At 71.0% G+C, this 112,643-nt stretch carries 110 protein-coding genes and 1 tRNA gene (1 of these 111 running past the window's edge); 54 read left to right on the top strand and 57 right to left on the bottom strand.

Translation table 11 applies throughout. The features are described 5' to 3' along the window. Positions 1 to 415 carry the 3' portion of a phosphatase PAP2 family protein gene (locus KF837_14665; protein ID MBX3228560.1) on the top strand. 395 nt of this gene lie to the left of the window's left edge, so only the last 415 of its 810 coding nucleotides appear in the window; the start codon falls outside the window, past its left edge; the stop codon is at positions 413 to 415. Here KF837_14665 and KF837_14660 read toward each other — a convergent pair. Beyond that, the gene (locus tag KF837_14660; GenBank protein MBX3228559.1) at positions 369 to 794 is read right to left on the bottom strand and encodes a hypothetical protein; all 426 of its coding nucleotides are present in this window, start codon (positions 792 to 794) and stop codon (positions 369 to 371) included. The genes KF837_14665 and KF837_14660 overlap by 47 nt on opposite strands. Positions 795 to 1,041: 247 nt before the next feature. On the opposite strand from KF837_14660, the gene KF837_14655 reads away from it, so the two are divergent. The 3 genes from KF837_14655 (at position 1,042) to KF837_14645 (ending at position 3,309) form a co-directional block, all read left to right on the top strand. Next, positions 1,042 to 1,932 carry an alpha/beta hydrolase gene (locus tag KF837_14655; protein ID MBX3228558.1) on the top strand — a complete coding sequence of 297 codons (891 nt, stop codon included), beginning with the start codon at positions 1,042 to 1,044 and terminating at the stop codon, positions 1,930 to 1,932. After that, positions 1,929 to 2,630 (top strand): hypothetical protein, encoded by a 702-nt coding sequence (locus KF837_14650; protein ID MBX3228557.1) that lies wholly within the window; start codon positions 1,929 to 1,931, stop codon positions 2,628 to 2,630. Before KF837_14655 ends, KF837_14650 begins: the two co-directional genes overlap by 4 nt. Before the next feature lie 127 nt (positions 2,631 to 2,757). After that, positions 2,758 to 3,309: a hypothetical protein gene (locus KF837_14645; protein ID MBX3228556.1), complete on the top strand. Its 552-nt coding sequence runs from the start codon at positions 2,758 to 2,760 to the stop codon at positions 3,307 to 3,309. On the opposite strand, the gene KF837_14640 is transcribed toward KF837_14645, so the two are convergent. Genes KF837_14640 through KF837_14625 form a run of 4 tightly spaced genes read right to left on the bottom strand, consistent with a single transcriptional unit; the run spans position 3,294 to position 5,908 of the window. After that, a complete protein-coding gene (locus KF837_14640; protein ID MBX3228555.1) occupies positions 3,294 to 3,578 on the bottom strand; it encodes a Uma2 family endonuclease in 285 nt (94 codons plus the stop codon). The genes KF837_14645 and KF837_14640 overlap by 16 nt on opposite strands. Next, positions 3,575 to 3,772 (bottom strand): hypothetical protein, encoded by a 198-nt coding sequence (locus KF837_14635; protein ID MBX3228554.1) that lies wholly within the window; start codon positions 3,770 to 3,772, stop codon positions 3,575 to 3,577. Before KF837_14635 ends, KF837_14640 begins: the two co-directional genes overlap by 4 nt. 18 nt (positions 3,773 to 3,790) lie before the next feature. After that, entirely contained in the window at positions 3,791 to 4,447 is a 657-nt protein-coding gene (locus tag KF837_14630) for a Uma2 family endonuclease (GenBank protein ID MBX3228553.1), read from the bottom strand. Between the two features lie 15 nt (positions 4,448 to 4,462). Beyond that, positions 4,463 to 5,908, bottom strand: a complete 1,446-nt coding sequence (locus KF837_14625) for a pyridoxal-phosphate dependent enzyme (protein ID MBX3228552.1) — start codon at positions 5,906 to 5,908, stop codon at positions 4,463 to 4,465. Positions 5,909 to 5,927: 19 nt separating this feature from the next. On the opposite strand from KF837_14625, the gene KF837_14620 reads away from it, so the two are divergent. Then, positions 5,928 to 7,178 carry a hypothetical protein gene (locus KF837_14620; GenBank protein ID MBX3228551.1) on the top strand — a complete coding sequence of 417 codons (1,251 nt, stop codon included), beginning with the start codon at positions 5,928 to 5,930 and terminating at the stop codon, positions 7,176 to 7,178. Here the strand turns inward: KF837_14620 and KF837_14615 are convergent. Continuing rightward, entirely contained in the window at positions 7,066 to 7,743 is a 678-nt protein-coding gene (locus tag KF837_14615; protein MBX3228550.1) for an SAM-dependent methyltransferase, read from the bottom strand. The two genes, KF837_14620 and KF837_14615, sit on opposite strands and share 113 nt — an antisense overlap. 312 nt (positions 7,744 to 8,055) lie before the next feature. Here KF837_14615 and KF837_14610 point away from each other — a divergent pair, with 312 nt between their 5' ends. After that, complete coding sequence (locus KF837_14610; GenBank protein ID MBX3228549.1) at positions 8,056 to 8,886, top strand: hypothetical protein; 831 nt, start codon at positions 8,056 to 8,058, stop codon at positions 8,884 to 8,886. Then, entirely contained in the window at positions 8,883 to 9,557 is a 675-nt protein-coding gene (gene mutH, locus KF837_14605) for a DNA mismatch repair endonuclease MutH (protein MBX3228548.1), read from the top strand. The genes KF837_14610 and mutH overlap by 4 nt, the downstream gene beginning before the upstream one ends. Before the next feature lie 21 nt (positions 9,558 to 9,578). Here mutH and KF837_14600 read toward each other — a convergent pair whose 3' ends face one another. After that, the gene (locus KF837_14600) at positions 9,579 to 10,190 is read right to left on the bottom strand and encodes a hypothetical protein (GenBank protein MBX3228547.1); all 612 of its coding nucleotides are present in this window, start codon (positions 10,188 to 10,190) and stop codon (positions 9,579 to 9,581) included. Positions 10,191 to 10,333: 143 nt separating this feature from the next. Between KF837_14600 and KF837_14595 the strand changes: the two genes are divergently transcribed. Both KF837_14595 and KF837_14590 read left to right on the top strand, forming a co-directional pair. Beyond that, positions 10,334 to 12,217 (top strand): hypothetical protein, encoded by a 1,884-nt coding sequence (locus tag KF837_14595; GenBank protein MBX3228546.1) that lies wholly within the window; start codon positions 10,334 to 10,336, stop codon positions 12,215 to 12,217. Beyond that, a complete protein-coding gene (locus KF837_14590; protein MBX3228545.1) occupies positions 12,217 to 13,161 on the top strand; it encodes a hypothetical protein in 945 nt (314 codons plus the stop codon). The genes KF837_14595 and KF837_14590 overlap by 1 nt, the downstream gene beginning before the upstream one ends. 102 nt (positions 13,162 to 13,263) lie before the next feature. Here the strand turns inward: KF837_14590 and KF837_14585 are convergent, their stop codons facing one another. The 3 genes from KF837_14585 to KF837_14575 form a co-directional block, all read right to left on the bottom strand. Continuing rightward, entirely contained in the window at positions 13,264 to 15,930 is a 2,667-nt protein-coding gene (locus KF837_14585; GenBank protein ID MBX3228544.1) for a hypothetical protein, read from the bottom strand. A 1,078-nt stretch (positions 15,931 to 17,008) separates the two neighbouring features. Beyond that, positions 17,009 to 18,214 (bottom strand): ATP-grasp domain-containing protein, encoded by a 1,206-nt coding sequence (locus tag KF837_14580; protein MBX3228543.1) that lies wholly within the window; start codon positions 18,212 to 18,214, stop codon positions 17,009 to 17,011. Positions 18,215 to 18,229: 15 nt separating this feature from the next. After that, positions 18,230 to 18,904 carry a laccase domain-containing protein gene (locus tag KF837_14575; protein MBX3228542.1) on the bottom strand — a complete coding sequence of 225 codons (675 nt, stop codon included), beginning with the start codon at positions 18,902 to 18,904 and terminating at the stop codon, positions 18,230 to 18,232. 49 nt (positions 18,905 to 18,953) lie between these two features. Between KF837_14575 and KF837_14570 the strand changes: the two genes are divergently transcribed. Next, entirely contained in the window at positions 18,954 to 20,105 is a 1,152-nt protein-coding gene (locus KF837_14570; GenBank protein ID MBX3228541.1) for a serine/threonine protein kinase, read from the top strand. Between the two features lie 6 nt (positions 20,106 to 20,111). Here KF837_14570 and KF837_14565 read toward each other — a convergent pair whose 3' ends face one another. Both KF837_14565 and KF837_14560 read right to left on the bottom strand, forming a co-directional pair. Further along, positions 20,112 to 20,912, bottom strand: a complete 801-nt coding sequence (locus tag KF837_14565) for a hypothetical protein (protein ID MBX3228540.1) — start codon at positions 20,910 to 20,912, stop codon at positions 20,112 to 20,114. A 39-nt stretch (positions 20,913 to 20,951) separates the two neighbouring features. After that, positions 20,952 to 21,572 carry a hypothetical protein gene (locus tag KF837_14560; protein MBX3228539.1) on the bottom strand — a complete coding sequence of 207 codons (621 nt, stop codon included), beginning with the start codon at positions 21,570 to 21,572 and terminating at the stop codon, positions 20,952 to 20,954. 106 nt (positions 21,573 to 21,678) lie between these two features. On the opposite strand from KF837_14560, the gene KF837_14555 reads away from it, so the two are divergent. The 3 genes from KF837_14555 to KF837_14545 are packed head-to-tail and all read left to right on the top strand — an operon-like array spanning position 21,679 to position 23,472. Next, the gene (locus KF837_14555) at positions 21,679 to 22,230 is read left to right on the top strand and encodes a uracil-DNA glycosylase (GenBank protein MBX3228538.1); all 552 of its coding nucleotides are present in this window, start codon (positions 21,679 to 21,681) and stop codon (positions 22,228 to 22,230) included. Between the two features lie 13 nt (positions 22,231 to 22,243). Next, complete coding sequence (gene glyQ, locus KF837_14550) at positions 22,244 to 23,155, top strand: glycine--tRNA ligase subunit alpha (protein ID MBX3228537.1); 912 nt, start codon at positions 22,244 to 22,246, stop codon at positions 23,153 to 23,155. A gap of 2 nt (positions 23,156 to 23,157) precedes the next feature. Further along, positions 23,158 to 23,472 (top strand): hypothetical protein, encoded by a 315-nt coding sequence (locus KF837_14545; GenBank protein ID MBX3228536.1) that lies wholly within the window; start codon positions 23,158 to 23,160, stop codon positions 23,470 to 23,472. A gap of 21 nt (positions 23,473 to 23,493) precedes the next feature. Here the strand turns inward: KF837_14545 and KF837_14540 are convergent, their stop codons facing one another. Both KF837_14540 and KF837_14535 read right to left on the bottom strand, forming a co-directional pair. Beyond that, on the bottom strand, positions 23,494 to 23,817 hold the full coding sequence (locus KF837_14540; protein MBX3228535.1) for a hypothetical protein: 324 nt from the start codon (positions 23,815 to 23,817) through the stop codon (positions 23,494 to 23,496). Then, entirely contained in the window at positions 23,814 to 24,095 is a 282-nt protein-coding gene (locus KF837_14535) for a hypothetical protein (GenBank protein ID MBX3228534.1), read from the bottom strand. Before KF837_14535 ends, KF837_14540 begins: the two co-directional genes overlap by 4 nt. Positions 24,096 to 24,306: 211 nt before the next feature. On the opposite strand from KF837_14535, the gene KF837_14530 reads away from it, so the two are divergent. Together KF837_14530 and KF837_14525 are read left to right on the top strand one after the other, a co-directional pair. Continuing rightward, positions 24,307 to 24,996, top strand: a complete 690-nt coding sequence (locus KF837_14530) for a tetratricopeptide repeat protein (GenBank protein ID MBX3228533.1) — start codon at positions 24,307 to 24,309, stop codon at positions 24,994 to 24,996. A gap of 302 nt (positions 24,997 to 25,298) precedes the next feature. After that, entirely contained in the window at positions 25,299 to 26,681 is a 1,383-nt protein-coding gene (locus KF837_14525) for a thioredoxin family protein (protein ID MBX3228532.1), read from the top strand. Between the two features lie 6 nt (positions 26,682 to 26,687). On the opposite strand, the gene KF837_14520 is transcribed toward KF837_14525, so the two are convergent. From KF837_14520 to KF837_14505, 4 genes are all read right to left on the bottom strand, one after another. Next, positions 26,688 to 26,981, bottom strand: a complete 294-nt coding sequence (locus tag KF837_14520) for a hypothetical protein (GenBank protein ID MBX3228531.1) — start codon at positions 26,979 to 26,981, stop codon at positions 26,688 to 26,690. Positions 26,982 to 27,058: 77 nt separating this feature from the next. Beyond that, positions 27,059 to 28,063 (bottom strand): hypothetical protein, encoded by a 1,005-nt coding sequence (locus tag KF837_14515; GenBank protein MBX3228530.1) that lies wholly within the window; start codon positions 28,061 to 28,063, stop codon positions 27,059 to 27,061. A 209-nt stretch (positions 28,064 to 28,272) separates the two neighbouring features. Further along, the gene (locus KF837_14510; protein ID MBX3228529.1) at positions 28,273 to 29,073 is read right to left on the bottom strand and encodes a phosphodiester glycosidase family protein; all 801 of its coding nucleotides are present in this window, start codon (positions 29,071 to 29,073) and stop codon (positions 28,273 to 28,275) included. An 87-nt stretch (positions 29,074 to 29,160) separates the two neighbouring features. Beyond that, complete coding sequence (locus KF837_14505) at positions 29,161 to 29,676, bottom strand: GreA/GreB family elongation factor (protein ID MBX3228528.1); 516 nt, start codon at positions 29,674 to 29,676, stop codon at positions 29,161 to 29,163. A 295-nt stretch (positions 29,677 to 29,971) separates the two neighbouring features. On the opposite strand from KF837_14505, the gene KF837_14500 reads away from it, so the two are divergent. After that, positions 29,972 to 31,549 carry a hypothetical protein gene (locus KF837_14500; protein MBX3228527.1) on the top strand — a complete coding sequence of 526 codons (1,578 nt, stop codon included), beginning with the start codon at positions 29,972 to 29,974 and terminating at the stop codon, positions 31,547 to 31,549. On the opposite strand, the gene KF837_14495 is transcribed toward KF837_14500, so the two are convergent. After that, complete coding sequence (locus KF837_14495) at positions 31,550 to 32,677, bottom strand: hypothetical protein (GenBank protein MBX3228526.1); 1,128 nt, start codon at positions 32,675 to 32,677, stop codon at positions 31,550 to 31,552. It abuts the gene before it with no gap. Positions 32,678 to 32,926: 249 nt separating this feature from the next. Here KF837_14495 and KF837_14490 point away from each other — a divergent pair, with 249 nt between their 5' ends. After that, complete coding sequence (locus KF837_14490) at positions 32,927 to 34,429, top strand: protein kinase (protein MBX3228525.1); 1,503 nt, start codon at positions 32,927 to 32,929, stop codon at positions 34,427 to 34,429. Positions 34,430 to 34,455: 26 nt separating this feature from the next. Here the strand turns inward: KF837_14490 and KF837_14485 are convergent, their stop codons facing one another. Continuing rightward, positions 34,456 to 34,950, bottom strand: a complete 495-nt coding sequence (locus KF837_14485; GenBank protein MBX3228524.1) for a hemerythrin domain-containing protein — start codon at positions 34,948 to 34,950, stop codon at positions 34,456 to 34,458. 121 nt (positions 34,951 to 35,071) lie between these two features. Here KF837_14485 and KF837_14480 point away from each other — a divergent pair, with 121 nt between their 5' ends. Then, complete coding sequence (locus KF837_14480) at positions 35,072 to 36,061, top strand: hypothetical protein (protein ID MBX3228523.1); 990 nt, start codon at positions 35,072 to 35,074, stop codon at positions 36,059 to 36,061. 132 nt (positions 36,062 to 36,193) lie between these two features. On the opposite strand, the gene KF837_14475 is transcribed toward KF837_14480, so the two are convergent. Genes KF837_14475 through KF837_14465 form a run of 3 tightly spaced genes read right to left on the bottom strand, consistent with a single transcriptional unit; the run spans position 36,194 to position 40,973 of the window. Then, positions 36,194 to 37,987, bottom strand: coding sequence for a TolC family protein (locus KF837_14475; protein MBX3228522.1), 1,794 nt, complete (start codon positions 37,985 to 37,987; stop codon positions 36,194 to 36,196). Then, the gene (locus KF837_14470; GenBank protein MBX3228521.1) at positions 37,984 to 39,303 is read right to left on the bottom strand and encodes an HlyD family efflux transporter periplasmic adaptor subunit; all 1,320 of its coding nucleotides are present in this window, start codon (positions 39,301 to 39,303) and stop codon (positions 37,984 to 37,986) included. The genes KF837_14475 and KF837_14470 overlap by 4 nt, the downstream gene beginning before the upstream one ends. Next, positions 39,300 to 40,973, bottom strand: coding sequence for an ABC transporter ATP-binding protein (locus KF837_14465; GenBank protein MBX3228520.1), 1,674 nt, complete (start codon positions 40,971 to 40,973; stop codon positions 39,300 to 39,302). The genes KF837_14470 and KF837_14465 overlap by 4 nt, the downstream gene beginning before the upstream one ends. A gap of 202 nt (positions 40,974 to 41,175) precedes the next feature. On the opposite strand from KF837_14465, the gene KF837_14460 reads away from it, so the two are divergent. Continuing rightward, entirely contained in the window at positions 41,176 to 41,904 is a 729-nt protein-coding gene (locus tag KF837_14460; GenBank protein ID MBX3228519.1) for an HAD family hydrolase, read from the top strand. A 225-nt stretch (positions 41,905 to 42,129) separates the two neighbouring features. Here KF837_14460 and KF837_14455 read toward each other — a convergent pair whose 3' ends face one another. Continuing rightward, complete coding sequence (locus tag KF837_14455; protein ID MBX3228518.1) at positions 42,130 to 42,369, bottom strand: hypothetical protein; 240 nt, start codon at positions 42,367 to 42,369, stop codon at positions 42,130 to 42,132. 151 nt (positions 42,370 to 42,520) lie between these two features. On the opposite strand from KF837_14455, the gene KF837_14450 reads away from it, so the two are divergent. The 7 genes from KF837_14450 to KF837_14420 all read left to right on the top strand — a co-directional run bounded on the left by KF837_14450 (position 42,521) and on the right by KF837_14420 (position 48,892). Beyond that, entirely contained in the window at positions 42,521 to 44,200 is a 1,680-nt protein-coding gene (locus KF837_14450) for a serine/threonine protein kinase (GenBank protein MBX3228517.1), read from the top strand. Further along, positions 44,197 to 44,475: a hypothetical protein gene (locus KF837_14445; protein ID MBX3228516.1), complete on the top strand. Its 279-nt coding sequence runs from the start codon at positions 44,197 to 44,199 to the stop codon at positions 44,473 to 44,475. The genes KF837_14450 and KF837_14445 overlap by 4 nt, the downstream gene beginning before the upstream one ends. Before the next feature lie 101 nt (positions 44,476 to 44,576). Continuing rightward, positions 44,577 to 47,120 carry a YncE family protein gene (locus KF837_14440; GenBank protein ID MBX3228515.1) on the top strand — a complete coding sequence of 848 codons (2,544 nt, stop codon included), beginning with the start codon at positions 44,577 to 44,579 and terminating at the stop codon, positions 47,118 to 47,120. An 18-nt stretch (positions 47,121 to 47,138) separates the two neighbouring features. Next, entirely contained in the window at positions 47,139 to 47,861 is a 723-nt protein-coding gene (locus KF837_14435; protein MBX3228514.1) for a hypothetical protein, read from the top strand. Between the two features lie 125 nt (positions 47,862 to 47,986). Next, a complete protein-coding gene (locus KF837_14430; GenBank protein ID MBX3228513.1) occupies positions 47,987 to 48,370 on the top strand; it encodes a hypothetical protein in 384 nt (127 codons plus the stop codon). Beyond that, positions 48,363 to 48,632 (top strand): hypothetical protein, encoded by a 270-nt coding sequence (locus tag KF837_14425; GenBank protein ID MBX3228512.1) that lies wholly within the window; start codon positions 48,363 to 48,365, stop codon positions 48,630 to 48,632. The genes KF837_14430 and KF837_14425 overlap by 8 nt, the downstream gene beginning before the upstream one ends. A gap of 38 nt (positions 48,633 to 48,670) precedes the next feature. Next, positions 48,671 to 48,892, top strand: a complete 222-nt coding sequence (locus tag KF837_14420) for a hypothetical protein (protein ID MBX3228511.1) — start codon at positions 48,671 to 48,673, stop codon at positions 48,890 to 48,892. Between the two features lie 30 nt (positions 48,893 to 48,922). On the opposite strand, the gene KF837_14415 is transcribed toward KF837_14420, so the two are convergent. Further along, positions 48,923 to 52,843, bottom strand: coding sequence for a hypothetical protein (locus KF837_14415; GenBank protein ID MBX3228510.1), 3,921 nt, complete (start codon positions 52,841 to 52,843; stop codon positions 48,923 to 48,925). A 41-nt stretch (positions 52,844 to 52,884) separates the two neighbouring features. Here KF837_14415 and KF837_14410 point away from each other — a divergent pair, with 41 nt between their 5' ends. The 4 genes from KF837_14410 to KF837_14395 all read left to right on the top strand — a co-directional run bounded on the left by KF837_14410 (position 52,885) and on the right by KF837_14395 (position 55,546). Next, entirely contained in the window at positions 52,885 to 53,643 is a 759-nt protein-coding gene (locus KF837_14410; GenBank protein ID MBX3228509.1) for a sigma-70 family RNA polymerase sigma factor, read from the top strand. Further along, a complete protein-coding gene (locus tag KF837_14405; protein ID MBX3228508.1) occupies positions 53,640 to 53,963 on the top strand; it encodes a hypothetical protein in 324 nt (107 codons plus the stop codon). Before KF837_14410 ends, KF837_14405 begins: the two co-directional genes overlap by 4 nt. A 110-nt stretch (positions 53,964 to 54,073) precedes the next feature. After that, on the top strand, positions 54,074 to 54,664 hold the full coding sequence (locus KF837_14400) for a hypothetical protein (GenBank protein MBX3228507.1): 591 nt from the start codon (positions 54,074 to 54,076) through the stop codon (positions 54,662 to 54,664). A 51-nt stretch (positions 54,665 to 54,715) separates the two neighbouring features. Beyond that, positions 54,716 to 55,546 carry a hypothetical protein gene (locus KF837_14395; protein ID MBX3228506.1) on the top strand — a complete coding sequence of 277 codons (831 nt, stop codon included), beginning with the start codon at positions 54,716 to 54,718 and terminating at the stop codon, positions 55,544 to 55,546. Positions 55,547 to 55,551: 5 nt separating this feature from the next. Here KF837_14395 and KF837_14390 read toward each other — a convergent pair whose 3' ends face one another. Continuing rightward, positions 55,552 to 58,392 carry a protein kinase gene (locus KF837_14390; protein ID MBX3228505.1) on the bottom strand — a complete coding sequence of 947 codons (2,841 nt, stop codon included), beginning with the start codon at positions 58,390 to 58,392 and terminating at the stop codon, positions 55,552 to 55,554. 7 nt (positions 58,393 to 58,399) lie between these two features. Then, complete coding sequence (locus KF837_14385; protein ID MBX3228504.1) at positions 58,400 to 59,785, bottom strand: sigma 54-interacting transcriptional regulator; 1,386 nt, start codon at positions 59,783 to 59,785, stop codon at positions 58,400 to 58,402. A 53-nt stretch (positions 59,786 to 59,838) separates the two neighbouring features. On the opposite strand from KF837_14385, the gene KF837_14380 reads away from it, so the two are divergent. Then, the gene (locus KF837_14380; GenBank protein ID MBX3228503.1) at positions 59,839 to 60,687 is read left to right on the top strand and encodes a hypothetical protein; all 849 of its coding nucleotides are present in this window, start codon (positions 59,839 to 59,841) and stop codon (positions 60,685 to 60,687) included. Between the two features lie 8 nt (positions 60,688 to 60,695). Here the strand turns inward: KF837_14380 and KF837_14375 are convergent, their stop codons facing one another. Together KF837_14375 and KF837_14370 are read right to left on the bottom strand one after the other, a co-directional pair. Next, on the bottom strand, positions 60,696 to 61,046 hold the full coding sequence (locus tag KF837_14375; GenBank protein MBX3228502.1) for a hypothetical protein: 351 nt from the start codon (positions 61,044 to 61,046) through the stop codon (positions 60,696 to 60,698). A gap of 14 nt (positions 61,047 to 61,060) precedes the next feature. Then, complete coding sequence (locus tag KF837_14370; GenBank protein MBX3228501.1) at positions 61,061 to 61,660, bottom strand: hypothetical protein; 600 nt, start codon at positions 61,658 to 61,660, stop codon at positions 61,061 to 61,063. Positions 61,661 to 61,869: 209 nt separating this feature from the next. Between KF837_14370 and KF837_14365 the strand changes: the two genes are divergently transcribed. After that, entirely contained in the window at positions 61,870 to 62,478 is a 609-nt protein-coding gene (locus tag KF837_14365; protein ID MBX3228500.1) for a hypothetical protein, read from the top strand. Here the strand turns inward: KF837_14365 and KF837_14360 are convergent. Continuing rightward, on the bottom strand, positions 62,465 to 63,274 hold the full coding sequence (locus KF837_14360) for a galactose mutarotase (GenBank protein ID MBX3228499.1): 810 nt from the start codon (positions 63,272 to 63,274) through the stop codon (positions 62,465 to 62,467). The two genes, KF837_14365 and KF837_14360, sit on opposite strands and share 14 nt — an antisense overlap. Positions 63,275 to 63,289: 15 nt before the next feature. Next, positions 63,290 to 64,156 carry a hypothetical protein gene (locus KF837_14355; protein ID MBX3228498.1) on the bottom strand — a complete coding sequence of 289 codons (867 nt, stop codon included), beginning with the start codon at positions 64,154 to 64,156 and terminating at the stop codon, positions 63,290 to 63,292. Between the two features lie 25 nt (positions 64,157 to 64,181). On the opposite strand from KF837_14355, the gene KF837_14350 reads away from it, so the two are divergent. From KF837_14350 to KF837_14340, 3 genes are read left to right on the top strand one after another with little or no spacing between them, the layout of a single operon-like run. Next, positions 64,182 to 65,573, top strand: a complete 1,392-nt coding sequence (locus KF837_14350; protein ID MBX3228497.1) for a serine/threonine protein kinase — start codon at positions 64,182 to 64,184, stop codon at positions 65,571 to 65,573. Further along, a complete protein-coding gene (locus tag KF837_14345) occupies positions 65,551 to 66,306 on the top strand; it encodes a PEGA domain-containing protein (GenBank protein ID MBX3228496.1) in 756 nt (251 codons plus the stop codon). Before KF837_14350 ends, KF837_14345 begins: the two co-directional genes overlap by 23 nt. Further along, positions 66,306 to 67,244 carry a hypothetical protein gene (locus KF837_14340; protein MBX3228495.1) on the top strand — a complete coding sequence of 313 codons (939 nt, stop codon included), beginning with the start codon at positions 66,306 to 66,308 and terminating at the stop codon, positions 67,242 to 67,244. The genes KF837_14345 and KF837_14340 overlap by 1 nt, the downstream gene beginning before the upstream one ends. 4 nt (positions 67,245 to 67,248) lie before the next feature. On the opposite strand, the gene KF837_14335 is transcribed toward KF837_14340, so the two are convergent. Together KF837_14335 and KF837_14330 are read right to left on the bottom strand one after the other, a co-directional pair. Beyond that, positions 67,249 to 68,022, bottom strand: a complete 774-nt coding sequence (locus KF837_14335; GenBank protein MBX3228494.1) for a Stp1/IreP family PP2C-type Ser/Thr phosphatase — start codon at positions 68,020 to 68,022, stop codon at positions 67,249 to 67,251. Positions 68,023 to 68,080: 58 nt separating this feature from the next. Further along, a complete protein-coding gene (locus KF837_14330; GenBank protein ID MBX3228493.1) occupies positions 68,081 to 69,112 on the bottom strand; it encodes a PDZ domain-containing protein in 1,032 nt (343 codons plus the stop codon). Positions 69,113 to 69,199: 87 nt separating this feature from the next. Between KF837_14330 and KF837_14325 the strand changes: the two genes are divergently transcribed. The 3 genes from KF837_14325 to KF837_14315 all read left to right on the top strand — a co-directional run bounded on the left by KF837_14325 (position 69,200) and on the right by KF837_14315 (position 71,628). Then, positions 69,200 to 69,391: a hypothetical protein gene (locus tag KF837_14325; GenBank protein MBX3228492.1), complete on the top strand. Its 192-nt coding sequence runs from the start codon at positions 69,200 to 69,202 to the stop codon at positions 69,389 to 69,391. Between the two features lie 38 nt (positions 69,392 to 69,429). Next, positions 69,430 to 70,902: an argininosuccinate lyase gene (argH, locus tag KF837_14320; GenBank protein MBX3228491.1), complete on the top strand. Its 1,473-nt coding sequence runs from the start codon at positions 69,430 to 69,432 to the stop codon at positions 70,900 to 70,902. Positions 70,903 to 71,028: 126 nt separating this feature from the next. Next, positions 71,029 to 71,628, top strand: a complete 600-nt coding sequence (locus tag KF837_14315; protein ID MBX3228490.1) for a hypothetical protein — start codon at positions 71,029 to 71,031, stop codon at positions 71,626 to 71,628. 93 nt (positions 71,629 to 71,721) lie between these two features. Here the strand turns inward: KF837_14315 and KF837_14310 are convergent, their stop codons facing one another. The 12 genes from KF837_14310 to KF837_14255 form a co-directional block, all read right to left on the bottom strand. Continuing rightward, complete coding sequence (locus KF837_14310) at positions 71,722 to 72,003, bottom strand: hypothetical protein (GenBank protein MBX3228489.1); 282 nt, start codon at positions 72,001 to 72,003, stop codon at positions 71,722 to 71,724. A 159-nt stretch (positions 72,004 to 72,162) separates the two neighbouring features. Further along, positions 72,163 to 73,740, bottom strand: coding sequence for a caspase family protein (locus KF837_14305; protein MBX3228488.1), 1,578 nt, complete (start codon positions 73,738 to 73,740; stop codon positions 72,163 to 72,165). Then, positions 73,737 to 74,435, bottom strand: a complete 699-nt coding sequence (locus KF837_14300; protein MBX3228487.1) for a hypothetical protein — start codon at positions 74,433 to 74,435, stop codon at positions 73,737 to 73,739. The genes KF837_14305 and KF837_14300 overlap by 4 nt, the downstream gene beginning before the upstream one ends. Next, positions 74,432 to 74,980: a sigma-70 family RNA polymerase sigma factor gene (locus KF837_14295; GenBank protein MBX3228486.1), complete on the bottom strand. Its 549-nt coding sequence runs from the start codon at positions 74,978 to 74,980 to the stop codon at positions 74,432 to 74,434. The genes KF837_14300 and KF837_14295 overlap by 4 nt, the downstream gene beginning before the upstream one ends. A 10-nt stretch (positions 74,981 to 74,990) precedes the next feature. Continuing rightward, complete coding sequence (locus tag KF837_14290; GenBank protein MBX3228485.1) at positions 74,991 to 75,812, bottom strand: hypothetical protein; 822 nt, start codon at positions 75,810 to 75,812, stop codon at positions 74,991 to 74,993. A 104-nt stretch (positions 75,813 to 75,916) separates the two neighbouring features. Beyond that, positions 75,917 to 76,639, bottom strand: a complete 723-nt coding sequence (gene phoU / locus KF837_14285) for a phosphate signaling complex protein PhoU (protein MBX3228484.1) — start codon at positions 76,637 to 76,639, stop codon at positions 75,917 to 75,919. A 12-nt stretch (positions 76,640 to 76,651) separates the two neighbouring features. Then, the gene (pstB, locus tag KF837_14280; protein ID MBX3228483.1) at positions 76,652 to 77,395 is read right to left on the bottom strand and encodes a phosphate ABC transporter ATP-binding protein; all 744 of its coding nucleotides are present in this window, start codon (positions 77,393 to 77,395) and stop codon (positions 76,652 to 76,654) included. A 68-nt stretch (positions 77,396 to 77,463) separates the two neighbouring features. Further along, positions 77,464 to 78,321 carry a phosphate ABC transporter permease PstA gene (gene pstA / locus KF837_14275; GenBank protein ID MBX3228482.1) on the bottom strand — a complete coding sequence of 286 codons (858 nt, stop codon included), beginning with the start codon at positions 78,319 to 78,321 and terminating at the stop codon, positions 77,464 to 77,466. Beyond that, on the bottom strand, positions 78,318 to 79,268 hold the full coding sequence (gene pstC, locus KF837_14270) for a phosphate ABC transporter permease subunit PstC (GenBank protein MBX3228481.1): 951 nt from the start codon (positions 79,266 to 79,268) through the stop codon (positions 78,318 to 78,320). Before pstC ends, pstA begins: the two co-directional genes overlap by 4 nt. 2 nt (positions 79,269 to 79,270) lie before the next feature. Continuing rightward, positions 79,271 to 80,194, bottom strand: a complete 924-nt coding sequence (gene pstS / locus KF837_14265) for a phosphate ABC transporter substrate-binding protein PstS (GenBank protein ID MBX3228480.1) — start codon at positions 80,192 to 80,194, stop codon at positions 79,271 to 79,273. A gap of 185 nt (positions 80,195 to 80,379) precedes the next feature. Continuing rightward, positions 80,380 to 81,693: a PAS domain-containing protein gene (locus KF837_14260; protein ID MBX3228479.1), complete on the bottom strand. Its 1,314-nt coding sequence runs from the start codon at positions 81,691 to 81,693 to the stop codon at positions 80,380 to 80,382. After that, complete coding sequence (locus KF837_14255) at positions 81,690 to 82,406, bottom strand: response regulator transcription factor (protein MBX3228478.1); 717 nt, start codon at positions 82,404 to 82,406, stop codon at positions 81,690 to 81,692. Before KF837_14255 ends, KF837_14260 begins: the two co-directional genes overlap by 4 nt. A gap of 77 nt (positions 82,407 to 82,483) precedes the next feature. Between KF837_14255 and KF837_14250 the strand changes: the two genes are divergently transcribed. The 7 genes from KF837_14250 (at position 82,484) to KF837_14220 (ending at position 89,453) form a co-directional block, all read left to right on the top strand. Next, positions 82,484 to 83,275, top strand: coding sequence for a glycosyltransferase family 2 protein (locus KF837_14250; GenBank protein MBX3228477.1), 792 nt, complete (start codon positions 82,484 to 82,486; stop codon positions 83,273 to 83,275). An 11-nt stretch (positions 83,276 to 83,286) separates the two neighbouring features. Next, positions 83,287 to 83,889, top strand: coding sequence for a hypothetical protein (locus KF837_14245; GenBank protein MBX3228476.1), 603 nt, complete (start codon positions 83,287 to 83,289; stop codon positions 83,887 to 83,889). Positions 83,890 to 83,892: 3 nt separating this feature from the next. After that, on the top strand, positions 83,893 to 84,780 hold the full coding sequence (locus KF837_14240; GenBank protein MBX3228475.1) for an alpha/beta fold hydrolase: 888 nt from the start codon (positions 83,893 to 83,895) through the stop codon (positions 84,778 to 84,780). A gap of 72 nt (positions 84,781 to 84,852) precedes the next feature. Then, complete coding sequence (locus KF837_14235) at positions 84,853 to 85,839, top strand: hypothetical protein (protein ID MBX3228474.1); 987 nt, start codon at positions 84,853 to 84,855, stop codon at positions 85,837 to 85,839. A 5-nt stretch (positions 85,840 to 85,844) separates the two neighbouring features. Next, entirely contained in the window at positions 85,845 to 86,417 is a 573-nt protein-coding gene (locus tag KF837_14230) for an RNA polymerase subunit sigma (protein MBX3228473.1), read from the top strand. Positions 86,418 to 86,638: 221 nt separating this feature from the next. Then, the gene (locus tag KF837_14225) at positions 86,639 to 87,778 is read left to right on the top strand and encodes a serine/threonine protein kinase (protein ID MBX3228472.1); all 1,140 of its coding nucleotides are present in this window, start codon (positions 86,639 to 86,641) and stop codon (positions 87,776 to 87,778) included. Positions 87,779 to 87,830: 52 nt separating this feature from the next. After that, positions 87,831 to 89,453, top strand: coding sequence for a serine/threonine protein kinase (locus KF837_14220; GenBank protein ID MBX3228471.1), 1,623 nt, complete (start codon positions 87,831 to 87,833; stop codon positions 89,451 to 89,453). A gap of 14 nt (positions 89,454 to 89,467) precedes the next feature. Here KF837_14220 and KF837_14215 read toward each other — a convergent pair whose 3' ends face one another. Continuing rightward, on the bottom strand, positions 89,468 to 90,763 hold the full coding sequence (locus KF837_14215; GenBank protein MBX3228470.1) for an adenylosuccinate lyase: 1,296 nt from the start codon (positions 90,761 to 90,763) through the stop codon (positions 89,468 to 89,470). A gap of 55 nt (positions 90,764 to 90,818) precedes the next feature. Here KF837_14215 and KF837_14210 point away from each other — a divergent pair, with 55 nt between their 5' ends. Further along, positions 90,819 to 91,256, top strand: a complete 438-nt coding sequence (locus KF837_14210; GenBank protein MBX3228469.1) for a hypothetical protein — start codon at positions 90,819 to 90,821, stop codon at positions 91,254 to 91,256. Positions 91,257 to 91,411: 155 nt separating this feature from the next. Continuing rightward, positions 91,412 to 92,662, top strand: a complete 1,251-nt coding sequence (locus KF837_14205) for a hypothetical protein (protein ID MBX3228468.1) — start codon at positions 91,412 to 91,414, stop codon at positions 92,660 to 92,662. Positions 92,663 to 92,675: 13 nt separating this feature from the next. Here KF837_14205 and KF837_14200 read toward each other — a convergent pair whose 3' ends face one another. Both KF837_14200 and KF837_14195 read right to left on the bottom strand, forming a co-directional pair. Beyond that, positions 92,676 to 93,251 (bottom strand): hypothetical protein, encoded by a 576-nt coding sequence (locus tag KF837_14200; GenBank protein MBX3228467.1) that lies wholly within the window; start codon positions 93,249 to 93,251, stop codon positions 92,676 to 92,678. A gap of 116 nt (positions 93,252 to 93,367) precedes the next feature. Further along, positions 93,368 to 96,082 (bottom strand): phosphoenolpyruvate carboxylase, encoded by a 2,715-nt coding sequence (locus tag KF837_14195; GenBank protein MBX3228466.1) that lies wholly within the window; start codon positions 96,080 to 96,082, stop codon positions 93,368 to 93,370. A gap of 336 nt (positions 96,083 to 96,418) precedes the next feature. Here KF837_14195 and KF837_14190 point away from each other — a divergent pair, with 336 nt between their 5' ends. Next, a complete protein-coding gene (locus KF837_14190) occupies positions 96,419 to 97,339 on the top strand; it encodes a LamG domain-containing protein (GenBank protein ID MBX3228465.1) in 921 nt (306 codons plus the stop codon). Between the two features lie 14 nt (positions 97,340 to 97,353). Here KF837_14190 and KF837_14185 read toward each other — a convergent pair whose 3' ends face one another. The 3 genes from KF837_14185 to KF837_14175 form a co-directional block, all read right to left on the bottom strand. Continuing rightward, positions 97,354 to 97,608 (bottom strand): hypothetical protein, encoded by a 255-nt coding sequence (locus tag KF837_14185; protein MBX3228464.1) that lies wholly within the window; start codon positions 97,606 to 97,608, stop codon positions 97,354 to 97,356. A gap of 191 nt (positions 97,609 to 97,799) precedes the next feature. Then, positions 97,800 to 98,243 carry a hypothetical protein gene (locus KF837_14180; protein ID MBX3228463.1) on the bottom strand — a complete coding sequence of 148 codons (444 nt, stop codon included), beginning with the start codon at positions 98,241 to 98,243 and terminating at the stop codon, positions 97,800 to 97,802. A gap of 76 nt (positions 98,244 to 98,319) precedes the next feature. Then, a complete protein-coding gene (locus KF837_14175) occupies positions 98,320 to 99,543 on the bottom strand; it encodes a helix-turn-helix transcriptional regulator (protein MBX3228462.1) in 1,224 nt (407 codons plus the stop codon). A 219-nt stretch (positions 99,544 to 99,762) separates the two neighbouring features. On the opposite strand from KF837_14175, the gene KF837_14170 reads away from it, so the two are divergent. Next, a complete protein-coding gene (locus KF837_14170) occupies positions 99,763 to 100,044 on the top strand; it encodes a hypothetical protein (GenBank protein MBX3228461.1) in 282 nt (93 codons plus the stop codon). 92 nt (positions 100,045 to 100,136) lie between these two features. Here the strand turns inward: KF837_14170 and KF837_14165 are convergent, their stop codons facing one another. Beyond that, positions 100,137 to 100,415: a restriction endonuclease gene (locus KF837_14165; protein MBX3228460.1), complete on the bottom strand. Its 279-nt coding sequence runs from the start codon at positions 100,413 to 100,415 to the stop codon at positions 100,137 to 100,139. Positions 100,416 to 100,531: 116 nt separating this feature from the next. After that, positions 100,532 to 100,604: transfer RNA gene (locus KF837_14160), tRNA-Lys, on the bottom strand. 76 nt (positions 100,605 to 100,680) lie between these two features. On the opposite strand from KF837_14160, the gene KF837_14155 reads away from it, so the two are divergent. From KF837_14155 to KF837_14145, 3 genes are read left to right on the top strand one after another with little or no spacing between them, the layout of a single operon-like run. Further along, complete coding sequence (locus tag KF837_14155) at positions 100,681 to 101,295, top strand: class I SAM-dependent methyltransferase (GenBank protein MBX3228459.1); 615 nt, start codon at positions 100,681 to 100,683, stop codon at positions 101,293 to 101,295. Continuing rightward, a complete protein-coding gene (gene galE / locus KF837_14150; protein MBX3228458.1) occupies positions 101,292 to 102,269 on the top strand; it encodes a UDP-glucose 4-epimerase GalE in 978 nt (325 codons plus the stop codon). Before KF837_14155 ends, galE begins: the two co-directional genes overlap by 4 nt. Positions 102,270 to 102,293: 24 nt before the next feature. Further along, positions 102,294 to 104,474 carry a glycosyltransferase gene (locus KF837_14145; protein MBX3228457.1) on the top strand — a complete coding sequence of 727 codons (2,181 nt, stop codon included), beginning with the start codon at positions 102,294 to 102,296 and terminating at the stop codon, positions 104,472 to 104,474. Positions 104,475 to 104,766: 292 nt separating this feature from the next. Here KF837_14145 and KF837_14140 read toward each other — a convergent pair whose 3' ends face one another. After that, positions 104,767 to 106,125: a hypothetical protein gene (locus tag KF837_14140; protein MBX3228456.1), complete on the bottom strand. Its 1,359-nt coding sequence runs from the start codon at positions 106,123 to 106,125 to the stop codon at positions 104,767 to 104,769. 184 nt (positions 106,126 to 106,309) lie between these two features. Between KF837_14140 and KF837_14135 the strand changes: the two genes are divergently transcribed. Then, a complete protein-coding gene (locus tag KF837_14135) occupies positions 106,310 to 107,293 on the top strand; it encodes an alpha/beta hydrolase (GenBank protein MBX3228455.1) in 984 nt (327 codons plus the stop codon). Here the strand turns inward: KF837_14135 and KF837_14130 are convergent. Further along, on the bottom strand, positions 107,265 to 107,930 hold the full coding sequence (locus tag KF837_14130) for a class I SAM-dependent methyltransferase (GenBank protein ID MBX3228454.1): 666 nt from the start codon (positions 107,928 to 107,930) through the stop codon (positions 107,265 to 107,267). The genes KF837_14135 and KF837_14130 overlap by 29 nt on opposite strands. Positions 107,931 to 107,963: 33 nt before the next feature. Between KF837_14130 and KF837_14125 the strand changes: the two genes are divergently transcribed. Then, positions 107,964 to 109,928 (top strand): hypothetical protein, encoded by a 1,965-nt coding sequence (locus KF837_14125; protein MBX3228453.1) that lies wholly within the window; start codon positions 107,964 to 107,966, stop codon positions 109,926 to 109,928. On the opposite strand, the gene thiO is transcribed toward KF837_14125, so the two are convergent. After that, a complete protein-coding gene (thiO, locus tag KF837_14120) occupies positions 109,912 to 110,967 on the bottom strand; it encodes a glycine oxidase ThiO (protein ID MBX3228452.1) in 1,056 nt (351 codons plus the stop codon). The two genes, KF837_14125 and thiO, sit on opposite strands and share 17 nt — an antisense overlap. Positions 110,968 to 110,969: 2 nt before the next feature. Beyond that, positions 110,970 to 112,589, bottom strand: coding sequence for a hypothetical protein (locus KF837_14115; protein ID MBX3228451.1), 1,620 nt, complete (start codon positions 112,587 to 112,589; stop codon positions 110,970 to 110,972). Positions 112,590 to 112,643 lie beyond the last annotated feature (54 nt).

Genomic DNA, 112,643 nt, shown 5'->3' with positions numbered 1-112,643 from the left:
CGGCGCGGTCGGAGGCATCGTCGCCGAGCTCGGCATGAAGCGATTCTTCCGGCGAAAACGTCCAACTCTGCTCGCGCACCTCGAAGACGTCGGGAGCACGTCGTTCCCCTCCGGGCACGCGATGGCGTCGGCTTCGCTCTACCTCACGCTCGCGTTCGTCGCCTCGCGTTCGCGCGCGCTGCGTGACAAGCGCGCGCACCTCCTCGCCGCGACGAGCGGGCTCGCGCTCTCGATCTCGGCGAGCCGCGTGTTCCTCGGCGTGCACTGGCCGACCGACGTCCTCGGCGGCTTCGCGCTCGGCACCGCCTGGGCGTGCCTCACCGAGGCCGCGTTCGATCTCACCGCCGCCGAGCTCATCGACGAGGAGCTCAGTCGAGCATCCCTTCCGGCACCAGCGTCCCCGCTTCGTCGGTGAGCCAGATCACCTCGTCGTTCATCGAGATCTTGAACGACCACGGCTCCGCCCCCGTCGCCGACGGCGTCATCTTCATCGTCGGGTTCGTGAGGAGGCCGCCGAACCAGCCGCCCACGACCTCGAAGCTCCCCTTGGAGCGGAACCCGTCGCCGTCCTCGCCCTCGCACGGCTGGACCTCGAGCTCGTAGCGCCCCGTCGGTCCGGTCGATCCGGTGAGCGTCAGCGTCCGGCCGCACGCGAGGTGGCCGCTGCGGAAGCGACCTGCCGCGACGACCTTCGCGTACGCATCGCCCTTCGAGAGCGCCTCCTCGCTGCCGCCGACCTCCTCCTCCTCGCTCGGCTCCGCCGCGCAGCCCGCCATCGCCAGTCCAATCACCATCAGGGAGAGCATTCGACGCATGTTCATCTTCTCCAGCTCGTGTTGACCTGACATAGTGCGAGGTGTGTGCCTTACGTAAATTCAACATGTTACAAGCATGTTCAGGATGATCTCTGGGTACGGATCGGACCAGACCCGTCACCGCGTGGAGACGGGCTCGAGCGTCGACGGGCGTTCACGTCCGCGCGCGAGATGCTTTGACTCTGCACGTTTCGCGAAGGAACGCGGGTTGCACTTCGTCCGCGCGATGTTGCACCTCGTCCGCGCGACGTGGAGGGGCTCCTGCTTCGTCTTCGTCACGCTCACGCTCGCGTGCGCGTCGTGCGAGGGCGCGCGTCCGGTGCACACCGACGTCAGCTACGACGATCGCTTCGGCGAGGCGACGACGATGGACATCTACGAGCCGGGCGGGGTCGGCCCGCACCCGACGGTGATGCTCATTCACGGAGGCGCGTGGGTCACCGGCTCGAAGGACGCGTACACGGAGGCGGCGAAGCGGCTCGCGCGCTCCGGCTTCGTCGCCGCGACGATCAACTACCGCCTCGCGCCCGACGGCGAGTACCCGAAGATCATGCAGGACTGCCTCTGCGCGCTCTCGTACCTGCGCGCGAGCGCGAGCCACTACCACGTCGATCAGGATCGCATCGCGGTGTGGGGGTACTCGGCGGGCGGACACCTCGCGTCGCTCGTCGGGGTCGCGGCGGAGGACGACTACCATGCGCCCGACTGCGCGTGGGGGCGCACGGGCCCGCCGCGCTCCGTCATCGCCGGCGCCGGCGCCCACGACCTCCGCGGGCAGGACCACTTCTTCACGCACGCCTTCTTCGGCGCGGGCCCCGACGAGCAGCCCGATCGCTACGCGCGCGCGTCGCCGATCACGCACGTGCGTCCCGGCTTGCCGCCGTTCCTCTTCGTCCACGGCACGCAGGACTGGTTCATCGAGGAGGAGCAAGCGGTCGTGATGCGCGACGCGCTCGTCGCCGCCGGCAACGAGGCGCACGTCTACGAGGTCGCCGGCGGCGGCCACGTCACGCAGACGACGCCCGACGGCAACCTCGTCGGCGGCGTCTCCGATCAGACGACCGAGGGCTGGCTCGTCGTCATCGACTTCCTCGATCGCACACTGAGGAAGCAATGAGCGCCCGCACGCACGCAGCCGCCGCGCTCGCGACCATCGCCATACTCACGACCGCCGCGACCTCCCACGCCGGCGCCAGCGACGCCCCGCCCACCGCGAACGCCCCTGACACACCGCCGCCCGCCACCGCTCCAAACGCACCGACGACGCCGAACGCGAGCGCGGATGCGGCCGCGGATGGGAGCGCGGACGCGGCGCGGGCTCCCGTCGTGCGACCGCCGCCGGTGAACGCGATCTCGGTGCAGCTCCTCTCGCTCGTGAGTCAGGGCGTGACGCTGCAGTACGAGCGGCAGGCTGCGCGGTACCTGAGCTTCGTGACCGCGGCCGGCTACCGGTGGTCGGGCGGCGATGCGTTCGACACGACGGAAGCAGTGTTCGGGGTGGAGGGGCGGCTGTGGATCCTCGGGCACGCGCCGCTCACGCGCTGGAGCGGCCGCGCGATGGTGGGGCCGTACGTGGGGTTCCGGCTCGACGGCGCGCTCACGCGCGTGCGCGAGGGCGAGCGCTTCGTCGGCTCGATGCTCTCCACCTCCGAGTCGGTCTTCATCGGCGCGCGCGTCGTGTTCTTCGAGCGCCTCGAGATCACGCCCGGCGTGGGCTTCGGATTGCGCCAGGACGTCGATCCGCGCGGCCGCCTCGCGACGATCAACCGCCCCGAGATCCTCCGCCTCGCCCTCAGCGCCGGGGTGATGTTCTGACCGCGTCGCCGCGTACGCGCCGCGATCCGCGACGAGCGTGTCGTGAAGCTTCGTCCGCTCGCGCGCGCTAGAGAGGCTTTTTTCCCTGCGCCGCGCGATGGCGCCGTCGTTGCAACCGCGACCGTCGATGCCAAGGCTCGCTCGGTTCCTCGTCGGTCTCTTCTTCGCCCTCATCGCTCTCGGCTGCGGCCGGTACTACGAGATCGGCTCGCCGCACGGAGCCCGGGGGCAGTTCGCGACGTGGGCACCGCCGTCGTACAACACCTGGAGCTTCCACTCTTCGCCGGCCGGCATCGTCTGCTTCGACTGCCCGGTCGGCCCGGAGCCGGAGACGGTCTGGGCGCCCTACGTCGGCGAGCCGGGCCCTTCGCTTCCCCGCTCGGAGCGTGACGTGGTGAAGGAAGACGCGACCCTCACGACGTTCGATCAGGTCGCCGCGCGGCGCGCGCTCGGCGAGGTCGACCTCGCGAGCTGCGGCGACGCCGGCGCTCCGCGCGGCGCCGGCCACGCGCGCGTGACGTTCGATCCCGCCGGCCACGTGACCAAGGTCGTCATCGACGCGCCGCCGGGGATGACGAAGCCCGCCGTCGACTGCGTCGGCGGGCACCTCGGCGCGACGAAGGTCCCCGCGTTCCGCGGCACGCCCGTCACCGTCGGCACGAGCTACCGCGTGCGCTGACGCGCAGGCCTCTTCGCCGCGGCCGCGCGCTTCTTCTTCGCGACCGTCTTCGCGGAGCCGGGCGCCACGGGGCGGCGACCCCAGACGAACTGCGGCGCGATCTCGATCGCGTCGAACGGCTCGGCGCGGATCGCGTCGTCACCGCCGACGGTGTAGACGAGGCCGTACCCGCGCCGCGAGAGCCGGAAGACCTCGATCGTGCGCGTCTCCGGATCGGCGAGCCAAACGTGAGTGACGCCTTCGCGCGCGTAGATCGGCATCTTCTTCATGCGATCGATCCGCGTCGTGGGCCACTCAGGCCGAAGTCGAAGGCGCTGATGAGGGACGCGCCAAGCGCGCTCGCGTTCCGCGCTTGGCGCGGCGATGGGCGAGGCATGAGATGGAGCTCGCCGTCGAGGATCTCGGCGACCATGTGCTCGGGCGCGTCGAGCACATCCTGGTATGTCGCGCGCTTCGCGACCACGAGGCGAGCGTAGCACCGTCACCGACGGCGCGAGGTCCGGGCGGACGGCTTCTTCGTCGACGCCCTCTTCTTCTTCGCGACCGTCTTTGCCGAGCCGGGCGCGGCGGGGCGTCCCCACACGAACGTCGGAGCGATCTCGACGTCGTCGAACGGCTCGGCGCGAATGGGCTCGTCCCCGCCGACGGTGCCGACGAAGGTGAAGCCGCCGCGCCCGTTCAGTCGATACACGTCGATCGCGCGCTCGCGCGGGTCGGCGAGCCACACGTGGCGCACCCCTTCGCGCGCGTAAATCGGCATCTTCTTCATCCGATCGATGCGCGCGGTGCCGGGCGACTGCACCTCGCAGAGCCAATCGGGCACGACGGTGATGTACGGCTCGTCCTCGTCCGGCGCGTCGACGAGGCGACCGTCGCGCCAGCCCGCGATGTCGGGCACGACGATGTCGAGGTCGTGGTGGAGCTCCGGCTTCTTGAGGACGCGCCAGCCGCCGGGACCGCCAATGCCGAAGTCGAACGCGCTCTTCAGGAACGCCCCGAGCGAACTCGCGTTCTCGAGATGCTTCCGCCGCGAACCCGACGTGAGGAACAGCTCGCCGTCGAGGATCTCGGCGACCATGTGCTCGGGGGCGTCGAGCACGTCCTGGTACGTCGCGCGCTTCTTCGGCTTCGCGACCACGACGTCAGGCTAACACTACGAGCGGAGCGTCTTCGGGCCGTTCTTGCTCGAGGTCTTCGACTTGCGCTTCGGCGGCGGAGGCTCCGAGGACTTCTTCGCGAGGTACTCGATGAGGTCGATCTTCGTCACGATGCCGACGACGTCCTCGTTGTCGGTGACGATCGCGGCGCGTGCGTCGGCGAGGACGCCCTGCAACAGCTCGATCTTCGTGTCCGGCGTCACGGTCGCGTAGTCGCTCTCGAGCAGCGTCGAGATCGGGGTGCTCTGCGTCTTCGGGCCGGTCACCATGTGGCGGAGGAGATCGACCTCGCTGATGATGCCCTTCAGCTTGCCCTTGTCGACGACGGGGAGCTGGCTGATGCCGAGCTCCTTCAAGGTCACGATGACGTCCTTCACCTTCGCGGTCGACGGCGTCGTGACGATCTTCCGTTTGCTCCGCATGTGCAGGATGTCCGCGACCGTGCCGATCCCGGGCTCGTCCTCGAGGAAGCCGTTCTCGCGCATCCAGTCGTCGTTGAAGATCTTCGAGACGTATTTGCTGCCGCCGTCGGCGAGGAAGACGAGGACCTTGAGCGGGCCCTTGCGTTTCATCGCCCACTTCACCGCGCCCGCGACGGCGGCGCCGCCGGAGCCGCCGACGAAGAGGCCCTCGTCGCGCGTGAGGGCGCGCGTCATCAGGAAGCACTCCTTGTCGTCGACGCGGACGATGTCGTCGAGGATCTTGAGGTTCATCGTCGTCGGGAAGAAGTCCTCGCCGATGCCCTCGACCTTGTACGAGAAGGGCTTCGTGATGCGGCCCGACTTCACGAAGTCGTAGTAGAGCGAGCCGACCGGATCGACGCCGACGCAGAGGAGGCCCGGCTTCTTCTCCTTGAGGTACTTGCCCGTGCCGCTCACGGTGCCGCCGGTGCCCATGCCCGCGACGAACACGTCGAGGTCACCCTTCGTCTGCTTCCAGATCTCGGGACCGGTCCAGAGGTAGTGCGCCTCCGGGTTCGCGGGGTTGTGGTACTGGTTCGCGTAGAAGCTGTTCGGCGTCTCGTCCGCGATGCGGCGCGACACCTTGTAGTAGCTGCGCGGATCGTCGGCGTCGACCGCGGTCGGGCACATGACGACCTTCGCCCCGAAGGCGCGGAGGTTGCTGACCTTCTCCTGGCTCATCTTGTCGGGCATCACGAAGATGCACTTGTAGCCGCGCACGCTCGCGAGGAGCGCGAGCGACGCGCCGGTGTTGCCGCTCGTGGCCTCGACGATGGTGCCGCCTGGCTCGAGCCCTGCCTCCTCCGCGCGGCGGAGCAGGTTCCAGGCGAGCCGGTCCTTGTGACTGCCGCCCGGGTTGAGGTACTCGCACTTCACGTAGATCTCGACGCCCGGGGGCAGGCCTTTCGTGACCTTGTTGAGGCGGACGATCGGCGTGTTGCCCACCGCCTTCGTGATGTCCTCGAGCGCACCGTGCATCATGGGCACCGGGAATAGGACGTTGTTGCTCGTCACAGCAAGCAAGACCCGCCACCTCCTCGCGTGCGTCGTTCTTTTCTGCACTGCGTCGTGCGCGGCGCCGCGAAAGGCACCGGTCCAAAGGCCGCACGTCCCGGTCGCGCCGCTCCTCGTCGTCCGCGACGAGCACCTCACCCTGCGCGAAAATGCGATCCTCGAGCTCCACGCCTACCTCGCCGCCGCCGCACGGGGCGACGCCGACGGTGAAGCGGAGGTCGCGCCCGAGCTCGCGACCGCGCGCGCCGCCTACGCCCGCGCGTTCGCCGGCGACGAAGACGACGCACGCCTCGACGCCGCCACGCGCGCCCTCGCCGCCTGCACGACCGCCGAATGCGCGAAGGCCGCGCTCGACCGCGTCGCCACGACGCCGAGCGACGCCCGCAACTGGGAGAATGCCGGCGGAACGAGCGAAGCAGGGGCGGCGCGCGGCGATGCGCCCTCGCTCGGCGCTGCGTTCGCGAGCGCGGTGCCGGCGTTCGTCGCGCGGCTGTGGGACGAACGCGCCGCGATCGCGTGGACGGCGCTCGAGCGGACCCACGCCGCGTTCGACCCACGCGCCGCGGGCACGCTCCTCATGCTGGCTCGCGACCTCGCAGTGACGTGGCCCGCAGCGAGCGAGTCGGCGACCACAGGCCTCGTCGCCGCGGCGCCCACGAACGCGCGGAGCGAGGCGCCGACCACCAACCTCGCCGCCGCGGCGACGGTCGCGAACGGCAGCGCCACGCCGTCCACCAACCTCGCCGCGGCGGCGGCGGGCGCGAACGGGAGCGGGACGGCGACGGTCGACCTCGTGGCGGCGTCGCCGGCGGCGGGGCGACGCGGGCTCCTCACGCCGCTGCTCGCCGCGCGGGGGGCGTGCTTTGCGGAGCGGCGGGGCGAGAGTGAGAGCGTGCGCAATACACGTATCGTCGACTGCGTCCTCGTGCGGGCGTTGCTCGCGGGGGAGAGCTCGCACCGCGCGGCGCTGGGGGCGCGGCTCTGGACGCTGCTCGTCGTGCACGCCGTCGCGGCGACGATGAGCGCGTTCGAGCCGCGGCACCGCTCCGTCGATCGGCGCGCCGTCACCGCCGTCGAGCCCGCGCTCCTCGAGGTCGTCACCCGCGCGTGGCGGCCCGGTCCCCTCAGCGCGGAGGTCGTCGCGCGTCTGCGCGAGCAAGCTGCTGCTCCGCGTCCCGAGGGCGCCGCGACCTCCCCAGCTCGAACGACCGCGCCGCCCGACAACGCTTCGCGCTGAGGTCGACGCCGATCGCGTCGAGCCCCATCTCGTTCGCGACCGCGAGCACCGCGCCATGACCGCAGTACGGATCGACCACGACGCGCGTCGGCGTGTTCTCGACGAGGTACCGCACCGCGACACGACACGCGGCCTCCCCCATCGCGCGCGGCGACGCCATCGCGCCCGCGTCGGCGAGGACGTCGGGCCCCGGCTGCGAGAGCCCCGCCGTCGCGCCGAAGCAGAGCATGTGCGACCAGCTCGGCCGCCCCGCCGCGATCGTCCCCGGCGGACGGCGGCACACGACCTTGTGCCAGACGAGCGGCACCGCCGCGTCCTCCGCCGCGCGCAACACGAGGTAGCCTTTGTCGATCCACACGCCGCGATGACGGACGTCGCTCTGGTAGAACACCGCGCAGCCGTCGCGCGGGACCCACGCGAGGATCTGCCGCGCCGCCGCGACGAACCACGCGCGCCAGGCGTCGAAAGCGACCGGGAGCTCGGAGACGTCCGGCAGCGAGGTGATCACGCTCGTGCCGGGCTCCGCGGCGTTCTCGGCGAGCCAGACGCGCGCGTCCGCGTTCACGATCCGACGCGAAGTTTCCTCAACGTCGGGGGCTCTGCCCCCGACACCCCCTCTTTCAACGTCGGGGGCTCTGCCCCCGACACCCCCGCCCCAGACACGGCCCTCGCGCTTTGCGCTCGGGGCGCTGCGCGCCCGCTGGGGCGGCCGCTTCTGGGGCCCCTCTTCGACCTTTGCGCTCGGGGCGCTGCGCGGCCGCTTCTGGGGCCCCTCTTCGACCTTTGCGCTCGGGGCGATGCGCGCCCGCTCGGGCGGCCGCTTCTGGGGCCCCTCTTCGACGTCGGTGGGCACGGGCGCGATGGTAGCATCGCGAACATGCGTCTCGGCTGGAGCCTGCTCGTCGTCGCGGCGATCGGCGGGTGCTCGCTGACCGCGCTCGACGGGTTCACCGGCGGAGAGGGCGCCGCGCCGCCCGGGCCCGACGGCAGCGCCGCGTCGTCGTCGTCTTCTTCGTCTTCGAGCACGTCGTCGTCTTCGTCGTCGTCGAGCTCGTCGTCGTCGTCGGGCGAAGCGGGGGGGCCCGACGTCGACGCCGGGAATTGTGCATTCTGCACGAGCTTCGAAGGCACGACGCTCCAGGCGCTCGGCGTCGAGATCACGACCGACGGGCCGGGGAAGCTCGAGATCGACCAGGGCGTGCTGCGCGCTCGCCTCCCGGAGCGCTCCGACGACACGATCTATTTCGTCGCGCTCCACCGCGACGTCTCGAAGACCGCGCGCCGCCTCACGCTCGAAGCCGACGTGAACGTCGACGACGAAGCGCCGTGGACCGGCTTCGGCGGCAACACGGTCCTCCTCGCCGCCGGCGTGCAGGGGTCCGGCGGCGGCATCTGGAACGAGCTGTACCTCGGTGCAAACTACACGAACGTCACCACCGACGACGGCAAGACCCTGCTCTACGACGGCACGCCGTCGCGGATCGCGTTCGACCGGTGGGTCCGCGTGAAGCTCGAGGCCGACTGGACGCCCGGCGCGGGCTGGTTCCGTCTCTACTTCGACGGCGCGCTCGTCGCGTCGCGGAACGACATCGACTACCCCGCCATCGACGACGGCACCTTGCGCGTGATGCTCGGCCTCGGCCGCACGAACGCGCCGACCCCCGCGCTCGACGTTCGCTACGACAACGTCGCCGTCACCTTGCCGTGATCGCGCCGCCGGCCCACCTCGACGAGCTCCTCCAGCGCGCGCGGGCGCTCGAGGGCCGGACCCTCGCCGCCGTCCTCGACTCGCTCGGCCTCCGCGCGTCGACCGATCCGCTCCGCACGAAGGGATCCGCCGGCGAGACGATCGAGCGCGCGCTCGGCGCGAACGGCGGCTCCGCCCGCGTCCACGACTTCCCCCACCTCGGCTGCGAGCTGAAGACGATCCCGGTCACGGCCGAAGGCGCGCCGCTCGAGTCGACCTACGTCTGCACGCTCTCGCTCGCCGACGCCGAGACGCAGGAGTGGGAGTCCTCGTGGGTCCGCGCCAAGCTCGCGCGCGTGCTCTGGGTCCCCCTCGTCGGCGCGCACGGCGTCGCGTGGCAAGAGCGCATCGTCGGCGCGCCGCTGCTATGGGAGCCCAGCGCCGCGCAAGACGACGTGCTCCGCGGCGACTTCGACGACGTCGTCGGCCTCATCGGCATCGGCCGCATCGAGGAGCTCACCGCGCACCGCGGCCGCTGGCTCCAGGTCCGCCCGAAGGCGCGCGACGGCAGCGCACGCACGATCGCGTACGGCGAAGACAACGAGGCGATCGCGACCGTACCGCGCGGCTTCTACCTCCGCGCCCGCTTCACCGGCGCGCTGCTCCGCGACGCCTCCGCGCTCCCGGACTGAGCGACGAGCGACGAGGAGCGATCAAGGACAGACGTCGACCGTCGTCGTGCCGGTGAGACCGTCGCTCGGGAGGCCCGGGTCGCCGAACTTGCCGATGACGACGCCGACCTCGAGCTGGGTGCCGGTCGGCTTCGCGACGAGCACGCCCTCCGTCGCGGCCGGTCGTGCGTACGGCTCGCCTGTCTTCCGGTAGAACTCGGCGCGCGCCGGATCCGTCGACGAGCAGCGGATGCCGTCGCCGGCGACGATGAGACGCACGCCGCGCGTGCCGCCGTCCGCGTTCGCGCACGAGGCCTCTCCCTCCGAGATGTCGACCTCGTAGAAACCCGGCAGCGAGGCGATCGGCCGCGCCCACGACTTCGGCGCGGCGGGAAACTCCGCGCCCCCGACCGAACCGGCAAGTGCGGCGGTAGGGACCGGCGGGGCGTTCGACGACGCGGGGACGCACTTCGGAGGGCCAGCGTCCTCGAGTGGATCGACGACGACCGGCGCGCCGTCCGGATCGGTTGCTGAAATCACGTCCGGCCCCGGGACGACGGGGCTCCCGTTGGCGGGATCGTCTCCGCACGCGAAGATCGCGAAAGGAGCCGCAGAAATGGCGACGAGAAGGCACCCGAGAGCCGCGCGCTGCATCGAGACGAGCTTGCCAAACTCCAGCGTCAGCGTCGAGCGGGCAGCCGGAGACCGTGTTGAGACATGCGGAAATGTAGGATGGTGTCAGGACGACCCACCCCTGCACGACGGTGTGCGTTATCCCCCGACTGGAGCTTTCCTCGATGCGTAGCCCCCAAGTCCTTGCCCTCGGAAGCCTGGTGCTGCTCGCCTGCAGCGCGGGCGCCGGCGATTCATCCGACTCTTCGGAGAGCGCCGTTGGCGGCAACCTCATCGACATCCGCGCGGACAACAACCGCGACGGCGTGATCAGCTTCACCGATCCGACGGAAGACGCGGACGAAGACCAGTGGACCGACAACCACGGCGCGATCTTCCTCGCGAACATCGACGACGACACGCGCCGCTGCCCCAACAACGTCGACGACCTCGCGCTCGCGGCGTGCAACGACGCGGCGGACGAGATCGTCAACGGTCCGGACGACGCGCTCGACCTCGCGCGCATCAAGACGAAGCCGTCCTTCTTCGCGCCGCAGAACCTCCAGGCGACGGTCACGTGGACCGCGGCGGACAAGGTCCGCCTCTTCAAGGTGAAGAGCGACGGCACGTTCCAGGTCGTGCAGTCGGGCTACGCGATGACGACGGAGGACATCCAGCGCGGCCTCGAGCTCGCGATCGAAGGCAAGGACATCCTCCGCGAGCCGAACGGCTGGGACGGCACCGTCGACGTCACCGTCAACGCGTCCGTCGGCGCGCAGACCGACACCGACACGGTCCGCCTCCGCATGGCGCCCCTCGTCGCGTCGAACCACCTCGACGACGGCGTCATGTCGATCGCCTCCGCCGTGCCCGATCGCAACAACCCGAGCCAGCAGGACCCGGGCAACAAGGCGATGACGGACGGCCTCGACGCCGCGCACCTCGCGGCCGGCCTCCCGGAGCCCGGCCTCTTCCAGACGTACGACCGCTGGGCGCAGGACTTCTTCGAGCCCGGCTACATGACGATGCCGGCGAAGGACGGCAAGCAGCAGACGATGCGCGCGAACATGCGCTCGTCGAACATCAACGTGCAGTACCGGCCGAACCCGACCGGCACCGGCTACGTCCCGTTCATCGACCCGCGCAACCCGATCCGCGTCGCGGGCCGCATCGTCTTCGCGCTCCGCGGCAAGGACTCCGCCGGCGTCCAGGCGTTCGACCTCACCCGCCTCAACACGAACCCGAACGACAACGACTCCCTCAACTCGTTCGGCAACATGGAGACCGTCCCGCCGTTCACGCACAACGGCGTGACCTGGCCGGTCGGCCGCATCATCCGCGGCTCGACCGAGAACGCGGACCAGGGCTTCGAGCGCATGCTCCAGGCGCAGAAGGTCCAGAAGCCGATCCGCGTGAACACGGAGTGGCTCCTCGTCGGTCACGTCGACGAGACGCTCTCCTTCGTGAAGGCGAACACGCCGCGCGGCTGGAAGCTCCTCATCAACGACGCGCGCTGGGCGATCCAGATGCTCGAGGACGAGGTCGCGCGCGGCAACGGCGACGTCCCGATGTTCGTCGGCAAGAACTGGCGCGAGCAGGACCCGAGCACCGGCGCCGAGGTCCTCCGCGACGCGAAGATCACGATCAAGGACGTCCTCGCCGACGCGACCGTGATGGCGGCGACGGCGGAGGCGGCGGTCGAGGTCGACGAGCAGGTCCGCATCATCAAGCAGGAGACCGGCCTCACCGACGACGAGATCCTCCGCGCGCCGTTCCTCCACACGCACATGCGCGGCTACTCCGTCGCCTACCACCCGGGCACGGTGAACGGCATCTACATCGGCCCGAAGGACTTCGCCTCGCCGGATCCGCACGGCCCGGTCATCGACGGCAAGGACATCTACAAGGTCGCGCTCGAGCAGGAGCTCGCGACGGTCGACATCAAGACCCACTGGGTCGAAGACTGGGACGGGTACCACATCAACATTGGTGAGGTGCACTGCGGGAGCAACGTGCTCCGCAGCTTCCCGACGAAGACGTGGTGGATGAGCGGCTCGGAGGTCCAGTGATGAAGCTCGTGAAGAAGATGGTGCTCGGCGGACTCTTTGCTCTCGCCATGACCGCAGCCTCCGGCAACGCCTCCGCCGCTCCCAACCGCGGCCTCCTCATCGACACCGCCGTCCTCGCGCCGTCGGCGTCGGTCACGCTCCGGAGCGACATCGACCGCGCGAAGCTCAAGAGCCTCGCGGCGTTCAACGCGGTCAACGAGATCGCGATCCACGCCGACGACCTCGACAAGCAGTCGCGCCGCCCCGGCCTGCCCCTCACGAACGCCTTCAAGGCGCTCGGCCCCGAGGCGCTCATGCCGATGCTCGAGCTGCTCGCGGTCGACAACCACGTCCCCGCCACGACGTCGGCGAGCGCGCGCAAGGCGCTCGAGACCGGCCTCGTCGAGGCGGTCGGCCTCCTCAAGGACCCGAAGGCGCTCCCCGTCCTCACGAGCATCCTCGCGAAGAGCAAGGACCTTACGATGACCTTCGTGACCGCCGACGCGATCGCGAAGCTCGGCAGCGACGACGCCGTCTCCGCCCTCACGAGCTCGCTCAAGGGCGCGGACGCGACGCGCTCGCGCGAGATCCTCCGCGGCCTCGGCTCGGCGCACCGCCTCGCCGCCACGCAGACGATCGCCGGCGCGCTCGACGCGCACCCGGACGCGGACACCGCCGCCGTCCTCGCGCGCGCGCTCGGCCACTCCGCCAACGCCTGGGCCTGGAAGGCGAAGAAGGGCGGCGCGGAGGAGGCTCCCTCGCGTGACGCCGCCGCTCGCTCGCTCATGAAGGCGTACCTCGGCTACGAGGGCGAGGCGCGCAACGCGGCGCTCAAGGCGCTCCTCGTCGTCGACGCGTCGAGCACGATGTCGCTCATCAACAACGCGCGCAAGGGCGCGACCCCGGCGCAGACCGCCGCGCTCGACGACCTCGCGAGCCGCTTCGCGTCGAACCCGGCGCGCTGACGCGAGTCACGACGCGCTCCCGAACCGTCCCGCGCTCGCGAGAGCCGCGGGACGTTTTCGTAGAAGCCGACCGACCTCGCCGCCGACGCGAAGAAGTAGCGCCTACGCGATCCAGTCGGCGGCGGCGACGGTGCCGTGCGTGAGCTCGGGGAAGAGCACGTAGCTCTCGCTCCCCTCGGGGAGCGACGCGTCGCCGGTGAACAGCGCCGCGAGGAGCGGGCGGTCCTCCGGGATCGCCGCCTCCGCGTCCTCCGCGTCGTGCTCGCCGCGATCGATCCGCGCGGCGAAGGCCTCCGTCGTCTCGCCGTCCTTGCGATCGAAGCGGCGGACGCCGGCCGCGCCGCGGACGTGGACGCGCCGCGTGCGCGCCGCCGCCTGCCACCGCGCGAGGTCCCACATCGAGGCGCGCGCGTGCGCGCCGAAGTAGGCGCTGAACGCGGCGCCGATGCGCGCGAGGACGCTCTTCGAGCCGTGCACGGCGTTCATCGAGAACGCGCCCTGCGAGTAGACGTCGATCCAATGGAGGACGTCGTCCGCGAGGTCGACGACGGCGGGGACGAAGACGCCGTTGTCGCCGCCGAGGCCGAAGCGGAGCGCGACCTTGCGCGGATCGAAGTAGGCGCCCTCCGTGTCGTCGCGGAGCATGAAGCCGGCGAACGCGCGCGCGAGCTGGGAGAACGGCATCCCCGCGTACGCGTTCACGACCATCATCGCGTAGCGGATCCCGCTCTCGCGCGCGACGGCGCGATCGAGATCGACGTACTCGCTCGCGCCGTCGGGCCACGGCGCGGACGTGCGATCGCCGGAGCTCCTCGCGACGACCTTCCCCGCGTGATGGAACGTGAGCTCGTAGAACGAGCAGACGCCGACGTAGCAAAAGCTCGCGTCGAAGAACGCGACCGAGAGGTCCACGTCCGTGCGCGCCCCCTTCTCGGGCTCGCACCAGTGGAGGAAGAGCCGCAACGTGTGGCTCGGTGGCAGGGGCACACGCGAGCCGCGCGGGAGCGCGACCGCGGACGGGCTCGCCGTGCGCTCGCCGAACGGCGCGGTCACGTCGCGCAGGCGCTCGTCGATCAGCGCGCAGTCGAAGGGCGGCCGCGTCGCGAAGCGCGCGAGGAGGGTGCTCGTCACGACGTGGAGGGCCGGCGTCACGACGTCGGCGCGGAGCGGCGCGCGCGTGTCGGTGCCGCTCGGGCCGAGCGAGACGGTCGTCTTCGGGAAGAAGACGCGAGCGGGGAGCGGCCGGAGCCGCGTCGGCAAGTGTCCCGCGAGCGCGACGAGGAGCGGGGTCGAGAGCTTGCCCGCGATGCGCTCGAAGCTCTTCACGATCGGGACCGTCGCGCTCGCGTCGTTCGTCGCGCGTGCGCGCGCGTTCGCGATGCGGAGGAGGCGATCGAAGCGGCGGCCGAGCTCGCCGGGGCGCGTCTCGAGGAGGGTCAACGCCTCGTCGAGCTTGCCGCGCGCGAGCGCCCTTTCGACGCGTGACGTCCACGTGCGATGCGCAGGCGCGGGGTTGCCGTTCGGGTCCTTCCCGTGCACGACGAGGAACGCGCGCGCGGTGTTGGGGAAGCGCGAGGCGTACTCGTGGGGGTGCAGGTGCTCGCTGACCCAGGCCCAACGCGAGCGGTGCCGCAACATGTCGTCGGCGAGCGTCTCGAACGGGATGCGCTCGAGGAGGGCGAGCACGGCGCGCCGCATCGGGCGCGGAAGCTTGGCCATCCGCCAGCGTCGCCGCGTCACGCTCACGGTGATGGCGACGTCCGCCCTCCGCCTCCGGCCATCTCGATGCGCGCGGTACTCGTCGATGCGTTCGCGCGTCGGCCCGCGCCAGCGCCGGATCGCGTCGTCGCCGCGCACGAGCTGCCATCCGCGCTCGGGCGCGAGCGACGCGTCGCCACCCGAGAACACGACGAGCATCCGAAGCACGTCGGTCGCGGTCTTCACGTAGCGCTCGGCCACCGGCAAGACGCGCTCCGCCGCGCACCCGGCGACGAGGTCCCCGAAGACGGCGGCGACGTTCTCGCGGAGCGGGATACGCGGCGGGAGCCACTCGAGGAGCGCCTCGCGATAGGTCTTCGTGAACGCCGTGAGCCCCTCGCGATCGCCCGGCGAGAGCGGCTGCTGCCGCGCGCAGAACGACTCGAAGAGCTTCCGCGCGGCGGCGTCGAGGTCCCCCTCTTCGAGGTCGACGCGCACGTAGACGACGTGCTCCTTCGGGATCGACGCGCGGTCCTGCGCGCTCGGCTGGAAGAAGGGCCCTTTCTTCGAGACGTGCTCGCCGCAGATCGGACAGCCGTCGTAGTTGGCGCCGTCGAAGCAGCGCTCGCAGACGACGTGGTAGCAGGGGTCGAGGAGATGGCTCGTCCCGCGCTGACCGCACGTCGGACACGGCTGGCGCATCCCGCCGAAGCAGTACGCGAGCACGCGCTGCCGCCAGAGCGCGTGGGTGTCGGCCGGCACGTCGGCGGGAAAGCTGCGGAAGAGCGGCGTGAACGAGGACGCGCCGAGCTTCGCGTCCTTGCTCCCGGTCGTCTTGAACGCGTGGAGCGTCTCCGTCATCCAGCGCACGGCGGCCGCGAGCTGCTCGTCCGGCAGCGTCGCGAGCCGACGCAGCAACCGATACGACGCCACGTAGCCGAGCGCCGCGAGCTCGAGCTCGAGCGCCTCCATGACGTGGGCGGGCTGCGCGGCGCCGGACTCCTCGACGAAGACCTTCCCGCGTCGGGTGAGGAAGTAGGTGGCGATCGCATCGCGCCGAGCGAGAAACATGTCTCTGGTCCCCACAAAAAGCACCGGGCCGCTCGAGAGCGACCCAGGAGCGAAGGAAATCGACCGAGCTGATCGAATTCGCCGAAGCGAATGGAGAAGGAAGCCCGGGCTGAGCCTTCACCCAAGACCCTACACCAAAGCGCCCATCCCCCAAAGCGACCCGCGGTCGCGACGCCCCAGCGCGAGGTCCCATCGAAAGGGCAAGGACTGGAATCACACAACCGCGACCGACATGTCGCAAGCCGAACGACCGTGAGTGCAGACGTCGCCACCGCGACACGCACGCAGGTCCGCGACACGCACGCAGGCACGACGCGCACGCAGGCACGCGAGCGACAGGCCAGGCACGCGAGCACGCAAGCAGGCGACGCGCACGTGGGCGTCGGCTCCGCGGTGCCGGTGGGCGGGGGCGGCTCGGGCGATGGTGGCGGGGTTGATCCGCCCGCGACGGATCCATTGGTGTGCTCGCGGCGGTGGCGCACGACGGCCGGAACCATCAGGTCGGCGCTCATGCGACTGCCACAGCCGTTCGAGCCGCTCGACGTCGCCGTGCGCGCCGTGCTCCGCCTGCTCGCGTAGAGCAACATCCCTCACCCCACGCATCCGCAAACGCAGACGGCCTACGCACATCCCTCGCGCAACCGCGACCGAGCGCAGAAGGGCTACGCGTGCGGAAGATGGTGGAGCGCCGTCGTTCGTTGCGGGGGCATGCGGTGAAGCGCGGGGCTGGGTTGTGGACTCGGGGATGGAGCCTTGGCTGGGGTGCGGGCGCGATGCGAAGCGGAAAGGCAGATCCTCGCGACGCCGCATACCGAAGGCGTCGCAGCGTGCTGGAGAGTCGTGCACGCCAAAAAAAATCACATGGTCGCCACCCGCGCCCGCATCTACCGCATCGCCCAACAACGGCGGCCGAACGGGGCGCACGACAGCCGAACGGAGCGCCGCAACGCCGACCAGCAGTTCCGCAACGGCGGGGCTGAACGGGGCCCCAGAAGCGGCCGCGACAGCGGGCGCGAAGCGCCCCGAGCGCGCAGCGCGAGGGCCGTGTCTGGGGTGGGGTGTCGGGGCGAAGCCCCGACTATGAAGAGTAAGCTATGCGGATCGTGTTCACGATCGTGTCGATGAGCTCCTGGACCTTCTTCGTGCTCTCCGCCTTTACGACGATGTAGCCGTCGCCTTCGTAGCCTTCGCCTTTTCGGTCGCCGATGCTCGGGATCTTTGCCTCTACGAGCCAGAGGCCGATCTGCTGGTGCGTCTCGCGGAGGCCGCTTACGCCGATGACGCGGCCGTGGCCGACGGAGCGGATGAACGCGGCGCCGGCGGCGTATTTGCGCTCCCATGGGCCGTCGAAGGCGCCGTCGATGACCGCGCGGCCCCACGCGCGATAGACGTCGACGTCGTGCACGAGGCCCGTCATCTGACAGAGCTGCGGGCCCGGCGGGCGCTGCGCGATCTCGCCGATCGCGAGGGAGCCGTCCTTCCGCTGGAACCACTCCATGTGCGTCATCTCCGTCTCGAGGCCGAGCGCCGCGATCGCGGCGACGCCGAGCTTCTTCGCCTCCTCGTAGACCGGGTCGTCGATCTCGCGCGGCAGCACGCACGCCCACTGGATCCATGGGTTCTCGACCGCCTCGAGGCAGCTCGGGTAGTAGCGCGAGAACGAGACCACGCGCGGCTCGCCGTCGATCGTGATCGTCTCCATCGTGTGCTCGGTGCCGACGAGCATCTCCTCGGCGAGGACCGGGAGGTTGGTCGACGCGATCGCGGAGAGGAACTCCTGCTCCGAGCGGACGCGGAAGGTGGCGCGCGAGCCGAGGCCCGCGAGCGGCTTCACGATGATCGGGTAGCCGACCTCGGCGCCGAGCTCGGTCGCGTCGGACGCGCTCGTGATCACCTTGTGGCGCGCGACCGGGAGGCCGGCGGCGCGGAGCGTGTCCTTCATCCGCGCCTTGTCGCGGAACAGCTCCGCCACCTTCGACGACGTGCCCGGCACGCCGAAGTGCTCGCGCACCTGCGCGACGTGCACCGTCATCGCCTCGAGGACGCCGACGATGCGGTACGGATCGCCGTGGCGCTTCTTGAGGATCTCGATCGCCTCGATCGAGTCCTCTACGTTCATCGGCTCGGTGACGCGCACGAAGTCGTGAAAGAGCGCGTCCGCGCCGGGAGGCGGCGTGTGGACGACGCCGAGGAGACGGACATCCTCCATCTTGGAGACCGCCCGGATGAAGCGCAGCGTCGCCTCGGTCGGGAACGGAGAGATGAAGACCACGTTACGCGCCATGCTGTTCTCCCTGCCTCACTTCGCCACGATCACGCCGATGAGCCGCCCGCTCGCGTCGCCGTCGCGACGGTACGAATGAAAGCGCTGTGCTTCGTGCTTCGTGCACCCCGGCACGTCCTCGATCGCGGCGAGGCCCTCGAGCTCTCTGCGCACCGCCTTCCGGAGATCGACGAACGCCTTGTCGCCGGCGGTGCGATCGACGAAGCCGATCTTCGCCGCGACGTCGCTCCCGACCTCGAAGCAGCACGCGCCGATGCACGGGCCGATCGCGGCGAGGAGACGGCTCTTGTCGGCGAAGCGCGCGAGCGCCGCGCCGACGACGCCGGCGACGACGCCCTTCCAACCCGCGTGCACCGCCGCGACCGTCCCCGTCGCCGGATCCGCGAGCAAGACGGGGACGCAGTCCGCGACGCGAACGCCGACCGCGTCGCCCGCCGCCGTCGCGACGAGCGCGTCCGCTTCGCGCGTCGTGTCGGGCGCGCCCGCCGCGTCGACGACCGCGGCGCCGTGCACCTGCGTCGCTTGATGCAGGCGCGCGGGGTCGAACCCCACCACCTCCGCGAGCGCGCGCTGTGGACCGGCGGGCGCACGTAGCAGCGCGAAGTCGCCGAGCGGGCGCGTCGAGAAGCCGTGGCGAAACCCGGCGTCGCGCAGCGTGCTGGCGGTGAGGACGAGGCCGGAGGTCACCATTCCCGTCGTATCACGACGAGCGCGGCTTCGTGGTATCACCGAAGACGCGATGGCGCGCCCTCAGGATCCGTTCATCGGTCGCGACATCCTGAACGGCCAGTTCCAGATCCTGCAGAAGATCGGATCGGGCGGCATGGGCTCCGTCTACAAGGCGCTCCAGCCCGCGATGAACCGCATGGTGGCGGTGAAGATCCTCCACCCCAAGCTCGCGAACCGGAAGGACCTCGTGTCGCGCTTCCGCCGCGAGGCGCGCGCGATGAGCCACCTCACCCACCCCAACACGGTGAAGGTGCTGCTCTACGGCGAGCTCGAGGACGGCTCCCTCTACATCGTCATGGAGTACCTCGACGGCAAGAACCTCAATCAGACGGTTCGCGCCGAAGGTCCGATGCCGCTCCAGCGCGGGCTGCCGATCCTCATCCAGGCGAGCAACGCGCTCGAGGAGGCGCACCGCGCCGGCATCATCCATCGCGACCTCAAGCCCGAGAACATCTTCCTGAGCCAGCAGGGCGGGATGAAGGACTACGCGAAGGTCCTCGACTTCGGGCTCGCGAAGGTGACCGAGCGCGAGATGCGCCCCGGCTCCATCATCCTCACGCAGGAGGGCATGGTCTTCGGCACGCCGGAGTTCATGAGCCCCGAGCAGGCGCAAGGGAAGCCGCTCACGCCCGCGAGCGACATCTACTCGCTCGCGGTGATCCTCTACGAGGTCCTCACCGGCAAGCTGCCGTTCGACGCGAAGAACCCGATGGAGTTCATCCAGCTCCACGTCACCGCGAAGCCGAAGCCGATCAACGAGCGCGTCCCCGGCAAGACGTTCCCGCCGCTCCTCTGGACCGTGCTCGAGAAGGCGCTCGCGAAGAAGTCGGAGGACCGCTACGCGAGCGGCGGCGAGTTCGCGCACGCGCTCCAGGCCGTCCTCAACGGCGCGCACGAGGTGCCGCCCTTCCAGAACGGCCAGGCCGCGCAGCCGATGCTCGGTGCGGCCGGCGCCGCGCCGGTGCTCCCGCAGGCGGGCCCCCCGCAGGGCGCGCCGCCGGCGCCCGCGCCGAACGCGCCGACGCGCACGACGCCGCTCCCCGCGCGGACGCCGAGCCGCTCGAAGGGCCCGAGCGTCGGCCTCCTCATCGGCGTCGCGGCCGCGTTCCTCCTCGTCGGCGCCGCCCTCGCCGCGCTCGTGATGAAGCTCGTCCTCAAGTAGCGCGCGCTACTGGCACGAGTCGTCGTACCACTGCACCTGCTTCTGGATCGCGATGCAGACGTCGGCGCAGGCGGGGGTTCCGTTGCCGCAGGGGCGCGCGCGGAGGTTGCTGGTGCTCGGGGCGCCGCACGACGGGGGGAGCTTCCAGCACGCGCCGCTCGGGCCGATCCCTCCGCACTCGGCCTTGTTCCTTACTTGCATATTGCAAGAGGTTCCACCCGGGCACGTGCTCGGCACGAGCCCGCCGCACCTCACCGCGTTGTCGGCGGGGCACGCGTTGCTGGAGCGGATCGACATGCCGGCGTTCGAGGCGATGCTCGCGTTCCAGTACGTGATGCCGTCGCACCCGCACTGCGGATTGCGCGCGGTGGTCACGACCGCGGCCTTCTGGACGCAGACGCCGCGACCGCAGCTCGCCGAGTCGCAGTAGTAGCCGGCGGGGCACGTGTCGTCCTTCCCCCACTCGCACGTCACCGGCCCGCCCGCGTCGGGGCAGCGGTAGTCGCACTTGCAGCCGCTGCTCGGGATCACCTCGCAGCCCGGCGGCGCCGCGCACGAGGCGCACGCGTCGGGCGTGCCGCCGGTGGAGGTGGTGCTCGAGGTCGACGTGCTGGTCGACGACGTGCTCACGCCGCCCGTCGACGTGCTGCCGGTCGACGTCGAGCCAGCCGCGCCCGACGACGTGCTCGCGTTCTCGATCGGAGCCGGCGCGCCGAGCACGTCGGAGGGATCGTGCCCCGCGCACGCGATCACGAGCGCGGTGAAGATGAAGGACGACCCGAGCACGACGCCAAGCTTGTTGCGCATAAGCTCCTCCCGCCTTCGGTCCAGCCTAGCACGGCCGGGCTAGAAGAAGCGGATCGGGGGGCCGACGTCGACGAGGCGACCGGACGCGAGGAAGCGCGTCGTGAAGGACTTGATCGTGGCGGCCTGCGCGTCGTCGAGGAACACCGCCGCGCCGGTGCGCGAGTAGCTCATGAAGTTGTCCGGCACCGGCGAGTGCGGGTTGCCGAAGAAGTGTCCGAGCTCGTGCGCGAGCACGGTCGGCCCCGCGATCCGAGACACGATGATGAACCGCTTGCCGCCGCGGCCGGTCCAGCAGACGCCGCGGCGGTAGGTGCCGGGATCGTCGACGTCCTCGAGCTCGCGGACGAGGAACACGTCGATCGCCTTCGTCTCGGTGAGCGGGGTGAGCGCGTCGCGATCGGCGCGCGAGTGCATCGCGGCGTGCGGCTCGGCGAGGGGCTTCTCGATCGTCCAGCGGAAGCGCGTCCCGAGCGGGGAAAAGAGGCGGTTCGCCTCCGCGATCTGCGCGTCGACCCACGGATCGTCGACGACACGATCGCCGGCGCCGCCCTCCTTCTTCGCGATCGAGAACGAGAGGCCGAACACGGCGTCGTCCGCGCGCGCGTCGGCGGCGGCGCCGAGGGCGCAGAGGGCGGCGAGCGTTCCGGCGAGGAGCCGCATGGGCGGATGATACCCTGCCGGCGCCTTGCCGAAGCTGCCGCGTCCGCGCCTTCGCTTGATCGAAGAGGTCCACGCCGATCTCGAGAAGTGCACCGCGTGCCCGAAGATGATCGGGCCCGTCGTCCACGGGCCGGCGATGCTCTCGAAGGTGCTGCTCGTCGGCCAGGCGCCGGGCCCGCACGAAGGCGCGCTCGGGCGGCCGTTCGCGTGGACGGCGGGCAAGACGCTCTTCCGCTGGTTCGAGGAGTCGTGCGGCCTCGACGAAGAGGCGTTCCGCGCGCGCATCTACATGGCCGCGGTCGCGCGCTGCTTCCCGGGCAAGGCGTCCGGCGGCGGCGATCGGAGGCCCGATCCCGACGAGGTCATGCGCTGCGGACGCTTCCTCGCGCGGGAGGTGCGGGCGCTCGAGCCGGAGCTCGTCCTCGCGGTGGGCTCGCTCGCGATCAACGTGGTCCTCGGGCCGTACGCGGCGAAGAAGAAGCTCGACGAGCTCGTCGGCGGCGTCGTGCGCGTCGGGTGGCACGGGCACGAGACCGACGTGATCGCGCTGCCGCATCCGAGCGGTGCGTCGCCGTGGCACAAGCTGGAACCCGGCGTCACGCTCCTCCGCCGCGCGCTCGCGGCGGCGGCGGCGCATCCGGCGATGCGCGGGCTGTGATATCCATGCCGCCATGTATTTCCAGGAGCTCATCATCGGGCTGCAGGACTTCTGGGCGAAGCGCGGCTGCCTCATCGTGCAGCCGTACAACTCGGAGGTCGGCGCGGGCACGTACAACCCGGCGACGTTCCTGCGCGCGATCGGCCCCGAGCCCTGGAACGTCGCGTTCGTCGAGCCGTCGCGCCGTCCGACCGACGGCCGCTACGGCGACAACCCGAACCGGCTCCAGCAGTTCCACCAGTACCAGGTGATCCTCAAGCCGGCGCCGATCGACATCCAGGACCAGTACCTCGACTCGCTCTACGCGATCGGGACGAAGCCGAAGGAGCACGACCTCCGCTTCGTCGAGGACGACTGGGAGTCCCCCACCCTCGGCGCGTGGGGGCTCGGCTGGCAGGTGTGGCTCGACGGGCTCGAGATCAGCCAGTTCACGTATTTCCAGCAGGTCGGCGGCATCGACTGCAAGCCGGTCGCGGGTGAGCTCACCTACGGCCTCGAGCGGATGTGCATGTACTTGCAGGACGCCGACAACATCTACGACGTGATGTGGGCGCCCGGCGTCAAGTACGGCGAGGTCGCGAAGCGCGCGGAGTGGGAGTGGTCGACCTACAATTTCGAGCAAGCCGACGTAGCCGCGCATTTCGCTGCATTCGACCAATACGAGAAAGAGGCGAAGCGCCTCCTCGCGCTCTCGGAGGACCCGTTGAAGAAGCTCGTCCTCCCCGCGTACGACTTCGTCGTGAAGGCGGCGCATCAGTTCAACGTGCTCGACGCGCGGGGGGCGATCGGGGTCACCGAGCGCGCGCGCTTCATCGGCCGCGTGCGCGGCATCGCGAAGGCGGTCGCGGAGGCGTACTACGCGCAGCGCGAGGCGCTCGGCTTCCCGCTCCTGAAGACGGCGCCGAGCGCGCAGGCGGCGGAGTGATCATGAAGCTCTTCGTCACGCTCTCCTCGCTCTTGGTCCTCGCCGCGTGCGGCGCGCCGGAGAAGCCCTCGCAGTACCCGCCGCGCGAGCCGGGCTGCGAGGTGCGCATCTTCCCCGAGCAGCCCAGCTACGGCACCGACAACATCGGGCCCGTCTCGGCGAGCTGCGACGAGTCCGTCGCCGACTCCGACTGCATGCGCACGCTGATGGACCAGGCCTGCAAGCTCGGCGCCGACACGGTCTGGGGCGTCAGCGACAAGCCGGAGCTCAAGGACGGCAAGAAGCGCTTCTACGGCCGCGCCGCCCACCAGAAGTAGCGAGAGAAGCGGCGCGCGCGCCTACTCGAGGCACTTGATGAGGGCCTCGCTCGAGGTGGCCTTCATCGCGCACTCGTGCTCCGAGGACTGCACCTCGGAGCGGCAGTTCTTGAACGCGTCGTCGCGGCGGGCCTCGACGCGCTCGCGCTGCCGCTCGGCCGCGATCTCGGCCGCCCCCGCGTCCGGCATGTGCTCCCTCACGACGAGCTCGGCGTAGTGGTCGAGGAGGTCCTCGCACTGCGCCTCCGTCGCTTTGCGCTTCCAGACGAACGCGCCGAGAGCGACGAAAACGAGGAGAGCGGCGACGACGAAGAAAGGGGCACGCGAGCGACGCTCTTCGGTCATCGCAGGCACTTGTCGATTTCTTTACCGGTCTGCGCCTCGTCTGCGCACTTGAGCATGCCGTCGGTGATGCGACGACCGACGCACTTGTCGATGTCCTCGCCTTGGGTGCTGCGGAGGGAGGTCTGACGCTGCTTGATCGACGGCTCGTCGGTGACGCCCTCGGAGCGCATCTGGATCTCGACGTTGCGATCGAAGAAGTGCTCGCAGTCCGCGCGCGTCGCCTTCCGGCCGCAACCGGCGAGGGCGACGACGGCGACGACGACGATGACCCGGTGCATCAGGGCTGACACGCGTAGCACGGCGAGCGCTCCTTCCGGAAGTCCCCAGATACGGGACGCGCCAAGACGGCGAACGAAGCCGGTATTTGCCTGCGGCGACGAGCCCATGGAAAGCGTGCGTGCTACACTTTATTTCGTGTCGAGTAAGACGGCTCGCGCGACCTCGAGCGTCGCCGAGGGCTCCGCTCCCGAGGACTACCTCCGCAAGGCCATGGCGGCGCGAACGGCTCGGTCTCGCGCGCTGTATGCAAGGCGCGGGCTCGCCACGCACGGGTCGATCGACCGGACGACCCACGCGATGCTCCTCCGGCAGCTCTACCTTTCGTTGTTCGAAGGGCGGCGCTTCCGGCAGGCCCATGACGTCGCGCTCCAGGCGCTCGAGCTCGACGTGCTCGCGGACGTCCTGAACCAGGACGCCGCCCGCGCCGCGCTCGCGGACGGCGACCTCGAGAGCGCGCTCGGCCACCTCCGGGCGGCGGCGAGGCGGGGGCCGGCGTCGCGCCGTCCGTTCCACCTCTGGACGCTGGGGAGCGCGCTCTTCCTCGCGAAGCGCTACGACGAGGCGGTCGCCGCGCTCTCGCGCGCCGCGCGGTGGGGGACGAAGGACAAGCCGCTCTATCGCGCGCACCTCGCGCTCGCGCGCCTCGCGGCGGGCGAGTCGCCCGGAACGGCCGAGCTTCAGGAGACGATCAACCAGCTCGCGGAGGCGCCGTGCGGCCAGGGCTACGGCCGCTTCGTCCTCGGCCACCTCGCCTACGCCGCTGGCGAGTGGCCCATCGCGAAGCGCTACCTCGAGGCCTTCCTGAAACGCACCACCGCCTCCCGCCCCGCCCTAGGCATCGCCCTCGAAGGCGAGGTCCGCATGACGAAGGCAACCCTCGCCAAGATGAGCGCAAACTAGCGGCAAGCCGGGCTTGGGGGGCGGCGCCATCGAAGTTGCAGCAAAGCCGGGCCCCAGAAGCGGCCGCGACAGCGGGCGCGCAGCGCCCCGAGCGCGCAGCGCGAGGGCCGTGTCTGGGGCGGGGTGTCGGGGCGGAGCCCCGACGTTGAGTAAGCAAGCCCCCCTTGCCCGTGTGGAAACGGTGGCGGCTTCAAATCGACGGAATACCCCGCGCGGGCCCGAGGTATGAGTCTCGCGCTGAAGGGAGCTGCTAAAGTTCCCCACTGGAGGCCGCCGTGAATCGTCGACTGCTGCAATCCCTGGTGCTCCTGGCGCTGATGCTCCTCCCCGCGATGGCCTTCGCGGCGGGTGCGGCGTGTCTCGACGGCTCGAACACGAGCGAGTTCGACCAGGCGCTCAAGGAGCACGGCGTCGTCTTCGCGCTCGGAGGCGCGTTCGTCGCGGGGCTCCTCACCAGCCTCACGCCATGCGTGTATCCGATGGTGCCGATCACGGTGTCGATCTTCGGCGCGACCGGCGAAAACACGTCGCGCGCGCGCGGGGCGGCGCTGTCGGGGGCGTTCGTCCTCGGGATCGCGGCGCTCTTCACGCCGATGGGGCTCATCTCCGCCAAGACCGGCGCGATGATGGGGCAGGCGCTCTCCAACGTGTACGTCGTGTGCGCGCTCGCGATCGTCTTCGTCGCCCTCGCCTCGTCGATGTTCGGCGCGTTCGAGCTCGCGCTGCCGTCCGGCGTCACGAACAAGCTCTCCACCGTCGGCGGCGTCGGCTACAAGGGCGCCTTCGTCATGGGCCTCGTGATGGGGCTCGTCGCGGCGCCGTGCACGGGCCCGTTCCTCACCGGCATCCTCATCGCGATCGCGCAGACCCAGAACCTCCTCCTCGGCGGCGCCGCGCTCTTCGCGTTCGCGATGGGGCTCGGCGTCATCTTCTTCGTCGCCGGCGCGTTCGGCGCGAACCTCCCCAAGGGCGGCGCCTGGATGATGGGCGTGAAGTGGGTCAGCGGCGTCGGCCTCGCGTACATGGCGTTCTCGTACATCCGCGACAAGTTCGAGGTGATCCGCAAGCTCGTCGACCACCCGGGCTACGCCTTCGGCGCCGCCGCGATCGCGATCTTCGCGGTCGGCGTCGGGCTCGGCCTCGTCCACATCGTCGCGGAGCGCCGCAAGTCGCCGATCGCGCACCTCTCGAAGCGCATGAAGCTGCTCTCGATCGTGCCGGCGGTGGCGGGCGCGGCGATGCTCTTCTCGTGGCTCCCGCTCAACCACGAGCCCGAGGTCGCGACGGGCGACGCGCCGGAGATCACCTGGCTCACGAGCGAGCAGGCGGCGCTCGCGAAGGCGAACGCGGAGAGCAAGCCGGTCGTCATCGACTTCGGCGCAGCGTGGTGCAAGGCCTGCAAGGAGCTCGAGCGCGAGACGTTCCCCGACCAGGCGGTGCGCGCGGAGGCGCGCCGCTACATCGCGCTCCGCGTCGACGCGACCGACGACGAAGACGACGAGATCATCCGGCTCCGCAAGAAGTACGACGTGAAGGGCCTGCCCACCGTCATCTTCCTCGACAAGAGCGGCAAGGAGGTCACGCGCTTCACCGACTTCGTGAAGCCGGACAAGTTCGCCGAGGCGCTCAAGTGCAACGCGAACGCCGCGGGCAAGAGCCCGGAGGCGGTCGGCCTCAACCTGTAGCGCGCCTCACGCGCACGCGGGGGCGCCGCGGTGCGGGACGCCCATGCGCACCGTCGGCGGGCCGTCGGTCCATGCGTGGACGACGCGCGCGAGATCGCGCACCGTCGCGATCCCCTCGAGGTCGCCGACCGGGAACTCGCCTTCGCCGATCTCCTCGAGCCGGAGGACGACCAGCACCAAGTCGAGCGGGTCGAGCCCGAGGTCCTCGTCGAGGCGCTGCGCCTCGTGGACCTCGTCGGGATCGATCTGCAGGTGGAGAGCCAGCGCAAAGACCACCAGCTCCATCGCGTCGTTCTTCATTCGTGCGCTCCTTTCACCGGCCAGGTGGGGGCGTCGCGACGAGGTCGATCATCGGAAACACAAATGCTGACGAACCGTCACTGGTTGCATCGCTCCGAGCCGTCCGCGCACAGGAGCTCGTCGGCGAGCTGGACGACCCGCGAGGACGACGCGCGCGCGCCGGTCGAGTCGACGACCTCGGCCGTGACGGTGACCTTCTTGCCGAGGAAGAGCCGCTTGTCCGGCTGCGGCAACGGAACCCCGTCGGGACCGAGCGCCGACGCGTCGAGCTGGAAGCGGAGGCCGTACACCTTGCAGTAGGACCCCTCGTCGCGATCGAAGGTGAACACCACCGCGAGCGGCGGCACGTTCGGCGGTCCACCTTCGACCACGCCGCTCACGGTCGTCGTCGAGCCCGATTGGCGCAGGTTCTTCATCCGCACCGCCATCCAGATGTGATGGCCGCCCTGCGGTCCCTGCTCGAGGTGGAGGACCTGTCCGTCCGTGAGCGTCGCGTAGTCGGTCTGCCCGGTGCCGAGGATCACCTCCGGCGGCCCCGGCCGCGCAGGCCGACACGCGTCCGGCGGCGGCGCGGTCTCCCAGCCGGGGCCGAAGTCCTCGAGGTCCGGCTCGCCGACCTCGTTCGGCTGGCACGTGCCCGCGATGCACGTGAGCGGCGCCGCGCACGTCACGCCGAGCCGCGGACCGCCGCTCGGATCGGGGAGCGACGCGCAGCGCGGATCGAGACGGAGGCGGAGGAGGCGCGGCGCGCCGGGGGTGATGCGCGCGGTCGCGAGGCGCGAGATGACGGGCTCGCCGCCGCCAGGCGGGAGCGCCTCCGCGAGGGCCTCGACGAGATCGCCGGGCATGCCGTCGACCTCGATCGCGCGCGCGACGACGGTGGAGCGCCCGGGCTCGAGCGCGACGCTCTCCTCCTTCTGCACCGCGCCGTCCTTCTTCACGACGAGACGAAACGAACCGACGTAGCTCCCGAGCTCCGGCGACTGCATGCCGACGACGAGCTTGCCGCTCCCCGGCGGCGGCGAATCGGACGGCCCCCCACACGCCGCGACGACCACGAAGATGGCACACACCGCCCGCACGCCCCTCTGCTTAGCAAACAATCATCACCCAAAGCACGAGCACGGTCGAAGACCGCTCGCCGCCGCCGCCGCTCAGGTTGGCGAAGCGCGTCTTCACGCGGAGACCCCTCTCGCGGGGGTCCGGGGGCGTCGCAGCGCGCGCGCAGCGCGCGCGAAGAACCCCCGGCGGGAGAGCTCGAGAGGGCAGAGCCCTCTCGAACCTGCAACCCTCAGCGCTTCTCGCGGAGGATGATGGCGTGGCGGACGGGGGAGCGTGGGGCGAGGAGCTTCACGCCGCCGTCCTCGCGCCAGGCCACGCCGGTCGAGGGGCCGCCGTCGAGGTTGAGCGCGGACTCGCAGCCTGCGCCGGCGAGGTGCTTCGCGAGCGCGAAGAGCGAGGGGCCCGGGATCTCGCCGTCGTGGCTCCCGCGCACGATGACGACGTCGACGACGCGACCGCCGTCGCGGACGCACAGCGCGCTCCGCTCCGCTCGCTTGCCGTCGTCGCTCTTCACGTTGGCCACGCCGTCGACGACGAGGCGCGGCCGGCACTGCACCGCGAAGTGCGCGCCGCTGTCCGGCACGTCGAAGGTCTCCGCCGCGAAGAGGTGGGCCTCGTCGTCGTCGACGGTGAGCACGCCGCCGGACATCTGCTTCGAGAGGCGCGAGAGCACCGCGCCGTTCGAGACCGCGAGCCCGACCGGCTTGCCGTCGGGGCCGAAGAAGCCGCCGTTGACCGCGAGCTCGCCCTCGGCGCGCTCGAGCACGCCGTCGAGCGCGGTCGTCATCGCGGCGTCCTCGATCCGCAGCTCGAAGCGCGCGAGCGGGAACGACCACGTCCGGACCTCGTAGCGCCGCGCGTCTTCGACGATCGCGCTCGGATCGTCCTGGTCCTCCGCCGCGCCGCCCGCGGCCGACCGCTCCGCGCTCGAAGGCCGGCGCACCGCGCGCTTCGAGAGCACGAACGCCGCGAGCACACCGAGGACGATCGCGACGAAGAGCACGACGCGCGCGCGCGATCGCTTCCGCATCCGGCGCGCTTGCTACTCCAGCCGCTGCGAGACGTCGAGGAGCGCGAGCCGCTACCACGATCGGCGGCGCGCTCCTCCCGCGTGGAGCTACCAGACGTCGACGATCGTCATCTCGCGCAGGGGGCCGGGGCCGCGCAGCGTCTGCGAGCGCATCTCGATCACGTCGCCTTGGGTCTTGCCGAGGAGGGCGCGACCGAGCGGTGACGTGGGCGTGACGACCTGCGCCTCGAGGTCGCCTTCCGCGAGCTGGTAGCCGCCGCCGACGGGCGCGACGAAGAAGACGCTGCGAACGTCGTCGTCGTCCTCGAGCGTGACGACGGCCGCGGCCTGGATCGCCTTGCCCTCGTACGAGACGATCGCCATCGCGTTCGCGAGCTTGATCGATCCCTCGAGCTCGCGGACGCGCGCCGCTTGCGCGCCGGCGAGGTACGACGCCTCGAGCGCCCGCGTGTCCTTGTCGTTCTCCGGCTTCGCCTCCTCGTGCGTCGCGGCCTCGCGCGCGTCCTTCGCCGCGCGACGCATGTTCGCGAGCTCGGCCTCGAGCTTCGCGACGAGCCCGCCGACGAGACGCCCCTTCACCGCGATGCGGTCCGCGCGCTCCACGCGACCATCTTACGGCCGCCCGCGCCCTCGTTACGCGACGCGTTGCCGAGTTCTTGACCCCGAGGCCCGATGCAACTACTTCGGGCGCCATGAGCCGTTTCGTTTCGAGCCTCGTTCGCCGTTTCCGTGGCAAGCGGTGGGGCGCCTGGCTGCCCCCGATCGCCCTCGCTGGCTGCTGACGCGCTGGATCGCTCCCGGTCCATCCCCGCGGATCCAGCTCAGATTCCGGCGTTGCGCTAACTGCGCGAACGGTGGTCGCGTGTAGGTAGGTGTGACCCTTGCAGGGTGGGGCTCGATGCGAGTCCGCCCGGCTGTCGCCTGCCTCCTCTCCCTCGCCCTCGCCGCCTGCGCCGTCGAGCCCTCGGACGGCGACCCGGCCGTGAACGACGACGTCGACCTGACGAGCCTCACCGCCCGGCAGCGCACCCTCGCGTTCGAGGGCGTCGTCTACGTCGAGCCCGGCTCCTCGAACGACGCGATCGTCGAGGCCGCGCGCAAGCAAGCCCGCTCCGCCTTCGGCGCTCTCCTCCACCAGGAGGTCGCCGTGCAGACGCGCGAGCTCCAGAACGTCGACGCGAAGAGCTTCAAGAAGCGGAACGTCACCGTCGTCGAGCCCGGCGCCGCCGACGGCGCGCCGATGATCGAGGTAAAGTACACGTATCGCGACAACGCCGTCGTCCCGGTGAAGATGGCGACGAAGACCGCGCTCAACATCGCGCTCCTCTCCGCCGGCGCCGAGGACAAGACCGCGGAGATCGTCGCCGCGTGCACGAAGAACGACAAGGAGGCGCGCGAGGACGCCGAGGCCGGCCTCCTCTGGTACAACTTCGACCCGTCGCGCGCCACCTGCAAGAAGGCGCTCGAGGCCGAGGCGCGGCAGATCGAGCAGGACACCTCCGCGCTCGCCGATCCGAAGACGCAGGTCGCAAGGTCGCGCGTGGACCGCGTCTACCTCCCGTCCACCGCGCAGCTCGCGAGCGCCGCGAACGCGACCGACGCGACCTACCCCGAATACGACCGCCTCTTCGCGGGTCCCTCGCAGCCCGGCGTGCTCACGATCTCGATCGTCAACGGCCGCCTCGCGCACGAGCGCGTCGAGGCGCGGAAGGACTCCGGCTACTACGAGTGGCTCGCCGCCCTCGACGTCATCTTCACCGAGCACCCGGACTTCGCGCTCACGAAGATCGAGCCGCACGAGGAGATCACGTACGCGTACGCGGAGAACAAGAAGTACGACGGCCTCTCGTTCGCGGACTTCATCCAGTGGACGGTGTACGGCCGCGGCTGGCCGAAGGGCATGCCGGCCTCGAGCCGCGACAACATCGCGAAGACGATCGCCGACAAGCTCGACAACCACTGGGTCACCTTCGAGAAGAAGACGAAGGTCCAGATCGGCAACAAGGCGCCGCAGGACCTCACGATCCGCATCGAGACCTTCTTCGGCGTCGACGACGACACCGCCCCCCACCGCCGCGCGCTCAAGCACGGCGACGTCGTCGTCTACAACGGCCACTCCTACATCGGCGAAGGCCCGCTCGATCCCGCCAACTACACGAAGGACAGCTTCAGCAAGGGCTACCAGATGTTCTGGTTCGACTCGTGTGTATCCTACAATTACTACGAGAAGGACTTCTTCCTCCTGAAGGAGGGCGGCTCCAAGAACCTCGACCTGATCACGAACGGCCTCGAGGCGCCGGAGTGGATGTCGGGCGAGGCGGAGGGCAAGTTCATCGCGAAGCTCATCGGCGGCACGAACCCGAGCTACGGCGCCCTCCTCCAGCTCGCAAAAGCGACCGACGCGCTCCGCGTCGTCGACGGCGAGATCGACAACAAGTGGTCCGCGGCGAAGACGCCGATCAAGTTCGTCCGCTGATCAGTTCCAGCCCGTCTTCGCGCGGACGATCGGGAGCAGATCGTCCGCGAGGCGCCGGTGGTACTCCGGCGAGCCGTGGCCGTTGCAGCCCGTCATCTCGCCGTCGCGCGCGATCGGCGGGATGACCTCGTAGACGCGTCCGTCGCCGCCGGCGTTGCGGCGCGTGACCGTCTCGCGCACGCCCGCCATCACGTTCGTGCGCGTGTCGCGGCCCGCGGGCTGGACGTCGTTCGTCGACGGCGACACGACGAGGAAGAGATGGGTGTCGGGGTACTTCGCGCGGATGTCCTTCGCGAACTGCTCGTACGCGTCGGAAAACTGCGCGAGCGTGGCGGGCCCTTCGTCGTAGGGCTGGCCGACCGCGAAGTCGTTGCCGCCGAGCATGACGATCACCGCCGCGGGGACGAACTGCGAGTGGTCCCACGTGCTCCGCGGATCGATCGGATCGGCGCGCAGGAAGAGCATCGGCATCGGCTCCTTGTCCGGGTGCCAGATGTTCTTGAAGACGCCCTTGCCCGAGTAGCAGGTGCCCGCGATCTCCGCGTTCAGGTCCTTCGCCATCAGCGTGCCCACCGACTTGTGGAAGTTCTCCCAGCGCGCGGCCCAGTCGGTGCCGGGGCAGTCGGGGCCGAGGCCGACGCCCTCCATCCCGAAGCCGGCGGGCTGCGAGTCGCCGATGATCTCGATCCGCCGCGTCTTCCGCGCCGGCGGCGAGAGGAGCGTCCCGCCCGCGAAGTCGTAGCCGAGGAACTGCGTGATGCCGTTCTGCGCCTCCGAGCGCTTGTAGAGCTCGATCTTGTGATCGCCCGGCGGGAGGTCCTCCGCGAGGACGAAGTCGTGGGTGCCGGTCGGCGTGACGAGCTTGTGCGTGATCGCGCCGTCGACGACGACGTCCCACTCGCTCGGCGTGCCTTCCATCCACGTGTAGTTGATCTCGTTGAAGCGCGCCGACACCTTCGTGCCGCTGAAGCGCGCGATGATCCGGCAGCCGGGCCACGCGCACTTCGGACCGGCCGGGTCGCGCGTGTCGAAGCGGCCGATGTACTGGACCGCAGGGGGGCCGCTCGGCGGCGGGTCGGTCGTGGCGTCGCCGTCGTTCTGGCCCGGCGTCGTCGCGTCGCCGATCACGACCGGGCTGCCGTCGCTCGCGGTGTGACCCGAGCTGGACGTGCCCGTCCCAGCGTCGCGACTTGCCTCGGCCGTTCGCGAGGGGTCGCTCGGGGACGAGGACGCGGAAGGGCCGCTATTTCCGGGCTCCGAGCTGCAGGCGAAGAACCAAGCGAAAGCGGGGACAAGCACGAAGGGGAACGGACGTCGCATCACCAGCGGCGCGTTGCAGCTCGCGTGCTCGCCAAGTGCGACTAGAGTTCCCTCCTGGTGGAGCCGCGCACGATCCGTGAATCCGACCGCGCCCGCGTGGGCTCGGTGCTCCACGACAAGTGGACGCTCGAGCGGCTCATCGGCGTCGGCGGCATGGGCGCGGTGTACGCGGCGCGCCATCGGAACGGCGCGCGCGCCGCGGTGAAGGTCTTCTCGCCGGTGAAGGAGACGCCCGTCCTCCGCGAGCGCTTCCTCCGCGAGGGCTACGCCGCGAACAAGGTCGAGCACCCCGGCGCGGTGAAGGTCCTCGACGACGACGTCATCGACAAGGGCGCGGACGCGGGCCTCGCCTACCTCGTGATGGAGCTGCTCGAGGGCGAGTCGCTCCAGGAGCGCTTCGCGAAGGGACCGCCGCTCACGGAGCGTGACCTCCTCGAGGTCGCCGACGGCGTGCTCGCCGTGCTCGAGGCCGCGCACGCGAACGGCGTCGTGCACCGCGACCTCAAGCCGGACAACCTCTTCCTGGTGCGGGATCCCGATCACGCGACCGGGATGCAGATCAAGGTCCTCGACTTCGGGCTCGCGCGTCTCTCCGAGGCGAAGGAGCAGCCCGACGCGGGCGTCGCGTTCGGAACGCCGACGTACATGTCCCCCGAGCAGGCGGCGGGCCTCGCCGACAAGATCGACGGGCGCACGGACCTCTACGCGCTCGGCTCGATCCTCTTCCAGCTCTCGAGCAACAAGCGCATCCACGACGCCGCGCACACGCTCGGCCTCGTCGTCCGCATGGCGACGACGCCGGCGCCGAAGCTCAAGACCGTCGCGCCCGACGCGTCGGACCGCTTCGCCGCCATCGTCGATCGCGCGCTCGCGTTCGATCGCGACGACCGCTACGCGTCCGCGACCGCGATGCGCGAGGAGGTCCGCGCCGCGCTCGCGCTCCCGAGCGCGGAGCCGTCGACGGTGAACATCGTCGCGAGCTCGTCGATGCGCCCGCCGTCGGCGTCGTTCGCGCATCGCCCCACCGTGCCCGCCGAGGCGCCGCTCGAGACGACGAAGGAGGTCGCGACGCGGCCGAGCGCGTTCGACGAGCCGAGCGCCGACGTGACCGGCCCGCGCTCCGCGGCGATGCGCGCGGCGGTCGAAGGGAAGCGTGGCCGCGGCTGGCTCCGCGCCGTCGTCGTCTTCGTCGTCGCCGCCGCGATCGGGTTCGTGCTCATCCAGAACCGCTCCGCGATCGTCCCTCCACCCGCGGAGCCGACGCCGATCGCGAACGTCGTCACGGAGGCGGAGGCGGAGGTGTCCGCCGTGCCCGCTCCCTCCCCGCCGGTGGAGGACCTCGAAGACGCCGGCGACGACGACGACGCAGGGGACGACGACGAAGACGACGACGACGAGCTCGACGCCGCGGCGAGCGACACGGCGCCCGACGCCGCGCCCGACGCGACCGCGGCGAAGGCGCGCCCGCACCACCCGACGGTACGCCCCGCCGCGAAGAAGCCGGCGCCCCGCCAGCCGAACGCGCCGCGCCGAAAGCGGAAGAAGCGCTGGCGCTGGTAGCGGGCGACGGCGAGGCCGCGCTCCGCTCAGCGCGCGTGGGCTGCGGTCGCGCCGTTGGTGCCGGTGCGACGCGCGGGGCGCGAAGGCTGGAAGAAGGCCTCGAGGCCCTTCGCGACCGCGGTCTCGAAGGCCGCGTGCATCTTCACGCCGAGCGCGTCGAGCTCGGCGGCGGGGATGTCCCTCTTCACCTTCGGGAACATCTCCTTCTCCTCTTCTTCGATGTGATGCTCGAGGAGCTCCTTCAGGACGAGGGCGCGCGTCTTCTTGTCCTCGCCGCTCGCCTGGAGGAGGCGCGCCAGCTCGAAGCGCGCGACCGCGTGCTCCTCGAAGGACTCGTTGATCATGCTCTTCATGAGCTGTTTCACGCGGGGGTAGAAAATATGCTCCTCGATCACCATGTGCGCGACGAGCTCGTCCGCCATCTTCTTGAGCTCCGCCGGCGCAGCACCGCTCTCGTGCGCCTTCTCGAGCGCCGCCGTGGTCTTCTTGTGCTGTTGTTTCAGTAGATCAATCGCGTTCATGCCTGCCATGGAGCAAACCGCGTTCCGTGGGGCGCATCGCCGTAGCGCCCTCCGGCATCGAATGGGGGGCGATGAGATTTGCGACAGCGGAACTCACGTTGGAGTTGCTATAGCCTTGGCCGTGCGGTCGGTCGCGGTCCTTGCCCTCCTGGCTCTCGTCGCGTGCGAGCCGGCCAGCGTCGCCGAGGCCGAGGCCCGTCGCGACGTGGCCTGGCTCGAGAAACACGAGGGCCGCGAGAGCTTCGAGGCGATGGGCCGCCTCGCCGATCACGACCCGCACGCCGCGGCGCGCCTCGCGAGCCGGACCGGGAACGCGGACGTCTATCACGCCGCGTGGCAGGCGCACACGCGCGGCGGCGCGTGGGGCGGCCGCGTCCTTCGCGCCGGGCTCGCGCTGCCGGCCGACATCCCGCTCGTCGTGGCGGAGCTGCCCAAGCGTGACCCGCGTGTCGATCCGTTCGTCCACGACGTCGAGCTCGCGGTAGGCGCGGCCAACGGCCCCGCAAAGACCGCCGCGGCCGCGCTGCTCGCGAGCCTCGGTTCTTCGTCGCAGGCGGCGCTCCTCCGCTTGGTCGACGCGCCCGCCACGCGCGACGCGACGTGCACGGGCCTCGGCGGCGCCGACGCCTCGGAGGATTCCCGCCTCGTGCTGATGAAGGCGCAGCCGGAGTCTCGCCTCGCGCCGGCGTGCCAGCAGGCGCTGCTCGACCACGCGACGCTCGACCGCCGCGTCCTCGATTGGCTCGGCGACGCCGGCGAGCCCGAGCTCGTCGCGAGCGCCGCGAGCACGCTCGAGTGCACCAAGCTCTCGCACCTCTGGGAGCGCGTGTTCGGCTCCTCGCGCGAGAGCATCGTCCCGCTCGAGCCCGCGCTCGCGGCCTCCACCGCGCGGTGCGAGGTCACGCTCGATCCCGTCCTCTCGCGCGCGCTGCTCGCGACCCCGCGCGTCCGCGCGAGCGTCCTCCGCGTCCTCGACTCCGACGCGATCCGCCCCGACGAGCTGACCTCGACGTGCAAACAGCTCCCCCGCCTCGCCCACGGCCGCTCGATCCCAGACGACGTCCGCACCCTAGCAAGCACCCTCCTCTCCAAACGCTGCAACAAGGTCTAAGCCCAAGCCCGGACAGGCTCGACTCGACCCAACGCCTGGGAGCACCCTCTCGGGGGGCCCGGGGGCGCGGAGCGCGTCCCCGCGCGACGGCCCCCGGTGGGAGAGCTCGAGAGGGCAGAGCCCTCTCGAACGTCAAAGCGGACCGCCGAGGACCGCGCGGTAGAGCGCGAGCGCCTTCTGGTGGTCGAAGAGCGCGTCGAGCTCGCGTGTCGCTGCTTCGAACGTGCCTTGCTCGCGGATGTTCACGAAGAGGACGTTGCTGTCGCCGAGGTCGAAGCGCTGGCGCTCCGCTTGCTCGAGCTGACGCGCGAGCTGGAGCTCGCGGCGCGCGAGGCCGAGGCGCTGCGTCGCCGCGTCCGCCCCCGCGGCCGCGTCGCGGACCTCCACCGTGATCTTGTCGCGCGCGTAGCGGAGCTCGAGGTCATACTCGAGGAAGCGCGCGTTCGCCGCGCGCGCGCGGCCGTCGGCCTTGCGCGTGCGGAGCGGGATGTCGAGGAAGACGCCCGCCTCGAGCGCGGCCGGCTGGCGCTCGGGGTAGCCCTCGCCGAACTGCTTCGCGCCCGCGAGCATCACGTTGAGCGCGGGCCAGCGCTCGTTCTGCGCGAGGTCGCGCTCGACCTCGTATTGCCGCCGCTTCGCCTCGTATTGCTTCATCTCGGGGCGCCGCGACATCGCGGTCGAGAGGTCGCGCTCGAGCGTGGCCGCGTCGATCGGCGTCGGCTCCGGGAGGTCGGGGGGCACGCGCTCCGGCGACGGGATGACGGGATCGCCGCGCTCGTCGCGGAGGTAGAGCGAGAGCGCGAGCCGCGTGGCGGTGAGATAACGCTCCGCCGAGACGACCTGCTGCTCGCGCTGCACGATCGTGCGGGCGTTGTCGGTGATCTCGATCGCGGCGGCGTCCCCGCGCTGCACGCGCATCGTGAGCGCGGTGTTCCGCTCGACCGCGCGATCGAGGAGCTGCTTCGCGATCGCGAGCTTCTTCGCGGCCGCGACCCAGTCCCAGTACTTGTACGCGGCGCTGCGCTGCATATCGAGCTGCGTCGCGATGAAGCCCTGCTTCGCCGCGACGACGCCGGCCTCCGCCTTCCAGAGCTTCGCGCGCTCCTCGTCCGTCGCGCCGCCGCGGAGGAGCGGGACGAGCACGCCCGCGCGCGCCTCGCCGAGGTCGTTCGTGCGGTAGCCGTCGTAGTAGATCGGGAACTTGCCCTGGCCGATGCGGTAGCCGCCGAACACCGAGAGGCCGCGCCAGTACAGCGGCTGCTCGACGTAGCTGTCGACGGTGCCGTACTGGTAGTAGCCGAGCGGGAAGAGGCTCGCCTTCGTCCGCCACTTCGGATCGAACGAGCCCGCGGCCGAGAGCTGCTCGCCGTCCGCGGCGGTGATGCTCTGCATCTCCGCGAGCAGGAGCGGAAAGCGCGACGACACGCTCGCGAGCACCTCCGAGAGGAGGAGCGGCGTGTTCGCCTGCGGCGGGGGAACGAGCGTGACGACCGGGCGCGGCGTGGCGGGGAGGTCGAGCGCCTCGTCGCCCGTCGCCGGCTGACCGGGCGTGCGCGGTACCGGCGCGCCGCTCGGCGAGCGCGGTCCGCTCCCCGCCGGCACGGCGCCGGGCTGCACCATGCCGGGGCCGCTCGGCAGCGAGCGCCACGACTCGGCGTCGGCCGGACGCGGCAGCGGCGTGTCGCGCGAGGGACCGTGCACGCCGTCGCCTTCGAGCGGCGCGGTCCCGCCCGGACGCGGCTCGCCCGTCGTTCGCCCCGCCGGCCGCGGCTCGAGCGGCGAGTCCCCCGCCGGCCGCGGCTCGAGCGGTGAGTTGCCGCCCGGGCGCGGTGAGTTCGGCGCGTCTCCCGAGGGCGTGGTCTGCGCGAAGACGCGGGCGTTCGCGAGGACGAGGACGAGGACGAGGGCGATCGGCGCGCGCTTCATTTGCCGCTCTTCTTCTCCGGCGCGGTGTTCGCGACCGCAGGCGGGAATCCGTTCATCTGGCGCCAGAGCTCGTAGCCGAGGCGCACGCGGTTCAGGAGGACCCACCCGTTCACGCGCGTCCCCTGACGGAGGTACACGCCGCTCGGCCACGGCTCGCCGTCGTCGGGCACGACGACGATGCGGAACTTCCCCTGCCCGTTGTCGGCGGCGTCGACCCACGCGACGCGCCCGCCGAAGGTACCGACCGCGACCGAGGGCCAGCCGGTGAACTGGATCGCCGGCCATCCCTCGAACTGCATGCGGACGTGACGGCCCTCCGTGATCAGCGGGATGTCGTTGCCGGACATCCAGAGCTCCACCGCGCGCACGTCGGTGTCGGGGACGAAGGAGAGGAGCGGCTGCCCCGCCTTGAGGAGCTCGCCGCCTTGCCGCGCGATCACGCTGAGCACGACGCCGTCGCGAGGCGCGGTGACGCGCTGGGTCTGCTGCCGAGCGAGACGGCCCTCCGTGCGCGCGAGCTCCGCGCTCGCGGTCGCCTCGTCGGAGAGCGCGGAGGCGCGGCCGGCGTGCGCGTCGTTGATCGTCGCGCCGACGTCTGCCATCACCTTGAGCTGGTCGGAGCTGAGGGCCGCCTCCTCGCTCCGCGCCGCGAGGAGCGCCGCGCGCGCGCGCTCGGCCTCGGTGCGCGTCTTCACGAGATCGAGCTCGGCGAGCTCGGCCTGCCGCTTCGACGAGAGGCCCTCGCCGAAGAGCGCCTTCTGCCGTTCGTAGTTCAGCTCGCTCGTCTTGAGCGCGGTGTCCGCCGCCTCGACCGCCTGCTGCGCCTGCGAGATGCGGTTCTTCGCCATCGACACGCGCGCGCCCGCGGCGTCGAGCGCGCTCTTCCGCGCCGCCTCGAGCTCCTGGATGCGGCTCTCGATGCTCTCCGCGCGCGCGCGCGCCGCCGCGATGCGCTGCTTCAGGCTGTCGATCTCGGTCTGGATGCGCGAGAGGACGAGCGGATCGTTGTCCGTCATCTCGCAGAGCACGTCGCCCTTCTTGACCTTCATGCCCTCCTGGACGTTCCAGGAGACGACGCGCCCTTCGATCGGCGCCTCGATGAACTGCTGCCGCTCTTGCGGCGCGTAGGCGATGACGCGGCCCGCGCCGTCGACCGACTGCTGCCACGGCACGAACACGAGGAGCACGACGAAGAGCACGAGCGCCCCGATGATGATGCGGGAGAGGACCAGCGAGGCGCGCGCGCGCGGCTGGAGACCGAGCCGCCCGAGATCGCGATCGACCTCCGGGCCGTCGTCGTACGAGAGCGGGATCACGGGCGGCCTCCGTCGAGGAGCTGCCCGTCTTGGAGCACGATCGTGCGCGTGCAGTACCGCAGCGTGGCGGTGTCGTGCGTCGTGACCACGATCGTCCACGGGCGCTCGCGCGCGAAGAGGTAGCCCGCGACGCGCTCGCGCGTGCGCGCGTCGAGGTCGTCGAGCGACTCGTCGAGGAGGAGCAGCCGCGGCTTCGCGACGACCGCGCGCGCGATGACGAGCTTGCGCGCCTGACCGAGCGAGAGCCCCGCGCCGTACGACGTGAGCGGCGTATCGACGCCTTGCGGGAACTGCTTCACCTCGTTCCAGAGCTCCACCGCCTCGAGCGCGATGCGCGCGTCGTCGGGGGTGACCTCGGGGCGGCCCGCGATGACGTTCTCGAGGATCGTGCCCTCGAAGATCTCGATCCCGCGGACCATCGCGACGTGCGTGCGGAGCGACTTCACCGACACGGTCGGGATCGGCTCGCCGTCGATCTCGATCACGCCGCTCTGCGGAGGGCGGAGTCCGTAGAACAGGTTCATGAGCGAGCTCTTGCCGGACCCGTTCGCGCCGGTGAGCGCGATCCGCTCGCCCGCGCGGAGCTCGAGCGACGCGCCCTCGAGGAGCCGCCGTCCCGGGTAGGCGAAGGTGACGTCGCGCACCGTGACCGAAGCCGGCCCGGTGTAGCGATCGAGGAAGGTGCTCTTGCCGCCCGTCTCCTGCGGCAGCTCGAGGAGGTGCCCCAGCTTGTCGAAGCCGGCGAGCATGTCGTAGAGGCTCTCGAGCTGCTTGCCGACCTTGGAGAAGCCGGCGAGCACGCCGGAGACGATGAGCTCCGCGGCGACGAGCTGGCCGAGCGTGAGCTGCTTGTTCATGACGAGGATGCCGCCGATCGCGATGAGGAGCGACGAGAAGACGACCTGGAACCCGAGCGCCCCGACGTGCTGGCGGAAGAGCACGCGGAAGTGCGCGCGGCGCGTGGTCAGGTACTCCTGCGTGAGCTCGTAGGTCCGGCTCACCGCGAAGCGCTCGCCGCCGGTCCCCTTGAACATCAGCGGGTGCCGCATCATCTCCTGGAGCCACGCCGCGGTCTGGTACTTCGCCTTCGACTCGACGATCGCGGTGCGCTCGGCGCCGCGGCCGAGCCAGAGGAAGACGAACAACATCGCGAGGACGAGGAGCACGTCGAACGCGAGCAAGAACGGGTGATAGAACGCGAGGACGATCATCCCGACGAGCGTCTGCAGCGCGAGCGCGCTCCCGTCGACGAGGAGCGTCGAGCCCGACTTCTGGATCGTGACGACGTCGAAGAAGCGGTTCACGAGCTCGGGGCCGTGCGCGTCTTCGTGGGCGGTGGCGTCGACGCGCGGGAGGCGGTGGCTCAGCTGGAGCGCGGTGCGCGCGAAGAGGCGCTCCTGGATCGTCTCGACGAGCCGCGCCTGGAGCGCGCGAAAGAGCGCCGCGGTCGCGAGGCCGGCGAACACGAGGAACGCGAGGACGACGACGGGCTGGATGACGGTGCCGAACGCGACGGTGTTGACCATCGCCTGCACGGTCACGGGGATCGTCAACGCGACGATGCTCGACGCGACGGCGTAAAGGAAGACGAGCAGCATGTCGTTCCGGTCGGACTGAATCCACCGGTAGAGGCGATGAGCAGGCGCCGGATGAGCGGCAGACGAAGACATGCGCGTCCCCTCCGAGAAGGACGCGGTTACTCACCACGAATCATGCCGTCCGGCAATGACGTAACCGGCGATTTCTTCGTTGTTTTTCGAGACAAACCCGCGAAACCGTCGCGTTTTGCCGACAAACGGTGTCGGCGATCCCCGACGCTCGAGCTCTCTCAGGCACGACCGCTGCATTCCGTGAAACGACAGGAGAGGGAGCATGCGGGTCCGAGCGGTACTGTTCGACGTCGACGGGACGCTTCTCGAGAGCAACGACGCGCATGCGCACGCATGGGTCGAGGCGCTGCGTGGCCACGGCCACGACGTGCCCTTCGAGATGGTGCGATCGAAAATCGGCATGGGCGGCGACAAGCTCCTCGCCGAGGTCGCGCGCATCGATCACGAGTCGCCGCAGGGAAAGACCGTATCCAGGCTGCGCGCGAGCATCTTGAAGGCGCACTACCTCGCGGATCTCGGGCCGTTTCACGGGGCGCGCATGCTCGTCGACCTCCTTCGTTCGCGCGGCCTGGTCTGCGCCGCGGTCTCCTCGTCGAGCGCGGCGGACATCGCCGATCTCCTCCGCGCCGCCGGCGTGGCCGACCTCATGGACGAGGTCATCTGCGCCGACGACGCCGATCGCTCGAAGCCGGACGCCGACCTCGTCCAGGTCGCGCTCGAACGGCTCGGCCTCGAGCCGGACGAGGCCGTGATGCTCGGCGACACGCCGTACGACGTGGAGGCCGCGCACAAAGCCGGCGTGATCACGATCGCGCTTCGCTGCGGCGGGTACTGGAGCGATCAGGACCTCGCCGGTGCGGTCGCGCTCTACGACGATCCGGCCGACCTCGCCGCGAACCTCGATCGCTCCCCCCTCGCGCTCGACCGCGACTCGCTCCCGCCGCCGTCGCCCGTGCGTGTGCGGACGCGCCGGATCGCAGAGAGCGCGTAGGCAAACGGGGCTACTCAACGTCGGGGGCTTCGCCCCCGACACCCCCACCCCAGACACGGCCCTCGCGCTTTGCGCTCGGGGCGCTTCGCGCCCGCATTCGCGGCCGCTTCTGGGGCCCCTTTTGGACGCGACGCTCGGCGGGCCGACCGCGACGCTCGCGGCCCACGTTCTTGGCGGCCGCGACGCGCGACTCGCGGGCCCGGCGCCGGCCCCTTTCGGGTGGCTCTACTTGTAGCCGCTGAAGCCGCCGCCGGGTTTGCGGGGGGAGTCTTTCGAGGGCTTTGCTTCGTCGTCGATGGCGGCGTCGAGGCCTTTTGCGAGCTGGGGCTTGCCGGTCTTGGGGGCGTCTTCGGCGGGGGTGATTTCGGCGGAGGTGAGCTGTGTGGTCGAGGTCGGGGGCGCCGCGGGTTTGGGGGCGCACGCGGCCATCGCGGAGACCACGACCATCAACGCGCCGAGCTTCATGGCGGGCCTCATAGCACTGCGGCGGGATCGTGCAACGCGTGTTCCGGGCTCGAAGCCCGCGAACCCTCGAAAATATGCGGGGAGAGCGGGGCAATCCTGCATGGCAAGAACGCCCACGGCGGGGCGGGGTGCTACGCTCCGGGCGCTACGCGTGAACGCCAATAGCCTGTCCAGCATCCGCGTCGTCCCCGCGACGGGCGAGGCGATCCGAGGGGTGGGGAAGTACCGGTACATCGGCATGCTCGCCGAGGGCGGGATGGCCGACGTGTACCTCGCGGTGACGCAGGACGTGGGCTTCGAGAAGCTCGTCGTCATCAAGCAGCTCCGCCCCGACCTCGCGCAAGACCCGTCGTTCGTGAAGATGTTCATGGACGAGGCGCGCCTCGCCGCGCGGCTCAATCATCCGAACGTCGTCCAGACGCTCGAGGTCGGCACGGACGAGAAGACCGGCCTCCACTTCATCGCGATGGAGTTCCTCGAAGGCGTCCCCTACGTGCGCGTCGCACGCAAGAAGGACGCGCTGCCACCCCCGCTCTCGTTCCACCTCCGCATCCTCGTCGACACGCTGCGCGGTCTCCACTACGCGCACGACCTCCGCGACTTCGACGGCAAGCCGCTCAACGTCGTCCATCGCGACGTCTCACCGCAGAACGTCATGATCGCGTGGGCCGGCGGGGTGAAGGTGCTCGACTTCGGCATCGCGAAGGCCGCGCTCGCGGCCGAGGCGCGGCCCGAGGACTTCAAGGGCAAGCTCGAATACATGGCGCCGGAGCAAGCGTGCCGCGAGGAGGTCGATCGCCGCGCCGACGTGTTCTCGGTCGGCGTCATGCTCCACGAGGCGCTCACGCGCCGCCGCCTGTTCCGCAAGGGCGACGACAAGCTGATGATGCTCGCGGAGGGACGCCTCCCCCACGTGCTCCACGTCGCGCCGTCGGCGCCGCCGCGGCTCGCCGAGATCTGCGCGCGCGCGATGGCGCACGAGCGCGAGAATCGGTACCCGACCGCGGACGCGATGGCCGACGAGCTCGAGGCGTGGCTGCTCTCGACGCAGGACGCGAGCGCGCGCGACGTCGGCGCGTACGTCGCGGAGGTCTTCGCCTCGACGCGCGCGAAGATCACGCACGCGGTGGAGGAGCAGCTCGCCCGCTTCCGGCGCCTCGGCTCGACGGACGAGCACACGATGCCGCTCCAGAAGCTGCCGTTCGGCTTCACGGTCGACGCGCAGGAGACGATCCCGCCGGGCTCGATGTTCGGGCCCCCGAACGCGGCCATCTCGGGCGAGACCTACCGCGGGCTCGGGACTCCGGTGCAGCCGCCGCGCCCGGAGACGATGAGCGCGCCCGTCGTGCACGCCGCCGCCGCGTCGATCGCCGCCGCCGCTCCGCTGCCGCCCGCCCCGCGCACGAGCAACGTCGCGCTCGTCGTCGTGTCGATCGCGCTCGGGACCGTGCTCCTCGCCGGCGCCGCCGGCGGCCTCCTCGTGCTCCGCGCGAAGAAGCAGGCCCCGCCCGCGGTCGAGATCGACGAGCCCGCGCCGGCCCCGGCTCCGCCGCCGAAGCCCGAGGAGACCGAGGAGATCGAGGAGATCGACTACACGATCCGCGCGATGCCGGCGGACGCGAAGATCATCGTCGACGGCGCGACGCTCCCGAACCCCGCGATCGGCAAGCGCCCGCGCGACGCCGCCCAGCACACGATCCGCGTCGAGGCCCCCGGCCACGAGCCGCGCGAAGAGACGATCACGTTCGAGCGCAGCATCCTCGTCACGATCGATCTCCATCCGCTCCCGCCCCCGCCCGAGCCGGCGCCGAAGGGGAAGCGACGGCGGTGAGCCCGTGCAGCGTCGAGCGGAAGTGCTCGAGCGCCGGGCGCGCGTGCGCGGCGGACGATCGAGGATGTCAGGGCCTCGCGATCGGCGACGGCCTCGAGATCACCTGCGAGCGCGCGGCGACCGAAAGCGAGCCCGTCACCTACGTCTATTGCCCGCCCGGCGGACAGCAGCGCGACTCGAGCGCGGTGTGGATCCTCCTCTTCGTCGCGGTCGGCGTCGCCGCGATCGGCGCGGTGGTCTCGGCGCTCGTGATCCGGCGAAACCTCCGCTCGTGAACGAATCGCGCCGGCGACGCACCGGTAGTGAGCCGTGGTAGCTTGAGCGGTTTCGAGTTTGTACGAAGGAGGGTTCTTATATGAAATTGAAATCCAGTATCATGTTGTCCGCCACCGTCGCGGCGACGGTGTTCGCGGGTCTCGCGGGTGGCTGCGGTGACGACGATTCGCCCCCCGCCGCGCCGGTCGACGACGCAGGGCCCGACACGAGCGTCATCACGCCGCCGGAGGACTCGGGCTCGGACGTCGTCACGCCGCCGCCGCTCGGCGCCACCGCGAAGCGCGCGTCGAAGTCGGGGACGATCGCGATCAGCGACGACGACGCGATCGTCGGCATGGTGAACCCGGAGGATGGCTCCGTCTCGTTCTTCCAGACGAGTGACAACGCGCGCCTCTCGGTCGTGAAGACCGGGACCGGCGCCGCGCCTTCCGCGATCGTCATCGCGAGCGACAGCAAGACGGCGTGGGTCGCGAACCGTGGCACCGCGACGGTGGTGAAGATCACCGGCATCGACACGGCGACGCCCGCGGTCGGCGCGCCGATCAACGTCGGCTCGGAGCCGACCGGCATCGCGCTCTCGCCGCGCGGCTCCAAGCTCTTCGTCGCGGAGCTCGCGGAGGGCAGCGTCAGCGTCATCGACACCGCCGCCGGCACGCGCACCGCGATCGCCGGCGCGGTGCGCAACCCGCGCGCGATCGCGGTCACGAACGACCTCGACGACGACGAGGCGGACGAGACCGTGGTCGTCACCGAGTTCTTCGGCGAGCCCGTCGCGGGCAAAGAGACGGCAAACGACGGCCGCATCGGCCGCGTGCGCCTCTTCGGCGTCGACGGCAGCGACAAGGGCAAGATCGACTTCCAGCCGTTCACGAACGACACCGCGCCGCTCGACGGCGCGACGTTCGAGGAGAAGACGCAGCCGAACCAGCTCCACGCCGTCGCGATCAACGGCACGCAGGTCTTCGTCCCGTCGATCTCGTCGTCGCCGGCGCTCCCCCTCCGCTTCGATCAGAACCTCTACGCCGTGATGCACGTCGGCGATCTCGCGACCAAGGCGGAGGTCACCGGCGCGAACGGCACCGCGAACCTCACGCAAGCGGTGCAGAAGAAGACGATCGCCGGCAACAAGTTCTTCCTCGCCGACGTCGTCGACGTCGACTTCGTGCCGGGCCTCAAGGTCGCGTACGCGGTGTCGCGCGGCGCCGACGTCGTCCAGCGCATCGACTACAGCGGCGCGGAGCTCTCGATCGGAGCGACGCAGGCGGCGCAGATCGACGTCCAGGGCAACCCCTCCGCCTCCGACGTCAAGGCGTGCCACAACCCCACCGGCATCGCGATCGGCGAAAAGCTCCAGAAGGGCTACGTCAACTGCTGGGGCTCACACCGCATGGCGATCCTCGACTTCACGAGCCAGTCCGTCGCTGACGTGAAGGAGTCGACCGCGCCGGCGACGACCGCGATCGATCGCGGCCGCCACTTCTTCTTCACCGGCCGCGGTCGCTGGTCCGGAAACGGCACCGCCGCGGCGGAGCCGACCGCGAACGGCCAGGCGTGGTCGTCGTGCGGCTCCTGCCACCCGGACGGCCTCAGCGACAACGTGACCTGGACGTTCGCGGCCGGGCCGCGCCAGAGCACGTCGCTCGACGGCTCGTTCACGCACGGCGCGACCGGCGCAGGCCGCCAGCGCTTCTTCAACTGGACCGGCATCATCGACGAGATGCACGACTTCGAGGCGAACACGCGCGGCACGTCGGGCGGCAAGGGAGCGATCACGAACGCCCCGACCGGCAGCTGCGGGCAGCTCGGCCAGGAGGTCCGCCGCGTGAACGCGGGCGTGCTCCCGGGCGGGCTCCAGCTCTCGAACAAGGACCTCGCCGACGGCGTCATCGGCGACACGCCGGCCGGTCAGGAGCGATGCGGCCGCACCGACTGGGACGACATCAACGAGTACGTGAAGAGCATCGTGCCCGCGCAGGGCAAGAAGTTCCTCGACGCGGGGGCGGTCCAGCGCGGCGCTGATCTCTTCAAGGGCGACACGGGCGGCTGCTCGAAGTGCCACGGCGGCGGCGGCTGGACGATCTCGCGCCGCCCCTACAACCCGAGCAACGGGGGCACCGCCACCTTCGGCGCGCTCGCGTTCCCGGCGCCCGGCGTCACGCCGGCGGCCGGCATCGGCCCGTTCCTCACGAAGAACACGACGCAGATCTCCACCCAGACGCCGCCCGCCGGCGCGGCGGCGCCCGACGACACGGCGCGCGCACCCGGTCAGGGCTCGTGCGTCATCCGTGACGTCGGCACGTTCGGCGTCCGCCAGGCCGGCGGCGCGCTCGACGTCACCGTGACCGAGGCGCTCGAACGGCGCGGCGGCGCGGACCCGCGCGCGCAGGGCTTCACCGGCTACAACGTGCCGTCGCTGTACGGCGTGACGCTCGGCGCGCCGTACCTGCATCACGGTCAGGCCGCGACGCTCACCGCGCTCTTCACCGACGATCGCTTCAAGGCGCACTGGACGGCGGGCAATCCGAACTTCGACCCGGCGAGCGGCACGAACCGCGCCGACCTCATCGCGTTCGTCGAGTCGATCGACGCGACGACGGCGGAGGCCACCGTCGCCGCCGGCTTCGACGTCTGCCCGGCGAACTGAGCGCGATATACTGCGCACGTGGCTCACGCGCGCGTGCTCCTCGGGACGGCGATGCTCCTCGCTTGCGGAGCGTCGCCGTCTTCGGGTGGGTTCTCGACCGCGCCGGTCGCGACCGCGATCGGCGAGCAGCACGCCGGCGACTACAACCTCGGGCCGGTCGCGTTCCACGGCTCGTTCTGGAACTCGTGCGCGCCCTACCCGCCCGAGGTCGAGGCGAGCATCGGCGACCTCCTCGCCGGCCTCGCCTTGCGCTTCAACGGCAACGGCGCGCTCTGCGATACGTGCGTGACGATCAAGACCGCGCGCGGCAAGTCGGTCACGGCGCGCGTCATCACGACCGGCGAGACGGTCGGGCCCAACGACGTCGATCTCAGCCAAAAGGCGTTCGATCAGGTCTTCGACGGGGAGTACCCGCGGCGGATGACCTGGTCGCTCGTGAAGTGCGCGCCGTCGAACGAGAAGCTCCGCTATCAGTTCCAGACCGAGGCGAACCCGTACTGGACGAGCCTGTGGGTGCGCGGGGCGCGCCTCCCGCTGAAGACGGTGGAGGTCAAGAAGGCCGCCGCGTCGACGTGGACCCCGCTCGAGCGCGGCACCGACGGCACGCTGACGGATGCATCCGGCTTCGGTGAAGGAAAATTCACGCTTCGCGTCACCGCCTACGACGGCCAGGTCATCAGCGACACGTTCGATCGCTTCACGCCAGGCGGCATCCTGAGCTCGTCCTCCCAGTTCGAGTAGATGAAGAAGAAGTAGATGAGGAGGGCAACACGCCCGCAGCGTTCTGCGACAAACCTCCTCTTCCGAAGAGCGCCCGCTTCGTTGAAGCTCAAACCGAATACGTGTCGGAGAAGATACCCGAGCATGTGGCACGGCTCCTCACGTCTTCGATCGAATCGGTCGAACGGCTAGACGTCCTTCTCCATCTTCGATCCGACCCGACGCACACCTTCACCGCGCGCACGCTCGCTGCAGCGCTGAAGCTGCCGACCGCGAGCGTCGAGCAGGACCTGGCGATCCTGTGTGGACGTGGCTTCCTCACGGTGAGCATCGGCAACGACCTCCTGTATGCGTACAAGCCGATCAGCCCCGCGATCGACGAAGTCCTCCGCGAGGTCGCCGACCTGAACCGATTGCGCCGCAGCGACGTCGTGGCTGCGCTCATCTCACGGGACGGAAAAGATCCCGTCCGTGCCTTCGCCAACGCATTCTTGATCCGGGGCAACAAGAAGGGGGACGGAGATGCGTGACGCCGTATATGGCTTGTGTGCGCTGACGAGCCTCGTCTGCGCACTCCTCCTGCTCCGCGCGTACCGCGAGAGCAAGTCGCAGCTCCTCTTGTGGAGCACGATCTGCTTCGCGGGGCTCTTCTTCAACAACGTGCTGCTCGTGGTCGACGAGCTGTTCACCGAGGACACGGTGAGCCTCATCATCTATCGCGACGCCTCGTCGCTCGCGTCGGTCGTCGCGCTGCTCGTCGGTCTCGTCTGGCGGAACGAGGGGACGCGATGACGAACGTGCTCCACGCCTTCATCACCGGCGGCTCGACGATGGCGTTCCTCATCGCCGCCGCCTACTTCCTCCGGTTCTGGCGCGAGACGCGCGACCGGCTCTTCGTCCTCTTCGCGATCGCCTTCGTCGGCATGGCGCTCAACCGCGCGATGCTCGTGCTCGTCGCGTTCGGCCGCGAGAGCCAGCCGTACGTCTACCTCGTCCGCCTCGCCGCCTTCGTCCTCATCGCGTTCGCCGTCGTCGACAAGAACCGGCGTTGATACCGCTCGCGCCAGTGCGCGTAGTCTCGCTCAGCGGCCCGCCGCGATGACGGCGTCGAGGGACCACGCGATCTCCTGCGCCTTGAAGCCTTCGCGGACGGCGACGTCGACGACCTCTTGCAAACGCGCGTCCGCCTCGGCCGGGGTCAGCGAGCCGTTGGCGGCCTCGCGCTCGCCGAGGAATCGCGCGAGCTCTTCGTAGCGCTCCTGCGTGAGCCAGAAGACGCCGTTCGCCTCGTGCACGTTCATGAGCTGACGACCGCGCTTCGTGCCGAGCGCGAGCCGCAGCGACGACGCGAGCGACGACGACGGCAGCGTCGCGCCGAGGATCACGATCGCGGCGCGACGGCGCGCCTCGTCTTCGCCGGCGATCGTCGCGAACCCCGCGACGACCGGGTTCGCGAGCTGCCACTCGGCGATGAGCCCCTCCCGCGTCGCCGACGACGGCGGCACGGGCGCTTGCAACGCCGCCGGCGACGACGGCTTCTTCGACTCGGACGTCGCCTCGGCGTGCGGCGCGCCGACCGCCGCGCTCGCTTCGGCCGCCGCTTCCGGCGGCTCCACCGCGCCGACCGCGGTGCTCGCCTCGGCCGCCGCTTCCGGCGGCTCCACCGCGCCGACCGCCGCGCTCGTCTCCGCCGCCGCTTCGGTGGGCTCCACCGCGCCGACCGCCGTGCTCGCCTCGTTCGAGAGCGCGCCCGCGCCGACGGCGGCGGCGGTGACGCTCGCCGCCTCCGCGATCGGCTCGACCTCGGCCGGGAGCTCCGGCGCCGATCTCTCCGCCTCGAGGTCCGGGAGCGTCTCGGCTGCGGACGCCGACGCGGGCGGGACCTCGTCCACGATCGCAGGCTCCTCGAGCGCCGGCTGCGACTCGAGGAGCTTCCGCGACGAGTCGAGGAGACGCCGCGACGAGATCGGGAACTTCGGCCGCGACGGATCGGGCCGGATCGGCAGCGGCAGCGGCGCGGGAAGGTACATCGCGATCGCCACCGCGCGGTCCGCCTCCGCGAGGAGCTCGATCGCCGCCTCGACGTGGATCGCCGCGAGGAGCATGTCGACGTGCATCACCGTCGCGGCGCGCTCGCTCGCCGGCAGCGCTTGGTCGTCCGGCGGGACCTTCGCGCGCGCGAAGGCGTGGAGCTTCGCGAAGCGATCGCCGGCGGCCTGGAGCGCGGCGGCGCGATCGAGCGTGACGTCGCGACCGGCGCGGCGGGAGAGCATCCACTCGAGGCCGTCCGCGAAGTGACCGAGCTTCTCCTCGATCGACGCGCGCGCGGCGGCGTCGTCCGGCGCGTCGAGCTGCGCCGCGAGGTAGCCGGTGTGGCCCTTGCCGCACGCTTCGCGCAGCGGCGCGTGGAGGGGGCGGAGGTAGAGCTCGCGCGCGGCGAAGTCGACGTCGGGCACGCCCTCGCCGTTCAGCTCGAGCGCGAGCCGATCGTAGGGGAGATCGAGCGAGGCCTCGACCTGCCGGAAGTCCGAGAGCACGTGGTACTCGTACGGCCCGAGCTGCCACGGGATGCCGTTCACGACGAGGTCGGCGACGCTGTAGAGGTACTCGAGGCCGTGCGGGACGTCGCGGACGACGAGCCACTCTCCGGCCGTCGGATCGACGCCGAGCTCGTTCGCGAGGTGCTCGCGGTGGGTGCTCCGCTTGATGAGGCCGCGCGTCATCTTCTGGCGGTTGTGGAAGATGACGAGCGCGCGCGCGGCGCCGGCGCCGTTCGAGTACGCGAAGACGTCCTCGTCGACGACGCCGCCGACGTCGAAGTCGTAGATCGCGAAGTGGTCGACGCCGCTGAACATCCAGCGACGATGGAGGAGCGGGAAGATCTCCTTCTCGTGCCGCGCGACGAGGTGGCCGTTGATCCACTCGTCGAACTTCGCGCGCGCGTACTCCATCCCGTACTTCTCGCGGAAGCCCTCGATCTGGCCGTGGCCGATCATCGGGAGGCCGGGCAGCGTCGCCATCATCGCGCAGACGCCGAAGTACTTGTCCCCGTCACCGAACTGCGAGATCGCGGTGTCCTCGTCCGGGTTGTTCATGAAGTTGACGAAGCGCTTCAGGATCTCCGGATCGAAGTCGAGGACGTTCGTGATCGTCTCGCGGTACTTCTGGTTCTCCTCCCGCTTGAGCATGTTCATGAAGGCGGAGTTGTAGACACGGTGCATCCCGAGCGTGCGGACGAAGTAGCCCTCCATCATCCAGAACGCCTCCGCGAGGAGGAGCGTGTCCGGCGCGCGCTGGGCGCAGGTGTCCACGACCTCGCGCCAGAACTCGATCGGGATCGCGGCGTCGAACTCCTCCTCCGTCATGGAGTAGTCCGCGCGCGACGGGATCGCCCCCGCCCCCTGCCCCGGGAGCGGGAACCAGAGCCGCTGGACGTGCTTCTTCGCGAGCGTCATCGCCGCGTCGAAGCGGATGATCGGGAACATGCCCGCGACGTGGAGGATCGTCTCGATGACCGCGCGCCGGACCTCCGGGTTCGTGTAGTCGAGCTGGGCGGTGTCGTTCCACGGCATGCTCGTGCCGTCGTTGCCGTGGTAGATGAAGCGCTCCTCGCCGGTGTGGCGGTCGACGCGCCGGAACGTCACCGCCGCGTCGGTCATGCTCCAGTAGCCGTCCTCGATCTGGACCGACGCGCGCGGATCGCTCGAGAGGTCGGGGCCGCCGTAGCGGTAGTTCGGGTACGGCGGGCGCTTCGCCTGGAGGAACCAGTCGGGGTGGTTCATCACCCACTGGCCGTCGACGCCGACGTGGTTCGGGACCATGTCCGCCGCGAGGCGGACGCCGCGCACCCACGCGCGATCGCGGAGGTTCCGCCACGCCGGCACGCCGCCGAGCTCGTGCGCGATGTCGTAGCCGTAGAGCGAGTACGCGCTCGCGAGCGCCTCCGTGTCGCCGCGCATCTGCTTGACGCGACGCGACGCGTTCGATCGCTCGAAGAGGCCGATGAGCCAGAGGCCGGTGATGCCGCGCGCGCGGAGGATGTCGAGCTCCTCGTCGGGGATCTGGTCGAGGCGGCGGATCTCGCGCTCGTACTTCTTCGAGAGCTGATCGAGCCAGACGTAGACGCTCTTCGCGATGAGGACGACCTGGGGCATCCAGTTCAGGTCGGGGCTGAACTGCGCCTTCTCTTCGCCCTTCCTCCCGAAGCGCATCGCCTCGAGCAGCGGCTCGCCCGGACCGGGGCCGCCCTTCGTGAACCAGCGGCCTTCGTCCTTCTTCAGGTCCTCGACGCCGCCGCGCTTCTGGAACGACGGGTGGTCCGACATCCCGAGCGTCTCGGTCCACTCCTGGTCGACCCAGTCGAGCTGCTCCCAGATGCTGCCGTGGCCGCCGGGCTCGAGCAGGAGCTCCAGCAGCGTCTCGCCGTTCGGTCCGAAGGCGGGCTCCGTCTCGAAGAACTGCCGCGCGGCGCCGATGAACGTGCGGTACCGGAGGCCGAGCCCCGCGTCGCCGACGACGTCCGCGATCGGCGCGTACGCCTCGTTCTGGCTCGTCACCCACAAGAGGAGGAGCTCCTCGTCGATCTCGGTGCGGATGTCGGGGCCCGCGCGCTCGAGCCAGCGCGCCGGCGTGTAGTCGTTCTCGCGCTTGAAGCCGCGGTAGACGATCGGCGGCGGGAACGCGGCGACGAAGTCGACGAGGACCACCTTCGCCTGCTCGCCCATCGCCGCGTCGAGCACCTTCATCAGGCGCGTGAAGCTGTCGGGGAAGCGGACGCGGTAGCGCTCGATGACGGCGTGCATCATCTCGTGGAGGAGCGACAGCGCCGCGAGCTCGGAGGCCTGGAGCGTCTGCTTGGCGCCGGGGCGGCGGTTCAGACGATCGGCGAAGACGCGCGCGGCGGCGTGGGTCCGGAGGACGATGTCGCCGCGGCGGGGCGCGAAGAAGCCGTCGTCCTCGTGGGAGGACAGGAAGGCATCTCGCGCCGTGCGCCTTGCATGCATGGTCCCACAATTAGCGCCATGGCGACCTCTCCAAAAGCAACATCGACGGATGGGGAAATTTGCCGGTGGAACTTTCCCTCCGCGGCTCTGTCTCCGTCAGCGAGGTGTTCGCCGCAGCTTCGGATTCTCCTTCTGACCTCTGGAGCGAAGAGGACTTTGCACTCGAACCCGAACCTAGTTCACCATGGCCCGACGTGGCGCTCCCGGACGAGCTCGAAGCGAAGCTGATCGAGCGCCTCGTCGCGCGCGACGAGCGTGCGTTCAACGAGCTCGTGAGCACCTACGGGCGGCGCGTCTCCGCGCTCGTCCTCCGCATGCTCGGGAACAAAGCGGAGGCGGAGGACCTCACGCAGGAGGTCTTCGTCCAGGTCTTCAAGGCGATCTCCACGTTCCGCGGCGAGTCGAAGCTGTCGACGTGGATCTACCGCATCGCGGTCAACCTCTGTAAGAACCGCACGAAGTACCTCCGCGTGCGTCACGCCGGCGAGCAGGACGAGCTCGAGGCGATCGCGGAGCGCGTGCCGCTCGGCGAGGCGCGGCGCGCGAACGTCGCCGTCATCGAGCGCCCCGACGAGGCGCTCGGCGGCAAGCAGGTCGAGAAGATCGTCCAGGACGCGATCCAGAAGATCGATCCGACGTTCCGCGAGTGCCTCATCCTCCGCGACGTGGAGGAGCTCAGCTACGAGGAGATCGAGCAGATCACGGGCCTCGCGGCTGGTACAGTCAAGAGCAGGATCTTCCGCGCGCGCGCGCAGTTGAAAGAGATGGTCGAGAAGGAGCTCGGCGAGAAGGTCGGATGAGCAGCGAAGCGGAAGATCGGGACCTGACGGAGGAGGAGCTCGCCGCGCTCGAGGCCGAGGAGGGCGCGGGCGCGATGTCGTCGCTCCTCAAGCGCTCGCTCGCGAAGGTCGACGACGACCTCCCGGCGCCGTCGAAGGACGCGGAGCTCCTCGCGTCGGTGCAGCGGAAGCTCCGCAAGCGCTCGAAGGGCAAGTTCTACGGCGACGGCTGGAGCACGTCGCAGGCGAAGATCAGCTACGTCCTCGTCGCGGGCGTGATGTTGGTCACGATCGTCGCGGTCTACCTCGCGCTCGGCCCGACGGGGTTCAGCCTCCGCTGAGCCTTGGTGGACTGTCGTCCACGAAGTCGGAGGCGCGCAGCGATCACGGGCAGTTCCGGCGATCCACCGAACGGCACGCGCGGTGCTGCGTCGGCGGGTGGAGGCCGTCGATGAAGAAGCTCGCCTGGTGGATGCATGTCCTCGTTCTCGCCGTCTTCGCGCTGGGGTGCGCGCCGGAGGAGGAGGACGCGGCCGGCGTGGACGAGGGCAGGTACGAGACCGCGGGCGGGGCGCTCGCCCTCGTGCGGAGCTCGGGCGACGGACGCATCTGGACGACGATCGGCAAGGCGCCGGACGGGATGGTGGAGGAGGCGCGCTTTTCGATCCGAGCGACGGGAGAGATCGCGCTCTTCGCGTGCTGGACGAGCGGAGGTCTGATGCCGTCGCACGATCCGTCGTGCGAAGGGCACGCGCGCCTCGGCGTCCTCGGATACCTGAACGCGGCCGCAGGTGTTCCTCTCTACCGATGCCGCGGCAGTCGCTATCCGTCCGGCGTCTATCATTTCCCGTCGACCGACGCGCGCTGCCACGGGCGGACGCTCGAGGGCCTCCTCGGCTACGTCGACGGCGCGGCGGAGCATCGGGCCGCCGCGTACCTCGAGATGCCGACCTGGAGCACGGGCGAGGGCGAAGGCTCGCCCGGCGGGATCGGCGGAGGGGACGGCGCGGGCGGCGGGATGGGCGCCGGCGGGAGCCTCTGAAGACAGGCGAGGGATCCACGGAGCCCCGAGGCCGCGTATAGTCGTCGACCGATGACGCGACGTGCGATGGGACCAGCGTTGGTGCTGGCGTGCTCGCTCGTCGCCGGCCGCGCGGGGGCCGCGCCGAGCGTGGCCCAGTGCCTCGACAGCTCGGAGCAGGGGCAGGCGATGCGCGACGCGAACAAGCTCCTGCGCGCGCGCGAGCTCCTCTCGACGTGCGCGTCGGCGAGCTGCCCGGGCCCGGTCCGCGCGAGCTGCGGGCAGTGGCTCAAGTCCGTCCGCGAGCGAACGCCGTCCGTCATCGTCGCGGTCCGCGCCGCCGACGATGCTCGCGACTTGACCGACGCCTCCTACCGCGTCGACGACGGCGCCGCCGAGCGCGTGTCCGGTCAGCCGCGCGAGCTCGATCCCGGCGTGCACGCGTTCCACGTCCGTGCGCCGGGGCACAAGGAGGCCGAGCAGTCGGTCGTCGTGAACCTCGGCGAGAAGAACCGCCTCGTCGTCGTGAGCCTCGCGCCGTCCGGGGAGACGACGCCCGCGTCCGCGGCCGCGGCCGCGGACGCGGAGAAGCCGCCTGCGCTCGCGCCGCTCGGGCCTGTTCCCGCGCCGCCGTCTTCTTCCGGCTTCCCGCGCGTCCCGGTCGCGATCGGGCTCGGCGCGGTCGCGCTCGGGACGCTCGGCACGTCGATCTTCCTCGGCCTCGACGCGCGCGGCGATCTCGCCGACCTCCGCTCGTCGGCGTGCGGAGCCGCGGGCACGTGCGGAGACGGCGCGACGGACGGCATCCGCACGCGCCTCGTCGTCGCGGACGTCCTCCTCGGCACGTCGATCGTCGCGGCCGCGGCGGCCGTCTGGCTCTGGCTCTCTGCGCCCGGGCGCTGAGCGGCTCACTTGCGAAAGCACTCGCGCTTCCAGATCGTGCGCCCCTCTTCGTTGATGTAGTAGGGCGGCGTGCACCCCTTCGTGTTCTTGCGCGGGCGACCGCGCGGGGCTTTGTGATCGGCGCTCGCGCTCATGCTCGCGGTCGGGCTCGCGGCGATCGGCGGCTCGTCCGGTGCGTCGTCGATGTCGGGCCCGGGCGACTCGGCCGACGGCTCGGGCGTCGCGCCGGACGGTGGTGGGACCGCGACGGATGGCTCGGTCGCCGCGACGGACGGCGGCGGGGCGGTGACCGGCCGCGCGGGCCGCATCGTGGCCCACACCGCGGCCGCGCTGCCGAGGAAGAAGAGCGCAACGCCGGCGCCGATCACCGCCGACACCCTCCCGCGCGATCGCGCGCTCGCATCAGCGACGCGCGCAGGCACGAGCGGCGGCACGAAGACAGGCCCCGACTCGCGCGCATCCGGCGCCACCGACGGACGCGCGTGCGCGGGGCCCAACGCGTGCGCGAGCCCGGCCCCTGAAGCGTGCGCAGGCGAGGGGCCTGACGCATGCGCGAGCCCGGGGCCCGACGCGTGCGCGGGCGCGGAGCCTGACGCGTGGGCGGGTGGATCGAGTGGGAGGGTTACGGGGGCGCCTTCGGCGAAGATGTTCGAGCGGGCGATCGCCTCGAGCATCGTGCCGATCTCGGAGCGGCGGCGCACGAGCGAGTCGTGCATCTGCGCTTCGATGAACGCGGCGAGCTCCTCTTGCGTCGCAGGGGGCGCCGCGGCGGCGAGCGCGTCGATCATCTGCTGCGCGTCGGCGTATCGCCGGCCCGCGTCGTGCTCGAGCGCGGTCATCACGACGGCGTCGAGCGCGCGGACGTCGGGACGGCCCTGCGTCGACGGCGGCTTGATCTTGCCGAGCAGCACCGCGGCGAGGATCTCGCCCTCGGAGCCCTGGAACATCGGGCGCCCGACCAGCATCTCCCAGAGCACGACGCCGACCGCGTAGACGTCGGACGCGCGCGTCGCCTCTCCATGCACCTGCTCCGGCGAGAGGTACGCGAGCTTGCCCTTCATCGCGCCCGTCTCCGTCGTCTTCTGGAGACGACCGCGCGCATAGGCGACGCCGAAGTCGGCGACCTTCGCGACGCCGCGCTCGTGGAGCAAGACGTTCGCCGGCGATACGTCGCGATGCACGATGTCGAGCGGCTGGCCGGTGAGATCGACCGCCTCGTGCGCGGCGTGGAGACCGGCGAGGACCTGCGCGACGATCACCGAGGCGATCGCAGGCGGCGCCTTCACGTTGCGGGCGCGCAGCGTGCGGAGCAGCTCGCCGAGCGAGACGCCCGGCACGTACTCGAGCGCGAGCATCGACTCGCCGTCGCTCACGATGACGTCGAGCGTCGCGACGACGTTCGCGTGGCGCACGCGCCCTGCGATGCGCGCCTCGTCCGACAACATCGCGGCGAAGTTCGCGTCGGTGAGCTCGGCGCGGACACGCTTCAGCGCGACGGGACGGAGCGAGCCGTCCTCCTCTTCCATCGCGCCGTAGTAGACGGAGGCCATCCCTCCGCTCGCGAGCGGCGCGTACATCACGTACTTACCGAACCGCCGCATCACCGACGCCGGCGACGACTCGCGCGCAGGCGCCGTCGCGACGACAGCCTCGTCCGACGCCGAAACGAGCGTGCCACTCTCCACGTCGCTCGACGACGCGCCCGCGTGGTTGGCGGAATCACGCACGCTCGCGCCACGCCCCGCGTCCGCGTGGTTGGAGGAGTCGCGCGCGCCCGCGCTACGGCGCGGAGGTGTCGCGATGGCGAGCTCGTTCGTCACCGACTCGGCCTGCTGTCGGCTCGACCGAAGCCCCGGCGACGCGAGCGTCGGCTCGACGCGCGGCGGTGGAGAGCGCTCGGGCGCACGTCCGCCCGGCGATGCGAGTGTCCCGGGCGCACCTGGCTCTGCGCGGCGCCGGCCCTCCGGCGAGCGTCGGGCGGGGGTGAGGCCGAAGGGGGCGAGGGCGCTCGCGAGATCGGTGACGCTCGCGAAGCGCTCGTCTGGGCGCTTTGCGAGGCAGCGGCGCGCGATGCGCGACAGCTCGGCCGGCACCCCCGGCCGCAGATCGTGGAGCGATGGTGGCTCCTGCGTCAGGACCGCGTTCATGATCGCGGAGAGGCGCTCGCCTTCGAACGGCGACTGCTTCGTCACGAGCTCGTAGAGGATCACGCCGAGCGCCCAGATGTCGGCGCGCGCGTCGGCCTCGCGCCCCGCGAGCTGCTCCGGCGACATGTAGCGCGGCGTACCGATCAGCTCGGATGGCTTCGTCAGCGCGTCGGCGCTCGCGATCTTGCAGACCCCGAAGTCGAGGACCTTCACGAGCGGACGGCCGTCGGCCCCGCTCGTGAGGAACAGGTTCGCGGGCTTGAGATCGCGATGGACGATCCCGGCGCCATGAGCCTCGACGAGCCCCGCGCACGTCTGGAGCACGAGGTCGACCGCCTGCCCCACGTCGAGCACGTCGCTCGACGCGATGACGCGCGCGAGGTCCTCCCCCTCGAGTAGCTCGGTGACGAGGTACGGGCGACCGTCCGCGGACGTGCCCGCGTCGATCACGCGCGCGACGTGCTCGCTGCGGAGACGGGACGCGGCCTCACCTTCGCGCAGGAAGCGCGCGACGAGCGTGGGCTCGGCCTCCGTCGTCGCGTGCAGCATCTTGACCGCGACGCGCTCTCCCCCTCGAACGTCGACCGCGCCGACCACGACGCCGTGCCCGCCGTCGCCGAGGACCGACTCGACGCGGTACCGGCCGGCGATGACCTCGCCCGCGCGCACCGATCCATGGTTCGACTGCGACAGGCTCATCGGCGATTCAGAGATCGTGCTTCTTCAACAGACGGTGAACGTAGCTCCGATCGAGGCCCGCCGCCTCCGCGAGCGCCCCGACGTCGGCGCGGCCCAGACGCGCGATGAGGCTCTTCAGGTACTCGCGCTCGAGGTGATCGCTCCAGCGCTCGCGCAGGACCTTGAACGGGACGTCGGCCGCGACCGGCGGGAGATCGCCCGCGACCGTCGCTACCGAGGTCGAGATCGACGTCGACGTCGACGTCGCCGCCGGCGGCGCGATCGAGCCGCCCGTCGCGAGGCCGCGCGTCATCGCCCACGCGCGATCGGGTCCGACCGCGATCGCCCGCTCGGTGAAGGCGCGGAGCTCGCGGACGTTGCCGCGCCACGGGCATCGCTCCATCTCCGCGACGATCTCGGGCCGGACGTGGATCGCGCGCGAGGCGAGGAAGTGCTCGAGGAGGAGCCCGACGTCGCTCGGTCGATCGCGGAGCGGAGGCACGAAGGCGGGCAGCACCGCGAGGCGGAAGTAGACGTCCTCGCGGAAGCTGCCGTTCGCGACCATCGCGCGGAGGTCGCGGTGCGTCGCGGAGACGAAGCGCACGTCGACCGGGCGATGCTGCGCCTCGCCGAGGCGGCGCACGGTGAGGGACTCGAGGACGCGGAGCAGCTTCGGCTGCATCGAGAGCGGCAGCTCGCCGATCTCGTCGAGGAACACCGTGCCGCCGTCGGCCGACTCGAAGGCGCCCGCGCGCGACGCGGCCGCGCCGGTGAACGCGCCCTTCACGTGGCCGAAGAGCTCGCCTTCGAGGAGCGCCTCCGGGAGCGCGCCGCAGTCGACGACGATGAACGGGCCCTCCGATCGCCGCGACGACTCGTGGATCGCGCGCGCGACGAGCTCCTTGCCGGTCCCGGTCTCGCCCTGGATCAGGACGGGCGAGTCGGTGCGCGCGAAGTCGGCGAGCATGAAGAAGAGCTCCCGCATCGACTCCGAGCGCGCGACGAGCGGACCGAGGCGCTCGTACGGCCAGAGCGCGGTCTTCGCGGCGTCGGGCGCGAAGGAGACCGAGATCGTCGTCGCGCCGACGCGGAGCTGCGAGCCGGCGCCGAGGCGCGCGCTCTGAACGAACACGCCGTCGACCCAGGTGCCGTTCGTGCTCCCGAGGTCGCGCACCCAGACGTGACCGTCGCGCAGCTCGAGCTCGGCGTGGAGGCGCGACACCGCGGGATCGTGCACGCGGAGCTGCACGTGCGGCGACGACCCGAGGAGCACGCGCCCCGCGCCGATGCCCTCGCGATGGGCGCCGGACGCGTCCGTCCACGCGACGACGGGCTTCTGCCGCACCGCGAACGTGCTGAGCGCCAGCTTCTGCTGGACGTCGGTGGCGGCGCCCTCGGCTTCTCGACTGCTCACGATCGCCCAGCATCGTAACGGCTCCCCTCGCACCGGTGCTAGAATCGCGGTCGATGTCACGCGCCCGGGCCGCGTTCGCCCTCATCGCCGCCGCGTCGATCGTCGGCTGCTGGACGCTGACGACCGATCTCGATCTTTCGCCGTCGAGCCCCGCGCCCGGTCGCGACGGCGCGCGCCCACCCGGCGACGACGACGACGATGACGGCGGCAGCGGCGGGCCGCGCGACGCGACGACGTCCGAGACGAGCGTGCCGCCGGTCGAGCGACCGTTCTGCGCCGCCGCCGGCACCGCGCGCTTCAAGCAGTGCTTCGACTACGACGGCGTGGACGCCGGGAGCCTGCTGCTCTTGTCGTTCGGGCGGGTGACGACCAAGCTCGCGACCGACGACTCGCGCTCGGCGCCTGCCTCGCTCGCGTTCTCGTACCCGAACCTCGGCGGAGAGTCCGCCGGCGCCGAGCACGAGGTCGAGATCGCCGTCGCGCCCAAGCGCGTCCGCCTCCTCTTCGACGTGCGCGTCGCGATCGAGGCAGGGACCGCTCCGGAGTACCTGCACCTCGGCGGCTTCCTCCGCGACGACGTCTACGCCTACCTCCGCTACGACGTCAAAAACAAGTTCATCGATCTCAACGAGCAGGACCAGCGGCCGACCCCGCTCCAAAATAGCGTGCCCAAGGGTCGCGTCGACGTGGACCTCACGACGTGGAAGCGGCTCGAGCTCATCGTCGACTTCGAGAAGGGCAAGCTCTCCGCGCGCGCCGAAGGCGGAGGCGGCTCGGGCGAGCTCACGCTCGAGAGGACGCACAACGCGCCCGGCCGCGGCTACGTCGGCAACCGCTTCGTCGACGATACGACGGCGCCGTTCGTGATCCGTTTCGACGACTTCGTCGTTCTCGCCGACTGAGCCGAGGGCTAGTCGTCCGCGTCCGCGTCCGCGTCTTCTTCTACGCCCGCGTCCGATGCCTGTGCCGCGCGGGCGGCGGCCCGGGCCTTGTCGGCCTCGATCTGGGCCGTCATCTCGGCGATTTTCCGCTGGGTCTCCTGCAGTATTGCCCACCGCTCGGCGCGCTGGCGTTGCGTGTCTTCCGCGACCTGCCGAAAGATGTCCTGAGCCTGCTGCTGATCGGCCCTCTGCATCTCGAGGATCCTCTCGTTATGGTCGAGCATGCTGGACTCGGTCGAGCCGGTCTCTTCGGGTTCGGGCTCCGGAGCGGAGCAAGCACCGAGGAGCGTGACGGTGAGGAGGAGCGGAACGATCTTCATCGTGCTCGATCCTCTCAGGCGCCGGCTTCGCAGCGACGAGGGTGGGAGTACTGGCAGAACATGCCGCCACCGCACTCGAAGTCGTACTGGCACTCGTCGACGGGCTCGGGAGGAGGCGCGATGCCGGCCGCGTCCTCGACCCAGCCGAGGAGCCCCTCCATCACGTGACCCTCGCAGCCCGGATCGGTCGTGATGAAGTGATCGCCCCCGGCGTTGCAGCGGTAGAGCGGCTGGCGCGTGCCCTGCGCGTTCTGGTCCGCGTAGCCGACGAAGCCCTGCTGCACCTGCCCCTCGCAGTTCGGGTCGAGCGAGAGGAAGTTGTGGCGCTGGAAGCCACACGCGAAGAGGGCGCGCTGGCCATGGAGGCGGATCGTGTAGCGGACCTCGGGCGTGAAGTACCTCGGCGCCTGGCGGACCGAGGCCCAGTGCCCGTGGCCCGGGCGGAAGCTGCGGATGAGCGTGATCTTGTCCGCCGTCCCCGGGTCCGCGGTGACGTGCGACTCGGTCGATCCCATCTCTTCCTCTTCGGCTGTCGGGGCGGCGCATCCCCACACGATCGAGGAGAGGGCGAGAGCGAGGGAGAGCGTCAGACCGGTCTTCGTGTTGTCGTTCATGCAGGTCGATAAAGCAGCGAGCGTGCCGGCGAGGTGGATCACGCCAACTCGTGGAGACCATGGAGGATGCGGGTCGTGGCGCGGGCTTCGTGGACGACAGTCCACCACGGGGCCTCGCGTCCTCGCCTGTCGTCCGCGGACCTCGCGCGCGGGGCCCGCGGTTCTCGCGGAGGAGCCGCGCGGCATACGCCGTGCGTCCGGCGACGAGCATGACGAAGCTCTCGACGGTGCTGGCGGCGCTCCTCATGATGACCGGCTGCGCGGCGGACGCGAACGACGACGCTCCTCCGACGCTCGCGCGCGCCGGCGACGACACGCCGCCGTCCCGCGGCGTGCTCAGGCCGGAGGAAGCGGGCGAGCTCATCGTCGACCCGAACGACGGGATCGCCAAACCCGTCACGCCCGCACCTCCGCCGGCGACGACGACGACGACGACGGAAGAGACGGAAGAGACGAGGCCCGAGGCGGAAGAGCCCGCGCCCCCACCCGCCGAGCCGCCGCCTCCTCCTCCGCCTCCGCCGCCGTTCGCGATCGCCTCCGCGAACGGGCTCCACACGATCGTCGAAGGAGCCTCCGACCACTGCTCGAGCAACGGCGCGCCGCTGACCTTCTCGTTCACGAACCAGCGCGCGGGATCGGTCACGCTCTATTGGGTCGACCACGCGTGCTCGCTCCGGTCCTGGGCGACGGTCGCGCCCGGGCAGACCGTCTCGCAGAGCACCTTCACGACGCACCGCTGGCGCATCGCCGACGCGACGAGCTCGCACGACTTCGTCCTCGACACCCCCGGCGCGCACTACACGATCACGACGCGCTGAACGCGATCTCCGTCCAGAGCGTGCGCGGACCGGTGAGGAGGCTCGTCCCCGTGTTCAGCGCGTCGGCGGGGCAGGTCCACGGCTCGAGGCAGACGTAGTCCTTGCCCGCCACCGTCCACACGACCCAGCGCGTGTACTCCGGCGAGCCGCGCACCTCGACGCGGCCGGCGGGCAGCTCGAGCACCGCCGTAGACGAGCCGTGATCGACGAGGTGGAGGTCGACCTCCTTCGCCGTCAGATCGATCGGACCGCCGAGCGCGATCTCCTCCTTCTTCACGTTGTCCCACGCGCGCGTGGCCGGCGTCGCGATGCGGGCGCGCGCCTTGTCCGCTTGCGGCACGAAGAAGTACGGATGGAAGCCCACGCCGTAAGGACCGGCGGTCTCGATCGACTGCTCGATGCGGAGGGTGGTGCCCGTGAGCGCATAGCGAAAGCGGAGCGTGAACGCGTGCGGGTACGTCGCCATCGTCGCGTCGTTCGACGTCGCGACGAGCGTGACCGCGCTCTCGCGCGCGTCCTCCGCCTTCCACGCCGCGTTCCGCGCGAACCCGTGCTGTCCCATCGACAGGTCCCCCCAGCGATCGCCCTCGAGCTTGCCCGGCGAAGGGAACAGCACCGGGTTGCCGCCGCGCACGTTCTTGCTCCGGTCGCGGAGCGTGTCGTCGTCGAGGTAGAACACCGCGCGCTCGCCGGCGAAGAAGCGCGTCGCCATCCCGCCGCGCGCGGGCGCGAGGTACACCGTCGCGCCGTCCGACGTGAGGAGCGTGTCTTCGAGAGGCGTCGCGGTCGGGAGCATGGCGCCGAGTCTAGGTCACTCGTTCGGACCGCACGTGCGCTTCTTCGCCTCCTCCTTGAAGTTGCCCGCGGCGTCGAGGTGGATGACGCGCGACTCCTCCTCCGTCGTCCCGTGATCGCCGCACGCGTAGTCGATGACCTTCAGCGAGCCGGGGACGTCCATCGTCCGGATCCGGTCCCACTCCTTCTTCAGGAGCGCGGGGCCGAAGAGGTGGAGCTTCGGGTTCTTCTTCGTGAGCCCGACGAGCCGCACGTACGACGTGTGCCCGCACGCCCCGCCGACGCCGATGCGAAACGCGAGCTCGGTCGCGCGACCGTCGTGATCGTAGTCGGCGATCTCCATCGCGTCGAAGACCGGTCGCTTCTTGATCTCGGCGAGCGAGAGCGCGTCGCCGGGGGGATCGTCCTTGTCCGGGATCCAGTGCTGGAGCTCCGGATCGCCCTCCATGTGCTTGCGGAAGACGAAGACGTCCTCCGGCTCGTCGGGCCGCATGCGCGCGAGCTCGAGATCGCCCCTCTCGCCGTACGCGAAGCTCCAGCACGGACACGTCGACCAGTCTTTGTCGACGCACGACGGCGTCGGCTTCCCGCGCCAGCGCAGCACCCAGGTCTCTTCGACGCCGTCGACCATCACCGTGCGGAGCTGCCGGACGTAGAGGCGCGCATCGCCGTCGGCGACCGGCGGCGCGGACGCGGACGAGGACGAGGACGAGGACGAGGACGACGCCATGCCGGTCGGCGGCGGCTTCGGCTCGGGCGCGTGCGCCGACGCGCTCGCCGAGACCGAGACGACGGGCGCCGGCGCGATGTCGACGCCGGTCGTCTCCGTGGGTTTGCGACAGCCGAGGGCGACGAGCAGCAGCAGGGGGACGGACCGCTTCATGTGCGCCGTATGGTACGCTCGCGGCGTGGGGTGGTTGCCCGCCAAAGGCGACGTGGTGCTCGGAAAATACCGCGTCACCCGCCAGCTCGGACGTGGCGGCATGGGCGTCGTGTACGAGGCGGTCAACGTCGCGACCGACGGCCGGGTCGCGCTGAAGCTGATGAGCCCGGGCGCCGAGGACGCGGCGGAGCGCATCTCGCGCATGGAGCGCGAGGCGCGGGCGGCGGCGCGGCTGCGGAGCCGCTTCGTCGCGCGGGTCCTCGACTTCGACGCCGCCGGCGGAGCGCCGGTGATGGTGATGGAGCTCCTCGAGGGCCACGACCTCAGCGCGGAGATGCGTCAAGCCGAGCTGCGTCAGGCCGGCCTCCGCTGCGAGGACGCCGTCTCCTACGTCATCCAGGCGTGCGCCGGCATCGCGGAGGCGCACGCCGCCGGCATCATCCATCGCGATCTCAAGCCGGGGAACCTCTTCCTCGATCGCAGCAACCCGGCGAGCCCGATGATCCGCGTGCTCGACTTCGGCCTCTCGAAGCTCCTCGATCACGACAACACGTCCGAGCTCACCTCGCCGAGCGAGGCGATCGGCACGCTCTCGTACATGTCGCCGGAGCAGATGCGCGCGTCGAAGCACGTCGACGCGCGGGCCGACGTCTGGTCGCTCGGCGTCATCCTCTTTCGTCTGCTCACCGGCTCGCTGCCGGCGGAGGGCCGCGGCCTCGACCTCGCCGCGCGCGTCCTCGACGACAAGCCGCTCCCGAACGTGGACCGCCGCGACGTCCCGCGCGACCTCTCCGCCGTCGTCGCCCGCGCGCTCGAGAAGAACGCGGCGAAGCGCTTCCCCGACGCGCGCGCGCTCGGTCGCGCGCTCGTCCCGTTCGTCGCCGAGCCGTCGCCGATGACGAAGCTCGCGATCGACGAGCTCGCCGTCGTCCCCTCCGCGCGCGACGTCGCGCCGAGCACGCCCGCGGCGGTGAGCGACGAGTCGTCGACGAACACCGTCGTCACCGCCGACACGATCGCCGATCGGACCGAGACGACGCGCGCTTGGAACGCGAGGCCGCGCTCCCGGCGCGTGACGGACGTATGGCGCGATCGGCGCGCCCCGCTCATCGCGACCGGCGTCCTCGTCGTCGCGACGCTCGCGCTCGCAATGTCGCTCGGGCCGAAGAAGACGCCGCGCGCGGAGCCCGCCGTGCTCGCCCCCGCCGCTCCGCCGCAGCGGGCCGCGATTCCGCCCGTGCTCGTCCCCGCGGCTTCCCCGCCGCCGGCCGTGACCGCGATCGCGATTCCCACCGTGCTCCCCGCCGCGAAAGACGCCGCGGCGCCGCCCGCCGCGCCGGCCACGGCCTCCACCCGCCCGCGCGCGAGGCCACCGAGGCCGACCAACAGGTACGATGAGAATCCGACTCGCCTTTAGCGTCGCCGCGGCGTGTGTGGTGCTCACGCTCGCGCCCGCCGCGCGCGCCGACGCCGCCGCGTTGAAGCAGGCGGGCGACGAGGCGTTCGACGCGCGCCGGCTCGACGAGGCCGCGCGATCGTACGAGGCGTCGTGGAGCGAGAAGCACGATCCGAGCGTGCTCTACAACCTCGCGCGCACGTACGAGGCGATGGGCCGCCACGCCGACGCGCTCGATCGCCTCCAGCGCTTCTCCGACACCGCGCCGTTCGAGCTCCGCAAGCGCGTGCCGCGGCTCGACGGCATGCTCGCCGTCTACCGCACGCGCGTCGCGACGCTCGAGATCCACTCGAACGTCGCCGGCGCGCGCGTGATCGTGGGCAGCACGATCGTCGGGACGACGACGGACGAGCCGTCGACGATCAAGGTCAACGCCGGCGCGGCGACGATCGAGATCTCGAAGGAGGGGTTTCGCAGCTGGACGCAAGAGATCGCGCTCGAGGGCGGACGCGTGAACGAGGTCCACGCGACGCTCGAGCCGAAGGCGGAGCCGCGGCGCGTCGTCGTGAGCCCGCGCGCGCCGTCGGCCCCGGCGGCGGAGGCCGGCCCGGTGTACACGCGCTGGTGGTTCTGGGTCGGCGCCGGCGCGGTGGTCGCCGCCGCCGGCGTCGCGGTCTTCGTCGCGCTCACGACGGAGCGAACGCCGGCGGACGGCACGTTGGGGACGATCGTGGCGCCGCTGGTGACCTTCTGATGCGCGCGCTCGGAGGGATCTTCCTCGCCGGCGCGCTCGCGATCCCGCACGCCTGCGCGTCGGCGACAACGATCACGATCTACGTCGGGACCACGCCGGAGCTCTGCGAGGATGGCGCTCTGCGGCTCAATCAAGTCGGCATCGCCGTCGCGAAACGGAGAGAGATCGACGATCCCGCGAGCTCACCGCTGCAGAGGTTCGCCCGCGGATGCCAGGACGCGCGGACGGGCTTCGTCGCGTCGCTCGTGATCGTGCCGAACGAGGACCGGAGCGCGGAGGTCGCGATCCGCGTCGTCGCCGGGCTCGACGGCAACTCGGCGAACGCCTGCGACGCCGAGGACGGTCAGCCGCCGATCAACTGCGTCGTCACGAAGCGTCTCGTCCGCTTCGTCGAAGGGCACGACGTCCCGGTCACGGTCCTCCTCGAACCCGAGTGTGTCGGGATCTCGTGCCCGATGGGCCTCGTCTGCATCCGCGGAGCGACGTGCGCTCCGCCGGAGGCGATCCCGATCACGCTCGACGAGCCCGACGCCTCCAGCGTTCGCGACGCGTCCGCCGCCGCGATCCCCGCGTGCGTGCAGAAGGGCGGCAAGGTCCTGACGAACCCCCCGACCTGCAGCACGAGCTTCGCGAAGGACGTGTTGCCCGCGCTCTCGCTTGGCGGCTGCCAGGACACCCGCTGCCACGGGAGCGCCACGCCGCCGCCGCTCTTTCTGCCGAACGACGCCGCGAAGACCTACGCCGCGATGGTGCAGCTCGTGACCTCGAACGGCCTCCCGCTCATCAGCCCCTGCTCCGTCGATCCGGCCGCGTCGTCGCTCGACGACGTCGTCAATCCCGATCGCAAGCCGGACAACCTCATGCCGCCCATCGTCGGCCTCAAGGGCTCCGCGAGCACGGTCGAGGCCTGGCTCGCGTGCGGCTCGCCCGACAACTGAGCGATCAGCTGCCGTCGTCGATGTAGCGCGCGAGGATGACGGTGATGTTGTCGGGCCCGCCGTTCTGGTTCGCGTGCTCGATCATCTTCGACGCCGTCATCTTCAGGTCGCCGCCGTAGCGCGTGACGATCTCGAGCATCTGCGGATCCTCGACCGGGCCGGAGAGGCCGTCGGAGCAGAGGAGGTAGACGTCGTTCGCGCGCGGGGACTCGAAGCGCGTGTCGACCTTCACCGTGTCCTTCATCCCGAGCGCGCGGACGATGACGTTCTTGTGCGGGAAGTTCGCGATCTCCTCCGCCGTGAGCCGCTTCATCTTGATGTAGTCGTTGAGGAGCGAGTGGTCCTCGGTCAGCTGCTCGATCTTCCCGTCGCGGAAGCGGTAGCTGCGCGAGTCGCCCACGTGCGCGACGTACACGCCGTCCTCCACCGCGAAGAGCACCACGATCGTCGTGCCCATGCCGCGCTTGCCGGAGTCGCGCTGCGCGGTCTCGTAGATGCGGAGGTTCGCGAGCTTGATGCCGGTGATGAGCCGGTTCTCCTCGTAGCCCTTCGAGCGGTCCATCTTGTACGGCCAGGTCCGCTCCGGGTCCTGCGCCGTGGCGGCGAAGAACTCCTTCAGCGAGTCGACCGCCATCTTGCTCGCGACCTCACCCGAGGCGTGACCGCCCATCCCGTCCGCGACGATGTAGAGGCCGCTCTCCTCGATGATCGAGAAGTTGTCCTCGTTGTGCGTCCGCTTCATGCCGACGTTCGTCTCGCCAGCCACCTCGATGCGCAGTCCCACGGTGTACGGATCCAACAGGGGTCGCGCTCCCCTGTCAAACAAGATCCGAGAGTTACGGCGCGGCGCGCAAGGTCACGGCGACCTCACGGAATTTCCCGGCGCTGAACACGAGAAGCTTGACCGTCTGGCCGATCGATCGTTTGGCGATCGCCTCCGCGAGCTGCTCGGGCGTCTCCACCGGCGAGCCCTCGACCGCCACGATCGTATCCGGACTGTCTCCCGTGGGCTTGAGGCCCGCCTTCTCCGCGGGGGAGCCGGGGGCGACGCCCATGACGCGGACCCCCTTCACGTTCCCGTTCTCGCTCGGGACCCCGCCGAGGCCGAGCCAGGGCGCGGGCTGGACCGCGGTCGTCGGCGTCTTCATGAGGAAGCCGCGGAGCGCGGGGACCGGCGCGCCGATCGTGATCGGGGTGCAGGCCGGCGCCTTCGCCTTCGGATCGGGTTTCTCGGGCTTTTCGGGGGCGGCGTCCTTGCACGCGCGGACGAGGACGCCGACGACCTTGCCGTCCGGGTTGATGAGCGGCGCGCCCGGCACGCTGGGGAGGCCCTTCAAATCGAGGTCGAGCACGTTGTTGAGCGCGTCGCCGTCCTTCGCGTGCGCCTCCGCGCGGCCCTTGATCGCGACGAGGTTCGCGCCCATCTTCCCGGCCTTCGGGAGGAAGGCCTTGATGTCGACGCCGCTCGGATCCGCGTCGGTGGGCATGAGGCCGTCGGTCCATTTGCCGGTCTGCGGGATGAGGAGCGCGAGGTCCCAGGCCTTGTCCTTGTGGCCGACCTTCGCCTTGACGACGCTGTTGTCCGCGTAGCGGATCTCGGGTACCTCGACGCCGCCGAGCGCGGAGAGCGACGTGAGCACGCGGCCGTCCTTCGAGAGCACGGTGCCGATCGCCATCGGACGTCCTTGCTGCTCGACCTGGACGACGCCGCGCCGGATCTGCGTGAGGTCCAGCGTTCCGCCGGACGGGGCGGCGGCCGGCGCTTCGCCCGCGTTCGCGTTCGCGCCCGGGAGCGAGGGGAGCGGAGCGGCGGAGGCGACGGAGGAGGAGAGGAGGCCGGCGAGGACCAGGAGCTGCGACGCGCGCATGGGGTACCCGAAAATCTAGCACTCCGCGTGCCGCCCGCCGCACGGCCAGGCTTGACCCCGAAAGCCCGAGGTGGGAAACACGTCCGCATGGGCGAAACGCACGGAAATGCGACGGATCCGAACGAGCCGAAGACCCCGCTCTGGCTGACGGCCCTCGGCGGCGTGCTGTTCCTCGCCGCGGGCCTCGCGTGGGCGCTCTACACGCCGGATCCGCCGGCAAACGCCGATGGAAACACCGAGGCGGCGGCGACGGCCGACGCCGGCGCGGCAAAGAAGTAGAGGAACGGGGACTGTGACCGGCGCTTCATAGCCGCGACGTGAAGATCATGACCACGACGAGCGGCGGCCTCGCCCGCACCGATGCGACCGGAAAGGTCGAGATGATCCCCGAGCTCCTGACCTGGAGCTCCTCCATCGTCCCGGACCGAAGCTTCACGCGCGAGGACATCCTCGGCAGCGCGGCCCACGTGACGATGCTCCGGAAGGTCGGGCTCCTCGAGGCGGACGACGCCCGGAAGCTCCGCGGCGCGCTCCTCGAGCTCTACGACCGCGCGGCCAAGAACGAATTGCACCTCTCGGACGGCGAAGAAGACGTCCACATGGCGATCGAGAGCCTCCTCACGGAGAAGCTCGGCGAGGTCGGGAAACGCTTGCATACTGCACGTTCCCGGAACGATCAGGTCGCGCTCGACCTCCGGCTCCACGTCCGCGATCAGGCCGCGCGCACGCTCGCCGATCTCGCCGCGCTCGTGACGGAGCTCGCGGAGCGCGCGTCGAAGGAGAAGGACGTCATCCTCCCCGCGTACACGCATCGCCAGCGCGCGATGCCGGTGAGCGCGGCGTTCCTCCTCGGGGCGTGGTCGATGCAGCTCCTCCGCGCGGGGGACGCGCTCGTCGCCGCGCTCCGGCGCGCGAACGAGTCGCCGCTCGGCGCGGGCGCGTGCTCGGGCACGTCGCTGCCGATCGACCGCCGCGTCGTCGCGGAGCTCCTCGCGTTCGGCTCGATCACGGAGAACGCGCTCGACACGGTCGGCGACCGCGACTTCGCGCTCGACTGGACCTGGGCGGGGGCGCGCGTCCTCCTCGCGCTCTCGCGCCTCTCGACCGACGTGATCGATTTCACGACGAGCGAGTTCGCGTTCCTCACGATCGGCGACGCGGTCGCGGCGGGCTCGAGCATGATGCCGCAGAAGAAGAACCCGGACATGTTCGAGCTCGTCCGCGGAAAGACCGCGCGCGGCGTCGGCAACCTCACCCACATGATGACGCTGGTGAAGGGCCTCTCCGCCGGCTACGCGCGCGACATGCAGGACGATCGCGACGCGGTGCTCTCGACCGGCCCGCTCGTCCGCGGCGCGATCCAGACGGTGCGCCTCGCGTTCCCGCACCTCACGTTCAATCCGGAGCGCTGCCTCGCCGCGGTCTCCGACGGCTCCACCCAGGCGACCGACGTCGCCGAGGCGCTCGTGCGGAAGGGCATCCCCTTCCGCGAGGCCTACAAAGCGACCGGCGCATTCGTGCATATTGCACGCACCCGCGGCGTCCCGCTCCGCGACCTCTCCCTCGACGACGCGCGCACGGCGCACCCGGCCTTCGACGCCGACGTGCTCGCCGCGCTCGATCCGAAGAAGGCCGTCGCGGCCAAGAAGAGCCTCGGCGGCACCGCGCCCGAGCGCGTCGAGGAGCAGCTCGCGCACGTCCGCGCCGCCGCCGCCGACCTCGCGTCGCAGGCCGCGACGGTGCCGACGCTCGACGAGCTGCGGGCCCGCGTCGGCGCGGCGGAGATCTGACTCTTCCGCTCCAGCACGGGCAGCCGGCGTGGCGCCGTCCACGCCGAAGCTCCAGTCGCTCGACGGCACCGGCAAGAGCGGACCGCGTGTTGCGGGGCACCTCCGTGAATGCGATCCTGAGGGGGCATGAGCGAATCGGTTCCGGGGGTCGTCGTTGCGATCGCGGCGGTGTCGGTCGTCGAGAGCATCGGCTACTTCGGGGCGCCGTTCGTGTATGCGCGGCTCGCGTGCTTTTCGCTGCCACCGCGCCGGATCCACGTCGGGCCGCGGGCGCGGGCGGCGCTGGCGTCGCCCTGCGGGTCGCCCTTCCGCGCCGGCGCGGAGCGCGGCTTCGAGGTGGCCCGCCTCGAGGTGCCGCCGCGGTTCGAGACCGACGAGGTCATCGTATACTTCGATCTCGCACGGGCGCGCGCCGTCGCGCGGCTCACCTCGAGCTGGTGGAGGAAGAAGGCCCTCGGCGCGGCGCGCGTCGAGGTCGTCGCGACGCACGAGGGGATCGAGCTCCGCACGAAGTTCCTGCCGTACGGCCTCCTCGCGATCGCCTCCCTCGGGTTGGTGATGCCATGGTACTTCGCGGCGCTGAGCCTCGGCGTGGGCGCGGCTTGCTTCGCCCTCTTCGCGCTCGCCGCCGTCGCTTCGTGGTTCTTCATGCGCGCCCAGATCGAGGTCGCGCTCGACACCGTCCACGACGTCGTCGCCGGCGCCGTCGCGTCGCTCGAGCGGTAGCGCTCGTCGCGCGCCTCACTGCATCGCGGCGGTGTGCTTCGTGAAGGCGACGAGGCTGAACGTGCCGATCTCCCGGCTCCACCGCCCCGTGCCTCAGAACACGATCATCGCGACCGACGGCGAGCCGTTGCAGCGATACGCGATGCGCCACTCGCGCGCGTCGTCGGTGTCGCCGACGGTGTCGCCCTCTTCGACCACCTCGAAGCCGTCGGGGCACTGCTCGCGCATGTAGCGCTCGGCCTTCTCGCGCGCGGCGTCGTGCGCGCCGCGAAGCGCGAGCGTTCCGCCCGTCTTGGCTTCGCTGATGACCCGGATCGAGCCACAGCCGCTGACGAGGAGAAGGAAGGCAAACAGGACCGTGAGCTTCGCGTCCATGACGCATGGACATGTGCACGCATCCGGCCATTCAGGATCACGCGTTGACACGAGGGGTGACACCGCGCTTCTCCATGTCGCCGCGATCGCGCCCTCGTGAACCGCCATTCGCTGTGGGCCGCTGTGTGCTCCCAACGAAGCTGAGCAGATGGCGTCCGCTCAGAACGTCGCGCCGAAGGCCGCGCCGAGGCCGGCGCTCCACAGCAGGTCGAGCTCGTCTTCGATGCGACCGCCGAGGAGGTCCCCGCGCGCGTCGAGCTCGACCCAGAGCGCATGGGAGAGCGGCACGCGGACGGCGGCGAGCGCGTGCGCCCCGAACGCCGCGCCGTGGAACGTCCGGGAGGTCGCGTAGCCCGCGCGCGCGAGCCGCGCCGAGTCCTCGCGGCGAAGCGACTGCGCGATCCCCATCGCGCGCGGGCCCGCGCCGAACCGGAGCGTCCCGAGCCCGAGGCGCACGCGCTGCTCGAGCGATCCGTCGAGGCCGATCCACGCGAGCTCCGACGTCTGCGCGCTCGCTTCGCGCGTCCCCAGCCCGCCGAACACTCCCGCCGAGAGCGCCCATCCGCCTTCCCACGAGTACGCGTAGCCCAGACCGAACCGATGCCCGACGGCGGCGAGCCGCGACGTGAGGAGCTCGTACGACGCCCCGATCTCGTGCGGCCGGAGCAGGAGATCGCCGCCCTTGCGCGCGAGCTTCTCCTCCGGCACGGCCTTGAAGTCCGCCGCGCCGAGCGCGCGATGCTCGCCGCGACCGACGTCGATCTGCGCCGCGGCGGAGCGACCGCCCGCGCGCCGGTGAACGACGTACTTGCCGGGAGCGACGGCGACGGAGATGGGCCGATCGGCGGAGCTCCAGACCTCGCCGACGACGGTGCGCGATCCGAGCGCGTACACGAGGTAGTGCGCGTCCGCCGCGCGCGGCACGACGAGCGAGCTCACCGTCGCCGTGCGCGTGAGCACGACGGGGGCCGCCTCCTTCAGGTCGAGCTGGACCGAAGGACGCTGGAGCGCGCCCGTCGCGCGCGCGGAGCGGTACAGCGTCTGGCTGTAGGCGAACGAGTACGCCTCGGCGAGCGTGACGCGCGCGTCCGCGTCGGCGTCCGCCGCGCCGGCGAGCCCCGTCACCAAGTAATGCGTGAAGACCGCTCCCCCCAGCTCGTCCGATTCCTGCGCCACCTCGCCGTCGGCGGACGCGTGGATGCGGACGACGCCCGAGGCCGCGGTCGCGCCGTCGAGCGTGATCGCGAACGCGTCTTCGGTCGCGACGCCCTTGCCGCGGACGTCCGCGGTCCGGCACGCGTCCACGATGATGATGCGGAGCGACGCCGGGATCGCGGCGAGCTTCGCGTCGATGTCGGCGAGCGCGACGCGCTCTCCGCCGAGGTGGATCCGTTGCCGATCGCCGTGGCCGCTGAAATAGAAGACGAGGGTCACCTCCCCCGGCCGGCGCGTCCTCGCGATCGCCGCCGCGCGGTCGAGCGCCGACATGAGCTGCGCGGCGGACGGCTCTTCGAGGAGGATCGCGTGATCGCGCTGGACGTCGCCGGCCTGGACGAAGACGTCGCGCACGCGCGTCGCGTCGCGCACGGCGTGCTTGAGCGGCGCCTCTCCCGCGAGCCCGAGGCGATGCCCGACCGAGACGACGACGCGGATCGGCTCGGCGCCGGCGCTGCGCGCGACGAGGAACACGAGCCACGCGACGACGCCCGCGACGAAGAGCCGGAGCAGACGCTTCATCGCTCCCAGACGACGGGCAGGACCGCGAGGCCGTCGAAGTCACGGGACTCGCGCGCGGCTTCGACGGCGTCCGGCGGACCGGCGAGGATGACGCCTTCGGTCGGAGAGTCGTCGAAGCGCGCGACGCGTTCGGAGAGGTGGCTGCCTGCCTCGAGCAACGTCGGCGCGAGAAGCACCGACCAGGAGCCGTCGTTCCCGAGGAACCCGACGACGACGGGACGCTCGGAGTCGATCGCCACGTCGACGCGCAGCCGATCCCCGGGCCGGACGGCGATCTCGCCCGACACGCGCTCTTGCCATCCGTCGCGATCGCGGATCGCCGAGAGCTGAACGCCGCCCTTGAATCGCGTCTCCCCCGAAGGGGTCGGCTCCACCATCGTCGGGTCATGGTCTCCCCGCCGCAGGATCAGGAAGAGCGCCGCCGCCGCGACGAACGGCGTCGCGATCCAAGCCACGCGCGCGAAGCGCCGGCGCAGCGGGAGGACCGCCGCGACCTCGGGCGCGCTCGTGACGCGGGCGAGGAAGGTCTCGACCTCTCGCTCGCTCGGCGTGAAGGCGCCGGCCGCGCTCGCGATCGCGGTCACGTAGGCGCGACACTCGGCGCAGGTCTCGACGTGGGCCGCGACCTCCGCGTCGACGTCCCCCGCGACGTGGCCGTCGAGGCGGAAACCGGCAGGATGCGACGATTCGTTCACGATGGCCTCCCTTCTCGTTTGGCCGCTTTGGCCGCGCGTGCTCTCGCGAGCCGCGCGCTCGCCTTCTCCGCGCGCTCGCGGATCGACGCGACGCGCTTGAGGATCGTCATCCGCGAGTAGCCGAGCTCGCTCGCGATCTCCTGGTGGGTCATGCCGTCGACGAACGCCATCACCGCGATCGCCCTCTCTTCGTCGTCGAGCACGTCGAGGATCTCGAGGACCGACTGCCGCTCCTCCAGCGTCGTGCCCGGCGTGACGGGGAGCGCGTCGCCGGCGTCCTCGAGCGTCACGTCGCGGGCGGCGCCGCGGCGGACCTTGCGCAGGTGATCGAAGCACGTCCGATCGACGACGCGGTAGAGCCAGCGCATCGGTTGCGCCGCGGTCCTCACGCCGGCGCCCGCGCGCATCAGCTTCATGAAGCTCTCTTGCAAGGCGTCGTCGGCGTGCGCTTCGTCGCGGAGGAGGACGACGCAGCGCCGGCGGAGGAAGAACCCGTATCGCCGATAGAGGTCCGCGAGCTCTGCGTTGTCGAGTCCCTCGTTCATGCGCGCGCGCTCAGGGGCAGGGCCAGCCCACCGGCGCCGTCCCGCCAGGATACGTCCACGTCGTGACCGCGCAGCCCTGCTGGGTGCCGCCGCACAGACCGAGGTACTCGGTCTCCCCGCACTCCTCGTAGGTGTAGCTCTTTCGATCCTCGCTGCAGGTCAGCTTCGGATCGTCCGTCGCCGGCCACGCGCCGCCCGGGCCGGGCCCGACGCGCTCCTCGGGATCGAGCGAGCTGCTCGAGCTCGTCGCGCCGCCGCCGTTCGTGCACATGACCCGCGCGAGCTCGGGCTCGTCCGTCAGCGCCATCGCGTACGGCGTCGTGATGGGGAGGTACTCGATGCAGTCTGCATCCTTCTCGCAGGCGAGGACCTTCATGAATTGGTAGCCGTTGCGCGGACCGTCCGCGCTCGCGGGCAGCCCTTCGAACCACGCCAAGAGGACGTCGGGGTTCGCGCCGAGGACGCGATCGACGAACGAAGGCGCGCCTTCGTCGACGAGATCGAGCCTGCCGTTTCCGTTCTTGTCCTCGTACGCGACGAGCGCGCCCAACGCGACCTCGGAGCCGTCCTTGCCGGGGCCCATCGCCGCGCGCGGCGGCGGATCGACGAGCCGGACCTGGAACCTGGCCGGAAAGACGGGCTCCACGGGGACGTCCTCCGCCATCACGTACCTCTTCCCGTCCGTCCAGACGACGGCGACGCGGAGGCTCGCGGGGGGCGACGCGAGGTCCGCGACCGTGAGCTGACCATCGACGCTCGCGAGCGGGTCGCGTTCCTCGACGTCCCCGACCGAGCCGCAGCCGGCGGCGAGGGCCGCGAGCACGATAAGCATTTGAAAGGAATAGAAGAATTTCATAAAGGGCTCCTCGTAGGGGCAGCGAGCGCGCTGCTGTCCCCCAAGACGATCGGAGGGCCCGGTCGGGTTAACCGAAATCGTCACTGCGCGGTCGGCGGCTTGCTCGAGCCAGCGCGGCGTTCGAGCTTGCCGACGTGACGGATGTCCTTGCCGCGGACCATGAAGACGACCATCTCGGCGAGGTTCGTCGCGTGGTCCGCGATGCGCTCGATGTACTTCGCGATCGACTGCACGCGCGTCGCGAGGAACACGTCGGCCGGCTTCTCGCGCATGTGATCGAGCAGCGCGCGGAAGATCTCCTTGTAGAGCTCGTCGATCTTCGAGTCGCGCTCGACGATGCTCGTCGCGCGCTCGGCGTCGCCGGCGACGAAGGCGTCGAGCGCCTCGCGCAGCATCTCCTGCGCCGCCTCCGCCATCTCCACCAGCTGCTGGTACGTGCGCCGATCCTCGAGCGGCGCCTCCGCGTTCAGCTCCACGACGCGATCGCAGATGTTCACCCCGAGGTCGCCCATGCGCTCGAGATCGGTCACGACCTTGAGCGCCATCGTGATGAAGCGGAGGTCGCTCGCGACCGGCTGGCGCCGCGCGAGCACGCGGAGGCAGTGATCGTCGAGCTCGATCTCGAGCCGGTTGATCACGCGATCGATGTAGAGCGTGTTCTCCGCGAGCTCCGTGTTGCGCTCCGTCATCGCGCGCATCGAGAGCTTCAGCATCTCCTCCACCTTCGCGCCCATCATGAGGAGCATCTCGCGGATCTTCTGGAGCTCTCCTTCGTAGAGGCGGTCGGTGTGGAGACGAGGCACGGAGCCTCGAGTCTAACCGAACCGGCCCGTGATGTAGTCCTCGGTCCGAGGATCGGAGGGGCGCGTGAAGATCACGTCGGCGTGGTCGTACTCGACGAGCTCGCCCTGGTAGAGGAACGCGGTGTAGTCCGACGCGCGCGCGGCCTGCTGCATGCTGTGGGTGACGAGCACGATCGTGTACCGCTCGCGGAGGTCGTGGATCAGCTCCTCGATCTTCGCGGTCGCGATCGGGTCGAGCGAGGAGCAGGGCTCGTCCATCAGCACGACCTCGGGCTCGAGGGCGAGGCAGCGCGCGATGCAGAGGCGCTGCTGCTGGCCGCCGGAGAGCGCGCCGCCGGGGCGATCGAGCGCGTCCTTCACCTCGTCCCAGAGCGCGGCCTGGCCGAGGACCTCCTCCACGAGCGCGTCGGCGTCGGCGGGGACGATGCCGGAGAGGCGGAGGCCGGCGAGGACGTTGTCGCGGATCGACATCGTCGGGAACGGGTTCGGCTTCTGGAATACCATCCCCACCCGCCGCCGCACGCGCACGGGATCGACCTCGTCGCGGTAGACGCTCTTGCCGTCGAGGAAGACGTCGCCCGCGATCCGCGCGCCGGCGACGACCTCGTGCATGCGGTTGAGGCAGCGGATGAAGGTCGACTTCCCGCAGCCGGAGGGACCGATCACGGCGGTGACCTTGTGCTCGACGAGCGGCATCGAGATGCCGGCGAGCGCGCGCTTGTCGCCGAACCACGCCGAGAGGTCGTCAGAGCGCATCTTCGCGCTGTTCGTGGCGAGATCGAGGCGCGCGCCGCGGAGGCGGATGCTGTCGATCGAGTCGACGCTCATGCGGAGGCGCTCCCTTCCGCCGCGCGCACGAGGCGGCGCGCGGCGACGTTGAGGACGACGACGAAGGTGACGAGGACGAGCGCGGCCGCCCACGCTTGCGCGTGCCAGTCGTCGCGCGGCGTCATCGTGTAGGTGAAGATCTGGACCTGGAGGCTCGCGGTCGGATCGAGGAGCGACTCGCTCCAGAAGCGGTTGTTGTACGCGGTGAAGAGGAGCGGCGCGGTCTCGCCGCAGACGCGCGCGACGGCGAGCATGCAGCCCGATCGTATGCCGGGCGCGGCGGTGCGGAGGACGACGAAGATCGCGGTGCGCCAGCGCGAGGCGCCGAGCGCGAGGGCGGCCTCGCGGAGCGAGTCGGGCACCGTGCGCGCGACGATGTCGGTCGTGCGCATCACGAGCGGCAACATCACGATCGCGAGCGCGGTCGCCCCCGCGAACGCGGAGAAGTGCTTCATTTGCACGACGATGACGGCGTAGACGACGACGCCGACGAGGATCGACGGCACGCCGGCGAGGATGTCGGTGCCGAAGCGCACCGCGCGCGAGAGCGGGGCCGCGCGCGTCTCCGCGAGGTAGAGGCCGCCCGCGATGCCGAGCGGGATCGCCATCAGGCTCGCGAAGACGACCAGCTGCACCGTGCCCGCGATCGCGTTCGCCATCCCGGCGCCGCGCGCGCCGATCGGCTCGACGAAGAACGCAGGCGAGAGAGCGCGCACGCCGCGGCCCGCGATCCAGAGGAAGACCGCGACGAGCGGGAGGAGCGCGAGGAGGACGGCGGCGCTCGCGAGGCCGCGCGCGACGCGATCGCCGAGCTTCCTCCCGGCGTAGACCGCCTCGAGCTCGTTCGAGGTCATCGCGCGCGGCTCCGGACGAGGACGCGCGCGGCGACGTTGAAGGCGACCGTGACGAGGAACAACATGACGCCGACCTCGGCGAGCGCGCTGACGTGGAGCTCCGTCGACGCGGTCGGGAACTCGTTCGCGATCACGCTCGCCATCGTGTAGCCGGGCGCGAAGAGCGACGACGAGACGTCGGCGCGGCTCCCCACCACCGCCGCGACCGCCATCGTCTCGCCGACCGCGCGGCCGAGGCCGAGGAGCACCGCGCCCGCGACGCCGCGCCGTGCGTGCGGCACGACGACGAAGCGGACGACGTCCCACGGCGTCGCGCCGAGCGCGAGCGCGCCTTCGCGGAGCTCGCTCGGCACCGCGCCGAGGACGTCGCGCGTGACCGCCGCGATCGTGGGGAGGACCATGATCGCGAGGACGAGCGACGCGCAGAGGAGGCCGACCCCGAGGTAGGGGCCGCGGAAGATCGGGAGCCCGGTCGCGCCGAGCAGGGGCTCGATCCAGTCGCGCAAGAGCGGCGCGAGGACGAGCGCGGCCCACAGCCCGTAGACGACGCTCGGCACCGCGGCGAGGAGCTCCACCAGCGCGGAGACGGGCCGGCGCATCGTCTTCGGACCGAGGTCGGTGAGGAACACCGCGACGCCGAGGCCGACCGGCACCGCGAGCAGGAGCGCGACCGCGGCGGTGACGACGGTGCCGAAGAGGAACGAGAGCGCGCCGTACGCGCCGCGGGCGGGGTCCCACGTCGCGCCGATCCAGAACGACGCGCCGTTCTCTCGGATGCTCGGCCACGCGAGGTGGACGACGCTCGCGGCGACGCCGATCAGCACGAGCGCGAGCGCGCCCGCCGCCCCCGCTCCGAGCGCGCCGAGGGTGCGATCGGCCGAGCGCGCGGACTCGCGGGTCTCCTCCTGCGTGCGCGGAGCGTCGCGCGGGACGAGGGCGCGCTGCATCGTCAGAGCGGCCTTCCTTCGGCGCGGAGGCCGCGGACGACGACCTCCGCGCGCGTGACGATCTCGGGCGGCAGCGGCGCGTAGTCGAGCTCGGCGGCGTAGCGCTGGCCGTCGTGGAGCGCCCACCACACGAACCGAGAGAGCGCCTCCGCGCGCGCGCGCTCTCGCGCGTCGCGGGGGAGGACGAGGAACGAGAGCGCGGCGATCGGGTACGCGCCGTCGTCCTCGGCGTCGACGATCGACACGCGGAGATCGGGCGGGACGCGGCCCAGCGCGCTCCGCGCCGCGCGGTCGAGCGAGTCGAGGTCGGGTGTCATCCACTTGCCGGCGCGGTTCCTCACGTGCGCGACGGCGAGGTGCGACTGCCGCGCGTACGCGAGCTCGACGTACCCGATCGAGCACGGCGTCGCCTTCACGTACGCGGTGACGCCGTCGTTGCCGCGCACGCCGACGCCGACCGGAAAGCGCGGCATCGCGCCGGCGCCGATCTCGGCGCGCCAGCCCTCGCTCGACTTCGCGAGGTACGCCGTGAACGCCGCGCTCGTGCCGCTCCCGTCCGCGCGGTGCACGACCGCGATGTCCGCCGCCGGCAGCGCGACGCCGGGGTTCGCGCCGGCGAGGCGCGGATCGTCCCACTTCGCGATCGTCCCGCGGAAGACGTCGGCGATGACGTCGGGCGTGAGCCGCAGCTCGCTCACCCCCGCGACGTTGAACGCGATGACGACGGCGCCGATCGTCATCGGCACGTGCACGAGGTCGGCGCGCGCCTCCTTCAGCTGCGCGTCGCTCATCGGCTCGTCGGTCGCGCCGAAGTCCACCACTCCGTCCGAGACCTGCCGCACCCCCGCCCCCGACCCGAGCGGCTGATAGTTCACGCGCGCCCCCGAATACTCCGCCGCCCACCGCGTATAGAGCGGAAACGGCAAGCTCGCCCCCGCCCCATCGATCGACCGCACATGCCCCCGCGTGCACCCCCCAACCCCGACCACGAGCCCCAAGAGGGGCCCCAGAAGCGGCCGCGAAAGCGGGCGCGAAGCGCCCCGAGTCTTCGAGGGCCGTGTCTGGGGTGGGGGTGTCGGGGGCGAAGCCCCTGACGATGAAAAGCCTCTCGTCATGCGGCCACGTCCTTCGACGACGCACGAAGCTTCACCGGCGACTCCGGCACCCGCACCTCGAAGGTGGTGCCCTTGCCGACGGCGCTCTTCACGTCGATGCTGCCGCCCATCGCCTCGACGAGGTGCTTGCAGATCGAGAGGCCGAGGCCGGTGCCGCCCATCTCGCGCGAGCGCCCCGCGTCGACGCGGTAGAAGCGCTCGAACAGGCGCGCGATGTGCTGCGCCGCGATGCCGGGGCCGTCGTCGACGACGCGGATCAGCGTCGCCTTCTCGGTGCGCTCGGCGTGGAGCGAGATCGCGCAGCCTTCGGGGCAGTACTTCACCGCGTTGTCGACGAGGTTCGTGAGCACCTGCTCGAGCGCGCGGCGATCGCAGTCGATCTCGAGCGCGCGCGGACAATCGAGGCGCAGCGTGATCCTCTTCTTGTCGGCGCGCTCGCGGAACAGCCCGACGAGGTGCGCGGCGAAGCTCTCGAAGCCGAACCGCTCCGGGCGGAGGCGGAGCTCGCGCGACTCGATGCGCGAGAGATCGAGGAGGTCCTCGATCAGGCCCTGCAGCCGCGACGCGTTGCGCTCGATGATGCCGAGGAAGCGACGCGCGCCTTCGGGGTCCTTGTCGAGCGCGAGGTCGAGCGTCTCCGCGGCGGAGAGCACCGCGGTGACGGGCGTGCGCAGCTCGTGCGAGACGTTCGCGACGAAGTCGCGGCGCAGCGACTCGAGGCGGCGCACGTCGGTGACGTCGAAGAAGACCGCGAGGAGCGCCCCGTCCTCGGAGCGCGTCTTGGCCAGCGCGCCCATCGATCCGGTGAACGCGGTCGCGCGCACGAGCAGGTGGCGCGGCTTGAGCCCGCCGACCTCGACCTCACCTTCGCTCCGCTTCTTCGTCGTGCGCGCGCGGTCGAGGATCTCCTTCAGCTCGGCGTGGCGAACGACCTCGAGGAGCGGCTTGCCGATGACGTCGGCCTGGAGGAGCAACATCTCGCGGAGCGACGGGTTCATCAGCGCGACGCGCCCGTCCTTGTCGAGGAGGAGGACGCCCTCCTGCATGCCGTCCAAGATACGCCGCACGAGGTCGCGCTCGCCGGCGAGCTCGTACGCCGCGCGCGAGAAGTTTCCGGCGAGCTGCTCGTGCGCGGTCGTGATCGGGCGCACGGTCTCGTCGAACCAGCGCACGGAGACGACGGTGACGATCGCGGCCGCGACGAAGCCGATGCCGAGCGCGCTCGCGGGCGCGCGGCTGGCCCAGTACACCGAGGCGGCGATGACCGCCCAGACGAGCAGGAAGAGCCGGAGCCGAAGCTTGACGCTCACGGCACCGCGTCACCGTTCGGCTGCGCCGCCTCCGGCGAGTCGGTGAAGCGGTAGCCCACGCCGCGCACGGTCTCGATGTAGTCGCCCGCGCTCCCGAGCTTCTCGCGGAGGCGCTTCACGTGCGTGTCGACGGTGCGCGTCGTGATGTCCGCGTCGATGCCCCAGACGTCGCTGAGGAGCGCGGAGCGCGTCTGCACGCGGTTCCTGCGGTCGTAGAGCGTGACGAGCAGCTTGAACTCGAGCGCGGTGAGCTCGAGCTCGTTCCCGTTCGCCCAGACGCGATGCGCCTCGCGATCGACCTTGAGCGTGCCGAACTCGAAGCCCTGCGCCGCCTCCTGCTCGCCTTGCGAGCGCCGCAGGATCGCCTGCACGCGGAGGAGGAGCTCGCGCACGCTGAACGGCTTCACGACGTAGTCGTCGGCGCCGAGCTCGAAGCCGACGACGCGATCGATCTCCTCGCCCTTCGCGGTGAGCATCACGACCTGCGTGTTCTTCGTCGCCGCGTCGGCCTTGAGCATCTTGCAGACCTCGGTGCCCGGGATCCCGGGGAGCATGAGGTCGAGGAGGACGAGGTCGGGCCGCTTCTCCTTCGCGAGCTTGAGGCCTTCTTCGCCGGTCCCGGCGATGTAGACCTTGTGCCCCTTCTCGCGAAGGTTGTAGTCGAGGACCTGCTGGATGTCCGTTTCGTCCTCGATCACCAGGATTCGGGCCATACTGGCGAAGTACTCTAGCCGTGTGACGGACGTGTGTCACATCGGCGCCGGGCTCGTGAGGCCGGTTTTTCCCTGAAATGCTGCACGAACGGAAGGTCTACGTCGTCGTCCCCGCGCTGGACGAGGCGCTCCACATCGGCCGGGTGATCGCGACGATGCCGCGGTTCGTCGATCACGTCTTCGTCGTCGACGACGGCAGCGGCGACGGGACGGGGCAGGTCGCGCTCTCGGGCGGCGATCCCCGCGTCCGCGTGCTGCGCCACGACGAGCGGCGCGGCGTCGGCGCCGCGATCGCGACCGGCTACGCGGAGGCGCTGCGCGAGGGCGGCGACGCGCTCGACGCGATCGCGGTGATGGCGGGCGACGGGCAGATGCACCCCGACGATCTCGCTGCGGTCGTGATGCCGATCGTCCGCGGGCAGGCCGACTACGTGAAGGGCGACCGCATGGGCGCGTACGGGGTCCACCGGAAGATGGGCCTCCCGCGCTGGATCGGCGGCCGCGTCTTCTCGCTCCTCACGAGCCTCGCGATCCGCGAGCCGATCCGCGATTCGCAGTGCGGGTACACCGCCCTCGCGCGGCGAGCGACGGAGGGGCTCGACCTCGCGGGGCTCTGGCCGGGCTTCGGCTACCCGAACGATCTCCTCGGGCAGCTCGCGGCGCGCGCCGAGCGCATCCGCGAGGTCCCGGTCCAGGCCATCTACGGCGACGAGACGAGCAAGCTAAAGCTCCGACATCTTCCGCCTTTTTTCTTCATCATCGGCCGCGCCGCGCTTCGGCGAGCACGTTCCGGCGCAGCGCGCGTGTCACCCGGATGGATGACGCCGGAAGGAGAGCCCTTGCGTCCGGCGAGCGACGTATCACCATAGATAGCTACGCGATGCGAACGCCGACCCCACACCGGAGCGTCAACACGTTGATCGGAAACGGGTGGCTGAAGGAGTCGCCGCGGAACCTCTGGCCGCGCGGGTGGGACATCAAGAGCCGCTCCGCGCTGAAGAAATGCGTCTTCTTGCCGATCCCGCCGGACGCGCAAGCGTTCCTGAATTCGCTGCCGCCGGCGAAGCCGATCGTGGCCGCGCCTTCGACGCCGGCGCCGAGGGCGAAGCGTCCGGACACGCCGCCGTTCCGTCGCGACCCCGCGCGGCACGCGAAGGTCCTGCCCGCGATGACGCCGGAGGACCTCGCCGCGATCCAGCGGCGGAAGCTCCACGCCGACGCGCAGCGCGCCGCCGCGGTGCGCGCGGGTCACGGCCACGGCGCGCTGGGCTCCACGCTGGAGTCGAACCGACCGCGCGCCTGGTACGAGGATCCGATCGCGCTCGGCACGCTCCTCATCATGGTCCCGCCGATCGGGCTCGCCGCGCTCTGGAGCAGCAAGCGCTACTCGAGCGACGCGCGCTGGGCGCTGACGGTGATGACGGGACTGACGCTGTGCCTCGGCGCGGCGGTCGTCGTCGCGCTGACCGCCCTCGCGCGCTGACACGTGCCGCGCGAGGACGTGACGTTCGAGTCCGGCGGCGTCCGCTGCGGAGCGTGGCTCTACCGTCCGTCGTCGTCCGCGCCGCACGCGTGCGTCGTCCTCGCGCACGGCTTCTCCGGGCTCCGTGGTCATCGGCTCGACGCGTTCGCCGAGCGCTTCGTCGCGGCGGGCCTCGCCGCGCTCGTCTTCGACTACCGTCACTTCGGCGCGAGCGAAGGTGAGCCGCGCGCGCTCGTCGACGTCGATCGCCAGCTCGCCGACTGGCGCGCGGCGGTGGCGTACGCGCGATCGATCGACGGCGTCGATCCGGATCGCGTCGCGATCTGGGGTTGTTCGATCGCGGGTGGACACGTGCTCGTCACCGCCGCGGCGCTCGCGGGGGACGTCGCCGCCGTCGTCGCGCTCACGCCGTTCGTCGACGGACGGGCGGTCGCGCTCCGGACTCCGCTCCTCGCGTCTCTGCGGCTGGTCTGGGCGGGCCTCTGCGACCGGATCGGATCGTGGCTCGGGCGCCCCCCGCGCATGATCGCGGTCGCGGGTCCGCCCGGCTCGGTCGCGATGCTCACGTCGCCCGACGCGGAGCCCGGCATCCTCGCGCTCGCCACCGGCGACGCGCCGGTCGACAACCGCGTCGCCGCGCGGATCGCGCTGCACATCCCGACCTATCGACCGATCCGCGCCGTCGCCGCGATCGCGGCGCCCGCCCTCGTCCAGGTCTGCGATCGCGACGCGATCGCGCCGCCCGAGCTCGCGGTGGCGGCGGCGAAGGCGATGCCGCGCGCGGTGGTGGAGCGGTATCCCTACGGGCACTTCGACGTGTACCTCGGCGAGGCGTTCGAGCGCGCCGTCACCGCGCAAGTCGCGTTCCTCCGTGAGCACCTCCGACCCTGACGGCGAAGAAAAATCGTGGACGCGTGGCGGGGCGCGGCCGCGCTTTGCGGACGGTGGTCGAAGGAGACACTCATGAAGCTGCTTCGTCCTCCGCCCGATCTCGCGGTCCTCGGTCTTCGCGCGATCCACATGGTCGGCACCTCCGACGGTCCGCTCCGCCCCGCCGTGCGCCGCCTCATGCTCGCGGCCCAGAGCACGTTCCTCGGGGTCGACGTCCCCGTCGACGACCTCGCGCCGATCGAGCCGGCCGAGCTCGCGCGCTCGTTCCCGCCGCCGCTGCGCGAGCAGATCGTCCGCGCGATGATCGTGGCGACGCTCGTCGACGGCGAGCCGAGCGCGGCCGCGACCGCGACCGTGCGGCGCTTCGCGAAGGAGCTCGAGGTCGACGAGCCGGGCCTCGACACGATCGAGCTCTTCGCGCGCCGCCACTTCACGCTCGGCAAGATCGACTACTTCCGTCGCTCGAACATCGCGCGCATGCTCCGCACCGAGCTCGAGGAGCACGGCCTCGTCGAGGGCGCGCTCCGCCTCTTCGGCGCGCGCGGCTGGCGCGAAGACCCGACCGTCGCGGCGCCGTTCGTCGCGCTCGGGGACCTGCCCGCGGGCACGCTCGGCCGCGCGCTCTTCACGCACTACCGCACGAACGGCTTCTCGTTCCCGGGCGAACGCAACGGCTTCCCGGAGGCCGGGGTCTACCACGACCTCACGCACGTCCTCGGCGGCTACGCGACGACGCCGCTCGGCGAGCTGCAGATCGGCGCGTTCAGCGCGGGCTACATCCGCGAGAGCCCGTTCTACGTCGCGATGCTCCCGCTCCTCCTCTTCTGCGCGGAGATCAACGTGACGCCGATCCCGCACGACCGCGTCGACGACCTCTTCAGCCACCCCGGCGTCGCGGAGCGATACATCCGCGCGCTCGAGCGCGGGAGCAAGGTGAAGCGCGATCTCTCCGACCGCTGGGACTTCTGGCCGGAGATGAGGCGACCGATCGACGACGTGCGGCGCGATCTGGGGATCGATCCGGACGAGGCGCCGCCGCCCGATCCCGTGCTCTCCTGAGCGTCATGGCACCTCGAAGCGCGGAGGAGCTCTTGCCCGTGCTCTACGACGAGCTCCGTCGTCTCGCGGGCGCGCAGATGGCGCGGCTGCGTCCGGGGCAGACGCTGCAGCCCACCGCGCTCGTCCACGAGGCGTACCTGAAGCTCGCCGGCGAGCGCGATCCGGGATGGAACGGACGCGGCCATTTCTTCGGCGCGGCCGCGCGGGCGATGCGCGACGTCATCGTCGATCACGCGCGCCGCCGCTCGGCGCAGAAGCGCGGCGGCGGCGCGGAGCCGCTCCGGCTCGACACCGATCTCGACGTCGCCGACGACGCGCCGCCGATCGACGACGTCCTCGCGATCGACGCAGCGCTCACCGCGCTCGAGCGCGAGCACCCGAGGAAGGTGGAGCTCGTCGTCCTCCGCTACTTCGGCGGCCTGACGATGGAGGAGACGGCCGACGCGCTCGCGATCCCGCTCCGAAGCGCGGAGCGCGAGTGGCGCTTCGCCCGCGCCCTCCTCGCGGAGGTGCTTTCTCTTTCAACGTCGGGGGCTTTGCCCCCGACACCCCCACCCCAGACACGGCCCTCGCGCTAGCGCGCTCGGGGCGCTTCGCGCCCGCTTTCGCGGCCGCTTCTGGGGCCCCGGGCGGGCTGCCCGACGGGCGCTCAACGGGTACGCTTTGGGTACGCTTTGGGTACGCTTTGGGGGCGAGGATGTCTGAGCCGATCGATGTGATTGCGTTCGATGAGACTGTCGCGGGGGCCGGGATCGGGCTCGATGCGACGGTTGCGACGGAGGGGGGCGCGGAGGCTGGGGTGCCAGGGGCGACGCTGCCGGGGCGCACGACCGTGCTGCCGCGCGTCGAGCTCGGTGGGCCGACGCCGCGGCTCGTCGTGCCGGGGAAGCCTCGGTACGAGCGGACGCGACGCCTCGGGGAGGGCGGCATCGGAGAGGTCCACGGCGCGCGCGACAACGACATCGAGCGCGACGTCGCGGTGAAGCGGCTCCGGCCCGAGGCGATGTCGCCCGCCGCGCTCCTCCGCTTCGTCGAGGAGGTCCGCACCGTCGGGCGGCTCGAGCACCCGAACATCGTGCCGATCCACGACGTCGGCGTGGACGAGCGCGGTGAGTACTACTTCGTGATGAAGTACGTCGACGGCGAGACGCTCGAGGACGTCGTCGACAAGCTCGCCGCGGGCGACCGGGCGTACCACGCGCGCTACACGTTCGAGCGGCGGGTGCAGATCGTCCACGCGCTCCTCGACGCGCTCGCGTTCGCGCACGAGCGGAGCATCATCCATCGCGACATCAAGCCCGCCAACGTGATGATCGGCCCGCACGGCGAGGTCATGCTGATGGACTGGGGGATCGCGAAGGACCTCGCCGCGGCGACGACCGACCTCGCCGCCGAGGAGGTCTGCCCGCACCCCGCGCGGAGGGGCGCGCTCTTCCAGACCGTCGCCGGACAGCTCGTCGGGACGCCGGCGTACATGGCGCCGGAGCAGGCGCGCGGAGAGCCGGTCGACGCGCGCTCCGACCTCTACTCGCTCTCGATGCTCTTCTACGAGCTCCTCACGCTGCAGCACCCGCTCGCGGACAAGGCCTCGCTCGCGGCGATGCTCGAGGGCGTGAAGAACGAGGACCCGCCGTTCGCGACGTCGGCGCGAAGCCCGCATCAACCGGCCGTCCCCGCCGAGCTCGCGTGGCTCGTGCGGCGAGGCCTCGCGAAGGATCCCGCCGCGCGGTTCCAGAGCGCGGGCGAGATGATCGATCGGCTCGCCCGCCGCGCCGAAGGCCAGATCCCGGTCCAGTGCCACATCACGTTGGTGAAGCGCGTGAACGGCGAGTGGACGCGCTTCGTCGATCGCCACCCCACCCTCATGACGATCGGCTTCGGCCTCGTCCTCCTCGGCTTCCTCGCCGGCATCGTCATGACCATCCTCCGCCTCGTCTGACCGGGTGACAGCGCGTGTTCGTCGCCGGCCGCCGGTGACGCATAATCGACGAATGACGAGCGGCGCAGCGGTCGACGGGGAACGGCTCGAGGCGCTCTTCGACGCCCTCGTCGATCTCGATACGACCGAGCTCGGTCGCCGCCTCGACGCGGAGTGCGCCGGCGAGCCCGCCCTGCGCGCCGCGCTCGAGCGACTGCTCGCCCGCGATCGCTCCGCGGCGAAGGACTTCCTCGCGCCCGACGCCGCGCGGGCGGCGCGCGCGCTCTCTACCCTCGTCGAAGCGGCGCACGGCGCCGAGCTGCGCGAGTCGGCGCAGGTCGGTCGCTACCGCGTGCTGCGCAAGCTCGCCGAGGGCGGAATGGGCGACGTCTACGTCGCGTACGACGAGTCGCTCGATCGCCGCGTCGCGCTGAAGGTCCTCCGCGCGACCCACGATCGAACGCCGTCCCTCCGCCGCGAAGCGCAGGCCCTCGCGCGCCTCGCCCACCCGAACGTCGTCGCGATCCACGAGGTCGGCGAGCACGAAGGCCGCCCCTACGTCGCGATGGAGCTCGTCGAAGGACGAACGCTCGCGGAGTGGCTCGAGCAAGAGCCACGGAGCGCGACCGAGATCCTCCGCGTCTTCGTCCAGTGCGGCCGCGCCCTCGTCGCCGCCCACGCCGCGTCGATCATCCATCGCGACTTCAAGCCGAGCAACGTGATCGTCGGCACCGACGGCCGCGCCCGCGTCCTGGACTTCGGCATTTCGCTCAGCGTCGGGGGCTTTGCCCCCGACACCCCCACCCCAGACACGGCCCTCGCGCGGAGCGCTCGGGGCGCTTCGCGCCCGCTTTCGCGGCCGCTTCTGGGGCCCGGGACGCCACAATTCATGTCGCCGGAGCAATTTGCGGGGGTTGGGGGGGAGGGGGTGACGGCGGCGAGCGATCAGTTCAGTTTTTCGGTCGCGCTTTATCGGGCGCTTTATCGTGCGGCGCCGTTTGCGGGGGACGACGTAGGCTCGCTGCGGCGGAACGTGCTCGCGGGGGCGCTGCGGCGGCCGCCGGCCGCGCCGGTCCCGGAGTGGATCCAGCCGATCCTGTTCCGCGGTCTCGCGCGCCACGCGGCGGCGCGGTTCGACTCGCTCGCGGAGATGCTGGCGGCGATCGAGCGCAAGCTGCCGCTCGATCCCGAGCTCGATCCGAGCACGAGCCTGCGCGGGCGGCGATGGCTCGTGGCGTTCATGCTCGGCGCGGCCGCGGTCGTCCTCGCGACCGTCGTCCTCGGCGGCGCGTTCGGCGCGATGACGTCGCGCCACCTCGTCACCGTCTCCGCGGTCGTGTTCGGCGGCGCGCTCGCGAGCGTCGTCGCGCTGCGGCGCCAGCTCTTCGCGAATCGATTCGGAGGACGGGTCGTGGCGGTCGTCCTCGTCACGACGGGCACGCTCCTCGGCCATCGCGTCCTCGCGCTCCGCTTCGGGCAGCCCGTGCCGCAGGTGATCGCGGTCGACCTGCTGGTGCTCGCGCTGGAGCTCGCGCTCGCGGCGTACCTCGTCCAGCGCGCGTTCGCGTGGTGCGCGGCGGTGTTCTTCGCCGGCGCGCTCGTGGCGACGTTCGCCCCCGCGTACGCGCTGCCCGCGATGGTGACCGCGACCTTCGGCGCGCTCGCGGGCATCTCGCTCGCGTGGCGCCGCGACTGACCCACCCGACCGACTCAGCCGAGCGCGCGCTTCACGATCGCCGGCGCGTGCCGGAGCGCGTGGTCGAGATCGAAGAGGTGCTCGAGCTCCTTCTTCTTGAGCCGCTTCTTCACGTCCTTGTCGGCGGCGAGGAGCTTGCGGAACGAGCCCTCGCCGCGCCACGCGCGCATCGCGTTGCGCTGCACCCAGACGTACGCCTCCTGCCGCGCGACGCCGGCCTCCACGAGCGCGAGGAGCACCGCCTCCGAGAAGTAGAGCTCCGCCGCGCGATCGAGGTTCGCCTTCATCTTCGCGTCGTAGACGACGAGGCCTTCGACGACGGAGCGCGTGCGATCGAGCATGAAGGCGAGGGTCGCGGTGGCGTCGGGCGCCATCATCCGCTCCGCCGACGAGTGCGAGATGTCACGCTCGTGCCAGAGCGCGACGTTCTCGAGCGCAGGGATGCAGAATGCACGGACCACGCGCGCGAGGCCGCAGAGGTTCTCGGTGAGGATCGGGTTCCGCTTGTGCGGCATCGCGCTCGAGCCCTTCTGCCCGACCGTGAACGCCTCCTCCGCCTCCCCCACCTCCGAGCGCTGCCAGTGGCGCACGTTGGTCGCGAGGCGCTCGATGCCCGCCGCCACGATCGCCATCGCGGCGAAGAGCTCGGCGTGCCGATCGCGCGGGACGACCTGCGTGCTCACCGTCTCGGGTGAGAGGCCGAGCGCGCCGAGCGCGGCCGCTTCGATCGCGGGCGAGAGGTGCGCGTAGGTGCCGACCGCGCCGGCGATCTTGCCGTACGCGATCGCCTTGCGCGCGCGGGCGAGGCGATCGCGACCGCGCTTCATCTCGGCGTGGTGCCCCGCGAGGACGACGCCGAACGTCACCGGCTCCGCGAAGATGCCGTGGCTGCGGCCGATCATCGGCGTCTTCACGTGCTCCTTCGCGCGCTTCGCGAGGGCGGCGAGGAGCTTGTCGGTGCGGGCGAGGAGGAGATCGGTCGCGTCGCGGAGGAGGATCGCGAAGCTCGAGTCGAGCACGTCGCTCGACGTCATGCCGCGATGGAGCCAGCGCGCCTCGGGGCCGGCGAGCTCCTCGACGTGGGTGAGGAACGCGATGACGTCGTGCTTCACCGTCCGCTCGATCTCCTCGATCCGCTTGGCGTCGAGCGAGAGCTTCAGCTTGCGGATGCGCGCGGCGACGCCCTTCGGGACGAGCTTCGCCGCCTCCATCGCCTCGCAAGCGGCGAGCTCGACCTCGAGCCACGTGGCGTAACGACGTTCCGGGGACCAGAGCGCGACGAGATCGGGCGGCGAATAGCGCGGGATCATGGGCCGGCCATATACCCCGCCCATCCGCGCGCCGGGTGTGCTATCGCGCGATGGCATGGGTGCTCTGGTCGACAAGCTCACGGACGAAGCGAAGAAGAAGGACGTCGTGAAGGATTGCTGCGACCTCATCGACGCCGAGGTGAAGGACAAGGGCGGCATCTCCGGGCTCGCGATCAAAGCGGGCTACGGCGCGGTGAAGGGCATCAAGCCCGGCTTCGTCGAGAACGTCGTCAACGATCTGCTCCCCGAGTTCGCGAAGGCGCTCGAGCCGACCTACGACGAGGCGAAGGAGAAGGGCGAGAGCGTCTCTTCGTACTTCACCTCGCACGCGAGCCAGGTCGCCGACGCGCTCCTCGCGATCACCGACGCGAAGGCGGCGCGCGCGAAGAGCGGCGCCGCGAAGGGCGCATACGACAAGCTCCGCAGCTCCGCGAAGAAGAACGTCGAGCAGGCGGTCCCGCGGCTCGGCAAGCTGGTCGAGAAGTACGGCTGACCGCGCCGCGCGCGCTCGCCCTCGCCCTCCTCGCCTCGTGCGGCGGACACCACCGGAGCCCGGCCGCGCGCGCGCCCGCGCCGGCCGGCGTCGTCGGCGACTACGCGGTCCGCTACGACGGCGCGAGCGAGCTCCACGTCGACGCGACGCTCTCGGTGCGCGCCGAGACGCTGGAGGTCGAGGACGGCGCCGAGCCGTACGTGTCGGCGGTGGAGGCGACGCCGCTCACCGGCCTCGAGCGCTGGTCGCCCGCGACGCGCGCCGGACGCACGTTCGTGCTCGCGGCCTGCGCGGCGGGCCCGTGCCGCCTCCGCTACCGCTACGCGCTGCGCGAAGCGGCGCGGCGCATCGACGAGCTCGAGGTCGCGAGCGAGGAGCGCGAGGTCATCGTCGCCCCGCCCTCGACGTGGCTCCTCACGCCGCCGAGACGTGACGAAGCGGCGCGCGTCCGCTTCCGCGTGGAGAGCGCGGCCGGCACGACGTTCGTGACCGGCGTGTACCGCTCGCGCGAGGCCCCAGACGCGTGGGACATCACGCTCGCCGACCTCTGGTCCTCGCCTTACTCCGTGTTCGGTCCGCTCCGCGTGACGAAGATGGGCAACTTCGAGCTCGCGATCGCGCCGGGGAAGATGGCGCTCACCGACGCGCAGATCGCCGCGTGGGCGAAGCGCGCGGAGGCGGCCGTCGTCGCGTACTATGGGACCTTCCCGCTGAAGGACTGGCTGCTCGTCGTCGTCCCCGGCCGCGGCCGCTGGATCGGCGAAGGCAAGACGCTGAGCGGCGGCGGCGGCGCGGTCTTCATGCGCGTCGGCGAGGCGGCGACGGCGATCGCGCTCGAGCGCGACTGGGTCCTCACCCACGAGATGACGCACCTCACGTTCCCCACCGTCGCGCGCGCGCACCACTGGGCGGAGGAGGGCGTCGCGACCTACGTCGAGCCGTTCGCGCGCGCGCGCATCGGCTGGCTCACGGCCGAGGAGGCGTGGAAGGGCCTCGTCCTCGGCGCGCCGAACGGCCTCCCGCGCGCCGGCGACGAAGGCCTCGATCGCACGCACACCTGGGGCCGCACCTACTGGGGCGGCGCGATCTTCTTCCTCTCCGCCGACGTCGAGATCCGCAAGCGCACGCACGGCCGCTACGGCCTCGAGCACGCGCTCCGCGGGATCAACGCCGCCGGCGGCACCAACGCCGTGCGCTGGCCGATCGCCAAGGCGCTCGCGACCGGCGACGAGGCGGTGGGCGTGCCGGTCCTCACCGAGCTCTACGCGAAGATGGGGAGCGCCCCCGGCACGATCGATCTCCCCGCGCTGTGGCGCGACCTCGGCGTCATCCATCGCGACGGCAAGATCACGTTCGACGACACCGCCCCGAGCGCGACGATCCGGCGCGCGATCACGACACCCTAGTCCTGGACGACGCTCAATCGCAGATCGGATCATCGCCGAAGCCCGACGATCCCGCGCACGGCACGAGCGAGAACGTGCCCTGGAAGGTGGAGAGGTCCTCGAACTCCGCCGTCACTTCCCCCTCGATCCGCTGGGCGTCGAGCCGCGTGATCTCGACCGTCGCCCTCGTCGCGGACGTCGCCGTGGCGTAGGACCGGTTCTTGTCGAGGCGGCCGGAGGGCGGACAATCGCTTCGCGGGCGGAAGAGGTCGACGTCGGAGACGGCGTGCCTACCGACGGCCGCGCCGACGCTGTGAAAGGCGACGTACGTCTCGTCCCGGCGATACCGATCTTCGTTCGTGGCCGCGCAGAGGTCCGCGACCTTGGTGGAGAAGACCAGGTGAAGCGCAGGCGCGTCGACGACGCCCCCGACATAGCCGCGCCCAGCGCGCACGACGCCGCCCTCGATCGCCAGCGTCTCGCCGCCGATCGTCGCGCGGGCGCTCACGCTCGTGGCCGGTTCGAGCGCCGGCGACGGATCCGGCGATGGATCCTCCGAGCACGCAGCGACGAGCAGAGAAGCAAGGAACGAAAACGCAAGGAGGCGCATGCCCGCCACGAGGCAGCGAGCGTGCCGTCACCGAAATACCCACATTCCTCGCGTGCGCATCGAGCGGAGACGCCGCCGACGGATCCTCACGCCGGTCACGGGCGTGAGCGGCGTCGTCAACCCGTCGAGCGGAGGCCCGCGGCGAGGCCGTTGATCGTGAGGAGGATCGCGCGCTGGAGCTCCGGCGGCGTCTTGCCGCTCGCGGCGCGCTTCTTCCGGAGGAGGTCGACCTGGATGAACGAGAGCGGATCGACGTAAGGGTTGCGCAGCTCGATCGAGCGCGCGAGCGTCGCGTCGGGGGCGAGGACGCCGGGCTGACCGAGGATCGCGCTCACCGCCCGCACCGCGCGGGCATGACCGAGCGCGATGCGGAGGAAGAGGCGCCGCTCCTCCGGCGTGGCGAGGGCGGCGTACTTCGCTGCGATCGCGACGTCGGCCTGCGCGAGCGCGACCGCGATCGCGTCGAGCGTCGTCGCGAAGAAGGGCCAGCGCGCGCGCATCTCGCGCACGTAGTCGAGGCCCTTCGCGCGCACGAGCCACGAGAGCGCGCGGCCGGCGCCGTACCATCCGGGGACCATTTGACGCGACTGCGTCCACGCGAAGACCCACGGGATCGCGCGGAGGTCCTCGAGCGCGACCGCCTTCTTCGCCGCGGCCGGCGCCTCGCTGTTGCCGGTGCGCCGCGCGGGGCGCGAGCCGATGTTGAGGCGCGGGATCTCCTCGATCGGCGTCGTCGCCGCGTAGTACGAAGGGAACACCTCGTGATGAACGAGGGCGCGGTACTGCTCCACGCTCGTGCGCGCGACCTCTTCGAAGACGGACTCGTACTCGCGGAGCTGCGCGTCGTCGTGCGGTCGCTCGGAGCGGAGCGTCTGCTCGATCACGCCGCCGACGGTGAGCTCGAGGTTCCGCTCCGCGATCTCGGGCACGAGGTACTTCCATCCGAGCACCTCTCCTTGCTCCGTGAGCTTGAAGCGACCGCGCACCGCGCCCGCGGGCAGGCTCTCGATCGCGCGCTGCGAGGGACCGCCGCCGCGGCCGATCGAGCCGCCGCGTCCGTGGAAGATCTTGAGCGTGAGGCCGCGCGCGCTCGCGACCGCGACGAGCTCCTGCTGCGCGCGGTAGAGCGCGAACGACGATCCGAGGATGCCGGCGTCCTTGTTCGAGTCGGAGTAGCCGAGCATGACCTCCTGCACGCCCGCGCGCTCGGCGAGGTAGGCGGCGTAGACGGGGCTCGCGGCGGCGCGATCGAGCTCCTTCGCCGAGCGCTGGAGATCGTCGAGCGTCTCGAAGAGCGGCACGATCGAGATCGCCTTCGCCGAGAGCCCGGCGAGCCGCGCGAGCAAGAGCGCGGCGAGCAGGTCCTCCGCGCCCCGCGTCATGCTGAGGATGAACGACTCGGCGCCGCCGTCGAACGTGAGCTCGCGGATGCGCGCGATCGCGCCGACCGCGCGGATGCCGTCGCCGTCCGGCGTCGCGAGCGTGGCCGGATCGCGCTCGAGCTGGGCGAGGTCGAGCGGCGCGTCCTCGGCGAGCCCGAGCGCGACGCGGGCGTCGGCGCGCACCCACTCGGCGGGGATGCGCACGTCGAGCCGCGCGAGGTGGAAGCGGAACGTCTGCACCTGACGGAGGAGCGCGCTCACGCGTTCGGCGCCCGCGCGCGCGCCCTTGTTCGCGAGGAGCGACGCGCGCACGACCTCGAGGTCTCGCGCGAAGTCGTCCGGCCCGCGGTACGCGCCGGGCTGGAGCGCGGGATCGCCGCCGTGCTTGCGGACGTCGAGGAGCGCGATGCGCGTCTCCCGCAGCCGCTCCGCGATGAAGCTGGTCTTGCGACGATAGGGCTCGCGCTCCGTCTTCGCCTCGAGCTTGGTCGCGAGCTCCGGCATCGACGCGCGGTCGGCCTCGAGCGATCGCAGGAGCTCCTCCGAGACGCCGATCCGCCGCGTGCTCTGCGAGAGCGCGCTCCCGAGCGACTCGACCGCGTGGACGTAGAGGTCGAGCACGCGCGTGGCGTGCGCGAGCGCGGTGTCGACCGCGACCTCGGGCGTGACGTTGGGGTTTCCATCCATGTCGGCGCCGACCCACGATCCGAAGGTGAGCACGGTCGGCACCGCGCACGTGGCTCCGAACGTCCGCGCGCACGCCGCCTCCATCGCGGCGTAGAAGCGGGGGACGAGCGGGAAGAGGATCTCCTCGAGGTAGAAGAGGACGTTCTTCACCTCGTCGCCGACGCGCGGCTTCTCTTGTCGGATCTCATCGCTCTGCCACAGCGTCGCGACCTCCTCCCGGATCGCTCGCTCCACCTCCTCCGTCTCCGCCGGCGTCAGCTCCGCGCGCTCACGCCGCGCGATGAGCGACACGAGCCGCCGGTGCTTCTCGAGCACGGTCCGCCGCTGCGCCTCGCTCGGGTGCGCGGTGAACACGAGCTCGACCCGCGTCTCGGCGAACAGCGCGGCGAAGCGCTCGGCGGTGACGCCTTCCTTCGCCATCGTCTCGAACACGACGTCGAGCGAGCCGGGCTGCGCCCTCCCCTCGCGCGCGTAGTCGCGCCGTCGCCGCGTGCGGTGGTGTTGCTCGGCGAGGTTCACGAGCTGGAAGTAGTGCGTGAACGCGCGCGCGACGCGCTCCGCCGTCTCGACGTCGAGCGCGGCGACGGCGGCCTCGAGCTTCGCCTCCGCCCCGGCGTCCCCGCTGCGCCGCTCCTTCGCGAGCGCGCGGATCGCCTCCTCGACGTCGAAGAGCCCCTGCCCCTCCTGCTCGACGAGCGTGTCACCGAGCACGCGCCCGAGGTACGAGACGTCGCGCCGCAGAGCATCGAAGGGATCGGCCATCCCCGCAGTGTCGCTCACCCACGCCACGGGCGCGATGCCATGCTGAGCCGCTGCGACGCTACGATCGCGGACGTGCCCACGCTCCTCGTTCGTCTTCCAGACGGCTCCGCCGTGACGTGCGAGCAGACGACCCCGTTCCGCCCGTTCACGTGCGAGGGCGAAGAAGGAGCCTGGTGCGAAGCGCGAGCGCCGGGCGGTGCTGCCTCGGCGCGGGCGAAGGTTGCGCGAAGACCCAGACCGCGTGCTGCGGCAACCTCCGCTGCACGCTCGAATTCGACCCGCTCCCGAAGTCGTACTGCCGCTGAGCCGCCGCCGCGACCCTGCTACACTCGAGCGATGCGGGGGAACGCGGTGCGGCTGACGCTGGCGACGACGATCGGAGCGCTGACCGGCTGCACGCTCCTCACGGCCGTCGGCGATCTCCGCGTCGTCGACGAGTCGCTGGACGGAGAGGGCGGCCTGGACGGGTCGGCCGTCTCGGCGCTCGCGGACGGCGCGGTCCAGGAACGAGATGCGGACGCGGCCGGCGGCGATCCGACCGGCGACGCCGGCGACGCCGCGACCGAAGACGGAGGCGATGCCGGGCCCCCGAGCTGCGTGGAGACGGGCGATCCCGACCTCATCGCCTACTACCCGCTCGACGACGCGACCGGAACGACGGTGCGCGACTGCTCGGGCAACGACCGTCACGGCGTCTTGAGGGGCAACGCGGGAGCGGCCGCGGGCTGGACGACGGCGGGACGTTTCGGCGGAGGGTACGTCCCGGGCGCGAGCCACATCGATCTCGGAGCGGTCGCGCCGCACCTCGACGAGAGCAAGCCCTTCACCGTCGCCGCGTGGGTCAACGCGAAGACCTTCTCGAACACGACGAACTCGACGTACGTCCTCGGCCGCTCCTCCGACACGGCATCCGCCGGCTGGCGCATCGGGACCGACGTGTCGAAGACGTGGGTGTCGAAGCTCCGCGAGACGTCGGCGGTGATCGCGCTCACCTCGAGCCCGTCGCAGCTCGAGAACACGTGGGTCCACCTGACGGCCACGTTCGGCGGGGGAGCCGCGGGCCTCTACTTGAACGGCGCGCTCGTCGACTCCGCGGCCGGCCTCGGCGCGATGGTCACCGACACCCCGGCGACGCTCAGGATCGGCAGCCGCAGCGACAACACGCAGTTCTTCGCCGGAACGATCGACGAGGTGCGCATCTACAAGCGCGCCCTCACCACAGCCGAGATCTCCGCGCTCGCGGCGAAAACGAAGTAGCCGGCCATAGGCCATTACCTCGTCGGCGCGAGCGTGCGCAGAGCCTCCGCGAGCAGCCCGCGCAGCGTCTCTCCCTCGAGCGCGACGAGCGCATCCATCGGCATTCGCGTATGCAGCTGCTTCGCGAGCAAGTAGCCAATGCAGTAGCCGGCGCGGCCGGGGCGGCGAGGGTCTTTCGACCGGAAGAGGAGATAATCGCCATAGTCGGCGACGTCCTTCGAGTCGAGCTTGGCCGTCACGTCGTCGACCAGGAAAGGGAGATTGGCCATGCACGTCTGCTCCATCCCCTTCGGAATATCGAGCAACAACGACGCTCGGGACGCGCCCGGAGTCGACCAATCGGAGACGTAGGTGGCGAGGCCTTCTTCCCATATCGCCGCATAGAGCGGCAATTCGCGCGCGCTCGAAGCGCAAAGTCAGGGCCCAACCGTTGGCCCGACCGGAGCGGCTCTCCGCTGCATCAGGGCCGCTTGCAGACGACCGACGCCTCGGCCTGCACGGGCGCGCTGTCGTTGAAAAACCCGCAGCGCCAGTAGAAAGGGAGGCTCGAACTGCCGCTGTTGCCCGAATAACTTATCGTGAGTCGCGCGCCGCTGTTCTGCGGCGCCGAACATCCACCGGTCACGGGGAAATCGAACGCACTTTTGCATGCGACTTCGTCCAACGTGACGGCTCCGCTGGAGACGAGAAACGTCTTCGAGACCGTGTAGTACTTCTGCCGCTCGGCGGCTTGGGCGGCCTGGAGTGTCTGCGGAGCGGACGGTTGCACCGACGGCGGCGCGACGGGTGGAGGGGCGCTCTTCGGCGGAGCCGTCGGCGCCGCGATGGCCGTACGGATCCCGAGCGTGACGACCCCGCCGAGCACGAAGGCGAGCGCGGTGCTGAAGACATGGGTGAGCTTCATGTGATGCCTCGAGGTTGAAGTCTAGGGTTTTGAGACGAGCCGCGCGACGCACGACGTCATCATGCAAGGAAAACCGCTATGCGCTCGGGACCGGCTCCTCGCCGTCGCAACGTCGCGCGGCGAGCTTGGCGATCAGCTCACCGCGCGAGGTCACGCCGAGCCGGCGGAAGACGCTGCCGATCTGGTGCGTGATCGTGTGCTCGCTCTTGCCGAGGCTTGCGGCGATCGCGGCGGTCTTCTCTCCGCTCACGACGCCGCGCAGCACGCGCCGCTCCGCCGGCGTCAAGGAAGCGAGCTCGTCGGGCGACGCGTCGGGCGGTGATCCCGAGAAGACGAGCAACTCGCGATCATCGACTGGGACGCGCGTGAGGCGCTCCGGTGGCGCGAGACGCGCGGCGAGCTCGACGCGCGAACGCACACGGAGCTTCTCGTAGACGCGGGCGAGGAGCCCGCTGATGGCCCCGACGCTGAGGCCGAGCTCGTAGGCGATGAGCTTCTGCGAGTGACCGCGGACGATCCAGCCCGCGATGGCGGCCTCTGTCTTCGTCAGCCCGCGTGGGTCATGCACGCCTGGAGCGTTCGCATAGGCGATCACGAAGCGCTGGCCGTCGGACTCGACGCGACCGACGAGCGTGTACGTTCCGCGCACGAGCGCGCTCCACGACGCCAGCACGTCGTCCGGGTCGGTGCGCGTGGCGCCTCTCCGCACGCGCGCCAGGTGGACGACGCGGTCGCGCAGCGAGGTGAGCGCGCTCTCGTGACCTCGTTCGACGTGGGCGACCTTTCCCGCCGGCGTGAAGATCGCGTCGGGCGTCGTCTGACCGGAGGCCAAGAGCCGGCGCGCCGCGGATACGTGCGCCGCGATCAACGACAGCCGCTTGCGCTGGGTCGGGACCAACCGAGCTCTCGCGCCCACGTTGAACGTGAGCAGTACGCCGCGCCCATCGGGGTCGACTGCGTTGACATAGAAGGCGTCCGCGTGGCTAGCTTCACGCGCTTGTGCGTGCTGGTCTGTCATGAGCTCGCCCATCGTCTCGCTGTAGAGGCCCGCGGGCTTCAAGCTGGCGAAGAGCCGGCGACGAAACTCGAGCGGCGCGACCTTGAAGCTCTGGTACGTCGCCTCGGCGAAGTCGGAGGGGCCGCCATCGACGATGGGGTACGAGATGTTCCACGACTCGGCCGGGCCGCGCGTGTCGTAGACGTAGGCGACTCCCGGGGGCCTCTCGGGCGTGAGCTTCCGCACTTCCGCGAGCACGGTCGGTAGCCACGTCGCGCGGGGCTCCGCGTAGATGGAATCCACGAGCTCGACGAGTGAGCGCCCCGAGGACCGAATCGCTGACACGGACTTCAGATTTTCACGCAACAGCGAGGCCGGTCAACGCGTGTCGAGATCGAGCTCACTGCGTACGGAAGCGCGCTATGGCGGCGCGCGCTCCGAAGATGGGAGCGTCGAAGCGTGTTCAACGTTCGGATCATCGCGTCGCTATACCGAGAGCACGCTGGCGCGCGCCTCGGTGCCGTGCGATCGGGCGAAGCGGTCGACAAGGGACGCTCGCTCCGGTTCGAAGTTCAGACCGTCGACGGTCTCCGTCACACCGCGATCACGCGCTGGGCGGTGGGAGGGAAGAGCCAACTCTTTCTTCTCACCGTCGCCGGACACATGAACGTGACGATGACGAAGAAGTACCTGGGCAAAGCCGCGAGCGTCAGCGCGAAGTTCGGCACGCCGCACCCGCCGCTCCCGGCGAGCATCCTCGGTGGCGCTGAGGTGATCGTGCTTCGCCCCGCAAGCAACGGCTGAAACACGAGGGCCCAGCGAATGGCGGCGCTGGGCCTTTGTTCGAGCGATGACTTCGCGCACCTGCTTGCAAAACCAAGCAGCCGATAGCGCGACTAGAGCTGTGTATGTCCGGCCATCAGACCGCCTAGTCCGACGACGTCGATGAGACGGATGTCGTGACCAGACGCAATCAGCTTCTGCGTCGCGTTCACGGCAGGCTTGGTGAACCGGCTGTTTGTAATCACGCTCGCGGCGTGACACCGAAACAGGTCGGCGCCCATGTGCGCTTCTTGGATGGCTTTGATCCCGACGCGAGTCCCAGAGGGATAGCCCTTCGCTTGCACCGCGATCCTTTTTCGAGCCGCGGTTGTCAGAATGAGATCGACGCCCATGTCACTCGTGGCGCAGGAAACACGAAGGCCCAGCGACTCATCGAGTGCTGGGCCTCCCTGGGGGCCTCCCCACTCTTGGAAGTGCTGGGACGCCTTCTTTTTCGTAGCGGATCTTGTGGGCCAACCGGGACTTGAACCCGAAACCAATGGATTAAGAGTCCACTGCTCTACCAATTGAGCTATTGGCCCGTGAGGGAGCGCGTACTTACTGAGCGGCGCGCGGGGTGTCAAGCGCCGCCGTGCACGGTGCTAGAGTCGCGCGGCGATGGTCGGTCTCTACCGCAAGATCCTCGGGCATCCGTTCGTCTACGAGCAGGTTCGGCCGCGTGTCGTGGGGGGGATCGACATGCGGCCGCTCTACGAGATGCTGCCTGACCCCGCTCGGCACTCGATCCTCGACGTCGGGTGCGGGACCGGGGATGCGCTCCGGTACCTCGACCGGTTCGAGCGGTACCTCGGGATCGATACCGACCCCGTCGCGATCGCGGCGGCGGAGAAGCGGTGGGGGAACGATCCGCGCGTCAGGTTCGAGTGCCGCGTCGTCCACGCCGCCGACGTCGTGGAGCTCGAGCCCACCGGCGTCGTGCTGTCCGGTGTGCTGCATCACCTCACGAACGAGGAAGCGGTGGGCGCGCTCCGCATGGCAGCCGGGTCGCCGCGGCTCGCGCGCGTCGTCACGAACGACATCGTGTTCGTCCCCGGCATGCTGTTCAACAACGTGCTCGCGATGATGGACCGCGGCCGGTACTGCCGCACGCCCGACGCCTACGCCGCGCTCGCGCGCGACGCCGGGCTCGAGGTCGAGGTCGCGAAGTCGATCACCTCGAGCCCCACCAGCGACCGCGTCCGGTACCACGCGATGGCGTTGAGGCCGCGATGAAGAAGGTCCTCGTCACCGGCGGCGCCGGGTACATCGGCTCGCACATGGTCGCGGCGCTGCTCGAGGCGGGGCATCGCGTGACCGTGCTCGACGACCTCTCGACCGGGCACCGCGAGCAGGTGCCCGCCGCCGCGAGCTTCGCCCTTGGCGACGTCGCGAACGCGCGGGAGCTGCTCGTTCGGGAGCGGTTCGACGGCGTCATCCACTTCGCGGCGAAGATCCGGGTGGAGGAGTCGGTCGCGAATCCGCGGCTCTACTTCCACGCGAACACGATGAAGTCGCTCGCGCTCCTCGACGCGATGATCGACGCGAAGGAGGCGGGCGCGCCGCTACCGTCGATCGTGTTCTCGTCGACCGCGGCGGTGTACGGCACGCCGGAGAGCGTTCCGATCGACGAGGATCATCCGAAGCGGCCCGAGAGCCCGTACGGCAGCTCGAAGCTCGCGATCGAGCACGCGCTCGACGCCTACGGCAAGGCGTACGGACTGCGCTGGGCCGCGCTCCGCTACTTCAACGCCGCGGGCGCGCATCCCGAGGCCGGGCTCGGCGAGCGGCACGAGCCGGAGACGCACCTGATCCCGATCGTGCTCGAGGTCGCGGCCGGGGAGCGGAAGCACCTCACGATGTTCGGCACGGATTGGGACACGCCCGACGGCACGTGTGTCCGCGACTACATCCACGTGCGGGACCTCGCCGCCGCGCACCTCGCCGCGATCGAGCACCTCGGGCGCGGGGGGGCGTCCGGGGCGTTCAACTGCGGGACGGGGAAGGGCACGAGCGTGCGGGAGATCGTCCGTGCGGTGGAGCGCGTCACCGGGAAGACGGTCACGGTGGTGGAGTCGCCGCGGCGGGCGGGGGATCCGGCGGTGCTCGTCGCCAAGGTGGACCGCGCGGCGGAGGTCCTCGGCTGGCGCGCCGAGCGGACCGACCTGGACGCGATCGTGAGCGACGCGTGGGCGTTCAAAATGCGGTAGAAAGGCGGCCGAGAACGCCGTCCAATGTCGCGCCCCGAGCTGTCGCTCGTCATCCCGATCTACAACGAGGAAGAGGTCCTTCCTCAGCTCGACGTGCGTCTCAAGGAGCTGCTCGGAAAGCTCGACGGCCTCACGACCGAGGTCGTCTTCGTCAACGACGGCTCGAAGGACGCGTCGATGGACATCCTGCGACGGATGGCCGGCCACGAGCCCCGCTACAAGGTGCTCGGGTTCTCGCGCAACTTCGGGCATCAGCGCGCGATCACGGCGGGCATGGACAAGGCGCGCGGTCGCGCCATCGTCGTGATGGACGCCGACCTGCAGGATCCGCCCGAGGTCATCCTCGAGATGGTCGCGAAATGGAAGCAAGGGTTCGACGTCGTCTACGGGCGGCGGCGATCGCGCGTCGGTGAGTCGTGGTTCAAGCTCTTCACCGCGAAGTGGTTCTACCGCGTCTTCGCGGCGCTGATCCCGATCGAGGTGCCGCTCGACGCCGGTGACTTCCGGCTGATGAGCCGCCGCGTCGTGCGCACGCTGTCGGGGCTGCGCGAGAACCACCGCTTCGTGCGCGGCCTCGTCGCGTGGGTCGGGTTCAAGCAGACGGCGGTCGAGTACGATCGCGCGGCGCGCGCGGCGGGGGAGACGAAGTACCCGCTGAAGAAGATGCTCGCGTTCGCGCTCGACGGGATCGCGTCGTTCAGCATCCAGCCGCTCCGCTTCGCGACGTACATCGGCGTCTTCGTCGGCGCGGCGAGCGTCCTCTACGCCATCGCGTCGATCATCACGTACGCGGCCGGCATGAACGTGCCCGGCTGGACGACGCAGGTCGTCCTCGTCGCGTTCCTCTTCAGCGTCCAGTTCTTCATGCTCGGCGTCCTCGGCGAATACGTCGGGCGCATCTACGAGCAGTCGAAGCGGCGGCCGCTCTACGTCCTCTCGGAGCGCATCAACTTCGGCTCGAAGAAGCGATCGCGGAAGCTCGCGACGAACGACATCGTCGAAGCGGTCCGCGCGCCGTCGTTCCCGCCGCCGTCGGGGCGCACGCCGTCGGTGCCGCCCGCGCTACCGCGCACGTCGAAGCCGCCGTCCGTCACGACCGCCGCCGCGACGCCGGCGAGCGTGCCGCCGCAGGCCGCCGCGAGGCCGGCGAGCGTGCCGCCAAGCGTGGGGGCGCAGGCCGCGGCGAAGCCGGCGAGCATGGGGGTGCAGGCCGCGGCGAAGTCGGCGAGCGTGGGGGTGCAGGCCGCTGGCGAGGTGCCGCCGCCGCCCGCCGCTGTTGTTGCGGCGGGTGCCGTGGCCGAGGCTTCCATTTCGAGTCACATGCCTGCGCGGAAGAGCGTGACGCCCGCGCCGCCCGCGACCGCCTCGAACAAGCCGCCGCCGCTGAAGCTGTCGTCGTCGCTCTCGTCGATCCCCGCCGCGCCGCACGCACCCGCGACGGGACCCGCCGGACCGCCGCGCAGCGCCAGCTCCGCGAGCGTGCCGCCGCCGCTCCCGCGCACGCCGAGCGCGCCGCCTGTCGCAGCCGAGCCACGCACGACCCCGAGCGCTCCGCCCGTCCGGCCCGCGGGGCACACTCCGAGCGCTCCGCCCGTCCGGCCCGCGGGGCACACTCCGAGCGCTCCGCCCGTCCGGCCCGCGGGGCACACTCCGAGCGCTCCGCCCGTCCGGCCCGCGGGGCACACTCCGAGCGCTCCGGCGGTTCGGCCCTCTGGACACACTCCGAGCGCTCCGGCGGTTCGGCCCTCTGGACACACTCCGAGCGCTCCGGCGGTTCGGCCTTCTGGGTACACCCCGAATGCTCCGGCGGTTCGGCCTTCTGGGCGCACGCCTAGCGCGCCGCCTGGGGCCGCGACACCGAGCGTGCCGCCCCGTGCGGCGACGCCTAGCGCGCCGCCTGGGGCCGCGACACCGAGCGTGCCGCCCGCGCCGCCCGGTGCGGCGACGCCGAGTGCGCCGCCTGGGGCCGTGAAGTCGGTGCCGCCGTCGATGCGGACGCCGAGTGCGCCGCCGGTGCAGCGGGCGAGCGTGTCGGCGATGCGGGCCGCGGCGGGGGCGCCGCCGCCGAGCAAGAACCCCAGCGGCGCACCGCGCGCGCCGAGCGTGCCGGCGATGCGCGCGGCGAAAGCCGACGCCATGCCCGAGACCGCGCGCTCGCCGTCGGCCGTCCCCACCGCCACTACGGACGAGCCGTCCGACACCTGATTGCGCACCGACCGTGCATGCTGGCCGACGCTTGATTGCGTGGCCCCGGCGGACGTGCTGGCCGACACCTGATTGCGCGGACCCGACGGACGTGCCGTCCGACGCTTGATTGCGCGGACCCGACGGACGTGCCGGACGACACTGCCGCGTTCGTGGTCACTACGGACGAACCGTCCGCGTCGATGACGAGCTCCTACTGCGGCCGCGTATTCGCTACTAGCCGTTGCCATTGCCATCTTCGGTTGGCGCTGATTGGCAATCAGCGGCGAGTCGCCAAACACGCAAGATGCGACTACGGCGCTAGGCGGAGGTCGCCGGCTGGGCCGAGGGATGGTTCTCGTCGCGACGTCCATGGGGTCTTCGTGACGTCGATGACGTAGAGGCGGGCGTCCGAGGGGTCGACCATGCCGGATGGGAAGCCCTGGTGTGCGCGGGCCGTGATGAGGGGGCCGTCGCATGTCGCGGCGCCCTTTGCGTCGACGCGGCAGGCGTAGGCGCGCTCCGTCGTCGTGAGGCCCTGGAGGGTGGGGTCGAGCTGCGCCCAGCGGACGTCGCGATCGAGGACGCGCACGATGACGACGTCTTGGCCCGTCGACGTCTGCACCAGACGCGCGTCTTCGACCTCGTGGTGGCTGCCGTGCAAGCAGCCGGGATCGTCGTGGAAACGGGACCAGAGCTCCACGTTCGTCCGCGAGAAGCCGCTCGCCGTCTCGAGGACGAGCAAGGAGCGCTGCTCCTCGACGCCGTCGAAGCGCACGAACCTCGCGCTCTTGAAGGGGCCCTGCGCGATCGTCGCCGTCGCCGCCGCGACCGTGTCCTCCGCGCAGTGCGGTCCCTCGATCTTTCCCGGGTAGCGATCGCCCGGGAACGCGAGATCGATCAGCGGCGTCATGACTCGGTCGTACGTCTTGCAGAGGTCCTCGATCGTCCCGAACGGCCCCACCGGCGCGGGATCGGTCTTCGCCGGCTTCGCGTGCGAGCGCGTGCCGTCGAGGGCCCCGATCGCCACCTTCGGGAGGTGCGCCGGGTTCTCCGGCGCCCCGCCGGCTCGCCCCCACACCCGGAGCTCGGACACCGCGAGCTCGCGCCACGCCTTCTCCGTCCCCGGCTGCGTCGCGAGGACGTCGAGCCGGAAGTCGCCGCCCGGCTCGTCGACGTCGATCGCCTGGAGCGATCGCTTCGACGGATCGAGGTCCACCTCCTTCACGACCGTGCCGCCGCGCGAGAGGCGCACCTTCGTGATGCGATGGTTCATCGCGAAGAGATCACCCTTCGGACCGACCTTGTCGAAGCCCGCCGTCAGCTCCACCCGCGTCACGCGCGCGGAGGCCGGTACGCGAAATTCGATGAAACCATTCAGATCTCCCGTTTTGCTGTTCCAGGCCGTCTCCGGCTTGCCGTCGACGAGGTGCTCCGGGAAGTCGTGCGGGTTCTCGACCTTCGACGAGACCGCGACGGTGCAGTCGACCGTGTGGAGCAGATCGACGATCGGATCGGAGGGCGGCGGCGGCGGCGACGCTGAAGCCACCGCCGCCGACACCAGCGGCGACGCGTCGATCGCCGGCCGCTCGCTCGCGACGCCCCTCGTCTTCTCGCGACACCCGAGCACCGGCACGAGCACGAGCACGAGCACCAAGAGACGCGCGTTCATCGGGTCCTGACTGTACGCCCAGGCTGCCCGGAGCATTCGCGCGGAGCAGCGGAAGCAGCGGAACGCAACGCGTGTCGTCGATCCGCGGAGGAATCGACGGTCGCGGAACGCAACGCATGCAACGATCGTGCGGGCTCGGGTGGCAGAGGCTGGCCGCTCACGTGCGCGCCCCTATCCTTCGATCGTGCTTCGGCTTCTTCGCCTCTTCCTCGCCGCTTTCTGGCAGACCCTGAAGCGACGTCGCACGCGCGGGCCGGCGCGTCCCTCCTGGTCGTTCTCGTTCGAATGCGTCGTCGCGTTCCTGCGCCTCGACTGGGAAGAGTCGAGCACCTGGCCCCTCCCGCGCGTCCGCGCCGTGACCGACGCGCGGCCGATCCCGCAGGATCAGGTGAAGAAGACGGCGACGCGCGACGGCACGCTCGCCGGGCTCCGCACGCGCTGGTTCGTGCCGCCCGGCGCGCGCGACGACGGCGCCCTCCTCTTCTTCCACGGCGGGTCGTACGCCTTCGGCTCCGCGTGGACGACGCACGCCGACGTCATCGCGCGGCTCGCCCTCGCGAGCGGCGTCACCGCGATCGCGGTCGACTACCGCCTCGCGCCGGAGGATCCGTTCCCCGCCGCGCACGAGGACGCGATCACCGCGTTCGACGCGCTCGTCGCGGACGGCATGAAGGCGGACCGCATCGTCGTCGGCGGCGACTCCGCCGGCGGCAACCTCGCGCTCGAGCTGCAGCTCGCGCTCCGCGATCGCGGCGGGCCGCAGGCGAAGGGCGCCCTCCTCCTCTCTCCGTGGGCCGACCTCGAGATGCCGGGCGCGTCGTTCCTCGACAACGACCCCTACGACTTCGGCGACCGGAAGACGCTCGTCGCGCAGGCGAAGGCGTACGCGGGTGAGGTGCCGCTCTCGGACCCGCGCCTCTCGCCCGTGAACGCGAGCTTCGCCGGCCTCGCGCCTGCGTTCGTGAGCGCGGGAGAGTGCGAGATCCCGCGCGACGACATCCTCCGCCTCGCCGCGCGGATGAAGGACGACGGCGTCGACGTCACGCTCGACGTCGCGCCGGACATGCCGCACGACCCGGCCGTGTTCGCGCAGTACCACCCGAACGGCGAGGCCGCGCTCCAGGCGGCCGCGCGCTGGATCAAGGCGCAGCTGCCCGCTCCCCGATGAGCATCTGCTGCGCGCCGATCGCGAGCATGTGGAGGTGTGGCTCGAAGCGGCGCAGGAAGGCGAGCGGCTTCGGGAAGAAGACGATGTAGTCGAGGCTCACGCGGCGGAAGCCCGCGGCGCGGAGCCGGCGGCGCGCCTCCCACGGCCAGAGCAGGATCGCGTCGTCGTCGAACGGGCACATCGCGACCGCGCGCCGCGTGAGCGGGTTCAGCGGGTTGTGCTCGAAGACCACGATCCGGCCGCCGGGACGAAGCGAGGCGCGCACCCGCTCGAGCACGTCGCGCCGCTCCCGCGTCGGGACATGGTGGAGCACGCCGGAGAGGACCGCGAGCGCGAAGTGACCGCGCGGCAGGCTGTCGATCTCGGAGTGCAGCGTCGCGCTCGGCGCCCGCTCCTTCGCCTCGCGCAGGCTCTCCGCCGACGGATCGTACCCGTGGACCTCGTCGAGGACGCGCGCGAACCGCTCGAGCAGGTTCCCGGTGCCGCAGCCGTAGTCGAGGAGCGGCCCCTCGAGGATGCCGCGGCGCCGCAGGCACTCGATCTTGTAGTCGTGGAAGTACGCCGGATCCTCGCCGCTCGCCGCGATGCTGCTCTTGTGCAGCCCTTCGTACGACCTCGCGTAATCGTCGAACTTCATCGCGCCGATCAATACTAGACTCCCGCGCTCTCGATGGGACGAACCGAGCGCGAGCTCCGGCGGAGGCGGAAGGGATGGCACACGCTGTTCTTCGTCCTCGTGCTGCTGCCGATGCTGGTGGTGTTCCCGTACATCCGCGTCGTGAACAACCCGAACGAGTTCGTGCGCGTGTTCACGACCATGTCGCTCGTCGAGAACGGGAGCTACCGCATCGACGAGCAGGTCGCGACCTTCGGCTGGGCCAACGACATGGCGCGGACGAAGGGGAAGGACGACGGCGTCGAGCACTACTACATGGTGAAGGCGCCGGGCGTCGTCTACCTCGGAATACCCGGATACGTCGTCTTCTCGAAGATCGTCGCTCCGCTGCTCGGCAAGGAGTACCCCGGCGTCCACGCCAAGCACGTCACGGCGTCGACGAACGAAGACAAGCTCTGGTGGCTCCAGATGTCGACCTGGTCGATGCGCCTCTCCGCGTCGCAGATCCCATGTTTCCTCTTCCTGCTCTGGCTCGAGCGCTACCTCCGCGCGTTCACGAGCGATCCCGCGATCCGCTACGCCGCCGTCACCGCCGCCGGCCTCGGCACGAACTTCCTCGCGTACACGCACATGTTCGCGAGCCACTCGCAGTACGCCGCGATCGCGTTCCTCGCGTTCGCGACGATCGAGAGCGAGGTGCGCCGCGCGAAGGGGGACGTGCGCGCGATGCGGCCGTCGCGCGCGTTCTTCGCCGGCTTCTGCACGAGCGCGTGCGTCGCGCTCGAGTACCAGGCGCTCTTCATGACGTTCGTCATGACGATCTTCGCGACGTTCGCGTTCTGGCGTCCGTTCAGCGCGCTGGCGTGGCTCTCCGGCCTCGTCTTCAAGGGCGCGCGGCGCCTCGTCCCGCTCGGGACGAGCGTGACGCCGACGCGCATCCTCGCGTTCGGCGCGGGCGGCCTCCTGAACGTCCCGCACGTCATGTACTTCCACTGGGCGGCGTACAACAACCCGTTCACGCCCGGACACCAGAGCCTCGAGACCGCGCACTTCGCGGCGGAGCACAAGCAAGGGCTGTGGGGGATCCTGTGGCCGTCGTGGGATCACGTCAAAGCGCTCGCGATCGATCCGTCGTTCGGGTTCTTCGGCATGAGCCCGTTCATGTGGATCGGCCTCGTCGGCGTCGCGGTCCTCGTCGTCGCGCCGTTCGGCCCCGCGAGCCGGCGGTCGCACCTGCGCTGGATCTCGATCGTCTGGCTCACGTGCATGAGCGTCGTCATCGGCGTGAACGCCGGCTTCGTCGAGTGGCGCGCGGGCTGGACGGTCGGCCCGCGCTACCTCGTCGTGTGCGCGCCCTTCTTCGCGTTCGGATCGGCCGTCGCGCTCGAGCGCTTCTCGCACAAGAACCGCACCCGCCGCGCGATGGCGCGCGGGATGGCGGGCGGCCTCGCGCTCGCGAGCGTCCTCGCGATCGGCACGGTCGGCCTCACCTACGACACGCTGCCGACCGAGATCGGGCGCCCCTTCGCCCAGTTCGCGGTGCCGATGGCGCGGCTCGGGTCGGTCCCGCATCACGTCGGCGAGTGGTTCGGCTGGTCGACGACGACGCTGTGGTACGTCGCGCTCGCGGCGCTCCTCCTCGCGCCCTTCGTCGCCGCGCTCGCTCCCCAGCAGGACGAGCGACGGAGCGACACCGTCCTCCGCGTGGCCACGTTCTTCGCCGCGGCGGCGGCGGGGATGGCGGCGCAGGTCACGCCGCCGGAGGACAACACCCCGCTCTGGGTCATCCACCCTTCGACGCAGGGGATCCAGGCCGCGATGGAGCCGGTCGGGCGCGATCGCCTCACGAAGTACCGCGAGCAGGCCGATCGCTACGGGCTCCGCGGCATCGGGCCGTGCCTCTGGCATCGCGTCGCCGCGCTCGAGCACGTCGCGGGGCAGGAGGCGAAGTCGAAGCTCACCGAGGCGCGGGTGCGCGCGATCGTCCCGAAGGAGCGCTGCCTCAGGCGCTGGCTGTGACCACCGCGGCGGCGGCGGCCTCGGCGGTGACCTTCGCGAGGAGGATGCCGTTGCGGTGATGCCCCGTCGCGAGGAAGAGCCCCCGCACCGATGACGCCCCGACGAGCGGGCCGCCCGCGGCGTGCGGGCGAAAGTTGCACCATGCACGCGATAGCTCGGCCGCGCCGAGCGCCGGCGCGATGCGGATCGCGTTCGCGAGGATCCCCTGCACGCCCGCGGCGGTGACCTCGCGCCGGTGCCCGACGTCCTCCATCGTCGAGCCGCAGACGACGCGGCCGTCGCCGCGCGGCACGACGTAGCCGCCGCCGCCGAACACGATGCGCCGGAGCCGCGGCGGCCGCTCCTCGAGCAGCACGAGCTGACCGCGCACGGGCCGCACCGCGAGCGAGCGCGGGACGCCGGGGACGAGCGACGACCAGCTCCCCGCCGCGAGGACGACCGCGTCGGCCGCGAGCTCCTCGCCACCGTCGACGATCACGCCGCGGCACGCCTCGCCCTCGAGCGCGAGCGCGCTCACGGTGGACCCCGACCGCACGACGACGCCCGAACGCGCGACCGCGGCGACGAGCGCGCGGAGGAGCTGCGGGGGATCGATCTGCGCTTCGTCCGGGAACCACGCCGCGCCGCGGAGGTCGGACGTCAGCGCGGGCTCGAGCGCGCGGGCCCCCGCCGCGTCGACCCACGACGCCGCGAGCCCGGCCGCCTCGTTCGAGCGCACGCGCGCGCGGAGGCGCTCCTCGTCCTCCGCGCTCGCCGCGATCTCGAGGACGCCGCTCCTCCGGTAGCCGATGTCGATCCCGGTCTCCGCGCGGAGCTCCTCCGCCCAGCTCGCGTACGCCGCGCGCGCGAGGACGTAGCGCGCGCGCTCGCCGTCGTCGTGGGACTCGACCTGCGCCGCGAGCATCCCCGCCGCCGCCGAGGACGCCTCCGCGCCGGGCACCGCGCGCTCGAGGACGACGACGTCGCGGACGCCCCGCCGCGCGAGCTCGAGCGCGGTCGCGCAGCCCATGACCCCACCGCCGATGACGACGACGCGCATCGCTACGGCCGCCTCGCGACGATCACGTCGGGATCGCCCTCGAGCGCGCGCAACGTGCCGGCGAGCCGCTTCTGCGCGATCATCAACGTCAGATAACTCCCCTGCGGGTTCGTCGTCTTCAGGAACTTGAAGACGACGGGGACGTATCCCGGCGACATGTGCTTGTCGACGACCGGCTGCTCCGTCGCCGCGAACCCGGCCCCGAGCGTGCTCACGTACACCTCCGGCTTGCGCTCGAGGACGTAGGGCCAGTCGGACGAGACGTGGCCCGCGTTGGCGTTCGGGTCCTTCTTGCCCCCGCGCGCGATGTGCGCGTCGGTCAGGCCGAGCACGTCGATGGTGGACCCCTGGAAGTAGTAGGGCAACGCGCCGGCGGCGAACGTCGCGACGGTGGCGTCGCGCGGGAGGGTGCGCTTCAGCCACCGCCCCGCCTCCCCGAGCGCGAGCACCTGATCGCGCCAGTATACGACGCGCGGCGCGAGGTTCTCGTGCTCGGCGGAGGTGCTCCGCACCTGCTTGATCCCGAACGGCACGAGGAGCGCGAGCACCACGACGCGGCCGGCGACGCGGAGGCGGACGGACGCGGTCCTCCGGCTCGAGACGCGCGAAAGCGCGAGGACGCCGAGCGCGACGACGGCGGGCGCGACGTGCGCCATCATTCGCCACGCCGGCATCCAGCATCCGCCGATCCACACGATGAAGGCGGTGTAGACGACGGAGGCGAGGAGCACGAACACGAGCGCGGGCGGCGCCGGCTTCCGCTGCCGCCGCGCGAGGTGAACGACGAGGGCGATCGCTCCGGCGAGGAAGAGCCCGAGGACGACGCTCTCCGCGCCGAAGAAGCCCTTCACGTACGCGGCGCCGTGCGCGAACCGGAGCTCGGGCGCGCGGCCTTGCTTCGCCGCCACGCTGTTCGGCAGGAGATGGCCGTAATAGGCATACCGCCAGAGCGTCCAGAGCAGGTACGGCGGCGCGGAGTACGCGGCGGCGCGGAGGAACGTCCACCCCGTCTTCGTGCCGAGGCCCACGAGCGCGACGGTGATCCCCGCGAGCGCCGCGATGAGCACGCCCTCGAAGCGGCACAGGCTCACGCCGACGAGGGCGACGGTGAGGAGCCACACGCTCTCGCGCGCGAGGCCGAGCGCGACGAGGACGATCAGGAGCGCGAACGCCGACGACTCGAGGCCGTTCCGCGCGTGCGCGGCGAAGGAGCTGCAGCAAGCGAGGCCCGCGCCGGCGACGGTCGCCCAGAAGAGCGAGCGCGTCACGCGCGCGACGAGCGCGAAGAGCGCCACCACGGTGCCGGCGGCGCACAGCGCGGAGAGGAGCCGCGCCGCGGGCGTGACGTCGGCGCGCGCGACGAGGTGGGCGACGGCGAGGAGCACCATCCAGAGGAAGTTCGAGTACCCCTCGACGCGCTCGCCGGCGTTCCACACCGCGCCGCGACCGCGCGCGAGGTTCTGCGAATAGCGGAACGTGATGAAGGCGTCGTCGGCGACGGTGTCGAACAGCCGGATGTGCCACAAGAAGACGACGACGACCGCCGCGCAGAGCGCGGCCGCGAGGTACGTGCGCGCCCGCTCCGTTCCGAGCGCGCGACGAAGTTCGGTCGCTCTTCCCACGCACGCTGCCCAATACCACAGGCGACGCGCGCACGACGATCGTAGGATCGGTGG

The organism is Labilithrix sp. (genome assembly GCA_019637155.1).
Lineage (GTDB): Bacteria > Myxococcota_A > Polyangia > Polyangiales > Polyangiaceae > Labilithrix.
This window is presented reverse-complemented; position numbering and strand designations above follow the sequence as displayed.

Coding starts and splice junctions, on each gene's coding strand:
- KF837_14235 (MBX3228474.1), top strand. CDS start 84,853: ATGAAGCTGCTTCGTCCTCCGCCCGATCTCGCGGTCCTCGGTCTTCGC.
- KF837_14230 (MBX3228473.1), top strand. CDS start 85,845: ATGGCACCTCGAAGCGCGGAGGAGCTCTTGCCCGTGCTCTACGACGAG.
- KF837_14400 (MBX3228507.1), top strand. CDS start 54,074: ATGAAGAAGCTCGCCTGGTGGATGCATGTCCTCGTTCTCGCCGTCTTC.
- KF837_14345 (MBX3228496.1), top strand. CDS start 65,551: ATGAGAATCCGACTCGCCTTTAGCGTCGCCGCGGCGTGTGTGGTGCTC.
- KF837_14305 (MBX3228488.1), bottom strand. CDS start 73,740: ATGAAGCGTCTGCTCCGGCTCTTCGTCGCGGGCGTCGTCGCGTGGCTC.
- glyQ (MBX3228537.1), top strand. CDS start 22,244: ATGTATTTCCAGGAGCTCATCATCGGGCTGCAGGACTTCTGGGCGAAG.
- KF837_14485 (MBX3228524.1), bottom strand. CDS start 34,950: ATGAACGCGATTGATCTACTGAAACAACAGCACAAGAAGACCACGGCG.
- galE (MBX3228458.1), top strand. CDS start 101,292: ATGAAGAAGGTCCTCGTCACCGGCGGCGCCGGGTACATCGGCTCGCAC.
- KF837_14290 (MBX3228485.1), bottom strand. CDS start 75,812: ATGCTTATCGTGCTCGCGGCCCTCGCCGCCGGCTGCGGCTCGGTCGGG.
- KF837_14375 (MBX3228502.1), bottom strand. CDS start 61,046: ATGAAGATCGTTCCGCTCCTCCTCACCGTCACGCTCCTCGGTGCTTGC.
- KF837_14510 (MBX3228529.1), bottom strand. CDS start 29,073: ATGCGGAAGCGATCGCGCGCGCGCGTCGTGCTCTTCGTCGCGATCGTC.
- KF837_14405 (MBX3228508.1), top strand. CDS start 53,640: ATGAGCAGCGAAGCGGAAGATCGGGACCTGACGGAGGAGGAGCTCGCC.
- KF837_14360 (MBX3228499.1), bottom strand. CDS start 63,274: ATGCTCCCGACCGCGACGCCTCTCGAAGACACGCTCCTCACGTCGGAC.
- KF837_14145 (MBX3228457.1), top strand. CDS start 102,294: ATGTCGCGCCCCGAGCTGTCGCTCGTCATCCCGATCTACAACGAGGAA.
- KF837_14255 (MBX3228478.1), bottom strand. CDS start 82,406: ATGGCCCGAATCCTGGTGATCGAGGACGAAACGGACATCCAGCAGGTC.
- KF837_14570 (MBX3228541.1), top strand. CDS start 18,954: ATGGCGCGCCCTCAGGATCCGTTCATCGGTCGCGACATCCTGAACGGC.
- KF837_14155 (MBX3228459.1), top strand. CDS start 100,681: ATGGTCGGTCTCTACCGCAAGATCCTCGGGCATCCGTTCGTCTACGAG.
- KF837_14595 (MBX3228546.1), top strand. CDS start 10,334: ATGCGTAGCCCCCAAGTCCTTGCCCTCGGAAGCCTGGTGCTGCTCGCC.
- KF837_14455 (MBX3228518.1), bottom strand. CDS start 42,369: ATGAAGCTCGGCGCGTTGATGGTCGTGGTCTCCGCGATGGCCGCGTGC.
- KF837_14610 (MBX3228549.1), top strand. CDS start 8,056: ATGCGTCTCGGCTGGAGCCTGCTCGTCGTCGCGGCGATCGGCGGGTGC.
- KF837_14565 (MBX3228540.1), bottom strand. CDS start 20,912: ATGCGCAACAAGCTTGGCGTCGTGCTCGGGTCGTCCTTCATCTTCACC.
- thiO (MBX3228452.1), bottom strand. CDS start 110,967: ATGCGCGTCGTCGTCATCGGCGGTGGGGTCATGGGCTGCGCGACCGCG.
- KF837_14180 (MBX3228463.1), bottom strand. CDS start 98,243: ATGAAGCTCACCCATGTCTTCAGCACCGCGCTCGCCTTCGTGCTCGGC.
- KF837_14185 (MBX3228464.1), bottom strand. CDS start 97,608: ATGGCCAATCTCCCTTTCCTGGTCGACGACGTGACGGCCAAGCTCGAC.
- KF837_14545 (MBX3228536.1), top strand. CDS start 23,158: ATGAAGCTCTTCGTCACGCTCTCCTCGCTCTTGGTCCTCGCCGCGTGC.
- pstA (MBX3228482.1), bottom strand. CDS start 78,321: ATGACCTCGAACGAGCTCGAGGCGGTCTACGCCGGGAGGAAGCTCGGC.
- KF837_14555 (MBX3228538.1), top strand. CDS start 21,679: ATGATCGGGCCCGTCGTCCACGGGCCGGCGATGCTCTCGAAGGTGCTG.
- KF837_14140 (MBX3228456.1), bottom strand. CDS start 106,125: ATGAACGCGCGTCTCTTGGTGCTCGTGCTCGTGCTCGTGCCGGTGCTC.
- KF837_14125 (MBX3228453.1), top strand. CDS start 107,964: ATGGGACGAACCGAGCGCGAGCTCCGGCGGAGGCGGAAGGGATGGCAC.
- KF837_14420 (MBX3228511.1), top strand. CDS start 48,671: ATGGCGTTCCTCATCGCCGCCGCCTACTTCCTCCGGTTCTGGCGCGAG.
- KF837_14310 (MBX3228489.1), bottom strand. CDS start 72,003: ATGGACGCGAAGCTCACGGTCCTGTTTGCCTTCCTTCTCCTCGTCAGC.
- KF837_14640 (MBX3228555.1), bottom strand. CDS start 3,578: ATGAAGAAGATGCCGATCTACGCGCGCGAAGGCGTCACTCACGTTTGG.
- KF837_14215 (MBX3228470.1), bottom strand. CDS start 90,763: ATGATCCCGCGCTATTCGCCGCCCGATCTCGTCGCGCTCTGGTCCCCG.
- KF837_14395 (MBX3228506.1), top strand. CDS start 54,716: ATGACGCGACGTGCGATGGGACCAGCGTTGGTGCTGGCGTGCTCGCTC.
- KF837_14190 (MBX3228465.1), top strand. CDS start 96,419: ATGCGGGGGAACGCGGTGCGGCTGACGCTGGCGACGACGATCGGAGCG.
- KF837_14370 (MBX3228501.1), bottom strand. CDS start 61,660: ATGAACGACAACACGAAGACCGGTCTGACGCTCTCCCTCGCTCTCGCC.
- KF837_14390 (MBX3228505.1), bottom strand. CDS start 58,392: ATGAGCCTGTCGCAGTCGAACCATGGATCGGTGCGCGCGGGCGAGGTC.
- pstC (MBX3228481.1), bottom strand. CDS start 79,268: ATGCAGCGCGCCCTCGTCCCGCGCGACGCTCCGCGCACGCAGGAGGAG.
- KF837_14625 (MBX3228552.1), bottom strand. CDS start 5,908: ATGATGCACGGTGCGCTCGAGGACATCACGAAGGCGGTGGGCAACACG.
- KF837_14325 (MBX3228492.1), top strand. CDS start 69,200: ATGGGCGAAACGCACGGAAATGCGACGGATCCGAACGAGCCGAAGACC.
- KF837_14340 (MBX3228495.1), top strand. CDS start 66,306: ATGCGCGCGCTCGGAGGGATCTTCCTCGCCGGCGCGCTCGCGATCCCG.
- KF837_14440 (MBX3228515.1), top strand. CDS start 44,577: ATGTTGTCCGCCACCGTCGCGGCGACGGTGTTCGCGGGTCTCGCGGGT.
- KF837_14220 (MBX3228471.1), top strand. CDS start 87,831: ATGACGAGCGGCGCAGCGGTCGACGGGGAACGGCTCGAGGCGCTCTTC.
- KF837_14560 (MBX3228539.1), bottom strand. CDS start 21,572: ATGCGGCTCCTCGCCGGAACGCTCGCCGCCCTCTGCGCCCTCGGCGCC.
- KF837_14200 (MBX3228467.1), bottom strand. CDS start 93,251: ATGCGCCTCCTTGCGTTTTCGTTCCTTGCTTCTCTGCTCGTCGCTGCG.
- KF837_14195 (MBX3228466.1), bottom strand. CDS start 96,082: ATGGCCGATCCCTTCGATGCTCTGCGGCGCGACGTCTCGTACCTCGGG.
- KF837_14460 (MBX3228519.1), top strand. CDS start 41,176: ATGCGGGTCCGAGCGGTACTGTTCGACGTCGACGGGACGCTTCTCGAG.
- KF837_14520 (MBX3228531.1), bottom strand. CDS start 26,981: ATGAAGAACGACGCGATGGAGCTGGTGGTCTTTGCGCTGGCTCTCCAC.
- KF837_14425 (MBX3228512.1), top strand. CDS start 48,363: ATGCGTGACGCCGTATATGGCTTGTGTGCGCTGACGAGCCTCGTCTGC.
- KF837_14245 (MBX3228476.1), top strand. CDS start 83,287: ATGCGAACGCCGACCCCACACCGGAGCGTCAACACGTTGATCGGAAAC.
- KF837_14660 (MBX3228559.1), bottom strand. CDS start 794: ATGGTGATTGGACTGGCGATGGCGGGCTGCGCGGCGGAGCCGAGCGAG.
- KF837_14540 (MBX3228535.1), bottom strand. CDS start 23,817: ATGACCGAAGAGCGTCGCTCGCGTGCCCCTTTCTTCGTCGTCGCCGCT.
- KF837_14330 (MBX3228493.1), bottom strand. CDS start 69,112: ATGCGCGCGTCGCAGCTCCTGGTCCTCGCCGGCCTCCTCTCCTCCTCC.
- KF837_14530 (MBX3228533.1), top strand. CDS start 24,307: ATGGCGGCGCGAACGGCTCGGTCTCGCGCGCTGTATGCAAGGCGCGGG.
- KF837_14315 (MBX3228490.1), top strand. CDS start 71,029: ATGAGCGAATCGGTTCCGGGGGTCGTCGTTGCGATCGCGGCGGTGTCG.
- KF837_14655 (MBX3228558.1), top strand. CDS start 1,042: ATGTTGCACCTCGTCCGCGCGACGTGGAGGGGCTCCTGCTTCGTCTTC.
- KF837_14130 (MBX3228454.1), bottom strand. CDS start 107,930: ATGAAGTTCGACGATTACGCGAGGTCGTACGAAGGGCTGCACAAGAGC.
- KF837_14650 (MBX3228557.1), top strand. CDS start 1,929: ATGAGCGCCCGCACGCACGCAGCCGCCGCGCTCGCGACCATCGCCATA.
- KF837_14535 (MBX3228534.1), bottom strand. CDS start 24,095: ATGCACCGGGTCATCGTCGTCGTCGCCGTCGTCGCCCTCGCCGGTTGC.
- KF837_14465 (MBX3228520.1), bottom strand. CDS start 40,973: ATGTCTTCGTCTGCCGCTCATCCGGCGCCTGCTCATCGCCTCTACCGG.
- KF837_14165 (MBX3228460.1), bottom strand. CDS start 100,415: ATGGGCGTCGATCTCATTCTGACAACCGCGGCTCGAAAAAGGATCGCG.
- KF837_14295 (MBX3228486.1), bottom strand. CDS start 74,980: ATGAACGAGGGACTCGACAACGCAGAGCTCGCGGACCTCTATCGGCGA.
- KF837_14600 (MBX3228547.1), bottom strand. CDS start 10,190: ATGCAGCGCGCGGCTCTCGGGTGCCTTCTCGTCGCCATTTCTGCGGCT.
- KF837_14645 (MBX3228556.1), top strand. CDS start 2,758: ATGCCAAGGCTCGCTCGGTTCCTCGTCGGTCTCTTCTTCGCCCTCATC.
- KF837_14575 (MBX3228542.1), bottom strand. CDS start 18,904: ATGGTGACCTCCGGCCTCGTCCTCACCGCCAGCACGCTGCGCGACGCC.
- KF837_14210 (MBX3228469.1), top strand. CDS start 90,819: ATGGGTGCTCTGGTCGACAAGCTCACGGACGAAGCGAAGAAGAAGGAC.
- pstB (MBX3228483.1), bottom strand. CDS start 77,395: ATGCGCTCTGACGACCTCTCGGCGTGGTTCGGCGACAAGCGCGCGCTC.
- KF837_14500 (MBX3228527.1), top strand. CDS start 29,972: ATGCGAGTCCGCCCGGCTGTCGCCTGCCTCCTCTCCCTCGCCCTCGCC.
- KF837_14580 (MBX3228543.1), bottom strand. CDS start 18,214: ATGGCGCGTAACGTGGTCTTCATCTCTCCGTTCCCGACCGAGGCGACG.
- KF837_14380 (MBX3228503.1), top strand. CDS start 59,839: ATGTCACGCGCCCGGGCCGCGTTCGCCCTCATCGCCGCCGCGTCGATC.
- KF837_14250 (MBX3228477.1), top strand. CDS start 82,484: ATGCTGCACGAACGGAAGGTCTACGTCGTCGTCCCCGCGCTGGACGAG.
- KF837_14585 (MBX3228544.1), bottom strand. CDS start 15,930: ATGTTTCTCGCTCGGCGCGATGCGATCGCCACCTACTTCCTCACCCGA.
- KF837_14590 (MBX3228545.1), top strand. CDS start 12,217: ATGAAGCTCGTGAAGAAGATGGTGCTCGGCGGACTCTTTGCTCTCGCC.
- KF837_14355 (MBX3228498.1), bottom strand. CDS start 64,156: ATGAAGCGGTCCGTCCCCCTGCTGCTGCTCGTCGCCCTCGGCTGTCGC.
- KF837_14475 (MBX3228522.1), bottom strand. CDS start 37,987: ATGAAGCGCGCGCCGATCGCCCTCGTCCTCGTCCTCGTCCTCGCGAAC.
- KF837_14415 (MBX3228510.1), bottom strand. CDS start 52,843: ATGCATGCAAGGCGCACGGCGCGAGATGCCTTCCTGTCCTCCCACGAG.
- KF837_14365 (MBX3228500.1), top strand. CDS start 61,870: ATGACGAAGCTCTCGACGGTGCTGGCGGCGCTCCTCATGATGACCGGC.